General features: G+C 43.1%; 106 protein-coding genes, 3 tRNA genes and 1 riboswitch (2 of these 110 running past the window's edge). Of the genes, 45 read left to right on the top strand and 64 right to left on the bottom strand.

Going from position 1 to position 115,343, the window contains the following annotated elements; all coding sequences use genetic code 11:
* Both IDJ75_RS01555 and IDJ75_RS01550 read right to left on the bottom strand, forming a co-directional pair.
* On the bottom strand, nt 1–48 hold the start of the coding sequence (locus IDJ75_RS01555; protein ID WP_191173858.1) for a DUF4350 domain-containing protein. It extends 750 nt beyond the left edge of the window; the window shows 48 of its 798 coding nt (coding positions 1–48); its start codon is at nt 46–48; its stop codon lies beyond the left edge, outside the window.
* Nucleotides 49–85: 37 nt separating this feature from the next.
* On the bottom strand, nt 86–1,378 hold the full coding sequence (locus tag IDJ75_RS01550) for an MFS transporter (RefSeq protein ID WP_191173857.1): 1,293 nt from the start codon (nt 1,376–1,378) through the stop codon (nt 86–88).
* A gap of 216 nt (nt 1,379–1,594) precedes the next feature.
* On the opposite strand from IDJ75_RS01550, the gene IDJ75_RS01545 reads away from it, so the two are divergent.
* The 4 genes from IDJ75_RS01545 (at nt 1,595) to IDJ75_RS01530 (ending at nt 6,493) form a co-directional block, all read left to right on the top strand.
* Nucleotides 1,595–2,212, top strand: coding sequence for a YhcH/YjgK/YiaL family protein (locus tag IDJ75_RS01545; protein ID WP_191173856.1), 618 nt, complete (start codon nt 1,595–1,597; stop codon nt 2,210–2,212).
* Between the two features lie 23 nt (nt 2,213–2,235).
* The gene (locus IDJ75_RS01540; protein ID WP_191173855.1) at nt 2,236–3,462 is read left to right on the top strand and encodes a glycoside hydrolase family 88 protein; all 1,227 of its coding nucleotides are present in this window, start codon (nt 2,236–2,238) and stop codon (nt 3,460–3,462) included.
* An 80-nt stretch (nt 3,463–3,542) separates the two neighbouring features.
* Nucleotides 3,543–4,730 (top strand): mannonate dehydratase, encoded by a 1,188-nt coding sequence (uxuA, locus tag IDJ75_RS01535; RefSeq protein ID WP_191173854.1) that lies wholly within the window; start codon nt 3,543–3,545, stop codon nt 4,728–4,730.
* A gap of 140 nt (nt 4,731–4,870) precedes the next feature.
* Nucleotides 4,871–6,493 carry an NADP-dependent glyceraldehyde-3-phosphate dehydrogenase gene (locus IDJ75_RS01530; protein WP_191173853.1) on the top strand — a complete coding sequence of 541 codons (1,623 nt, stop codon included), beginning with the start codon at nt 4,871–4,873 and terminating at the stop codon, nt 6,491–6,493.
* 58 nt (nt 6,494–6,551) lie between these two features.
* On the opposite strand, the gene IDJ75_RS01525 is transcribed toward IDJ75_RS01530, so the two are convergent.
* Together IDJ75_RS01525 and IDJ75_RS01520 are read right to left on the bottom strand one after the other, a co-directional pair.
* Nucleotides 6,552–6,622, bottom strand: a tRNA-Gln gene (locus tag IDJ75_RS01525).
* 230 nt (nt 6,623–6,852) lie between these two features.
* Nucleotides 6,853–9,024, bottom strand: coding sequence for a carbohydrate binding family 9 domain-containing protein (locus tag IDJ75_RS01520; RefSeq protein WP_224746447.1), 2,172 nt, complete (start codon nt 9,022–9,024; stop codon nt 6,853–6,855).
* A 255-nt stretch (nt 9,025–9,279) separates the two neighbouring features.
* On the opposite strand from IDJ75_RS01520, the gene IDJ75_RS01515 reads away from it, so the two are divergent.
* A complete protein-coding gene (locus IDJ75_RS01515) occupies nt 9,280–9,933 on the top strand; it encodes a class I SAM-dependent methyltransferase (protein WP_191173852.1) in 654 nt (217 codons plus the stop codon).
* Nucleotides 9,934–9,950: 17 nt separating this feature from the next.
* On the opposite strand, the gene IDJ75_RS01510 is transcribed toward IDJ75_RS01515, so the two are convergent.
* From IDJ75_RS01510 to IDJ75_RS01490, 5 genes are all read right to left on the bottom strand, one after another.
* Entirely contained in the window at nt 9,951–10,883 is a 933-nt protein-coding gene (locus IDJ75_RS01510) for a DUF5996 family protein (RefSeq protein ID WP_224746446.1), read from the bottom strand.
* Nucleotides 10,884–11,088: 205 nt separating this feature from the next.
* Nucleotides 11,089–11,159, bottom strand: a tRNA-Cys gene (locus IDJ75_RS01505).
* A gap of 20 nt (nt 11,160–11,179) precedes the next feature.
* On the bottom strand, nt 11,180–11,815 hold the full coding sequence (locus IDJ75_RS01500) for a peroxiredoxin (RefSeq protein WP_191173851.1): 636 nt from the start codon (nt 11,813–11,815) through the stop codon (nt 11,180–11,182).
* Between the two features lie 159 nt (nt 11,816–11,974).
* A riboswitch (SAM riboswitch) is annotated at nt 11,975–12,091 on the bottom strand.
* 180 nt (nt 12,092–12,271) lie between these two features.
* Nucleotides 12,272–13,819 (bottom strand): SulP family inorganic anion transporter, encoded by a 1,548-nt coding sequence (locus tag IDJ75_RS01495; protein WP_191173850.1) that lies wholly within the window; start codon nt 13,817–13,819, stop codon nt 12,272–12,274.
* A gap of 48 nt (nt 13,820–13,867) precedes the next feature.
* On the bottom strand, nt 13,868–14,935 hold the full coding sequence (locus IDJ75_RS01490) for a cellulase family glycosylhydrolase (RefSeq protein WP_191173849.1): 1,068 nt from the start codon (nt 14,933–14,935) through the stop codon (nt 13,868–13,870).
* A gap of 496 nt (nt 14,936–15,431) precedes the next feature.
* Between IDJ75_RS01490 and IDJ75_RS01485 the strand changes: the two genes are divergently transcribed.
* Together IDJ75_RS01485 and IDJ75_RS01480 are read left to right on the top strand one after the other, a co-directional pair.
* Nucleotides 15,432–16,913, top strand: a complete 1,482-nt coding sequence (locus IDJ75_RS01485; protein WP_191173848.1) for a PAS domain-containing sensor histidine kinase — start codon at nt 15,432–15,434, stop codon at nt 16,911–16,913.
* 13 nt (nt 16,914–16,926) lie between these two features.
* Nucleotides 16,927–17,361, top strand: coding sequence for a response regulator (locus tag IDJ75_RS01480; RefSeq protein ID WP_191173847.1), 435 nt, complete (start codon nt 16,927–16,929; stop codon nt 17,359–17,361).
* A 93-nt stretch (nt 17,362–17,454) separates the two neighbouring features.
* Here IDJ75_RS01480 and IDJ75_RS01475 read toward each other — a convergent pair whose 3' ends face one another.
* Entirely contained in the window at nt 17,455–18,435 is a 981-nt protein-coding gene (locus tag IDJ75_RS01475; protein ID WP_191173846.1) for a type I phosphomannose isomerase catalytic subunit, read from the bottom strand.
* A gap of 153 nt (nt 18,436–18,588) precedes the next feature.
* Here IDJ75_RS01475 and IDJ75_RS01470 point away from each other — a divergent pair, with 153 nt between their 5' ends.
* Both IDJ75_RS01470 and IDJ75_RS01465 read left to right on the top strand, forming a co-directional pair.
* Entirely contained in the window at nt 18,589–18,855 is a 267-nt protein-coding gene (locus IDJ75_RS01470) for a hypothetical protein (RefSeq protein WP_191173845.1), read from the top strand.
* A 39-nt stretch (nt 18,856–18,894) separates the two neighbouring features.
* Nucleotides 18,895–19,641: a hypothetical protein gene (locus IDJ75_RS01465; protein ID WP_191173844.1), complete on the top strand. Its 747-nt coding sequence runs from the start codon at nt 18,895–18,897 to the stop codon at nt 19,639–19,641.
* Nucleotides 19,642–19,717: 76 nt separating this feature from the next.
* On the opposite strand, the gene IDJ75_RS01460 is transcribed toward IDJ75_RS01465, so the two are convergent.
* A complete protein-coding gene (locus IDJ75_RS01460) occupies nt 19,718–20,947 on the bottom strand; it encodes an NADP-dependent isocitrate dehydrogenase (RefSeq protein ID WP_191173843.1) in 1,230 nt (409 codons plus the stop codon).
* A gap of 272 nt (nt 20,948–21,219) precedes the next feature.
* Here IDJ75_RS01460 and IDJ75_RS01455 point away from each other — a divergent pair, with 272 nt between their 5' ends.
* Together IDJ75_RS01455 and IDJ75_RS01450 are read left to right on the top strand one after the other, a co-directional pair.
* Nucleotides 21,220–21,939 (top strand): hypothetical protein, encoded by a 720-nt coding sequence (locus tag IDJ75_RS01455; protein WP_191173842.1) that lies wholly within the window; start codon nt 21,220–21,222, stop codon nt 21,937–21,939.
* Nucleotides 21,940–22,007: 68 nt separating this feature from the next.
* Complete coding sequence (locus tag IDJ75_RS01450; RefSeq protein WP_191173841.1) at nt 22,008–22,436, top strand: hypothetical protein; 429 nt, start codon at nt 22,008–22,010, stop codon at nt 22,434–22,436.
* A 134-nt stretch (nt 22,437–22,570) separates the two neighbouring features.
* On the opposite strand, the gene IDJ75_RS01445 is transcribed toward IDJ75_RS01450, so the two are convergent.
* The 3 genes from IDJ75_RS01445 to IDJ75_RS01435 form a co-directional block, all read right to left on the bottom strand.
* Nucleotides 22,571–24,406, bottom strand: coding sequence for a DNA polymerase III subunit gamma/tau (locus IDJ75_RS01445; protein WP_191173840.1), 1,836 nt, complete (start codon nt 24,404–24,406; stop codon nt 22,571–22,573).
* Between the two features lie 75 nt (nt 24,407–24,481).
* A complete protein-coding gene (locus tag IDJ75_RS01440; RefSeq protein WP_191173839.1) occupies nt 24,482–24,721 on the bottom strand; it encodes a hypothetical protein in 240 nt (79 codons plus the stop codon).
* A 46-nt stretch (nt 24,722–24,767) separates the two neighbouring features.
* Nucleotides 24,768–25,394, bottom strand: a complete 627-nt coding sequence (locus tag IDJ75_RS01435; protein WP_191173838.1) for a hypothetical protein — start codon at nt 25,392–25,394, stop codon at nt 24,768–24,770.
* Nucleotides 25,395–25,515: 121 nt separating this feature from the next.
* On the opposite strand from IDJ75_RS01435, the gene rpsF reads away from it, so the two are divergent.
* The 5 genes from rpsF to IDJ75_RS01410 all read left to right on the top strand — a co-directional run bounded on the left by rpsF (nt 25,516) and on the right by IDJ75_RS01410 (nt 27,924).
* Nucleotides 25,516–25,881 carry a 30S ribosomal protein S6 gene (gene rpsF / locus IDJ75_RS01430; RefSeq protein WP_191173837.1) on the top strand — a complete coding sequence of 122 codons (366 nt, stop codon included), beginning with the start codon at nt 25,516–25,518 and terminating at the stop codon, nt 25,879–25,881.
* On the top strand, nt 25,881–26,144 hold the full coding sequence (gene rpsR, locus IDJ75_RS01425) for a 30S ribosomal protein S18 (protein ID WP_067054791.1): 264 nt from the start codon (nt 25,881–25,883) through the stop codon (nt 26,142–26,144). The genes rpsF and rpsR overlap by 1 nt, the downstream gene beginning before the upstream one ends.
* Nucleotides 26,145–26,160: 16 nt before the next feature.
* Nucleotides 26,161–26,604 (top strand): 50S ribosomal protein L9, encoded by a 444-nt coding sequence (gene rplI, locus IDJ75_RS01420; protein WP_191173836.1) that lies wholly within the window; start codon nt 26,161–26,163, stop codon nt 26,602–26,604.
* Nucleotides 26,605–26,703: 99 nt separating this feature from the next.
* On the top strand, nt 26,704–27,447 hold the full coding sequence (gene mtgA, locus IDJ75_RS01415; RefSeq protein WP_191173835.1) for a monofunctional biosynthetic peptidoglycan transglycosylase: 744 nt from the start codon (nt 26,704–26,706) through the stop codon (nt 27,445–27,447).
* A 66-nt stretch (nt 27,448–27,513) separates the two neighbouring features.
* Complete coding sequence (locus IDJ75_RS01410) at nt 27,514–27,924, top strand: DUF1801 domain-containing protein (protein WP_191173834.1); 411 nt, start codon at nt 27,514–27,516, stop codon at nt 27,922–27,924.
* 188 nt (nt 27,925–28,112) lie between these two features.
* Here the strand turns inward: IDJ75_RS01410 and IDJ75_RS01405 are convergent, their stop codons facing one another.
* Both IDJ75_RS01405 and IDJ75_RS01400 read right to left on the bottom strand, forming a co-directional pair.
* A complete protein-coding gene (locus tag IDJ75_RS01405; protein WP_191173833.1) occupies nt 28,113–28,724 on the bottom strand; it encodes a DUF1801 domain-containing protein in 612 nt (203 codons plus the stop codon).
* A 20-nt stretch (nt 28,725–28,744) separates the two neighbouring features.
* Complete coding sequence (locus IDJ75_RS01400; RefSeq protein ID WP_191173832.1) at nt 28,745–29,032, bottom strand: YciI family protein; 288 nt, start codon at nt 29,030–29,032, stop codon at nt 28,745–28,747.
* 72 nt (nt 29,033–29,104) lie between these two features.
* Between IDJ75_RS01400 and IDJ75_RS01395 the strand changes: the two genes are divergently transcribed.
* Entirely contained in the window at nt 29,105–30,568 is a 1,464-nt protein-coding gene (locus tag IDJ75_RS01395; protein ID WP_191173831.1) for an NHL domain-containing protein, read from the top strand.
* On the opposite strand, the gene IDJ75_RS01390 is transcribed toward IDJ75_RS01395, so the two are convergent.
* Nucleotides 30,561–31,043, bottom strand: coding sequence for an ABC transporter ATPase (locus IDJ75_RS01390; RefSeq protein ID WP_191173830.1), 483 nt, complete (start codon nt 31,041–31,043; stop codon nt 30,561–30,563). The genes IDJ75_RS01395 and IDJ75_RS01390 overlap by 8 nt on opposite strands.
* Nucleotides 31,044–31,089: 46 nt before the next feature.
* Between IDJ75_RS01390 and IDJ75_RS01385 the strand changes: the two genes are divergently transcribed.
* Nucleotides 31,090–31,575 carry a type 1 periplasmic-binding domain-containing protein gene (locus IDJ75_RS01385; RefSeq protein ID WP_191173829.1) on the top strand — a complete coding sequence of 162 codons (486 nt, stop codon included), beginning with the start codon at nt 31,090–31,092 and terminating at the stop codon, nt 31,573–31,575.
* On the opposite strand, the gene IDJ75_RS01380 is transcribed toward IDJ75_RS01385, so the two are convergent.
* The 3 genes from IDJ75_RS01380 to IDJ75_RS01370 are packed head-to-tail and all read right to left on the bottom strand — an operon-like array spanning nt 31,570 to nt 34,109.
* Nucleotides 31,570–32,358 (bottom strand): (Fe-S)-binding protein, encoded by a 789-nt coding sequence (locus IDJ75_RS01380; RefSeq protein WP_191173828.1) that lies wholly within the window; start codon nt 32,356–32,358, stop codon nt 31,570–31,572. The genes IDJ75_RS01385 and IDJ75_RS01380 overlap by 6 nt on opposite strands.
* Entirely contained in the window at nt 32,358–32,786 is a 429-nt protein-coding gene (locus tag IDJ75_RS01375; protein ID WP_191173827.1) for a DUF2750 domain-containing protein, read from the bottom strand. The genes IDJ75_RS01380 and IDJ75_RS01375 overlap by 1 nt, the downstream gene beginning before the upstream one ends.
* 15 nt (nt 32,787–32,801) lie before the next feature.
* Nucleotides 32,802–34,109: a (Fe-S)-binding protein gene (locus IDJ75_RS01370; RefSeq protein ID WP_191173826.1), complete on the bottom strand. Its 1,308-nt coding sequence runs from the start codon at nt 34,107–34,109 to the stop codon at nt 32,802–32,804.
* A gap of 265 nt (nt 34,110–34,374) precedes the next feature.
* Here IDJ75_RS01370 and IDJ75_RS01365 point away from each other — a divergent pair.
* A tRNA-Phe gene (locus IDJ75_RS01365) sits at nt 34,375–34,447 on the top strand.
* 108 nt (nt 34,448–34,555) lie between these two features.
* Here the strand turns inward: IDJ75_RS01365 and IDJ75_RS01360 are convergent.
* The 7 genes from IDJ75_RS01360 to IDJ75_RS01330 all read right to left on the bottom strand — a co-directional run bounded on the left by IDJ75_RS01360 (nt 34,556) and on the right by IDJ75_RS01330 (nt 45,398).
* A complete protein-coding gene (locus IDJ75_RS01360; RefSeq protein WP_191173825.1) occupies nt 34,556–35,812 on the bottom strand; it encodes a DUF3179 domain-containing (seleno)protein in 1,257 nt (418 codons plus the stop codon).
* Between the two features lie 126 nt (nt 35,813–35,938).
* On the bottom strand, nt 35,939–36,307 hold the full coding sequence (locus IDJ75_RS01355; protein WP_191173824.1) for a hypothetical protein: 369 nt from the start codon (nt 36,305–36,307) through the stop codon (nt 35,939–35,941).
* A 41-nt stretch (nt 36,308–36,348) separates the two neighbouring features.
* Complete coding sequence (locus IDJ75_RS01350; RefSeq protein WP_191173823.1) at nt 36,349–38,586, bottom strand: FG-GAP-like repeat-containing protein; 2,238 nt, start codon at nt 38,584–38,586, stop codon at nt 36,349–36,351.
* A 377-nt stretch (nt 38,587–38,963) separates the two neighbouring features.
* Nucleotides 38,964–39,515 (bottom strand): hypothetical protein, encoded by a 552-nt coding sequence (locus IDJ75_RS01345; RefSeq protein WP_191173822.1) that lies wholly within the window; start codon nt 39,513–39,515, stop codon nt 38,964–38,966.
* Between the two features lie 238 nt (nt 39,516–39,753).
* Nucleotides 39,754–40,662 carry a metallophosphoesterase family protein gene (locus IDJ75_RS01340; protein WP_191173821.1) on the bottom strand — a complete coding sequence of 303 codons (909 nt, stop codon included), beginning with the start codon at nt 40,660–40,662 and terminating at the stop codon, nt 39,754–39,756.
* Between the two features lie 70 nt (nt 40,663–40,732).
* Nucleotides 40,733–42,196, bottom strand: coding sequence for a SusD/RagB family nutrient-binding outer membrane lipoprotein (locus tag IDJ75_RS01335; RefSeq protein ID WP_191173820.1), 1,464 nt, complete (start codon nt 42,194–42,196; stop codon nt 40,733–40,735).
* Nucleotides 42,197–42,212: 16 nt separating this feature from the next.
* Entirely contained in the window at nt 42,213–45,398 is a 3,186-nt protein-coding gene (locus IDJ75_RS01330; RefSeq protein ID WP_191173819.1) for a SusC/RagA family TonB-linked outer membrane protein, read from the bottom strand.
* A 453-nt stretch (nt 45,399–45,851) separates the two neighbouring features.
* On the opposite strand from IDJ75_RS01330, the gene IDJ75_RS01325 reads away from it, so the two are divergent.
* Nucleotides 45,852–46,475 carry a TetR family transcriptional regulator gene (locus IDJ75_RS01325; RefSeq protein WP_191173818.1) on the top strand — a complete coding sequence of 208 codons (624 nt, stop codon included), beginning with the start codon at nt 45,852–45,854 and terminating at the stop codon, nt 46,473–46,475.
* Here the strand turns inward: IDJ75_RS01325 and IDJ75_RS01320 are convergent.
* Nucleotides 46,446–46,709 (bottom strand): CBU_0592 family membrane protein, encoded by a 264-nt coding sequence (locus tag IDJ75_RS01320; RefSeq protein WP_191173817.1) that lies wholly within the window; start codon nt 46,707–46,709, stop codon nt 46,446–46,448. The genes IDJ75_RS01325 and IDJ75_RS01320 overlap by 30 nt on opposite strands.
* 125 nt (nt 46,710–46,834) lie before the next feature.
* Here IDJ75_RS01320 and IDJ75_RS01315 point away from each other — a divergent pair, with 125 nt between their 5' ends.
* Nucleotides 46,835–48,127, top strand: a complete 1,293-nt coding sequence (locus tag IDJ75_RS01315) for an alkaline phosphatase family protein (protein WP_224746445.1) — start codon at nt 46,835–46,837, stop codon at nt 48,125–48,127.
* Nucleotides 48,128–48,237: 110 nt separating this feature from the next.
* Here the strand turns inward: IDJ75_RS01315 and IDJ75_RS01310 are convergent, their stop codons facing one another.
* The 3 genes from IDJ75_RS01310 to IDJ75_RS01300 are packed head-to-tail and all read right to left on the bottom strand — an operon-like array spanning nt 48,238 to nt 51,540.
* Nucleotides 48,238–48,714 carry an ankyrin repeat domain-containing protein gene (locus tag IDJ75_RS01310; protein WP_191173816.1) on the bottom strand — a complete coding sequence of 159 codons (477 nt, stop codon included), beginning with the start codon at nt 48,712–48,714 and terminating at the stop codon, nt 48,238–48,240.
* Between the two features lie 48 nt (nt 48,715–48,762).
* Nucleotides 48,763–50,982, bottom strand: a complete 2,220-nt coding sequence (locus IDJ75_RS01305) for a catalase (RefSeq protein WP_191173815.1) — start codon at nt 50,980–50,982, stop codon at nt 48,763–48,765.
* A gap of 9 nt (nt 50,983–50,991) precedes the next feature.
* Entirely contained in the window at nt 50,992–51,540 is a 549-nt protein-coding gene (locus IDJ75_RS01300) for a YciE/YciF ferroxidase family protein (protein ID WP_191173814.1), read from the bottom strand.
* Between the two features lie 724 nt (nt 51,541–52,264).
* Between IDJ75_RS01300 and IDJ75_RS01295 the strand changes: the two genes are divergently transcribed.
* The 11 genes from IDJ75_RS01295 to IDJ75_RS01245 all read left to right on the top strand — a co-directional run bounded on the left by IDJ75_RS01295 (nt 52,265) and on the right by IDJ75_RS01245 (nt 63,211).
* Nucleotides 52,265–54,406 (top strand): hybrid sensor histidine kinase/response regulator, encoded by a 2,142-nt coding sequence (locus IDJ75_RS01295; protein WP_191173813.1) that lies wholly within the window; start codon nt 52,265–52,267, stop codon nt 54,404–54,406.
* Nucleotides 54,407–54,628: 222 nt separating this feature from the next.
* Nucleotides 54,629–55,363 (top strand): LytR/AlgR family response regulator transcription factor, encoded by a 735-nt coding sequence (locus IDJ75_RS01290; RefSeq protein WP_191173812.1) that lies wholly within the window; start codon nt 54,629–54,631, stop codon nt 55,361–55,363.
* Nucleotides 55,364–55,727: 364 nt separating this feature from the next.
* The gene (locus IDJ75_RS01285; protein ID WP_191173811.1) at nt 55,728–56,450 is read left to right on the top strand and encodes a sensor histidine kinase; all 723 of its coding nucleotides are present in this window, start codon (nt 55,728–55,730) and stop codon (nt 56,448–56,450) included.
* A gap of 99 nt (nt 56,451–56,549) precedes the next feature.
* Entirely contained in the window at nt 56,550–58,259 is a 1,710-nt protein-coding gene (locus IDJ75_RS01280; protein WP_191173810.1) for an FAD/NAD(P)-binding protein, read from the top strand.
* A 9-nt stretch (nt 58,260–58,268) separates the two neighbouring features.
* Nucleotides 58,269–58,856, top strand: a complete 588-nt coding sequence (locus IDJ75_RS01275) for a DUF1543 domain-containing protein (RefSeq protein ID WP_191173809.1) — start codon at nt 58,269–58,271, stop codon at nt 58,854–58,856.
* Nucleotides 58,857–58,930: 74 nt separating this feature from the next.
* Nucleotides 58,931–59,305 carry a cupin domain-containing protein gene (locus IDJ75_RS01270; protein WP_191173808.1) on the top strand — a complete coding sequence of 125 codons (375 nt, stop codon included), beginning with the start codon at nt 58,931–58,933 and terminating at the stop codon, nt 59,303–59,305.
* Nucleotides 59,306–59,309: 4 nt separating this feature from the next.
* The gene (locus IDJ75_RS01265; RefSeq protein ID WP_191173807.1) at nt 59,310–59,867 is read left to right on the top strand and encodes a GNAT family N-acetyltransferase; all 558 of its coding nucleotides are present in this window, start codon (nt 59,310–59,312) and stop codon (nt 59,865–59,867) included.
* A 222-nt stretch (nt 59,868–60,089) separates the two neighbouring features.
* The gene (locus IDJ75_RS01260; RefSeq protein WP_191173806.1) at nt 60,090–60,329 is read left to right on the top strand and encodes a hypothetical protein; all 240 of its coding nucleotides are present in this window, start codon (nt 60,090–60,092) and stop codon (nt 60,327–60,329) included.
* A gap of 500 nt (nt 60,330–60,829) precedes the next feature.
* A complete protein-coding gene (locus IDJ75_RS01255) occupies nt 60,830–61,378 on the top strand; it encodes a hypothetical protein (RefSeq protein ID WP_191173805.1) in 549 nt (182 codons plus the stop codon).
* 197 nt (nt 61,379–61,575) lie between these two features.
* Complete coding sequence (locus IDJ75_RS01250; RefSeq protein WP_191173804.1) at nt 61,576–62,706, top strand: YXWGXW repeat-containing protein; 1,131 nt, start codon at nt 61,576–61,578, stop codon at nt 62,704–62,706.
* Between the two features lie 214 nt (nt 62,707–62,920).
* Complete coding sequence (locus tag IDJ75_RS01245; RefSeq protein ID WP_191173803.1) at nt 62,921–63,211, top strand: hypothetical protein; 291 nt, start codon at nt 62,921–62,923, stop codon at nt 63,209–63,211.
* Between the two features lie 779 nt (nt 63,212–63,990).
* Here the strand turns inward: IDJ75_RS01245 and IDJ75_RS01240 are convergent.
* Nucleotides 63,991–65,517 carry a PAS domain-containing sensor histidine kinase gene (locus tag IDJ75_RS01240; protein WP_191173802.1) on the bottom strand — a complete coding sequence of 509 codons (1,527 nt, stop codon included), beginning with the start codon at nt 65,515–65,517 and terminating at the stop codon, nt 63,991–63,993.
* 471 nt (nt 65,518–65,988) lie between these two features.
* Between IDJ75_RS01240 and IDJ75_RS01235 the strand changes: the two genes are divergently transcribed.
* The 3 genes from IDJ75_RS01235 to IDJ75_RS01225 all read left to right on the top strand — a co-directional run bounded on the left by IDJ75_RS01235 (nt 65,989) and on the right by IDJ75_RS01225 (nt 70,691).
* On the top strand, nt 65,989–67,389 hold the full coding sequence (locus IDJ75_RS01235; RefSeq protein ID WP_191173801.1) for an ATP-binding protein: 1,401 nt from the start codon (nt 65,989–65,991) through the stop codon (nt 67,387–67,389).
* A 9-nt stretch (nt 67,390–67,398) separates the two neighbouring features.
* Nucleotides 67,399–69,057: an FAD-dependent oxidoreductase gene (locus IDJ75_RS01230; RefSeq protein ID WP_191173800.1), complete on the top strand. Its 1,659-nt coding sequence runs from the start codon at nt 67,399–67,401 to the stop codon at nt 69,055–69,057.
* Between the two features lie 77 nt (nt 69,058–69,134).
* A complete protein-coding gene (locus IDJ75_RS01225; protein WP_191173799.1) occupies nt 69,135–70,691 on the top strand; it encodes a CotH kinase family protein in 1,557 nt (518 codons plus the stop codon).
* An 88-nt stretch (nt 70,692–70,779) separates the two neighbouring features.
* On the opposite strand, the gene IDJ75_RS01220 is transcribed toward IDJ75_RS01225, so the two are convergent.
* The 10 genes from IDJ75_RS01220 to IDJ75_RS01175 all read right to left on the bottom strand — a co-directional run bounded on the left by IDJ75_RS01220 (nt 70,780) and on the right by IDJ75_RS01175 (nt 83,197).
* Nucleotides 70,780–71,709 (bottom strand): bestrophin family protein, encoded by a 930-nt coding sequence (locus tag IDJ75_RS01220; RefSeq protein WP_191173798.1) that lies wholly within the window; start codon nt 71,707–71,709, stop codon nt 70,780–70,782.
* Nucleotides 71,710–71,731: 22 nt separating this feature from the next.
* Nucleotides 71,732–72,223 carry a hypothetical protein gene (locus tag IDJ75_RS01215; RefSeq protein WP_191173797.1) on the bottom strand — a complete coding sequence of 164 codons (492 nt, stop codon included), beginning with the start codon at nt 72,221–72,223 and terminating at the stop codon, nt 71,732–71,734.
* 288 nt (nt 72,224–72,511) lie between these two features.
* Complete coding sequence (locus IDJ75_RS01210) at nt 72,512–73,870, bottom strand: sensor histidine kinase (protein ID WP_191173796.1); 1,359 nt, start codon at nt 73,868–73,870, stop codon at nt 72,512–72,514.
* A complete protein-coding gene (locus IDJ75_RS01205; protein ID WP_191173795.1) occupies nt 73,854–74,552 on the bottom strand; it encodes a response regulator transcription factor in 699 nt (232 codons plus the stop codon). The genes IDJ75_RS01210 and IDJ75_RS01205 overlap by 17 nt, the downstream gene beginning before the upstream one ends.
* A gap of 80 nt (nt 74,553–74,632) precedes the next feature.
* Nucleotides 74,633–77,434 (bottom strand): type 2 lanthipeptide synthetase LanM, encoded by a 2,802-nt coding sequence (gene lanM, locus IDJ75_RS01200; RefSeq protein WP_191173794.1) that lies wholly within the window; start codon nt 77,432–77,434, stop codon nt 74,633–74,635.
* Nucleotides 77,435–77,516: 82 nt separating this feature from the next.
* Nucleotides 77,517–77,723, bottom strand: a complete 207-nt coding sequence (locus tag IDJ75_RS01195; protein ID WP_191173793.1) for a Nif11-like leader peptide family natural product precursor — start codon at nt 77,721–77,723, stop codon at nt 77,517–77,519.
* 214 nt (nt 77,724–77,937) lie between these two features.
* Nucleotides 77,938–78,609 carry an NAD-dependent epimerase/dehydratase family protein gene (locus IDJ75_RS01190; RefSeq protein WP_224746444.1) on the bottom strand — a complete coding sequence of 224 codons (672 nt, stop codon included), beginning with the start codon at nt 78,607–78,609 and terminating at the stop codon, nt 77,938–77,940.
* A 41-nt stretch (nt 78,610–78,650) separates the two neighbouring features.
* Nucleotides 78,651–80,588 carry a tetratricopeptide repeat-containing sensor histidine kinase gene (locus tag IDJ75_RS01185; RefSeq protein WP_191173792.1) on the bottom strand — a complete coding sequence of 646 codons (1,938 nt, stop codon included), beginning with the start codon at nt 80,586–80,588 and terminating at the stop codon, nt 78,651–78,653.
* Between the two features lie 88 nt (nt 80,589–80,676).
* The gene (locus IDJ75_RS01180) at nt 80,677–81,756 is read right to left on the bottom strand and encodes a lysylphosphatidylglycerol synthase transmembrane domain-containing protein (protein ID WP_191173791.1); all 1,080 of its coding nucleotides are present in this window, start codon (nt 81,754–81,756) and stop codon (nt 80,677–80,679) included.
* A gap of 22 nt (nt 81,757–81,778) precedes the next feature.
* Complete coding sequence (locus tag IDJ75_RS01175; RefSeq protein WP_191173790.1) at nt 81,779–83,197, bottom strand: alkaline phosphatase family protein; 1,419 nt, start codon at nt 83,195–83,197, stop codon at nt 81,779–81,781.
* A 206-nt stretch (nt 83,198–83,403) separates the two neighbouring features.
* On the opposite strand from IDJ75_RS01175, the gene IDJ75_RS01170 reads away from it, so the two are divergent.
* Both IDJ75_RS01170 and IDJ75_RS01165 read left to right on the top strand, forming a co-directional pair.
* Nucleotides 83,404–83,949: a hypothetical protein gene (locus IDJ75_RS01170; protein WP_191173789.1), complete on the top strand. Its 546-nt coding sequence runs from the start codon at nt 83,404–83,406 to the stop codon at nt 83,947–83,949.
* Between the two features lie 100 nt (nt 83,950–84,049).
* Nucleotides 84,050–86,230, top strand: coding sequence for a TonB-dependent receptor family protein (locus IDJ75_RS01165; RefSeq protein ID WP_191173788.1), 2,181 nt, complete (start codon nt 84,050–84,052; stop codon nt 86,228–86,230).
* Between the two features lie 114 nt (nt 86,231–86,344).
* On the opposite strand, the gene IDJ75_RS01160 is transcribed toward IDJ75_RS01165, so the two are convergent.
* The 3 genes from IDJ75_RS01160 to IDJ75_RS01150 form a co-directional block, all read right to left on the bottom strand.
* Complete coding sequence (locus tag IDJ75_RS01160) at nt 86,345–86,710, bottom strand: response regulator (protein WP_191173787.1); 366 nt, start codon at nt 86,708–86,710, stop codon at nt 86,345–86,347.
* Nucleotides 86,711–86,829: 119 nt separating this feature from the next.
* Entirely contained in the window at nt 86,830–87,120 is a 291-nt protein-coding gene (locus tag IDJ75_RS01155; protein ID WP_191173786.1) for a putative quinol monooxygenase, read from the bottom strand.
* Nucleotides 87,121–87,393: 273 nt separating this feature from the next.
* Complete coding sequence (locus IDJ75_RS01150) at nt 87,394–87,975, bottom strand: thymidine kinase (protein ID WP_191173785.1); 582 nt, start codon at nt 87,973–87,975, stop codon at nt 87,394–87,396.
* 77 nt (nt 87,976–88,052) lie between these two features.
* Between IDJ75_RS01150 and IDJ75_RS01145 the strand changes: the two genes are divergently transcribed.
* Nucleotides 88,053–89,147 (top strand): hypothetical protein, encoded by a 1,095-nt coding sequence (locus IDJ75_RS01145; protein ID WP_191173784.1) that lies wholly within the window; start codon nt 88,053–88,055, stop codon nt 89,145–89,147.
* Here IDJ75_RS01145 and rodA read toward each other — a convergent pair.
* The 8 genes from rodA to IDJ75_RS01105 form a co-directional block, all read right to left on the bottom strand.
* A complete protein-coding gene (rodA, locus tag IDJ75_RS01140; RefSeq protein ID WP_191173783.1) occupies nt 89,138–90,406 on the bottom strand; it encodes a rod shape-determining protein RodA in 1,269 nt (422 codons plus the stop codon). The genes IDJ75_RS01145 and rodA overlap by 10 nt on opposite strands.
* Nucleotides 90,399–92,417, bottom strand: a complete 2,019-nt coding sequence (mrdA, locus tag IDJ75_RS01135) for a penicillin-binding protein 2 (protein ID WP_191173782.1) — start codon at nt 92,415–92,417, stop codon at nt 90,399–90,401. Before mrdA ends, rodA begins: the two co-directional genes overlap by 8 nt.
* Nucleotides 92,418–92,936 (bottom strand): rod shape-determining protein MreD, encoded by a 519-nt coding sequence (gene mreD / locus IDJ75_RS01130; protein ID WP_191173781.1) that lies wholly within the window; start codon nt 92,934–92,936, stop codon nt 92,418–92,420.
* The gene (gene mreC / locus IDJ75_RS01125) at nt 92,929–93,765 is read right to left on the bottom strand and encodes a rod shape-determining protein MreC (RefSeq protein WP_191173780.1); all 837 of its coding nucleotides are present in this window, start codon (nt 93,763–93,765) and stop codon (nt 92,929–92,931) included. Before mreC ends, mreD begins: the two co-directional genes overlap by 8 nt.
* A gap of 91 nt (nt 93,766–93,856) precedes the next feature.
* Complete coding sequence (locus IDJ75_RS01120) at nt 93,857–94,879, bottom strand: rod shape-determining protein (RefSeq protein ID WP_067054626.1); 1,023 nt, start codon at nt 94,877–94,879, stop codon at nt 93,857–93,859.
* A gap of 204 nt (nt 94,880–95,083) precedes the next feature.
* Entirely contained in the window at nt 95,084–96,610 is a 1,527-nt protein-coding gene (gene purH, locus IDJ75_RS01115) for a bifunctional phosphoribosylaminoimidazolecarboxamide formyltransferase/IMP cyclohydrolase (protein ID WP_191173779.1), read from the bottom strand.
* A gap of 425 nt (nt 96,611–97,035) precedes the next feature.
* Nucleotides 97,036–97,614: a phosphoribosylglycinamide formyltransferase gene (gene purN, locus IDJ75_RS01110; RefSeq protein WP_191173778.1), complete on the bottom strand. Its 579-nt coding sequence runs from the start codon at nt 97,612–97,614 to the stop codon at nt 97,036–97,038.
* A 51-nt stretch (nt 97,615–97,665) separates the two neighbouring features.
* Nucleotides 97,666–98,166 carry a hypothetical protein gene (locus tag IDJ75_RS01105; RefSeq protein ID WP_191173777.1) on the bottom strand — a complete coding sequence of 167 codons (501 nt, stop codon included), beginning with the start codon at nt 98,164–98,166 and terminating at the stop codon, nt 97,666–97,668.
* Nucleotides 98,167–98,299: 133 nt separating this feature from the next.
* Between IDJ75_RS01105 and yiaK the strand changes: the two genes are divergently transcribed.
* The gene (gene yiaK / locus IDJ75_RS01100; protein ID WP_191173776.1) at nt 98,300–99,280 is read left to right on the top strand and encodes a 3-dehydro-L-gulonate 2-dehydrogenase; all 981 of its coding nucleotides are present in this window, start codon (nt 98,300–98,302) and stop codon (nt 99,278–99,280) included.
* A gap of 2 nt (nt 99,281–99,282) precedes the next feature.
* Here the strand turns inward: yiaK and IDJ75_RS01095 are convergent, their stop codons facing one another.
* The 4 genes from IDJ75_RS01095 to panB all read right to left on the bottom strand — a co-directional run bounded on the left by IDJ75_RS01095 (nt 99,283) and on the right by panB (nt 101,533).
* Nucleotides 99,283–99,597 carry a type II toxin-antitoxin system RelE/ParE family toxin gene (locus IDJ75_RS01095; protein ID WP_191173775.1) on the bottom strand — a complete coding sequence of 105 codons (315 nt, stop codon included), beginning with the start codon at nt 99,595–99,597 and terminating at the stop codon, nt 99,283–99,285.
* A complete protein-coding gene (locus tag IDJ75_RS01090) occupies nt 99,597–99,827 on the bottom strand; it encodes an addiction module protein (protein WP_191173774.1) in 231 nt (76 codons plus the stop codon). Before IDJ75_RS01090 ends, IDJ75_RS01095 begins: the two co-directional genes overlap by 1 nt.
* Before the next feature lie 83 nt (nt 99,828–99,910).
* Nucleotides 99,911–100,633: an RluA family pseudouridine synthase gene (locus IDJ75_RS01085; protein ID WP_191173773.1), complete on the bottom strand. Its 723-nt coding sequence runs from the start codon at nt 100,631–100,633 to the stop codon at nt 99,911–99,913.
* A gap of 84 nt (nt 100,634–100,717) precedes the next feature.
* Nucleotides 100,718–101,533 (bottom strand): 3-methyl-2-oxobutanoate hydroxymethyltransferase, encoded by an 816-nt coding sequence (gene panB / locus IDJ75_RS01080; RefSeq protein ID WP_191173772.1) that lies wholly within the window; start codon nt 101,531–101,533, stop codon nt 100,718–100,720.
* 292 nt (nt 101,534–101,825) lie between these two features.
* On the opposite strand from panB, the gene carA reads away from it, so the two are divergent.
* The gene (gene carA, locus IDJ75_RS01075) at nt 101,826–102,929 is read left to right on the top strand and encodes a glutamine-hydrolyzing carbamoyl-phosphate synthase small subunit (RefSeq protein ID WP_191173771.1); all 1,104 of its coding nucleotides are present in this window, start codon (nt 101,826–101,828) and stop codon (nt 102,927–102,929) included.
* A gap of 216 nt (nt 102,930–103,145) precedes the next feature.
* A complete protein-coding gene (gene lspA, locus IDJ75_RS01070) occupies nt 103,146–103,670 on the top strand; it encodes a signal peptidase II (RefSeq protein WP_191173770.1) in 525 nt (174 codons plus the stop codon).
* Between the two features lie 89 nt (nt 103,671–103,759).
* Here the strand turns inward: lspA and IDJ75_RS01065 are convergent, their stop codons facing one another.
* The 5 genes from IDJ75_RS01065 to IDJ75_RS01045 are packed head-to-tail and all read right to left on the bottom strand — an operon-like array spanning nt 103,760 to nt 107,648.
* The gene (locus tag IDJ75_RS01065; protein WP_191173769.1) at nt 103,760–104,968 is read right to left on the bottom strand and encodes a sensor histidine kinase; all 1,209 of its coding nucleotides are present in this window, start codon (nt 104,966–104,968) and stop codon (nt 103,760–103,762) included.
* A 1-nt stretch (nt 104,969) separates the two neighbouring features.
* Complete coding sequence (locus tag IDJ75_RS01060; protein WP_191173768.1) at nt 104,970–105,980, bottom strand: ATP-binding protein; 1,011 nt, start codon at nt 105,978–105,980, stop codon at nt 104,970–104,972.
* Nucleotides 105,973–106,386 carry an anti-sigma regulatory factor gene (locus IDJ75_RS01055; protein ID WP_191173767.1) on the bottom strand — a complete coding sequence of 138 codons (414 nt, stop codon included), beginning with the start codon at nt 106,384–106,386 and terminating at the stop codon, nt 105,973–105,975. Before IDJ75_RS01055 ends, IDJ75_RS01060 begins: the two co-directional genes overlap by 8 nt.
* Nucleotides 106,367–106,777 carry an STAS domain-containing protein gene (locus IDJ75_RS01050; protein WP_191173766.1) on the bottom strand — a complete coding sequence of 137 codons (411 nt, stop codon included), beginning with the start codon at nt 106,775–106,777 and terminating at the stop codon, nt 106,367–106,369. The genes IDJ75_RS01055 and IDJ75_RS01050 overlap by 20 nt, the downstream gene beginning before the upstream one ends.
* Before the next feature lie 13 nt (nt 106,778–106,790).
* Nucleotides 106,791–107,648: an STAS domain-containing protein gene (locus IDJ75_RS01045; RefSeq protein ID WP_191173765.1), complete on the bottom strand. Its 858-nt coding sequence runs from the start codon at nt 107,646–107,648 to the stop codon at nt 106,791–106,793.
* A 359-nt stretch (nt 107,649–108,007) separates the two neighbouring features.
* Here IDJ75_RS01045 and IDJ75_RS01040 point away from each other — a divergent pair, with 359 nt between their 5' ends.
* Complete coding sequence (locus IDJ75_RS01040; protein ID WP_191173764.1) at nt 108,008–109,366, top strand: DEAD/DEAH box helicase; 1,359 nt, start codon at nt 108,008–108,010, stop codon at nt 109,364–109,366.
* Between the two features lie 239 nt (nt 109,367–109,605).
* Nucleotides 109,606–109,902: an FtsB family cell division protein gene (locus IDJ75_RS01035; protein ID WP_191173763.1), complete on the top strand. Its 297-nt coding sequence runs from the start codon at nt 109,606–109,608 to the stop codon at nt 109,900–109,902.
* A 72-nt stretch (nt 109,903–109,974) separates the two neighbouring features.
* On the opposite strand, the gene IDJ75_RS01030 is transcribed toward IDJ75_RS01035, so the two are convergent.
* A complete protein-coding gene (locus tag IDJ75_RS01030) occupies nt 109,975–111,750 on the bottom strand; it encodes a DUF885 domain-containing protein (RefSeq protein WP_317173724.1) in 1,776 nt (591 codons plus the stop codon).
* Between the two features lie 94 nt (nt 111,751–111,844).
* On the opposite strand from IDJ75_RS01030, the gene IDJ75_RS01025 reads away from it, so the two are divergent.
* Nucleotides 111,845–112,318, top strand: coding sequence for a DinB family protein (locus IDJ75_RS01025; RefSeq protein ID WP_191173762.1), 474 nt, complete (start codon nt 111,845–111,847; stop codon nt 112,316–112,318).
* A gap of 64 nt (nt 112,319–112,382) precedes the next feature.
* Here IDJ75_RS01025 and IDJ75_RS01020 read toward each other — a convergent pair whose 3' ends face one another.
* Complete coding sequence (locus tag IDJ75_RS01020) at nt 112,383–113,666, bottom strand: serine aminopeptidase domain-containing protein (protein WP_191173761.1); 1,284 nt, start codon at nt 113,664–113,666, stop codon at nt 112,383–112,385.
* Nucleotides 113,667–113,861: 195 nt separating this feature from the next.
* Here IDJ75_RS01020 and IDJ75_RS01015 point away from each other — a divergent pair, with 195 nt between their 5' ends.
* On the top strand, nt 113,862–115,343 hold the 5' portion of the coding sequence (locus IDJ75_RS01015) for an outer membrane beta-barrel protein (RefSeq protein ID WP_191173760.1). The gene runs 951 nt beyond the window's last position; 1,482 of the gene's 2,433 nt are visible here — the first part of the coding sequence; its start codon is at nt 113,862–113,864; its stop codon lies off the right edge, out of view.

Genomic DNA, 115,343 nt, shown 5'->3' with positions numbered 1-115,343 from the left:
AATAACCGGGTGAACAAAGAGTATAACGATGAATAATTTCCGTTTCATTTCATTAAAAAATCAGCAACCACATATTGCTACTTCTTTATAACTTAACAACTTTCATGCGTGGGGTTAACAAGTGCATTATTAGCCATGCAAGCAGGTAGGCACAGGCGCAAATAATAAACAAGATATTGTACCCGCCGGTGACATTACCCGCTGCTTTGGCCGAATCCAAGATCCAGCCGATAAAAAACGGGAATGCAATGCCACCAACAGAGCCCGCCATTCCCCCAATACCTACTACAGAGCTTACCGCACGTTTGGGGAAAATATCCGACGCGGTGGTAAAGATGTTTGCGCTCCAGGCCTGGTGGGCGGCCGCTGCCAAACTTATTAAACCTACTGCCTGCCATATATTGGTAGCATACCTTGCCGCAAATATGGGCACCACGCAAAGTGCGAAAATCAACATGGCAGTTTTACGTGCTTTAAATATAGGCATCCCTCTTTTTATAAACCACGATGATAAATACCCGCCACCTATGCTGCCAATAGTGGTAGCCGTGTATATTAAAATTAAGGGCAGGGTTGGTTTTTTTAGATCGAGGTTGAAGGTGCTTGAGAAATAAGACGGCAGCCAGAAAAGAAAGAAATACCACATAGGGTCGGTAAGGAATTTACCCACTACAAATACCCAGGTTTGCCTGATGCCGAACAGCTGCCCCCACTTTACTTTCTCTTCGGGCGCGTTCGCTGTTATCGGTGCTTCAATATCACTGTGGATATGGTCAAACTCCGCCACATTTATTTTTTTATGCTTTGCAGGGATCTCATAAAATATCCACCAAAATATTAACCATATAAAACCTATTGCACCGGTTATAATAAAAGCCATTTGCCAACCGTAAATACCCAATATCCACGGAACCATAGCAGGTGCCAATACCGCACCTATGTTGGCGCCCGAATTAAATATACCCGTAGCCAGGGCACGTTCCTTTTTGGGGAACCACTCGGCCACCACTTTAATAGCCGCCGGGAAATTCCCCGCTTCGCCAAGCCCCAGCGCCGCCCTTACCGCAACAAAACCAAAAGTAGATTTCACAATAGCGTGCAGCATAGCCGCTATGCTCCAAACAATGAGCGATATGGTATAGCCTAATTTAGTCCCTATTTTATCAATAATGCCGCCAAAAGCAAGTAAACCAAGCGCATAAGCAGCCGAAAACCCCATAACAATATGGCTGTAATCGGTTTCTGTCCAGCTAAATTGCTTTTCAAGTTCGGGTTTTAAAAAGCCTATTACCTGCCTGTCCAGGTAATTAATAGTGGTTGCAAAAAACAGCAGTACCACTACCACCCAGCGGTAGTTTGTTTTTTTAGTATCGGTCATAATTGGTTGTATGCTTTATTCGCTGTACATCTTTCCATGATCAGCTTATTTGGCGCATTTCATTGCCTTTATTCAAATATGCTTCTTTTGTAGCTATATTTTGCATGTATTTATTAACCGGCATTTTTGGCAGTGTAATTAATATGTTATTACCCAGTATTGGCAACGTATCGCCCATTTATGTATCTTACATTTTATAAACCATGTATTTAAATTATGAGCATTAAACCCGTGTACCGGCTTCTTATAGCTATTATTAGTTTTGCCTCCATAACAAATAGCGCACTTGCACAACAAAATAGCGGCATAAACAAGGCTAATACACAAAAATGGCTTAAAAGCGGCAAGTGGAAAAATGGTTTAAAACTGGAAGTATCCCCATCAGTAAACGCGGCCGAATTTTACAAACAATATAATGCTAACAAGTTGGTTTGGGATAAAGTATTCCTGTTTTTAAAACAATCCAATTTGGATACCCTGAGCCCCGGCAAACACCCTATAGATGGCGACAACGCCTATGCCAGTGTAACCGAAGCGCCATCAAAAGAGCCGGATAAAGCCGGCTGGGAATCGCACCGCAAATACATCGACCTGCAATATGTAATAAAAGGCAGGGAACGCATTGATGTGGTTAATGTAGATAAGGCAGCTGTTACCAAGCCTTATGACGAAGCTAAAGACGGTGCAGGTTATACTGCCGAAGGCACCTCGTACATTGCCGGGCCGGGCACTTTCTTTTTATTTTTTCCGCAGGATGTGCATCGCCCAAATATTAAGGTGGCCGGTTATGATGTGGTAAAAAAACTGGTGGTGAAAATTAAAGTAGTTTATTAAACAGCATTTTTTAAAACCAAACTATGAGAATTAAAAGCATACTCCCCGTTTTGTTATTAAACGCATTTACGCTGGGCGCGTACGCGCAAAACATCGCGCCAAAAGCCTTCAAATTTGCGGAGCGCCAAACCAGGCTGCTGCTTACCGAAACAGAGAAAACCAAAAAGGAACTAAACAAACCCGAACTACTCTCGCCGCGCACATTGGATGCGAAAGGCAATCTGTTAATTGTATCACCAAATGATTGGTGCAGCGGATTCTTTGCAGGCAACCTGTGGTTTTTGTATGAGTACACCGGCGATAATTTCTGGCAGGAACAATCTGAGCCCTACACCGCTATAATGGAACTTGAAAAAACAAACGGCGGTACACACGATTTAGGTTTTATGGTTTATAACAGCGTGGGCAACGCTTACCGCCTAACACACAAGCAAAAATACAAGGAGAGTATCATACAGGCAGCCAGATCTTTGATCACCCGCTTTAACCCTACCATTGGCTGTATAAAATCATGGGACCATGTAAAGCAATGGCAGTTCCCGGTTATTATTGATAACATGATGAACCTGGAGCTGTTGTTTGAAGCAACCCGGCTAAGCGGCGATTCCAGCTTTTACAAAGTGGCGGTAACGCACGCCAATACCACGCTTAAAAACCATTTCAGGGCCGATAACAGCTCGTACCATGTGCTAAACTACGACCAGCAAACCGGGCGCGTTTTAGATAAAAAAACAGCTCAGGGTTTTGCGGATAGCTCGGCATGGGCACGCGGGCAGGCATGGGGCCTGTATGGGTACACCATGTGCTACCGCGAAACACATAACAAAGCGTACCTGGACCAGGCCGAAAAAATTGCAAGATACATTTTCGGCAACCCGCAAATGCCTGCCGACCTGGTGCCATACTGGGATTACGACGCTGCCAAACTGGGTAACCAGCCCCGCGATGCATCGGCCGCGGCAATTGCAGCATCGGCTTTGTATGAATTGAGCACCTACAGTAAAAACGGCAAAACCTATAAAACCACTGCCGATAAAATCCTGAATAGCCTGGCCAATCATTACCAACCACAGCCAGATAGCGCACGCGGCTTTTTACTGCTGCACAGCACCGGCCACAAACCGGCCAACAGCGAAATTGATGTGCCGATCATCTATGCCGATTATTATTATCTGGAAGCCCTGTTGCGCCAAAAACGCCTGGCCGATAAAAAGCCGGTTATCAACGTGGCGGGCACTTTAAAAAATTAGTGCTATGATACCTTACTGCGGGTTTAGCTATCGATAGCAAAGAATAAACTTTATAACTTAGGCGATAAAATCACCCTTACATGAGCTTAGAACAAACATGGCGCTGGTACGGCCCTAATGATCCGGTTACTTTGGCAGATGCCCGGCAGGCAGGTGCAACCGGTATTGTTACCGCCCTGCACCATATCCCCAACGGCGAAGTTTGGCCGGTTGACGAGATCCTGAAAAGAAAAAAACTTATTGAAGATGCCGGCCTGAAATGGTCAGTGATTGAAAGCGTACCCGTACACGAGGATATTAAAAAACGCAGCGGTAATTATGAGCAATATATTGCCAACTATCGCCGGAGTTTACTCAATATAGGTCAATGCGGTATTGATATAGTTTGTTACAATTTCATGCCCATTCTCGACTGGACACGCACCGACCTGGATTTCCATATGCCGGATGGCTCTACCGCTTTAAGGTTTGATACCGCCGCTTTCGCCGCCTTCGACCTTTATATCCTGAACAGGCCCGGTGCAGAGAATGACTATACCGAGAAGATTAAAACCAAAGCAAAAGCTTATTACAATACCTTAACTGAGGCTGAACAACAGCGTCTTGTAAAAAATATCATAGCCGGCTTGCCAGGCTCGGAAGAAGGTTACACCACAGCGCAGTTTTTGCAGATGCTGACCTCTTATGGTGATGTTAATGCACAAAAGCTTAAAGCAAACCTTGCCCATTTCCTGCAACAGGTGATCCCCGCGGCAGAACAAGCCGGTGTATTGATGTGCATCCACCCAGACGACCCGCCCTACCCTATACTTGGCCTGCCACGCATAGTAAGTAACGAGCAGGATATTAATGACATTTATAACGCTATAGATAGCCCGAATAACGGCCTTACCTTTTGCACAGGCTCTTTCGGGGTAATTGCAAGTAATGACCTGCCCGGCATGGTGCAGCGCCTTGGCCATCGCATTCATTTCATCCACCTGCGCAGCACCAAACGAGACGGGGATGGTAACTTTTACGAAGCCGACCACCTTACCGGCGATGTGGATATGTATGCAGTAATGAAGGCATTATTGGAAGAACAGCAAAGAAGAACAGGCGCAGGCCGTAAAGATACCAGCATGCCCTTCCGGCCGGATCATGGGCACAAAATGCTTGACGATCTGCATAAAAAGACAAACCCGGGCTATTCAGCCATTGGCCGCCTGCGGGGCCTTGCCGAATTGCGCGGGCTTGAACTGGGTATAAAAAGAGCATTAGAAAAATAATAAACCCGCTGAAAATCCATCACCGGCAAAAACACAATATTTTACCCCCACCAATGGCAGTTAATTATTTTACTGCTAAATTGTAGCATAATTGCTGCCGGGGAACACTTGGCCTATGTTTAACATTTACACTATATCGCATGAACTTTGAAGAACAACTAAAGGCCTTGTTTGTGGCCGAAAGCGAGATTCCTGAACCTTTCCGGATAACCGAACTGCACCAGCGCGAATACCTGAGCAATGGCGAAATGGTAAAATGGGATGGCGAAGTGAGCGAGGTTTACTCGCCCGTTTGCCTGCCCGGCGCCAAAGGCCTGCAGCGCAAGCTAATGGGCAGTTACCCGCTGGCTACCGAAAAAGAAGCCATGGAAGCGCTTACAGCCGCAGAAAAAGCCTATGATAACGGTCGCGGCGAATGGCCAACCATGAGCATTGAGGGGCGCATAAAATGTATGCAGAACTTTGTGTACAAAATGATTGAGCAACGCGAGCTCGTAATTAACCTGATTATGTGGGAGATCGGTAAATCGCACGCCGACTCTACCAAGGAGTTTGACCGTACGGTTGAGTATATTAACCTCACCATTGATGCCCTCAAAGAGCTCGACAGGCGTTCATCGCGCTTTGAAATTGCCGAGGGTGTAATTGCCCAAACCCGCAGGGCGCCGCTTGGCGTTGTACTTTGCATGGGGCCTTTCAACTACCCGCTTAACGAAACCTACACTACGCTTATCCCTGCTATTATTATGGGGAATACTATTTTATTTAAACCGCCTAAGCATGGCACGCTTGTTCATTATCCGTTGCTAAAGGCGTTTAAAGAATCGTTCCCGGCGGGGGTGGTTAACACAGTTTATGGCCGTGGTGCTACTGTTACCCCGGGATTGATGGCTACCGGCCGCATCAATGTACTGGCCTTTATCGGATCGAGCAAGGTGGCTAACGATCTGAAAAAACGCCATCCTAAAATAAACCGCCTGCGCGCTGTTTTAAGTTTGGATGCCAAGAATGCGGCCATCGTTACCAAAAACGCCGATCTTAAACTGGCCGTATCCGAGATCATGCTGGGCGCCCTATCCTATAATGGGCAACGTTGCACAGCACTAAAAATAGTTCATGTACATAAAGACGTAGCTGAACCGTTTTTACAACTGCTGAGCGAAGCCGTTGGCAAACTAAAACTGGGTATGCCATGGGTAAGCGGTGTTAACATTACCCCGGTTGCCGAACCCGGCAAGCCTGCTTACCTTAAAGAATGCCTTGATGATGCTATTGCGCATGGCGCACAGGTAATCAATGAAAATGGTGGCACCTCGGCCGAATCATTTGTGTTCCCGGCTATTGTTTACCCGATTACCAGGGATATGAAACTTTATCTCGAAGAGCAATTTGGCCCGGTAATACCGGTTATCCCGTTCGAATCGATAGAAGAGCCGATCCAATACCAGATAGATTCGCCGCATGGGATGCAGCTGAGTATATTCAGTAATGATGGTAAAGAGATAGCAGCGCTGATTGACCCGTTTGTGAACCTGGTTAGCCGTGTAAACATTAACAGCCAGTCGCAGCGCGGGCCTGATGTGTTCCCGTTCACCGGCCGTAAGGACAGCGCAGAAGGAACGCTTTCGGTATCAGATGCGTTACGTTCATTCTCGCTCCGCTCGCTTGTAGCTGCTAAGATGAACGACACCAATAAGCAGCTGTTCAATGATATTGTAAGAGGGCACGAATCAAACTTCCTGAGTACGGATTATATTTTTTAAACCCTATTATATTGAATGCAAAAGGGCAAATGATGTTGTGATCATTTGCCCTTTTTAGTTTTCCCGAATGGATTCGAACCACTACTAACAGAGTCAGAGTCTGGTGTGCTACCGTTACACTACGAGAAAATAGCGGTATTACTTATGCTGCAAAAGTAAAAAATTGATGGGTTTTTACAACATAATGCTGTAAAAATTGACAATAGGCGAGGTAAAAGATTTGAGGACAGTAATGAACGAGCGGTTGCCTGACAGAAAAGCGGGAAGCTACTTACTGCTTGTAGAAGATTTCTCCTCGTACCTCGTTCGAAATTACAGGATGGTCAAACTGTTTTATGATCAGCACACCTGTACATCATCTATATATTCCACCAATATGTCCATTTAATAGTTAGCTGCCTGTTCTTAACCGTAAACGGTGAAGGAATGGAATTGTCGCCGTAAACAATAAAAAGGTCGGAGGCGGGCTTATAGCGCCATTGCAGGCGGCTGTTAATATTCATATTCCGGGCCTGTTCGTTGTATTGCACATACGTGGTAAAATACAGGGTATTGGTAAAGGTTACATCAGCCCGCGGGCCAATCAGCCAAAACTTATTGCGGCCATAAGGCGCGGGCAGGTGCAAGTCATTAAAGGAAGCGTTCAGTATCAAATTCACATACGGCTGAAAACGATAGCCAACCTGCCCTATCAGCGTATTTTTGTTTCCCCCGTCATAATATCCCCCGTGCGCGCCTTCAACCAGGTAAGTGAAAACGCTTTGTGGTTTAGAGGCAAACTGCACGTCAATTGTGTTCCAATGGTTAGCAAAACCGGTTGGCAGCATAGGCTTACCTGTGTTGGTAGGATCGAAGGGGCGCAGCAGCTTTACGTAATCGTCCAACCCGGATACGGTTAGCGTGGCACGGCTGCGGAAGGTAATCAGGTAGCTTAGGATAGTTTCATTATCAGTAGAACGGAAGCGTTCATCAAAAAAGTAGATTCCCGATGCCTGGATCCCATGCGATAATATGGAACCGCTTTTGGGGAAAAAGTTATGCTGTATCAACGGGTTTAGCTTGTTATAACCCGTACGGGGCACATAACCAGCCTCGGCCTTGTAGTTTTCGCCCACGTACTGCTGCTGCATGCTGAATGTCCAGTATTTGCTTAGGTATTGCAGATTGGCGGCCCCCACAAAATCGTGCCCCTGCACACCCGGGCTAAATGATTTCAGCGCCAGAAATTTCCCCGTTAACAGGTTATTGGATGATGCCAGGTTAAATTCGGCACCAACGTTGCGGTTATAAGCCGCGGCAGTGCTGCCGGGTGCAGGCGCGCTACCGGTACCATCACGGTTAACAAACATAAACCCGATATTGGAACGCGAGAATACCCGCCTTTGCAGGGTTACAATACCAAAATTTTGCCCCGGTAAATTATCTGAGGATGACTGCCCTGTTTGGATATCCATCACCCCGATGCGCCAGTTCTTATCAATTTTGCCTGTTAACCTCGCCCCTGCGCGGATAGGTGCATTAAGCCCTACCCTGCGCGAAAAGAATGGCCTGATATCGGCGTAGCCAAAATTAGCGAACAGGTCGCCGTTCTCTAAAAAAAACTGCCGTTTTTCGGGGAAGAAAAGCTCGTACCGGTTCAGGTTTATCACCTGTTGATCTACATCCACCTGCGAAAAATCCGGGTTAACGGTCATGTCAAGGTTTAGGGATGAGGTAAGCCCTACCTTTACGTCGCCCCCAATTTCTTTGCGGTAAACGGCGTCTTTATGGTTCTCAAAATCTTTGGTAATGCCCCCCAGCGCGTATGGAATTACAGAAATATTATGCGTGGCTACAGGTGGCGCTTCGTCCCATATAATTGTACCCGTATACGCCAGCGATGCAGTTGGAAACTGCCTTGGCACAGGCGCCCAGCTCGATTTTTCGGTAGTTACCAGGTCGTTACGGCTAAAGTTGATGCCCCACTCTTTTATACCCTTTTTATACCGGATACTTTTAAAAGGGATAGCCGCCTCAAAAACCCATTTATCCGGGTAGTTCTTTACGGATGAGAACCATTTATTGTCCCAGCTCAGGTCAACCTTGCCTCCCTCATACATAGTGCCGTCCCATTGCGCCCCGGCCGCATTGGCGCCAAAGCTAAAGCCATCAGTACGGGCATCAAAGGGGTCCATAAAAAAGATGAAGTTATCGTTCTTCAGAAAGCTAAAATCACGCTTAAGTGATTCTACCATATAACCCGAAGTTGGTGTATAACAAACGGCAGAGATGTAAAAGTTATCATTATCATAAGCCATACGTACCACCGTGCGCAGTTTGGCAAAGCTGGTATCCATGGGTAAAACCATAAAAAAATGGGCAGCCGTATCGGCGCTGAGCCAGTCGGCCTCGTCCAATAATCCGTCAATTTTTATGTGCGATGCCGCACGGCGGATATGATACTTATAATTGGCATTCTTTTTTTGCGCGAACACAGCACCGCCAAGCATGCAGCAGCATAACAGCAGTAAGGTAAACTTTGGTTTTAGCAATTGGTATGGTACTTAGATTGTGAGATAATACCACCGTTTATGTGTTAACGGTACACAATAATATAAATATTAAATTAAAAAAAATAACCGGCAGTATGCTTACCAACTGTTTTTTAAAAGAGTATGTAATATTGTTACCTTGCATACAAGCTGACTTACCCGCTGCTCACCTGTACTGCGTAAATAGGGGTGGAAAGATTTAATCTTAAAGCGATGTTGGGTGGCTAAATACGGCGATTAATAATTACAAACACTATGGCAAATAACCTGCAACAACTATACGGCAATATCGATATCTACCTGTTTGACCAATTACTGAAAGGCCGGTTTGATACTTGCGCAAAAGTGCTTGATGCCGGTTGTGGCGGCGGGCGCAACCTGGTTTACTTTATGCAGAACGGGCACGAGGTGTACGGCGTAGATCCAAATCCCGAGGCTGTTGCCCAGGTACAAATGCTGGCTAAAGAGTTGGCACCAAATATCTCAGCGAAGAACTTCATGGTTGCTAAAGCCGAGTCAATGCCATTTAAAGTTGAAACATTTGACCTGGTGATATGTAGCGCCGTGCTGCATTTTGCTAACGACAGCAACCATTTCGATGCCATGCTGCGCTCGATGTGGAATACGCTAAAACCGGGCGGCTACTTTTTTGCGCGCCTGGCCTCAGATATAGGTATAGAAAAATTGGTTTTACCTTTAGGAAACAGTCGGTACGCCCTGCCTGATGGATCGGAACGTTTTTTGGTAAATGAGCAGATATTGATAGAATACACAACCGACCTGGGCGGCCAACTGGTTGAGCCTATCAAAACCACCAACGTACAAAATTTAAGGTGTATGACAACGTGGTGTGTGCAAAAAACCGGCTCGCCTAAAGCAGCTTCGCAAGAGCGGACTTTTTCTTTGTAACCCCCTGGGTGAGGCCATTACTCCTTCAACCCTTGCAGGTCACATTCAAGCGCCTTATCCCAATTGCCGGTAATGGCTGCTGCATTGTAGGTAGTCTGCAGAAATTGCCGTAAGGTTTCTTCAGGATTAGCCGATTGCTGCACTACTTCATAGGTTAATAAAAATTCGCCCATTTCGCCGCTGTAAAAAGCTTCGGGCGGGCTAACCTGTTGCTGGCTAAATTCGGCAGGTGTTGGGTAACAATAACTATAAAATGCCGGGTGCGGGAACTGCTCGCCGCCCAGCCAAAAACCACATGAGCTAACTTCGTGCGAGTAGGCTTCCTGCATGACGTCATCGGGCATATTTGGCGCCCCACCGGGATGCTTTGGCGCCGGGCGGCCACTGAAACGGGTAACTGCCAGATCGAACGCCCCCCAAAAGAAATGTACCGGGCTGCATTTACCTAAAAAGCCCGCCCTAAAATCGGTAAACACATTATGGATGCGTATAAGCGCCTGCCAAATGGTTTGCATAGCATCAGCATTATATGTACAAGGGGTAGTATTTTCGGCAAACGGCACAGCCGGGTCAACCTCATTGGGTACGGCATAAATTTCAACATCAACACCGGCGGCTTTTAGGTTACCTATTAGTTCATTATAAAAATCGGCTATGGTTTCTGCACCTAAAGCCGATGAGTGTTTTACACCCGTACTGGTAGTTATTTGTAATTGATGATCTATAAAATCAAGATCTATTTGAAAAACGCCACTCTCATAAGGGATACTGCCTGTACTTAATCCTGTAGCACTTACATACAAGGTAACCTGCCAGGAATGATTTATCCATGGCATTTTTTTGAGGCGCACCTTCCCTATCATCTGTGTCCACATGTGTACAGTAGCGATGGTATCTTTCAGGTAATGGTATTCCAATTTGGGCCAGGTGTGGGTAGTGTTGCTCATCATGTAAATATACAAGCAAATGAGCAATTTGTTATTAAGCTTGATAGTTTACTCATACGGTCATTCGCTCGGCTAGCCTATCTTCGCTTTGCGGAAAGAGGCTCGCGCATAAAGTGCCATTGGCTGTGAGTTATTTTTAGCAATAACAAAAAAAGCGATGGGCTCCTCAGCCCACCGCCATCAGTTATTAGTCAGTCAGTATAGTTAGACGTCGCGGGTAGATTCGAACTACCGTTAAAGGTTTTGCAGACCCACACCTATCCTCTCGGCCACGCGACTTTATGCCTCTTCGGCCTTAGTTATTTATTGGGCTGCGGTGTTGTACGCAAGTATGGTTTCACTTCTTTAAATCCTTTAGGGAATTTAGCCGGAATATCTTCTGTTTTAATTGATGGCAACACTACCACATCCTCTCCATCTTTCCAATCGGCAGGGGTTGCTACGCTGTGGTAAGCAGTTAACTGCAGGCTGTCAATTACCCTCAATATCTCCTGGAAATTGCGGCCGGTTGATGCAGGGTAACTGATGATCAGTTTTATCTTTTTGTCGGGCCCAATAATAAACAACGAGCGTACGGTTGCTGTTAGCGATGCATTGGGGTGGATCATATCATAAGCCTGCGAGATCTCGCGGCTCTCGTCGCCGATGATCGGGAAGGTTACCTCAACACCCTGTGTTTCGTTAATATCTTTTATCCACCCTTTGTGCGATTCTACATTATCAGTACTCAATGCTATCACTTTTACATTGCGTTTTTCAAACTCATCTTTTAATGATGCAGTTTTGCCCAGTTCAGTAGTACAAACCGGTGTATAATCGGCCGGGTGGGAGAATAAAACGCCCCAGCTATCGCCCAGGTAATCGTAAAAATCAATTTCTCCGTTTGATGTTTGTGCTTTAAAATTGGGGGCGTCATCGCCGATGCGTAAGCTCATGTTTTCCTGGTTTAAAATGTTTTTAAAATATCTTTTATAGCGTAAAGCTATATATTGTAAAAATAGTTTTCAATAAAATTATTCGCAGAAAGCTTTTAGAGAGAGGCCATAAACAGCGCAAGAGGAATGCTTAAACATGCATTCAATTTCTTTTAACTCCGCTTATCTGTCTCCGTATTGGTTACGAAGCAGGAATTAGCACCTTACACAAGCTAAAATGCTGTACAGGTTGCTAAGACATCATAGGGCCTTTCCCTCTGTCTTTCTGGATAAGTATATTTAAAGAACAATTAATAATACAAATGTAGTTTATTAATTCTATAATTCCTATAGACTTAATAAACTATTTGAGTTTAAAAATACAAACAATTGATTTTCAGTGATAAAATTTATCCGAACGCTTGTGCATAATTCCCGCAAACATATTTTGTGTGTAAAATAAAGTCGGCATTAATCTTAAATACTATAATTTTTTTCAGTTGCCACCCGGTAATTGGGGTCTTCCATAATGTTTACATCAATAACATCGGCAGCGTTTTGTAATAAAGCCACGCAATCGGTACTCAAATGTTTGAGGTGTAGCTTTTTACCGGCTTTATGGTAGCGCCCTGTAAGTTTATTAAGCGCCTCAATGCCAGACATATCCGCCACGCGGCTATCTTTAAAATCTATTATCACTTCTTCAGGATCATTTATCACATCAAATTTTTCGGTGAAGGTTGTTACCGAGCCAAAAAACAGCGGGCCGTAAATTTCGTAATGTTTCACCCCGTGTTCATCAATATATTTACGTGCACGGATGCGTTTAGCGCTCTCCCAGGCAAACACCAGGGCCGATATAATAACGCCTATGAGTACTGCTAATGCAAGGTTATGCAGCAGTATAGTTATCACTGCAACAAGTATGCCTACAAACACATCCTGCTTTGGCATTTTATTAAATATCCTGAAACTTATCCACTCAAAAGTGCCAAACGCCACCATGACCATTACACCGGTAAGCGCCGCCACAGGCAACCTGCCAATAACAGGCGCACCAAACAGGATGATGACCAGGATGGTGAGCGATGCTATGATCCCTGACAACCTTGCCCTTGCACCCGCCGAAAGATTTACCAGCGTTTGCGCTATCATGGGGCAGCCCCCCATCCCAAAAAAGAAACCGTTTAAAATATTTGCACTCCCCTGCGCAATGCATTCGCGGTTGCCGTTGCCTTTGGTGGCGGTTATTTCATCAACCAGGTTTAGGGTTAGTAAGCCTTCGGTTAAACCCACGGCAGCCATAATTAAGGCATATGGGAATACAATGTTCAGCGTATGTAAGTTTAACGGAACAGCCGGGATATGAAATGGCGGGAAGCCGCCACTAACAGATGCTATATCGCTAACGGTTTTGGTGTGGATGCCAAACCCAAATACCAGGGCAAATACAATAATTATGGCCACCAGCGAAGACGGTATAGCCTTGGTAATTTTAGGGAATATAACCACAATAGCAATGGTTAGTGCCACCAGGCCGGCCATAATTAACAGCGGTGTGCCGCTAAGCCAGGCTTCGTGCCCGTTAACTACAGTTTTAAACTGCTGTAACTGTGCCATAAAAATAATTACAGCTAACCCGTTCACAAAGCCGTACATTACGGGTTGAGGTACCAGCCTGATCAGCTTTGCCAGCTTAAACAGGCCAATTGCAATTTGAATAACGCCTGCCATGGCTACAGCCACAAAAACATATTCGATGCCGTTGGTTTTCATCAGGGCGATGAGTACCACAACAGTAGCCCCTGCCCCGCCTGATATAAGCCCCGGCCTGCCGCCAAACACGGCTGTAACCAACCCCATAATAAAAGCGGCATACAAACCCACCAGCGGAGGAAAGCCGGCCAATATGGCGAACGACAATGACTCGGGCATCATTGTCATAGCCACGGTAAGGCCCGCCAATATCTCGGTTTTATAGTTAATCTGTTGCGTAAAGTCAAATAATTTAAGGCTGGCCTTCATGGCAGCAAAGCTATAAAAATGCCTGCAACCTCAGTGTACAAGTTATTCTTACTTCCCGTTCAGCTTTTTAATCAGTTCCACTTCTTCTGGCCTATAAGGCGTACCATCTTTGCGGAAGATATCATGAAACCATTCTTTGGGTTCACTGCCATCAGGTATAGGGTTATCCCAGGCGTAAATAGTATTGGTTTTACCCATTACAAAGCCCCAGTTTAACGCGCCTACATTCTCCTTTTTTAGCATAGGCATAATGTTGGCAAATTTGCTGCCGCGTGTACGGGCCATGTACTCGGTACATATCATGGGCCTGCCGTGACTTTTTAACAGCTGGATGGTTTTAAGGTGCGATGCCTCGTCAGTATAATCGTGATAGGTTATTACATCCGAATTTAACGCCTGGTAGGTGTTCAGTTTCTCAAAATTCCAGTCCCACAGGCCGGCAGATATGGGCTGCTCAGGGTTAACAGCACGGGCCCAGGCAAATACCTTTTTAAGTAAAGTAAGTGACGCTTCTTTTTTGTTAGAGTTACCCGGCTCGTTATACAAGTCCCAAAGCAGTACACGCTTATCGTGCTTAAAAGTTGTTAATACATCAGTTACATAAGCTTGCAGCATGGCGGTTTCGCCAGTGTTGTTAAGCCGGTTTCCAGGGTCCTGCAACCAGCCCGAGTTATGGACGCCAATTTTAGGGGCCGGTTGTTTACCGGTTTTAGCATCAGCATTCCAGCAATCGTCAAAAAATACAAACATGGTTTTAATACCATGCTTGTTGGCAATGGCGAGGTACTGGTCAACACGTTTTTTAAAACCTGTTTTATCCTGTTTCCAGGCAAGGCTGTATAAAAACACACGCATGGTGTTAAATCCTATTCCCTGTGCATAGCCCAGTTCACGGTCAATGGTGGCGGGGTCAAAGGTATCTGCCTGCCACATTTCCAATTGGTTTATTGCGCTGCTGGGTATAAAATCAGCTCCGCTCATCCATTTATGCTGTGCATACCACGCATTAGCTTTGGCTGTTGTCCAAACTTTACCCACAGGCGCTTTTTGGGCCGAAGCATTTATTGTTAATAGTATTAATAGCACTGTAAGCAGGTTAGCAAATAATTTTTTCATAGCAGGTATATATTGGTAAAGTAAATATATAAAAGTTTGGCAATTGGTTAATTACGCGCATTACAGTTTTGATTAATCTGGGGGCAATATATTTGATATATCAATAGTTATAATTAAAAATAGATATGCAATGGGGTGGTCCTGTACAGCAATTAGCCTACGTACTCCTTTAAGCAATAATATTTCTTTACACTTAACTATATTATTCCGACAAATATTATACTATTTTTACCCCGTCCAACTTTTCATAACCCTGTAGGAAAATTAACCGTATAAGAGCCTTACATTGTTATAAGGGTATAATTTTCAATGGAATATAAATTATATAGATTAATATTATGGAGGACATGGTTAAATATTCACACCCGTATAAAATATTTGTGATCTTATAATAATTTACAACAACGCTGGGTTGTATTATACAGATGCCTACATTTTTGGCATGTATTTTATTAAACTCAGTGTTAAATAAAAGTATTAGTGATTAAAGTGCGAAATGAGTTTTTCTGAGAGTCATAAGTTTTCTGGCGAAGGCATAGCTCATATTGCGCGTATAATTGATAAAATTAATCTAGGCATATGGGAATATAACACCGATACCAAAGAAGTTAAATGGTCGTCGGGGTTTTACACGGCCTTGGGGTATGCTCCCGGTGAAATTGAGTGCTCCTACAATTTCTTTTTTAACCAGCTTTTATACTATCACGATAAAGAGGTTTTCTTGAAAGCCACGCAACATCCAAGGCAAGGTGGTTCGCCGGTTGCACACGTCAGGCTGCTTACTAAACTAAACGGTTACCAATGGTTTGAGAACACTACCCAAAAGCACGATACGGCCGATGGCCCGGTAATTTACGGTGTGCTTAAAAATATCCACGCTTTAAAAATAAGCGAGATAAAAGTTACCGAAGCCGAGTTTAAGGTAAACGAAATTGGACGCATAGCCAAAATTGGCAGCTGGGAAATTGATACAGCTACCATGGGGCTTACTTTCTCGAAAGAGATGTACGATATTTTTGAGCTTGACGACCATGTAACAATGAGTGTTGAGGAAGCCATTGGCTTTTTTGAGCCGCATTACCGCAAAACATTAACTAATGTTGTTAATGAGGCTTTAAACTACTGCAAGCCTTATGATATTGAGCTTTTGTTTAAAACAGCAAAAAACAATGTGATATGGGTACGCTCAAAAGGGGTGCCTGTAATTAACGATCATGGCAAGTGCGTAACCGTAAGGGGGATTTTTCAGGATATTGATAGTATTAAAAGAAAAGGGATAACCCTGCAATCGTCAATAAACCTGCTGGATGATCAAAACAAGCGCCTGCAAAATTTTGCCTACATCGTATCGCATAACCTGCGGTCGCACTCGGGCAATTTAAAGTTTATGGTGAATTTGTTTGAAGAAGCAAAACTAAGCGAAGAACGTACGGAGATATTCTCGCATATTAAAACCATCAGCGAAAGCCTTAGCGCTACAATGGGCCACCTTGATGAGATAGTGAGAATACAATCTGAAATTACCCGCGAACGTAAGCTGCTTGATTTTGAAACCATATTTAATAACGTGGCATCGGCCCTGCATACCAATATAGACAGGACTAACGCCGTTATAAATACCAATTTTAGCGACTGCCCACAGGTTAACTACATCCCCGCCTACCTTGAAAGTATTTTGCAAAACCTGCTTACCAATGCCATTAAATATAAACACCCAGACCGTAACCCGGTAATAAATATAACCACACGTAAGGTGGGTAACGAAGTTTACCTCATATTTGAGGATAACGGTATTGGTATAGATATGCAGCGCTACGGCGACCAGCTTTTTGGCATGTATAAAACTTTCCATCAAAACTCCGACTCGAAAGGTATTGGCCTTTTCATTACCCGTAACCAGGTTGAAGCGCTGGGCGGAACTATACAAGTTGAAAGCGCTGTAAATATTGGCACAAAATTTACAGTGAAACTGGTATAATCAATGCCAAAAAATGAATACCGAAAACAAAAGTGTGACTGCAGGAATTGTTGATGATGATGAGATATTTACATACGGTTTCAAAAAAATAACAGCAATAAAGGGCCTATTCGACGAAATACTGAACTTTAGTAACGGGAAAGAAGCTATCGACTTTTTAAAAGATCCACAAAATAAACAACGTTTACCCGATGTTTTATTTGTAGATATTAATATGCCGGTGATGAATGGTTGGGAATTCAATAAAGCTTTTGAGGAAATAAAATCTCAGTTGGGTAAAAATATCACATTATACAATATCAGCTCGTCTATTGATCTCGAGGATATTAAACGCGCTAAAAGCAACCCTATCATTGCCGATTACCTTTTAAAACCTATTGATGAGCAGTATCTTGCAGAGATATTCCGCTCGTTACAAAACGCGGGTGACTTAAGACTTTACAATTAATTTTGATTTACGGTTGTTTAAAACAGATATTACCTAAAATAAAAAAGACCGGCCTGATAAACAAGCCGGTCTTTTTTATGCTATGCTCACAAATTACTCAATGTAGCTTTCCAATATTTTAAAGCCCGATGTGGTTTTCAACTCAACCATATCAACTGTTTTTGGCAACAGGATACATTCGCCCATTTTTACCGGGTAAGCCAAATCGTTATGTTTTATAGTGTATCCGCCTTCAATACAAACATGTATCACAAACGAATCGAGGTTGGAGTAATCTTTATCAACGCTGTGGGTAAAATCAAGCACGTTGGTAGTAAAGTACGGGCAGGTTACCAGGTGTACATCCTCATTCTTTTTAGGTGTGTACAGGGTTTTATATTCCGGGTAATGTTTGTAGTCGATAGCGGCAAGGGCTTCTTCTGTATGCAGTTCGCGTTTGTTGCCTTTATCATCAACACGGTCAAAATCGTAAATGCGGTAAGTTATATCGGATGTTTGCTGAATTTCGGCAATTAGCAGGCCTTTACCAATGGTGTGTACACGGCCGGCAGGTAAAAAGAAAACATCGCCCGCTTTTACATCTTCCCTGTTCAGGATATCCATAATACGCCCGCTGTTTAAAGCATCCACATATTCTTTCTCGGTCATTTCGCGGTTAAAGCCGGCTATCAGGCTACTGCCCGGATCAGCTTCTATCACATACCACATTTCGGTTTTACCGAAGGAGTTGTGGCGTTTTTTAGCCAACTCATCATTAGGGTGCACCTGTACGCTCAGGTCGTCATTGGCATCAATAAATTTAACCAGCAAAGGGAAGATGTTGCCAAAATGCTTGTATACCTTCTCACCTACCAGTTCGCCCTGAAATTTCTCCAGCAGCTCTGCCAACGATTGTCCTTTCAACTCGCCGCTTTCTACAACAGAAACATCGGACTTTACGCCCGAGATCTCCCAGGTTTCGCCACAGTTTGGCAAATTGCCAATATTTTTGTGCAGATAGGTTTCTATTTTATGGCCGCCCCATATTTTGTCTTTAAATATGGTTTTAAATTTTAATGGATATAATGATGACATGCTGGTATATGCTTGTTTGTCCGGCTAAGGTAGGGATTTTGCATAAGCCATAAACAAGCTTTTCTAAAAAACATACCCATAGCATAAATATTAGCTTTATAATACTCAGTTAAATAAAAAAATTAATTTTGTTGGATAAACTTTATCCACTACATGTCAGCCTTTGTATCATTCAAAAAAATTCTTTCAATTTCTGTTTTAGTGCTGCTTATGTATATCAACGCGCAGGCACAAAGCACCCAAAAATTCGCATTTGAACTACCCGAAAACAAAATAAGCTATAGCCTTTATAACAAAATAAGTGTGGCGGATATCCGCAAGGATACTACCAGCATGGGTGTTATACAAACGGGTGCTTTTAATAAAATGACAAAGGTTATAGCAAAAGAACCACTTAACGTTCAGTTTAATAAAATTTAAACTGCATTAACAGATAGTACAGCAAAACCACAGGAATTGTTGATCCAAATCAGGCAGTTAAGCTTTGCAGAAGTTACCGGCTCATTTAAAGAAAATGGATATTTTTATTTAAGGGCAGGTTTGTATGCAAAGCAGCCCAATGGTTACCAGGAAATTAAAACCATTGATACGATAAGTCAGATCTCGTCGGGAGTTGATGTCACTAAGGCCCTGCTGCAACGTGGCAGCGAAACTATTTCCGGCTTTATAGCATCCAACCTTAATAAAGCACCAGCCGCCGAAAAAACTTACAGTTATACCGACCTAATAAAAATAGACAGTGTAGAAAAGCGCAACCTAAAGGTATATAACACCAGCCGCTACACCGACGGATTGTATCTAACCTATAAATCATTTTGTGACCAGGTGCCCGATGCGCCAATCATCGTAACCAATAATTTTATTGATTATACCATGAAAACACCCGGCGAAAATGGGAAACTAAAGAAGGTAAAATCTGATAAAGTTTACGCGGTAGTTTATCAGGGGCAGGCATACATCGCTACCAAATACGACTATTACCTTTTGAAAAAGACAAACGATGATTTCTTTTTTACCGGTAAAGCATCAGCTACGCCAAGTGCTGTTGGTATGATAACCGCCAGGGCATTTTTTGGGATACTTGGTACATTGGCAGCATCAAATGCCGAAGCCACCTTTGAAATGAAGATAGACCACCTTAATGGCGATTTCATACGGATAAAAGAAATAGTAGACCCCAATGCCGGTAAATACGATTATAATTAAGTTGATAATACAAGTATTTTAAACGTAAAAAGCCCGCTCTTTTCAGAACGGGCTTTTTACATTATACCGGGATAAATTATTTACCCAATTTTGCTTTTAAGTTTTCGTTGATAGCCTCTAAAAACTCTTCGGTGTATAGGTAATCGGTACCGTGTTCAACTTTTGGTTTTATGGTGATGGCCAAATCTTTGGTCATTTTACCGCTTTCAACAGTTTCAATACAAACTTCTTCTAACGCTTTACAGAAGTTAACCAGTTCCTGGTTACCATCCAGTATCCCACGGAACTCTAAACCGCGTGTCCATGCAAATATAGACGCAATAGGGTTTGTAGATGTTGGGCGGCCTGCCTGGTGCTCGCGGTAGTGGCGGGTTACTGTACCGTGTGCTGCTTCAGCTTCCATAACAGTACCATCCGGTGTAACCAAAGTAGAGGTCATTAAACCTAATGAACCAAAGCCCTGCGCTACGGTGTCGCTCTGTACGTCGCCATCATAGTTTTTACAAGCCCAAACAAAGTTACCGTTCCATTTAAGGGCCGATGCAACCATGTCATCAATTAAGCGGTGCTCGTATGTAATGCCTGCTTCGGCAAACTTAGTTTTGTAATCTGCCTGGTAGATCTCTTCAAAAATATCTTTAAAACGGCCATCGTATTTTTTAAGGATGGTGTTTTTGGTTGACAGATATAAAGGCCAGCCTTTCATCAGCGCCTGGTTAAAACAAGCATGTGCAAAACCGCGGATAGACTCGTCGGTATTATACATAGCCAATGCAACGCCGTCGCCTTTAAAGTTATACACTTCAAATGATTGCTCTGCACCGCCATCTTCGGGCGTAAATTTTATAGTTAATTTACCTTTGCCTTTGGTTACAAAATCGGTAGCGCGGTACTGATCGCCAAAAGCGTGGCGGCCAATGCATATAGGGGCTGTCCAGTTTGGAACAAGGCGCGGCACGTTTGCCATAACAATGGGCTCGCGGAAAACCGTACCATCTAATATATTACGGATGGTACCATTTGGCGACCTCCACATTTGTTTTAAGCCAAATTCTTCAACACGCTGCTCATCAGGTGTAATGGTGGCACATTTAATACCTACACCATATTTTAAAATAGCGTTGGCAGCATCAATGGTAACCTGGTCGTCGGTCTCATCACGATACTCGATACCAAGGTCATAATATTTTATATCCAGGTCAAGATAAGGGGTGATCAGTTTATCTTTTATAAATTTCCAGATGATGCGGGTCATTTCATCACCATCCAGCTCAACTACCGGGTTTTCTACTTTAATTTTTGACATACCTGATTTATGGTTAATTTTATTTAAACGGCTTCAAACTTACATAAAATTTTATTTGTAAAAATTCATGTGCCCAACTAATTGACAAAAAATAAACCAAAAATTTATCCCTTACTTATTGATAGGTTTATAGCTGCTAAAATCAATCGCTAAATACCTCTTTTTAAGCATTATAAACAATTAATTAAAAGATATTATTGATTTTTAAAACTTTGATACTACTTTTATAAAAATTAAACACCTGCTAATCAGCACTACCACCGCTCTTATATATGACAAAGTTGCTTATTAAAACAACCGTATTCACCTTAGTATTATCAGCAATAACATTGGTATCAAAAGCACAGTTAGGCTATGATTATGCACAGTATGATATTGGCTTTGGCGGTAGCCTAAACCAGTTATATGGGGATGCCGAGATTGTAAAAACCAAACCCGCCGCGCATGTAAACTTCACTTACAACCAAACACCTTTTGTTAATTATGTGGTTGAGATACAAGCTGGCACGCTTGAAGGTGGTGATGCCTACAAAACACTATCGGGCAGGTTTTTTAAAAATAATTTTACGGCATTGGTTTTCAGGGGGCAGTTACAGGCCGGCGAGATCATCGACTACTCGCAAAGTGGCGTGATGAACGTACTTAAAAACTTTTACGTATCTACAGGGTTGGGGTATATTTTAAATGATATAAAAAACGACCCTCAGCATTACAACAACGTATCAAACACCGACCCGCAATTTACAACTCCCGGGCTTATTAAAAGCAACGAGCTTTATATTCCTGCACGCCTTGGATATGAGTTTAAGTTGTTTAACCAGTATGGCCAGCCATCATTTAAAGTTGACCTGGGTGCGCAATACAATATGGATTTTACTGATAATATGGATGGTTTTACTGCCGGCAAAAGCAAGGATAAAATGATCCAGTATTCTATTACTTTTAAGTTTGCCCTGGGCGATGTTACATCTTATCGCAAGCAAATAAATTAATACAGAGTATTGCCTCCGTACTAATTTTTTGGCAGGGTTTTTAGTGTATATAAAGCAAAACTATAACTATGATACCTGATAACCAAAACCCGGATTTTGTTACTGACCCAGAGGACAGAGACACCCCATTAAACGATAACAGTAACGAGGCTGCCGATAGCGAAAACCTGAACTACGACGAAACTACCAACAGTTACGAGTACGACGTAAAAGGCGATAATCCCGATTACGACCATCCCGACCCTTACGATACTTCTGCTAAAGATGGCGAAGATATGAACTCGACCTACGATGAGGCCAACCCCTATGATACCCAAGGCGAATACGACGAAAACCGGTCGTTAGAAACCGATGTCGAAAACTTAGGTATGCATATTGACAGCGGTAAAATTGTAGAAACAAACCCGCGCGATGCCGCTTTGGCACACACACCCGAGGATGACCGCGATGATCTTGATGAAGAAGGTTATCCTAAAAATGATACACCACGCGTATAAAGATCGGTGGTTGGTTTTAACCACAGGGTACACAAAGAATATATTTGTTCATTACACAGAGAGCACAGCGGTTTTAATATTCCTCTGTGCTCTCCGTGTATATCTTAATGCTCTCTGTGGTTAAATCTTAGATCCTAATCAAAGTCCAAATTAAACTTATTCTTAAGTTCAATAAGCTGTGGGTTTTTGGCCGCCAGGTACTGGAATTTTTCCATTGCGGTATAAGGCCTCCGGGCAACGGTTTGCTCATCAACACGGGCATTAACCTCAATACTAAAGTTCTTTAATGTGGTGCGCAAAAAGTTCAGCAGGTATGGGCGCTCGTCCCTGAATGCCATCTCCTGTACTTTGTTAGCTACCGGCACTTCAAAAGTTTCGGGGCCAAGTACTATTGGCGTAACCGAGGTAAATATAGTATATAATGTTGCCGGCTTACCATCAGCCTTTAGCTTTGCCCCATGGTTGGTCCACAGTTGTAAAAAACGGTCAATGGTAAAAGCTTCTTTATCGGTACCTTTTAAATAAGGGTCTTCTTCTTCAAGCGCGGCCTCTTCTACCTGCTTGCCCAAATCTTTTAATGATGGGATCTTAACAGAGGTAGCTGCCGAATGTACATTAGGGATAAACACCTTTGGTTTTTCGGCAGGCGGCTCGGGCTTGGTGCCGGCAACCGGTATTGCCATTGATGGCGTAGCCGGAGGGCTAACCGGCTGAGTGGCTTTGTTATAAGTAACCGGGTTATCCCTGGCTACGGTCATCTCGTCTGCAACAACTGGTGCTGGCGGGGTATTATTTACTGAGGTATCAGGTTTTTTTTTTACCTCCCCGTTTGGGGCAGCACCATTTTCGGTCAGCGGCATAGCCGCCAGATTAAACACCGAGAGCAGGTTGCTCATCTTCAGCAAAGCAAGCTCTACCTGTAAGCGTTGGTTTTTACTAAGCTTGTAGCTAATATCGCACTGGTTGGCAATATTCATTGCCGATAACAGGAACGATACGGATGCAGCCTGCGATTGCTGCAGGTAACGCGCCTTAATGGTTTCGCTAACTTCCAGCAATTTTATAGTTGATGCATCCTTACCCACCAGCAGGTTACGGAAATGCTCTGACAGGCCCGATATAAAATGAGCGCCGTCAAATCCCTTGCCCAATATCTCATCAAACAAAAGCAGCGATTGGGCGCTGTCTTCGCCTAAAAGCTTATCAGTTATATTAAAATAGTAATCGTAATCAAGTATGTTCAGGTTATCAATAACCGAGCGATAGGTAACATTGCCGCCGCTAAAGCTCACAATCTGGTCAAACATTGACAGGGCATCGCGCAGGCCGCCATCTGCTTTTTGGGCGATTATGTGCAGGCCGTCGTTCTCGTACGTAATGTTTTCTTTTTGGGCGATGTTTGCCAGGTGGCCGGCCATGTCATCCACCTTTATGCGGTTAAAATCAAAGATCTGGCAACGCGAAAGGATGGTGGGCAATATCTTATGCTTCTCGGTAGTGGCCAGTATAAATATGGCGTAGTTAGGTGGTTCCTCAAGTGTTTTCAGAAAGGCGTTAAACGCCGCCTGCGATAGCATGTGCACCTCATCAATAATATACACCTTGTAGCGTGCGGCTTGTGGCGGTATGCGTACCTGGTCTATCAGGCTACGGATATCATCAACCGAGTTGTTTGATGCTGCATCCAGCTCATGCACGTTAAACGAGTTACCATTCTGGAAAGCACGGCAGCTGTCGCACTCGCCGCAGGCCTCGCCATTGGGCTGTAAATTTGTACAGTTTATGGTTTTTGCAAGGATACGCGCGCAGGTAGTTTTACCTACTCCCCTTGGCCCGCAGAATAAAAATGCCTGCGCCAGCTGATTATTCTTAATAGCGTTTTTTAACGTATTAGTTATATGCTGCTGGCCTACAACGGTTTCGAATGTAGCCGGGCGGTATTTGCGTGCCGAAACAATGAAATTATCCACAGGCACTAAGTTAGCAAGAAAATGCTTTACCCCAAAACCTCAAAAATGGATTGTGAATAACTTGGATGTGCGCCTCTATTTCACATCGCCATTTGGCATATGATCGTCGTCCTCAGGGTCGGGTTCACCAACATCATCGCCGGTGCGGATCTCACGCATATCGTCCTCAAACTCCATCTGGTCATCAAAATCCTCGTCCTCTTCGTCGTTCCAGTCGCCCTCAACAAGGGGTTCTTCTGCAGGTGGCGTAAGGTTTAAATCATCCGCAAAATCTTCTGCATTATCAGGGTCGGGCTGTTGGCTGGCAAACTGCATAATAGTTGTTTTTTATGATAAAGACAATTTGGCAAGTAATTATGTTTTACAAAACATCAATCGCAGTAATTTCTTTCACCTTATAATACCCTTTGGCCGCAGGCAGGTAAACTTCTATTTCCTGCCAGGTAATTTTAAGTTTTTTTCCGGCAAGCCTTGTTGTTCCGTCCATAAAAGTTTCTGACCCTGCAAACTGTTTTAACCATAAATATGACTTTTCGCTCCCTTCGCTGCTAATAACCACGTAGTTAAACCCTTTATTATCAACACGTTTAAAAACACCTGTAGATGTTTTGGTTTCTGCCTCGTCGCTTTCATCGCCATTGGCACCACTTTTTTCGGCCATTTTAATGGCCAGTTGCATAAAGCCATCACACTTTTGTTTCATCAGGTTAATGCCAATATCGGTACCAATTTTATTCATGGCCTCATGATCAGTAAATTCCACATGCCTTTCGGCGGCAACATCCGGCAAAAGATCAACTTGATTAGTAAAGCAATCCATAAAGGCTTGTTTTGCCTCCTTAGCACTTTTTAATTTTGATTTATCAAGCTTAGTAATACAATCGCAAAGGGCGTTGGTAAGTTTGGTTTCGGCCGGGCCTGCGGTGGTTTGCGCCTTACCAAGTGTAACGGTAGCTGTAAGAGATAACAGAAGTAAAAATTTTTTCATTTGATTATGTGCGTATTTCAGGTTGTTAAAATACAACTATTCCCGCTTTGATTATAAAATAATTCTGCCTACATTTGCAGCCCCGATATACAGGGATAAATAATTAAAAATCAAAATAATAATGCAACAGTACGAAATCGTGATCGTTCTAACCCCGTTGTTATCAGATGAAACTGCTAAAGAGGCAATTGCCAAATTCAGCAAAACATTAACTGATAACGGAGCCGAAATTGTCCAGGAGGATAATTGGGGTTTGAGAAAATTAGCGTACCCTATCCAAAAGAAAACTACAGGGTACTATCACTTAACTGAATTCAAGGCTCCGGGTGAATTAATTAATAAACTGGAAGTTGAATTAAGGCGCGACGAGCGTGTGTTACGCTTCCTTACTATTGCTTTGGATAAACACGCCATTGCTTACAACGACAAAAAACGCAGCGGTGCTTTTAACAAAAAGCCTGCAGCTAAAGTGGAGGAAAACAACTAATGGCAAACGACCAAATTAAATACGTTACCGCTCCAAAAGTGGAGGATAACCGTAAAAAATACTGCCGTTTTAAAAAGAATGGTATTAAGTATATCGATTACAAAGACGCTAACTTTTTATTAAAGTTTATTAACGACCAGGGTAAAGTATTACCTCGCCGTTTAACAGGTACTTCATTGAAGTTTCAGCGTAAAGTGGCACAGGCTGTTAAGCGTGCGCGCCACATCGGTTTATTACCTTATGTTACAGACTCATTAAAATAATCGGAGGTAAAAAGCAATGGAAGTTATTTTAAAACAAGACGTAAAAAACCTCGGCGATAAAGACGATGTAGTGAATGTAAAGCCAGGTTATGGCCGCAATTTCCTTATCCCTAAAGGTTACGCAATATTAGCAACTGAAAGCGCGCGCAAAGTTTTAGCAGAAAACTTAAAGCAAGCTCAGTTTAAACAAGAAAAAATACGCAAAGATGCGGATGCTATCGCTGCTAAATTAGAAGGCGTTAAGCTTACTATTGGCGCTAAAGCAGGCGAAAGCGGCAAAATTTTCGGTGCTATCAATACCATCCAGGTAGCTGATGCATTAAAGAAAGAAGGTTTTGAAGTTGACCGTCGCCGCATTACTTTTGACCAGGAGCCAAAATTTGTTGGTGATTACACCGCAATTGTGAACCTGCATAAAGAAGTTAAAGTTCAGGTACCTTTCTCAGTTGTTGCTGAGTAATTAACCCGGAACTCATAAACGCAAAAGGTGTTTAGTTTAGGCTAAACACCTTTTTGCGTTTAATAAAGATTATACAGACATTAGGGCATCAAAAATTACATGGCAAAAAAAACACAAAGCCGCAAAAGCAGCAGCAAAACCAAAGGATTTTTTAATACCGGCATTGTAAGGCTTATTTTACGCGTGGTTAAGCTAATTGCCATTGTATTTGTTGCGGCAAGTTTATTTGGCGTTCTGTTATTCAAATTTGTAAACCCGCCCTTTACCTGGCTAATGATACAGCGCGGCTTTGAACGAAAGGCAGATGGTAAAGACTGGAAGATTGACAAAAAATGGGTTGACTTTGACCAGATTGCCGACCCTATGAAACGCGCCGCAGTAGCTGCCGAAGACCAAAGTTTTTTGGAGAACCACGGTTTTGATTTTAAAGCGATTGAACGCGCCATTCAAAAAAACGCTAAAAGCAAAAAATTGATAGGCGGAAGTACCATTACACAGCAAACAGCCAAAAACGTTTTCCTGTACCCGGGCCGCTCTATTGTACGCAAGGGTTTCGAGGCCTGGTTCACCATACTGATAGAAGCCTTTTGGGGGAAGAAACGCATAATGGAGGTTTACCTCAACGTAATTGAAATGGGCGATGGCATTTACGGCATAGAGGCCGCATCACAGGCATATTTTCACAAACCGGCATCGCAGCTTACCAAAAGGCAATCAGCAGCCATAGCGGTAATATTCCCGAGCCCCTTACGCTGGAGTGCTACCAACCCTACCCCCTATTTAAGGCACAGGCAATACCTCATCATGAAAAACATGCGCAGGCTTGGGCCGCTGGAGTTTTAAAGATTTGAGCGATATTTAAGCAACAAATTTCTGCTTATGCCAAAGATCTAAATTATAAATAATCTTATGCCTAAAGCCATGTTAACGCCTCAGCAACAAGTAACCGAACATATCCAAAACCTCGATCCTGCTATACGCGATGTGATAGAAATGCTCAGGCAGATTATTTTAGATACCCACAGCGAGATTGCCGAACAGATAAAATGGAACAACCCCAGTTTTTATTATACCGGTGAATTGGCCCCATTTGACCCAAAGGAATATAAGCGGGACATAATTGTAATGAACCTGCATAAAAAACGCATTATGTTGGTACTTCCCAGCGGTGCAAAGATAAACGACACCTCGGGGTTGTTAGAAGGCGATTACAAAGACGGCAGGCGCCTGGCCATTTTTAAAGACATGGCTGATGTAAAAGCAAAAGCTGATGCTTTACAAGGTATTATTAAGCAATGGATAAGCTTGATTGATAAATAGGTTAGAACTTATGATGGTAAACTTTATAAAGTATCTGTCAGCTAAACATCGTTACCATCTGTTTTTTAAATAATAGCGACAACGCTTTGTCAGACCCATAAATATTAAATTGCTGATAATTAAATACTTAAAAATATTCATGGTGTTCACATGTGTGAACATGAACAAAACCGTCAAAAACACAGTTCCTATTTATACTTCCAATGCCGTGTTTTACCTTCGCTCATCCAGGCCAACCCTTCAGCTAAACGCTTGTTACGGGTAGCTTCTGTTTTGGCATCTTCAAACCAGGTTATGTATTCCTTTTTTTGGGAGGGACTGAATTTTTCAAAATATTCTTTTGCCTCCCGGTTTTTATCAAGCAACTGGCTGAGGTACTCAGGAGTATCTGTTGATATAATTACCCGCGGGGGTACTGTCTTTTTCACAGTTTTTTTTACAGATGGCACACTCTTTAACTCCATAGCCTGCCTAATATACCAGATAAGTATATCGTCGCCTGGCAGATCTGCCAGGGTGGTTAATTTGCCAATACTACCTGCATTGCCTTCATCCTTTATCAGCCCGTGCGGATCGGGCAAAGAACCGGCCTTCCAGAAACCGAAACCGCAATGCTGCTTAAAAGCCATCATAAAGCACAATACACCATCATACTCAAAAAACGGAGCGCTCCATTTTATAGTTTCAGTTATCTCTGGCGATGCTTTATGTACCAGCTCGCGCAGGTGGTTTAAAATGGGCTTTGCAAAATCTGCCGATTTTTCGATATACGCGTCTACCTGTGCATCAAATTTTTCCATTATGCAATTTAATGAAAAATTTATTTCAATAAATCTTTTAAGTCAGGATGCGATTGCGAGGCCAGGAACTCCGTTATTTCAAATTCAGCCAGCCTGTGCTGATGAAAGGGATCCTCGGCAATGATCATCTCCAATATTTCTTTTGAATCGGCCTGGGCGACGATAATGCCCCCTGTACGCGGCACTTTACGGCCACTCATGATAAATACATCAGCTGTATAATACTTCTTCAGGTATTTCACATGAGCTTCCATGTGAAAATCAAGTTTTTCGAGCGGAACGGTATAATGCAGATTGATTATAAACATTTTGAAAAAAAATTAAGTAAATTAACTTAAACAATATTACATTTATGATTTAGATTGATACCTAAACCAAGTATGTCAAACAAATCTTTTACGCTTATTGCTTTAATACTCTTTTGCTTAATCTTCTCCTGCAAAAAGTCAACCACACCTGATCCTGTTAAGCCCGAAGAAACTAAAATTAATAAAACCTTACTCACCGGTTGGTGGGCCCCTGTTGAGAAAAACAATGCCAGAATATATTTTGGAGAGGACAATTTCTTTTACCAGGATACTATAACAAAAGCTGGTGAAAAAAATGTAAGCGCACCTATTGCCGGGTTTTGGAGTTTAAGTGGCAACGACATTAAATGTAAACAAACACCTACAGGTACCGATTTAAAAGCTTTTACGGTTGAAAGTTTAATTGCCGGCAAGCTTATCGTAAAAGGCGGAAATACGACCATTAGCTATTCCAAAGTTAACCTCCCCGCAATTACATCTCCTGCAATTACCACTATAGCCGGTAATGGAACTATAGGCTACAGCGGTGATGGTGGCCTGGCCGTAAATGCTTCTTTAAGCGGCGATATTAGAGGCATGGTTATAGATAAGGCAGGAAACTTATATTTTTGTGATTACACTAATAATGTTGTTAGAAAGATCACAACCGACGGGAAAATAAGTACAGTTATAGGATCGGGGAAAAAATATGAATACGGTATTGAACGTAAACCTTACATTGATGGCTCGAATGCCACATCAGCGGATATTTTATCGCCTTTAGACCTCGCATTGGACGCCGATGGTAATCTTTACGTTTCTGAAGATGTAAGCGACTATGGCCGGATAGACAAAATAACCCCCGACGGAAAAATTTATTTGGTAGCGGGCTCAAAGAATCCCCCTTCTAAAGATATCGGTGATGGCGGCTTAGCTACCAAAGCAACTTTAAGTGAACCGGCTGGTTTGGCATTTGATAAACAAGGTAATCTTTATGTTGCCGACATACGAAATTACCGGATACGAAAGATATCTTCAAAAACTAAAATCATCACTACCATTGCAGGCAACGGTAATGGAGAGGTGATTAGCCCCATTGAAAATGCACTTGCAACATCTACCGAAATACAACCTATTTTTTTGTCTATAGATGCTAACGATAACATTTACTATACTGATATTACCCGTATAGGAATTAGAAAAATAACGGCATCAACCGGCAAAATAACCACCATAACTAATAGCTCGATCAAAAACAGTGCTAATAGTGGCGACGGTGGGTTAATTTCTAATGCTTATGCAGGATGGCCTTGGGGACTTTGCCAGGCCAACAATGGCGATATTTATTTTATCACTGATTTTGCATCTTTAAGGAAAATCAGTAACGCAACCAACATTGTGACAAAGGTAGCCGGTAACGGTTACAGTGGTTATATTGGTGAAGGGCCGCATGCTACTGCCTATTCACTTCAGGAAGCCTACCAGGTGGCATTGGATAACAGTGGCAACGCTTATGTTAGCCAGCCTGGCAGAATAAGCAAAATATCAATTAACTAACCAAATCTCTAAACAACTGGATGTGCCAGCTATCTTTAAACGGCACTTCCCATTTGGTTTGCAGTTCGGTTATGTTTTGGGCAAGATTGTTAAACACAATCGTTTCGGTGTTTATTTTACCAGCTTTTAGCAATTCTTCAAACTGGTGGCGGGGTACGGATAGTATCTCTTCACCATCGCGGTAGGCCAGGTTAAACCTGTCAAACAGGTTTATGCCAAAGTGCTGCTCCAACTGCTTCATAAAGTTCACCGATTTATCTATAGAGCAGCCACTTGCGCCGGCCTGGCTTTCGTCTACAAACAAAATCAGGAACCGGTTGTACCTTATTTCGGCTTTGGCAAGCAACTGGTTGTTATGGGCTGTCCACCCGGTAGTAAATTTATCCAGCAAAACCTGCGCTTGCAGCGTTTCGGCATCGGTTAATTTACGATCTGACTGGTATACCCAAACCCTTGAATGTGAAGAAAATTCCATATCACAAATTTATCAAATTATTACCTTGTGTTTATTATAAGTTGTCATGCAAACATCACTTCTGCCTAAGAAGAAAAAAGCGTTTATTGTTGCCATAATATCCCTTTCAGGGCTGTTTTTTGGCGGTTTAAGGCCGTTTTCTACCGAACAGGAGTGGATAACATGGGGTAACCGCTTCCTGAATGAAAGTTACGACCCTACGGTTGAACCTAAACTAAAGAAGTATGAAATAACACTCACTCCCGACCATTTCATCCGTCTCCGTAAAACTTATCAACAGGGTAAACAGGAGTATTATTCGTTTAACGTAAAGCGTTTTACCAACCTGGATTATATCCCCGGCACGGCAGCTACAGACACCCTGGAGATAAAAACCCAAACCGACGATATCATTTACCAAACCTACGAAGACCCTAAAGGCGATATAGATTCGATGGCCACAAGCTGGGATATCCCGGTAAAGAAAATGACGCAGCCCCGGGTTGATAGCTTGCGGCGGGCATTAACCTTTTTAAAAGGTAAGGCTTTATAAACCGTTGGCCCTAACTGTAATTTCGGCAATATCCAACACTTTTATTTCCTGCTCTTTTTCCATATGCTTTACGCCATCGGTAAGCATGGTCATGCAAAAAGGGCAGCCCGATGCTATTACGCTGGCACCGGTTTCTATTACGTCAAGCATGCGCTCGTCGTTAATGTCTTTATTGCCTTTTTCGGGTTCTTTAAACATTTGGGCGCCACCTGCACCGCAGCAAAGGCCGTTGCTTTTGCAGCGTTTCATTTCTACCAGTTCGGTATCCAGTATCTCTAAAGCCGCACGCGGGGCTTCGTAAACATTATTGCCACGGCCCAGGTAACATGGGTCATGGAAGGTTATCTTTCGGCCTTTAAAGCTTTCGCCACCTTCTGCTTTTAGCTTACCTTCATCAATCAATCCCTGTATCAGCTGTGTATGATGGATCACTTCGTAGGTACCACCAAGGCCGGGGTACTCATTACGGATGGTGTTGAAACAATGCGGGCAGCCGGTTACTATTTTTTTGATGTTATATCCGTTAAGCACTTCAATATTCACCATGGCCTGCATCTGGAACAAAAACTCGTTACCCGCGCGCTTGGCCGGGTCGCCGGTACAGCTTTCTTCGGTACCTAAAACCGCGTAACTGATGCCTACATGGTGCAGGATCTTGCAAATATTACGGGTTATTTTTTGTGCGCGCTCGTCAAAACTACCGGCACAGCCCACCCAAAAAAGTATCTCGGGTTCATTGCCTTCGGCAGCCATTTCGGCCATTGTTGGTATCTTTTGCTCCATTATTCTTCTTCGCTTATCTCGGTTATAAACTCGTTTATGCTGGTGTAGTTGGTAAATGTAATGGCCGAATTAATCTCGTTAAGCCTGTTCAAAATATCAAGGGCAACACCCAGGGCATCGCTCTCTATCCCATGCATATTAGCATCCCAGTTAATACCGGCAAGGGTATCGTTCTCGTTCATGCCCATGCACCAATCCTCTAAAAAAACGGTCAGGGGAATCTCTGTCGGCACAAAGCTTTTCCAGTCGTCGCGGGCGCTGGTTTTTGCAAGCCCCCTTTCCGACCAAAACGGCACTACAGCAATCTCATCGTTTTGGGCCGACTCGGCATTCGCCCAGCCTGTTTTACTTTTTAAGCCCCACACCAGTTTTGCGGCGGCTACTTTTTCTATAAACTGCTTGTATTTAACTTCTATCTCTTCTGCCATTTTTGTGTTCTATTCTTAATCAACCTTATCGCTTGCCGCCCAGTTCAACCTGTCGGCCTGGCTGTATTTCCACGGAGCGCCGTTGTTTTCCATATTGCCAAACATATTGTTAAGGCTTGCCGGCGCCTGTGATTCTTCCATTACCACGTAGCGGCGCATCTCGGTAATAATCTCAAGCGGGTTAATATTCACCGGGCAGGCCTCTGTACAGGCATTACAAGTGGTACAGGCCCACAACTCCTCGCGGGTGATATAATTATCCAGTAAAGTCTTATCGTCGGTGTAATCCTTGCCGTGCTTATCTATATTGTTACCAACCTCAACCAGCCTGTCGCGGGTATCCATCATGATTTTGCGGGGCGATAACAATTTGCCTGTAATATTTGCCGGACAAACAGATGTACACCTGCCACATTCGGTGCAGGTATAAGCCTCCATCAGGTTCTTCCAGGTGAGGTCGGTTACGTCCTTTACTCCAAAACGGCTAACCTCGGCAGGTTCTGGAACGAAAGAAGGATCGAGCATAGCCTTTACCTCGTTGGTAACCGATGCCATATCGGTAAACTCTCCTTTTGGTTTTAGGTTGGAGTAATACACATTAGGGAACGCCAGCAGTATGTGGAAATGTTTGGAATACGGCAGGTAGTTTAAGAATGCCAATATGCCGATAATATGGAACCACCAGCAGCCACGTTCAATGCCAGCTAAAGCGCCCGGGCCGGATGGCAGCAGTGGTGCTATAAACCCACTGATAGGGAAACTACCCGCTGTAGCATAATGGCCAAAATGTAAAAGCTGTAATTTATAGTCGGCGGCGTTCATGGTTAGGAAAGCCGTCATCAGTAATATTTCTATGGTGAGGATGTAGTTCGCGTCGGATTTTGGCCAGGCGGTCATTTCTGTACCGCTGAAGCGTTTTAATTTAAGGATGTTACGCCTTGCCAAAAACACCACGCATGATACCAGCACCAGCAGCGCCAATACCTCAAATCCACCTATCAGCAAGCCATATAAGCTGCCCAGTGGTTTTGAAAAGATACGGTGCGACCCGAAGATGCCATCAATCATGATCTCCAGCACCTCCAGATTAATGATCACAAAACCTACGTAAATAAAAAAGTGCATTACCGCCGCAATTGGGCGTTTTACCATTTTGGTTTGGCCTAAGGCAACTTTGGTCATTATTGCCCAGCGCTCGGCGGGGCGGTCGCTCCGGTCGGTATCGCGGCCTAAAAGTATGTTGCGGCGTACTTTGGCAACGTTTTTACCAAAAAGGTAAACAGCGCCAAGTAAAATGATGATAAATACGATTTGTGCGACCATTATATTATGCGTGCATAGTAATTTAAAGCTAAAGTAGGAATTTGATTTAAAGTAAAGGTAGATATTACCGAAATGTTTTGAACTTAGAATTTGTTTAAATAACCGTTGTTAAAAGCCCTGCAGAAAAAAACTAAAAATAATTTAGCACTGTAATTCACTGAAATTCAACCAAACAACGTAGCAATATGCCCCCTGCTCAACTAAAGTTGAAAAAAATGTTTCCAGAAATAAAAAAAACGCTACATTTGCAGACCTTAAACGGAGCGGTATCATAGCTCAGTCGGTAGAGCAAAGGACTGAAAATCCTTGTGTCGCTGGTTCGATCCCAGCTGATACCACACTTAAGTTAGCCTCTTAGTAATCACTAAGGGGCTTTTTTGTTACAGTATGCAGATGACCAATACTGAAGATGTTGGACCAACCGGAAAAAAGATCCGGGTGTTTCCCTAAAGATCTTTCCAAAATAAGGTATTTGGATGGAAATATTTCCACGAATGCCAGTACTCCTGATACGACTGCACCTTGCTTAACCGGTTACCTTTGAGCGCCCCTGATGTTGAAAGGCCATCCCAATTCCATAATGAAGCGGTTTCCAGATCAGTTAACTGCCCGGATTTATCCAGATTAAAATGTAATACTTTTCCGTTTACTGATGTAGTAAAGCTATGATACGTAAGGCTATCTTTCTCTAAAGTAAGCAATAGGTTGGTTTGGTTAAAACTATCGTTTAAAAAACGTTTTTTTAATAATTTACGCCAATCGTAAGCTTTTGCCTGCCCATTTATAACCAAGCCTAAAACCCAGCTTTTACGCATAAGCGAGTCCTTATTTTTTAGCGTGCTATCTTTATCCACAGCTTGTACTCTGTCGTAGTTTTTAAGGTCATTATAATCACTTAAGTAATGATCATCGGGCTGTAATATAAGCGAGCCGGGGTGCTTATCTATCCATGCGGCCAGGGTTGATTGCTCATAAGGGATCTCTTGCAACTGGCTGCCTTTTAATTGCCCCACTGCCGCCTTACCGTTGGCCTGGTACCACCACGTTTTTGTTGCTTCATCTTCAATAATGGCATTATAATGCCTTGCGCCTACCAATCTGAAGTTTTGCCTAATGCCATTAATTATAGGGTTGTACGCCCTGCCGCTTCGGCACATGGTGCAATATGTAACCAATACAGCCTGGTTGCCTACATTATCCTGTATTTTATGATGATAACCCAAATAATTTAATGGGTAAGCTTTGGCCACCCCGTTGTTAACTATCCCGATGATAACCGTACTCTCAGGCACACTGTTATGAATAAAATTAGCGAATTTAATAGTTTGCGGTTCCTCAAACATCCGCTCTGCCTGAAATTTAAAATCGGTAAAATAAAAGCTACCCAAACCGAGCACCAAAATGGATGTTTTAATGATTTTACCACGGCGAGAATCATTAGTAAAACCGGCAATAACATACCATACAATTAAAAATCCACCAAAAACACGCAGGGGTGTTACTATCTTTTCAAGATAATAGGAAACGGTAATAGCATTTAAGTTTTGGCTTCCCGGGAAAGGCATGAGTAAATAAGCATGAACCAAACCGGGTAATAATAAGAATGCAAATCCCCACCAAAAAAGGTAAGGTTTAGCAAGGCTTTTACTCACGGTATTTTTCACATACATATTTTGCACCTCAGGCACAGATTCATTATGCATTGAGATCATAATAAAGGTTACAATAATTAAAACTTACAGCAAATTGGCACCACTGTAAATTAAATGGGAAATAATAAAGCAGTAATCTACACCTGTCACCGGCATATTTACTGCTTTAATTTTTACTTATTCTGATGCGGGCGAACTCCAGCCCTCGCCCCATGCAAGGCCACCCGGTTTAACTTTATTTGTTAAAAGCTTATCGTACTTAGCTTTTTGAACAGGGGTTAATTCTGCTTTAATTTTTTTTATGGTTTCGGCCCGTAAGGGTTTTATTGCGACCATCATTTTTGCGTTATCGCCATGCTCATCTTTCTTTATTTTTTCAAATTTTTGTGATGATTCATTGTAGATAGCCGATATTTTATCTGTTTGTTTATCGGTAAGCTTTAATTGCTTTTGCAGCTCTTTAGCTTTTTCTGAAGAAGCTGTCTGCGCGCTTACAGCTGTTGCAAAGCCTATGATAAGGCCACATAACATTATTAATTTTTTCATGCTTTAGTTATTTGGTTATTAGATATTTAAATATACTTATTTTATTTAAGTTTTGCAGCCATTGGCATACAAAGCGGGTCTTGCTTATCAATAAAAGTTAGCTTAGCCAGTTTGTTAATTTTATATTTGTTATCGCCCTCCGTTATTTGCAGAAACTGATTTGGCAATACATTTTTAAAACGCTGTATAACATTGCTTCCGGCCCATTTTATTTCAATTTCGTCAATAACGGTTGCTTTTCCGATACCTATTTCCTGCTTTAATGGCGATGCGCCAAAGCTCCCACCCGAATTTACATCTTTATAAACAGATCTTTGCACGCCGTTGTCAGTGAATGTTAGTTTTATATGGCTGCCAATTGCCGCTTTATTTGCCTTTACACCTTCAAGCTTAAGGCTTATCCAGTTGTTATTATTATTGTTGGGATTTAAATATAACGAACTGGTGTATGAGTCGCCGATGTAGGCACCGCCCATTTCAGCAAAAATATCCTGCTTGCCTACGTTCCTCAAGTCGGCAAAAGCAATACCATGCCCTTTTTGCAGGTTACCCATACGGGATGCTGTGGTAATATCTTCAAACTTCTTACCACCAATGTTTCTGAAAAACTTATTAGGCACTAATGATCTGAAATCGGGGTTGCCTGTTCCAAAATACATATCCAGGTAGCCATCGTTATCAATATCACCAAAGTTGGCACCCATACTGTACACCACTTTATCAAGCCCAGCCTCTTTGGTTACATTAGTAAACTTTCCGTTATGGTCATTTCTGTATAAAAATACATTGCCTGCATCAGGTATAGGTTTCCCTAAGGCTTCTGCTGCTGCATAGTATGACAGCGCATGCTCAAACTTATAATCGCATACAATGATATCCTGCCAGCCATCATTATTATAGTCGTAAAACCAGGTAGTAAAAGTACGCTCTGTATTTCCGGCTATACCGGCCCGTTCTGTTACATCTTCAAAATCAACACTACTGCCTTTTTTACCCTTATTTTTAAGCAGGTGCTTTTTTCCATCCATGGTTGAAATAAATACATCCATCCATCCGTCGTTATTATAATCGGCAGAGGTAACACCTTTTACAAATGCGCTTATATCAGCGTGTGCTGCCTTTGCAACATTGGTAAATGTACCATCGTGGTTATTGATATACAACATGCAATCAGACGGCCTGCTGTTAATATCATAGTTATGGCTTTCAGTACCTATAAAAACATCAAGCCATCCATCATTGTTAAAATCGGCCCATGTAGCTGCCTGTGTAGGGTGAAAAAACATCAGGCCGCTTTCGTTAGTAACATCTGTAAAGGTTCCGTCGCCATTGTTGCGCAGCAATGAGCTCGGCTGGTCACCAAAGCCTTTATCAAGCCATGCACCACGCAACACAAATATGTCTATATTCCCATCATTGTTGTAATCAGTTTGCTGAATGTTTAGCCCGCCTGTAATACCTGTTAAATTAGCCCGTTCGGTAACATCGCTAAATGTGCCGTTTCGGTTATTCTCAAAATAATGCATAGGGTCGCTCAGGTCCCATGCAGAAGTTACTATATCCAGGTACCCATCATTGTTAAAGTCATCAACAATTACACCACCGGCCCTGCCGTTGGTGTTAAGCCCCAAACTTTTGGCTATATCTTTAAATGGTTTTACATCAGTCACATTTGTTTCATTAAGCCCGGGAATCAGTAAATCTGCCGGTACATTTTGCGGGTATTGCCCTAATGTCATGTAAGCAATATTAATCAGCCACCGCGACTCCAGATCATTCGGATTTATTTTCAGTAAGGTTTTGTATGTTTCAATAGCCTTGGTTGAGCCGGTTTTGATAATATGCACTCCATCATCTTTAATAGGGAAAATACATGACGAACCAGTGTGGTTTAACATACAGTTGCTGCGTTCGCCTAAGCGCATGTAAGCTATACCGGCATTATCCAATACTTCGTCTGTGGTCATAAAATCCATTTGGTTCATGACCTTTTCGTATTGCTTTACGGCTTCCTGTTCTTTACCGGCCTCTAATAACAACGCACCTTTTGTTGAGAGCAGCTCCCTATCCTCTGCAGCGGGGGTTGCTTTAATAAACGAGTCCAGATATGCTATTTTAGGTTCCGCGTTAAACGGATTTTCGATATTGGTATTTTTCCGATTGATCCCCTGTAGTATAGCGATCATTTGGTTATGAGAATTTGATCGTTTTTTTACAATCAGCGTAAATCCCAGCGCCGCAAATACTGCAAGCGCAAGGATAATGATTTTTAGTTTCATGGTCATATTTTTTCAGGTAAGCAGATGATTTTTTATTTATATATACTTGATTGATACCATTCTGTACGATGCGGTGTAGATGCCTATCTATTTCGTGTTTTTTACTGGCGCGCTGTTATCGTATGCCGCTTGCAGAGCAGTTTTCCTGACGCATCGTAGTAATATTTGATATACCTGCTTGTAGGATATTCTAACAAACCGGCAATAAATGGCAAATGATCTTCAAGTGCTATAAAGTATAAACAATCAATAAAAAAATAATAAAATAGGGAGGCATACGGCGATTTGCTGCTTATAATAAGCAGTAAATGCATGTAGGTTAGGGCGGCGGCTTATAGCTGCACCCGTTATTCGTTCCCGTGAATTAAATGATTGGATTATGCCCGGGCGTCTGGTGGCTGTGCCGGTGCAGAAAAATAGGTATTGAATGCTTTTGGTGCTACATAAATAAGCTGCATGCGTATTGATATTGCAGGCACCGCAAGATCAAATAACACCATGGTGTAATTATAGTCATTATCCAACCCTGTTTTTTTAACAAGTGGCAGATGGTTTTTTTTGGCAAGCGGTGTATCGCTTATTTCTTTAGCAGTGATAACATTATTATTTACCAGTTTGGTTTTTGTGTAATTGGGTATACACTTCACATACATGGTATCTCTTGTCATTTTAAGGGCTACGTAGTTGTAGCAGCTGCCTTTTAGCTGGATCTGGCCTGAGATATTTTCGTATTGGCGTTGTTCCTGAACGTAAGGCATCCGCACCGGGATCTTTATTTCTACCAATTCATCGGGCCTGTAATAACCTTTGCTTATTTGCTCGTTGGCAAATCGGTCTGATGCTTTTATAAAATATTGAAACAATAACATATACCCGCCCATGTTAAACACAAGCATGGCAAGCATGAATATTGCAAAAATCTTTTTCAACTATTACGGTTGTATACTTTGGTTATATAAACCTAAGTAATAATAGTTTAACTTCCAAAATGAAACTGTTATTAAGGCCCTTTTATCATATAAGGATGTTAAACGGGCCATTTTCATAGCCTGGGTTGTAAAACAATAAAACAAAAAACTCAACTCTCGTTAATTTGGTTGCAGCTAATACCAAAAAGCCTCTTAGTATTTAACTTAAGAGGCTTTGTGTTTATTTAGATGGTTAAACTTAATAGGAGTGCGGAAAATATTCATTCTCAACGGTTCCATCTTCGTATAAGCGCAGCATGGCATAGCCCGGCGGTGTTTCAAAATAATAACCGGGGCCGGCCGATTCTTTATCGCCTTTACCCCACCAAAAACCGCTCATGGCACCGTTGCAGCAATATAAAACGCCATTGTATAGGGTATGGTCAGACAAGTGATTATGCCCGCTTAAGCATACCCTTACTTTATCACGGTTTTTGTAAAACAGGTCTTTTAGTTTTTTATGATCAGAATGGCCACCGCCTACCAACACCTGGGTGGTACCCAAAATAGGATAATGCGACATGAGCAGTACAAACTCATTTTGAGGGATTTTTTCCAGCTCGGCCTCCAACCAGTTAAACTGCTCCTCATCCAACGATATATTGCTGTTATTACCATCAAGTACAATAAAATGCCAATTCTTTTTAGCGAAGCTATAATACCTGTGAGGTATCTTTAACCGCTTAACTGCGTATTCCTTGCCGTACATGGCATCCTCTTTTGATGGTGCTTTCCACCACGAGTCATGGTTGCCAATGCAGCTATGCACTTCGTAATTATCAAGCAAGGCTATGCATTCATCCCAGATACCCCATTGCCGGATAACCTGGTCGTACGTTACATTATCATACGATGCGTCGTTGATAGAATCGCCCCCGTTTAAGAAAAAATCGGGCTTATGTTTGGCTATTATATGCTTCAAACAGTTTTTAAACCTCGCCGGTGCGTTGTCGCCCTCCCTGATGTGCACATCGGTAATATGGGCCACATTAAACGCCAACTTTTTATCTTTTTTATTTTCGGAAGCTAAGGCATGCAGCCCACCGGTGGCTATTATACCGGTTGCTACGCCTGCTGCTTTTAATAAAGATCGTCTGTTTAATTTCATCACGTTTTGTTCTGCATTATACAATATTTACCCGGCCGGTACTTTTACCTGCCGGGTAAATAAAGTTACATCAGGGTTTAAGTAACCACATTACACCATTAATGTTATCACCGCCGGGATATTGCCTGTTTATAGCATCTACAAGGTTTTTTTGGTTAAGCCTCGATTCGCTATCCGGGTACATCCAGCGTTTTGGGATCACGCCTCCATTTAAAATACCACCACCAGATACATCAAAAACAGGGTAGCCGGTACGGCGCTGTTCATAAAACGGTTGGTAACCACTGTTCATAAATGAAGCTATATACTTTTGAGTAATAATGTTTTTAATGGGATTTGCTGCACCCTGTAATTTTACACTGGTTTGTGCCTGATACGTATCAATAGTTGGCTGGTCAATACCATAAAACAGCATTGAAGCCTGTATCCCTTTATTATAATAATCACTGGCAGTACCAGATATCCACCCTCTAACTACACCTTCTGCCAAAATAAATTGCACCTCGGCATACCCTAGCGCGATGCTGGGTTCATTAATAGGCTCTTTATAAAAACGAGGGTTAATTCTCGAAACCGTGCCCGCAAGTGCCCGCCCCCTATTAGTTGCAATAGGAGCACTACCATTTGCGCCACCATAGGCATTAAAATCTGTAACCGGCAAGTCTGCAAATTTCGATGCTTTATCTGCAAAGCTAAACAAGCGGGTATCATTTAAAGATTTCAATAAATCAATAAAGGTTTCGTCCATATACTCAGCCGTTTGTATATCATTACTGTTAAAATATGGATACCGGTTAGCATCTAAATTATAAAAGGTTAGCTTAACATTATCAACATTGCCGGTTAAAATAGGATACTGGGTGGGGTTGCTCACAATATCGGCAAAGCGTTTTTTAATATCAAGGGCGGGGGTATTAGGCTCTTTTATAGACAGGCTCATTAAAACCCTTAATGATAATGAATTAATGGCCTTTTTCCATTGCTGCATATTACCGTTAAACACAATATCGCCTTGTATGGGTGTTGTACCCGCCGTTATCAGGTCGTTAGCCGCTTTCAGATCATTCAGTATATTTAAATAAATATCCTGCTGTTTATCATAAACCGGTGTATAATTCCCCTCGTCACCTTTTAAGGCCTCCGAATATGGGACGTCGCCAAATAACTGGGTCAGCCTTAAAAAATACCATGCCCTAAAAAATTTACCAATAGGCACGTATTCCGGTTTGTTTAATGCCGTGGCGGCTTGTTCCATTTTTAATACTTGCAGCAAATTGTCATAATCATTATAACTATTCCTTGACCAACCATAGTATTGAGATAGGGATACGCCATCGGTATTTATCATTTGGCGGCATATAAGCGCATTATTGATATCGGTAGACTGAAACGCGCTTTGCTCAATTGAATTCAAAAGCAAATCGGGCGTGGCCTTAGTGGCTTTATTAGGGTCTGTTTGAAATTCGCTAAATTTTTTACATCCTGCTTGCAGTAAAGCTATTCCTACAAGCAATATTAAGATTACTTTTTTCATATAAATATTTTACTGATTAGAATTTAAAGTTTGCGTTAAAACCAATAGTACGTGTTGATGGAGTTTGAAGGTTATCAACCCCAGGGTCTGGATCTATGTTAGGTATCTTTGAAAACAACAACAGGTTACGCCCAACTGCCGATAGCGTTATACCCTTTATAAATGTTTTATTAAACATTTTGGAAGGCATCTGCCACGTTAACGTTACCTCGCGGAGTTTTAAAAAGGTTTGCGAAAAATAATTGTAGTTATTATAAGCACCGTTACTTGTAGTGGTCATATAATCAATATAGTTTACCGCTTTGGTATTGGGCGCAAATACACGGGTATCTGATGTGATATTACCATTTACATCATAAGTAGCGCTACCAGAAACAACCACAACACCTTTACCTACAAATGTTTCCTGGCCGTTATTGGCATCTATACGGTATTGGTTTAACGTACCCGGATTGGTACCGCCCCACCACATTTTTTGGTTTGTGGTAGAGTATAACATACCACCAATACGGCCATCAACTAAAAACTTTAAAGAAAAGGCGTGATAGGTAAACGTGTTTTCTAAACCGTAGGTCCAGTTAGGGTCGCTGTTACCTATAGCTCTTGGGTAGGGATCATCAACCGGGAAACCATTGCTTCCGTAAATAACATTTCCCTGCGGATCTTTTTGATAAACACCTGTAAATAATTTATCAGCACGGTCGCCTACTTTTAGGTTACCAAAATATTCCTGACCATCATAAGTTTTGGTAAGTATCCTTTTATAGGTGCTAAAGTTAGCGGCAACATCCCATCTAAAGTCTTTATTTCGTACTGGCGAGGCTGATAATACAAATTCAAAACCTCTGCGGCTATATTCTATGGCGTTGAGCTGCTGACTGCTATATCCGCTTGCTATTGATCTTTCCAGGTCTAAAAGATTATTGTAGTCGCGGTTTTTATAATAAGTAGCCTCTAAACCAATACGATTATTAAAAAACTTGCTATCAATACCTATTTCCCAACTTGTTGTGGTTGCCGGAATTAAATTGGGGTTTTTCTGTGTGCTGCTATAGGTTAACGATGGCAAATTATTCCATGTGGTACCGGTATCATACGTTAACAGGTAACGATAAGTATAGGGGTCGTTTGGGTTTAAATTACCTGCCGAAACTTTTGAGAATCCACCACGTGCTTTTAAGTACGTAAACCAGGTTGGTAGTTGTGTTAATGATGATATTACCACCGATGTGTTTATTGAGGGGTAAAAGAAGCTGTTATTCTTTACGGGTAACCTTGATATAATATCATTTCTGCCTGTTGCAGATACATAAATAGCATTTAAAAATTCCAGATCTAATGATCCATATACACTGCTTGTTCTGCGTTGCTCTAAAAAGTAGTTACCTTTAATAGGGTTGGCTGAGTTACCAAGATTATAAAGCCCCGGTACGGTTAGGCCGTCTGTAGCAATTGAGCCATACCTTTGGTTACGATAATAATTTGCGCCCCCAACCAATGCGTGGATCTTAAACTTGTCAGAAAAAGTATGGTTATAATCGCCAATCAGATCTGTCGCTATGTCAAAATAATTATCGGTAGCAGCGGTGTACTGCCCGCGCGATTTATCTCCATAGCCAATGTAGCTTTTAGGCTCACTATAATCGCGAAACAGGCCGTACTGATTAATGCCATTTCTTAGTTTAACATTAAAATCTGAATTGATTTTATAATCAAGGTCAACTGACCCAAAAGTGCTGTTTTTATCATAACTCCGCAGGTATTCATAAGCTTGAAAATAAGGGTTGTTATAATACGATGTATTATAATTACGCTGTTGTACACCTTCTTGTCCGGGTACCCAGTAATTGCGCAAGTCTTTAACACTTACATCGGCCCCGGTCCATAAAACCAGGTTATATAAATAGTTAGTAGGGCCATAACCAGTTTCCGGGAAATTTTTGGTATACTGTTTATTATAACTTAACCGGCTATCAAGGGTAAGCTTGTCGGTTAATTTATAGTTTCCCGAGATGTTAAAAGAGGTATTTTTCAAATCGGTATTTGGTACAATGCCCTGCTGATAGATATGTGAGGCCGATGCCCTGAAACTACCTTTATCCGAGCTTTGCATAATCGTAATGTTATTACTGGAAATAAGCCCGGTTCTGAAAAAGTCTGTTACGTTGTTTTTACCTCTTGAAATAAAAGGCGTAGGTATCCGTTTTCCGGTTACCGGGTCAATCGGGCTATCGAACTGTGGGGTTTCAAAAAAACCACTTTTTGTGGAAGGATCTTTTTTATCCAGTTCCGGGCCCCATATCCAGCCTCCGCCCTCCGTTCCACCGCCAGAACCATCTACATAAGCATATTGACCGTAATTACCGTTGCCGTATTTGGTTTGTACCTTTGGGATACGTATAAAGCTTGGCTGAAACTCGGTTGAGGAATTTAACTCAATACTTAACTCTTTCCCTTTACCGCGTTTGGTAGTGATCATAATGGCGCCGTCTCTACCAATATTACCATATAAGGCAGCAGCGTTGCCGCCTTTCAGCACACTCATACTTTCAATATCATCTGCATTAATTTTCCACAAATCTGCTGTTTGGTCAGGTATACCATCAATTACAATAAGGGGTTTTTTACCACGCAAAGTAATACCCGGGTCCTGAAACAGGTCTGTCGAGTTGCTAATGTTAAGCCCTGCTACCCGGCCGGTTAATGAACTAACTACATTGGGTTCGCGCGCCTTAACCAGGGCCTCTCCTTTTACTTCCTGTACAGCATAACCCAGCTTGGCTTTTTCCTTTTTTACGCCCAATGCGGTTACTACAACCTCAGATAACCCTTTGGCATCTTCTTCCAGGGTTATATTGTATAAGTTGCTTTCAGTAACGGGCAGCTCTTTTGTCTTGAAACCCAAATAGGTTAAAACAAGTATATCTCCATTATCGGCTTTAATAGAGAACCCCCCATCCTGGCCGGTAACGGTACCTGTATTAGTGCCTTTTATTAATATAGAAACTCCTGGTAAGGTTACCTTTTTACTATCGGTAACATAACCTTTTATAATCCGTGGAACGCTTCCAAAAGTATTAGCAGAAACATTTGCTTTTTCACCAAAGGCAAACGTATTTAAAAGCACGGTAAAGCCCATAAGCAGGCCCAGGCACCGTAAAAATGAAGGAAGCAGAAAATGGGTAAAATTCTTTTTTTTCATAAACTAACTGATTTGTTATTTAATGTAAACTGTGTAGAGGGTAACATTCAACCAGCACCTCGTACATGCCGGTTTTTTTAAACACAAACCTGGCCCGTGTTTAAATCATTATGTTTTTTTCGCTATCGTTTTTTATAGTTTAAGGGTTATAATTATTGTCATCTGTTGATGGCCGCGCCTTCGGCGTTCAAAGTCACACAACTCATAATAATAGACCGGACATCCCCCTTTTTAAACTTATAAAGCATATCAAGCACATTTTTTCATAATTAATTAAGATTTAGCAAATCTGCTTTTCGTAATGTTGTGCTGTTTAAATCGAGGCCTAAGTTCCGCTTATCATGTTATGTGAAAGTTAGCATTAAATTAATAAATTAATTGAATGGTCAATCAATCTATTTTATTTTAGAATAACATTACTTTTGTTTAGTTTAACCGTTCACAATAATTAACATGGGTAGAAAAAGCCTTAAAGAGGAAAGACAATTAGAAATTATAAAGACCTTTTACAAGGTTGCTAAAAAGGAAGGGTACGAGAATACCTCTATTGCCAAAATAGCTAAGGTGATGGATATTAACCCAAGCCTGGTTAGCCATTACTTTGAAACCAAGGAGGACTTAACCTATGCATTGATAGATCATATACTGGAGAGGTATCTGCTTATCTATACTATCAAAAACAAGCAAGAGGTTACACTTACAGACCTGCAAAAAACAATTGAAATGCTTTTCTCAAAAAAATGGAACCTTTTATTTGATGACGGGCTGTTCTATACATTTTATGCACTTGCCTTTAGAGAGAAAAAAATTAAAATGAAATATAAAGCTATACTGGATTCCCTTCGCCTTGCCCTTTCATCAATGATAGAGCAATGCAATACAAAACAGTTAATACATGTTGCAGAACCTAAAACTGCTGCCGACCTGATATTTGTGCTGGTGGATGGCGCGTATTTTTACCTTTCGCTTGAAAATGATAAAAAAGCCTACGCGGCAAGGCTGGAGTATTATAAGAACAGGGCCTACCAAATTTTAGGGATGGAACATTCAATCCTTACGGACGAGGCTTTGAGTTAATAAGCGGCGGCCTAAAGCATAAACCCCTATAAACATCCATAACAAGTTGGCTACTGCATTTGGCATATCATCACTATCAACAGCTGTGGCTACCAAACATAGCCCGCCCAAAATATTTAATAACTGAAAAATGCGCGATTCGGCAGTAAGCACTTTCATACTTAGCAGCAGGTACCCTAATGTGCAAAGCGCAACACCCAGCCAGCCAATACCTGATAATATAATTTGCTTCATGCTATTGGATTAAGTTTCTTATCAACACAGCAAGATTAATTAAAAATGGAGATAACCAAAATATTAATGTTAACCTTAACAATTTGCTAATGTCAGGATTCTACTTTTGGCCCCTGATAAGGGTCATGGCAATACCCCGCACCCTGCTTACCACCTCCCTAAAACAAAAAATAATATATATGCGTATCATAAACACTTTAATTTTAGCAACGCTAAGCCTGGCTGCATGCGCGCAGACCAAACCCAAGGTTGTATTGGTTATTGCAGACGGTATACCGGCCGATGTAATAGAGCGCCTGCGCCCACCTGCCATGCAGCAAATTATTAACGAAGGGGCCTACACCCGTGCGCATGTTGGTGGCGCAAAAGGCACCTATACCGAAACACCTACCATATCGGCCCCCGGCTATAACGATATGCTAACCGGCACATGGGGCTATAAACATAATGTTTGGGATAATGATAACCAGCACCCTAACTATAATTACCCCACTATTTTCCGGCTGTTTAAAACAGCAAAGCCGGCCGGCACTACTGCTATATTCTCTACCTGGGTACAAAACCGGAAGATGTTGTTGGGAACGGGCCTGCCGCAAACACAAAACCTGTCTGTAGACTATGTGTATGATGGCTTTGAAAAAGACACCACCCACTTTCCGCATGATAAAGCCGGCCTTTACATGAATCAAATTGATGACCATGTTGTGAATTGTGCTGATTCGGTTATCAGGGAAAAAGCGCCAGACCTGTCATGGATATACCTGGAATACACCGATGATGTTGGCCATAGCAAGGGCACAGGGAAAGAGTTTGATAAAGCTATTGGTCTTTTAGATGAGCGGATGAAAAAAATTGCTGCCGCTATCCATTACAGGGAAGCGAAATTTAAAGAAAAGTGGTTGCTGGTGATCACTACCGACCATGGCCGCGACCCGGTAAGCGGGCACGGGCACGGTGGCCAAAGCGAACGCGAAAGAACCACCTGGATGATATTGAACAAGCCTGTTACCAATGCTTACATGAAGTATGCCCAACCCGGCATAGTAGATATCCTGCCATCAGTTGCCAATTATTTAAACATCAACCTGCCTGCTCCAATAAAAAGGGAACTTGACGGCGTACCTATCACCGGGCCGGTATCATTAAGCAACGCTACGCTGGATACAACCACACAGGGATTCACGGTAAAATGGAAAACATTTGCGCCTGCAGAAAAACTAAAAGTGTATATTACTTATACAAATAATGTAAAGGAGGGTAAACCCGATACCTACAAGCTGATAGGCACGCCAACCTCCGGCGCACAAAAATTTAGTTATACTGCTGCCGGTTTAGTTGGCCAGCCTTTTTATAAAGTTGTAATAGAAGGCAAGCACAATACTGTAAATGTTTGGCATGTTGTTAAACCTGTAAAATAAACAGCCACGGCAAATCGGGTATCTCCAATACCCCATACACAAAAAAGCAAGCCTCTTAGATTTCGCTAAGAGGCTTGCTTTTTACTATCATAAAAAATAGCTGTAGCAGCTCAATTCTGTTCCAGTATAGCTATCCCCTCTTCATTACCCTGTTGCGCGGCCAGGTCAAAAACCGACATCCCACGGTTGTCTACAATAGATTTATCGGCACCATGCGCCAAAAGGATCTTTATAATATCGTTACGGCCAAACATGGCAGCAAACATTAGCGCTGTGCCGCCATTGCCATGCTGCAAATTTGGGTTCGCACAATAGTCAAGCAATAGTTCCGCAATAGCGGGGTAACCTTTAAAACAAACACCCATAAGTGCGGTGTTGCCGCCAAAGTCTGAGGCGTCTACCTCGGCACCTGCCATAAGTAAAAGTTTTGCGGCTTCGGCTTTGTTATTATAGCATGCAATAATGAGCGGGGTAAACCCTTTCTCGTCCTTTGCATTAAGGTTTGCCCCCGAGGCTATCAGGTCTGTAAGCAATTCGATATTTCCTGAACGGGCTGCGTCGTTTAATTTTGTAATAATTGGGTCCATATATTTTGTAAAAATAGCCTGTGCGAACGCACAGGCTATAGAATTAATTTATGCAGGTATTAATCTTGGTTTCTCGCGTTCCCAAAAACGGTGCTGCGCAATCATCTTCACAAAAAGGTTTGCAAATTTATTACCGGCATCACCCAGCAGCACACCTTCATTCAGCACAGTGTCCTCGCTGTAATCGGGCGGAAGTTTCTTACTAAAATAGGTTGCATCTAAAACCTGCTTGGCATCATCATGCGCCGCAATAGCCTTGCAATGTTTAAACGCCTCGTTCAGGAAATGTACCGCATTGGCTTCTGCCTCAAGGGTTGCCACAGCGTTGGTACCGCCGGCAACATAAACAGCGTCAAATAATACTGATGCTGCAACCAAAAAGCTTTGGTCAACTTCTATCTGCGCATCATTTTCGGCTGTTATGTATCCTTGCCTTGGCGCAATTATTTCTACTACAGCCCCTTCTGCAGTCAGTTTATTTTTAATATTTATGATGGATTCTGCATTAGCGCCATCTGCAGTCAGTATAGCAATTTTGCGGCTTTTGATGGTATTTTTAATAGTATTGGCCATACTTAATGCTGCAGACCGGGCAATTGATCCATCAACCTGCATTGATTGGTATTCGGCAGGGTCGCCATCAGCAGGGATACTTTGGTTGGCAGGCAAATCGGCTTTTGCCGGCAGGTGCAGGCCTAAACCAAAAGCCACTTGTGTTGCCAGCCCTTTATCTATTTGCTCCAGTATGCCCAGCATGCGTTGCCTGATGGCAACCGTTTTTACTTTACCCAGCTCAAATGTAAGGGCATCAACAATGTGGTTCTTCTCCGGGTCAGACTGGCTGTTGAAGAAAAGGCGTGCCTGGCTAAAGTGGTCAAAGAAACTTTTATTCCTCCGGCGTAGTTTACGCGCCTCTATCCGTTCCTGATAGCTTACAAAACCGCCATCTGCTTCTTTTACCTGCTGCGGGTCATTATTCCCCAAAGAGTTTGGGCTATAGCTGGTTTTACCTTTATTAATGGTTTGGCGCATAAAACCATCGCGCTGGTTGTTGTGCACCGGTACAATAGGGCGGTTTATGGGAATCTCCTGGAAATTTGGCCCGCCTAAACGGGTTAACTGTGTATCCGTGTAAGAGAATAAACGCCCCTGTAAAAGCGGATCATTTGAAAAATCGATCCCCGGCACTATATGGCCAAGGTGAAAAGCGATCTGTTCTGTTTCTGCGAAAAAATTATCAGGATTACGGTTCAGCGTCATTTTACCAACGCGCTGCACCGGCACCAATTCTTCGGGCACCAGCTTTGTTGGGTCAAGCAGGTCAAAATCAAATTTAAACTCATCTTCCTCCGGAATGATCTGCAGGCCAAGTTCCCATTCGGGGAAAGCACCACTCTCAATAGCATCCCACAAGTCTCTTCTGTGAAAATCGGGGTCTTTCCCGGATATATTCTGCGCTTCGTCCCAGGCTACGGAGTGTACGCCCAGCAACGGTTTCCAGTGAAACTTAACAAAACTGGCTTTACCCGCCTCATCTATCAAACGGAAAGTATGCACACCAAAGCCTTCCATCATACGCAGGCTGCGTGGCAAAGCCCTGTCGCTCATGGCCCACATAACCATATGTGCCGATTCCGGCATAAGGGAAATAAAATCCCAAAAGGTATCATGTGCAGAAGCCGCCTGGGGAATCTCATTATCCGGCTCGGGTTTTACCGCATGTATCAGGTCTGGGAATTTAAGGGCGTCCTGTATAAAAAATACGGGCATATTATTGCCTACCAGGTCAAAATTACCCTCTTGCGTATAAAAACGTACGGCAAAACCGCGTACATCACGCGCCAGGTCGGTTGATCCGCGTGAGCCGGCTACTGTAGAGAAGCGTACAAATACCGGCGTTTCCCTTTCAATATCGTTTAAAAATTTCGCTTTTGTTACACTTGATAACGACTCATAAACTTTGAATACCCCATGCGCACCTGAACCCCTTGCATGCACCACACGTTCGGGGATACGTTCGTGATCAAAATGTGTGATCTTTTCCCTCAGGATAAAATCTTCCAGTAAGGTAGGGCCGCGGTCGCCTGCTTTAAGCGAGTTTTGGTCGTCATTTATATTTAAACCGGTATTGGTGTTCATCCGTTCGCCGGTTGCATCTGCCGTATGTTCGGCCAGTTGCGCTGTTTTACTATTTTCGGGCTGTGCGGCTAATTTTTTATCTATTGCCGTTTCTGTACCCAGCTTTGGTGGGGTGTTTTTCTTGCTCATGGTGTTGTGTTAAGCTTCGTTTGCAGCCTGGTAATTAATATCGTTCTCGGCCGCCGCGGTTAATTTCTCATCCGCAGCTTTTTCCTCTGTAAGGGTTTGATAAAGTAATTCGGCCACCTCGTTTAAGCCAAGCGTTTTAGCCAATTGGGTTAAACCGCCATACGTAGCTATTTCATAATGCTCAACCTTTTGTGAAGCAAGGATGATCCCTACATCGCGCGTTGCGGTACCGGGTTCGGTGCTTTCTATAATGCCTTCACCCTCTTTGGTAAGGCCTTCCATAGCATCACATTTTTGCGCCTGTACTTCCTCGCCCAGCAGTTTAAATACCTGTTCAAGGCGTGTTACATGTGTTTTGGTTTCTTCCAAATGGCCTTCAATTGCGCTCACCAGTGTTTTGGAAGTAGCTGCTTTTTGCATTTTAGGCAGCGTTTTTACCAGGTGGTTCTCTGCCCAGTAAATGTCTTTAATACCATCGGTAAACAATTCCATTAAGGCAGGCTCGGCCTTTGGTGATGTTTTGGTGCTGAATTTAGGTTCCCCTGTTTCTTTGCTCATGACAAATTTTTTTAATAAATTAATAGTTTGCCCGCCGGGAAAAAAGATTGGAAGCGGCTAAATAAATAGAGCAGACAGGCAAATTATAAACACAATAGTTGTATAATTGTTCGCTAAATTTATCGTTATAATTAATATTTTTATTGAGGGGTATATTACAATATAAATTACGCCGGGATATAGGCCGTGTATATCCATCTCCGTAAACAGCCGGTAGCTGGGAAGATATTCATCGGCAGAAACCGTCCTGTCTGTTATTTTCACGTATTCGGTCGATCGCTTCCCGCTGTATGTCGACTTTTTTTAAATATTGCGGAAGTATTTATTCCTTTGTTCAGTAAAACCTGTGGCTATACGCGCACGGGCATAAAGCTATTTAGCTTGTTGTTAGGAACGATGTGATGAACCACGATCAAAGAGAATTTTTAAGGTGCGGCAAGTGCTCGCAGCCTTTTCACTATAAATTGCCCAGGAACTGGTTTGGGCAAAACCTTTTATTTTTTATACCTATAAAACGATATTTTTGCGCTAAATGCCTTAAATCCAGGTACCGTATCATGTCGGCAAAAAAAGAAAGATCATATAAAATATAAGCCGGCACTACCCTGCAGCATCCTTATAGGCACAAAATTTTAAATTGGTATAAAATTTCATTTTTTTAACGATTTTTGAGAGGCCTGCCGCGCTATATTATCGCTGCCTGTAACTCACAATTACCAACCCTATGCCCAACCAAAATAACTTAGCCGCCACCAATATAAAAGGGTTATCAAGAAGGATACTTATTGCATTTATACTATTTGTAATTGCATTGGCAATTGCCGCATTGTTTGTACACAGCTCCATTTCTAACCAGCTGGCCAATCTTTCAAAACAAACATCGGGCATTGAGTATGATGAAGCAAAATCACAAAAAGCCTTATTACTGCTTCACGAAGCCGAGGATGATTTCCAGGAATCGCTTTTAACCGGCGACACTGCAAAAAGCAACTCATACCGAACAAAACTATCGTTATCGTTTAACCTGATAGACGGGCTGCTTAAAGATGATATAGATACAACAAAATTATCTGCCGAACAACGTATCAAGGTAAGGAGCTTGTTTTTAAAGAAACTCAAACTTTCTGATAACCTGTATATTTTAAAACATAGTTTCGATTCTCTCTTAAAAAAGCCCTCGGCTGCCGATACTGTAAACAATGGTTTAACTGCAGCCGCCCCATATATACGTACAGAGAAAATAACCAACAGTGTTGATACTGTAAAAAGCACCGCTAAGGTTACCAAAAAGGGTTTATTTGCGCGTATAAAAGATGCTATTATTAATAAAAACGGCAACACAGGAGCGCCAAATGTTACGGTTATTAACTACAACCGCAGCAAACGGTTAATTGACTCGGTAAACAAAATAAATGCTAAACGCAGCAAAAACTTTTACAACAAACAGCTAAAGCAACTGCAACAACATAATTTAAAGCTGTTTACCACCCAAAAGCAAATGATAATGCTCAACACGCGCATTAATAATGAGCTGGAAAGGATTGTAAGCGATGTAAATAATATCAACCTCAACATTATCAACGAGCTAAAGGAAAACGCGCTGAAAAGCTATCGCGACACCACCGCTTTATTAAATAAATTTTACCTGGCTTCGCTTTTAATGGTACTTATCTTTGCCACCCTGCTTATTATATTTATCATAAACCTTAACCGGGCCGAAGAATACTTACTGCGCGAGAACCAACGATCAGTAACCATTGCGCAGCAAAAAATGGACCTGCTGCTGCACATGAGCCACGAGGTACGCAACCCGCTTACCGCTATTAACGGCTTCCTGTACATTTTTAGCCGTTCAAACCTATCGGCCAGGCAAATAGATATGCTGGGCTCTATCAGGCTCTCGACAGACATGTTGCTGCATACTTTAAATGATACGCTTGATGCCGCCAAGATGGAAACCAACACCTTTAAAATAAACAGCGACCCCTTTAACCCAAATACTGTTTTAAAAGAAGTTGTAGAAAGCATGGAGTTTAGCGCCGCCAAAAAACAGCTAAGCCTTGCCTATAGTTTTGAGGGGGATAAGGAAACGGTAGTACTGGGCGATAGTTTCAGGCTTAAACAGGTAATGGTTAATTTATTAAGCAATGCAGTAAAATACACCAAACAAGGGGGCATTACCGTAAAAGCACAGCTTGTACCCGCCAACGGCGTAAACAAGCTGCAAATAAAAATTATTGATACAGGCGAGGGCATCAGTGTGGAGCAGCAAACTAAGCTTTTCTCTAAATATTACCAGTCAAACTCTGCTAAGGGGCAAATTGGCACCGGTTTGGGCTTATATATCTGCAAGCAGCTTATTCAGCTGCAAAAAGGCGAAATAAAAGTAGAGAGCGATGAGAAAACAGGGAGCACCTTTAGCTTTATCATCCCATACAAAACCCACCAGCCTGCCCATAATGAGCAGGCAACAAATAACCCGGTATGGAAACTAAACGGCATAAGCATTTTAGCGGTTGACAGCAATGAGCTTAGCTTAACATTCCTTAAAATGATGACTGATAAGTGGAACATCAAATTTCACCAGGCATCAAGCGGCGATGAAGCCCTGCAAATAATTGCTAAAGAAACCATACAAATTGTATTGACCGACTTAAACCTGCCCGGCATGAACGCGACAGAACTTGTTGCAAACATAAAAGGTTTAAAAGCGCCGCTTAACACATTGCCTGTTATTGTAATAAGTAACGATGGCTTACCTGCCGACAGGGAAAAATATACAGTGCAGGGCTTTGCGGGTGTTTTGGTTAAACCATTTATTGAGGCCGAATTAATAAAGCAAATTATACTGGCACTGGGTTTATAAATTGTGGAATGGCGTGCTACAATTGAGAAAATAAACACACATTTTAGATTTTACAGCACCAATAAAAAACTTTTATCACACCAATAATATATAAAAGCAATACCCTAATTTTAATGCACGGTATATACAGATACAGCCACTTGCCGCATACAGGCAGGTAAAAAAGCCAATTAAACATTGGCTTTAGTGTTTGTTGACCAATTATTGCTTACATCTTTGCCTATGTCAATCAATTGTATCATTGTGGATGATGACGAATTAGCCATATCTCATCTGCAGGTATTTATAAGTCAGGTACCGTTTTTAAACTTAATAACATGCTATCAGTCGCCCTCTGAGGCACTTGCCGCTATAGAAACACAGGATATCCAACTCATATTTATGGATATTAACATGCCCGGTATTACAGGTATGGAACTTGCTAAAATGCTGCAGGCTATGCATGGCGTTAATGCACCCCGTATTATTTTTATAAGCGGGCATGAAAAGTTTGCGCTGGAGGGTTACAAAGTAAACGCGCTCGATTACCTGCTGAAACCCGTGTTGTATGAAGATTTTTTAGCAGCTTGCTATAAAGCCAAAACCTATTTCGCCGAAAAAGATAAACCCGCCATACATAGCGATAGCTATGTGATAAACGATTTTATATTTTTAAAGGTAGAATATGAAATGGTACGCGTTTATTTAAAGGATATTTTATACCTGGAAGGATTTAAAGATTACGTTAAGGTTTATTTAACGGGCAATAACGGCTTTTTAAAAGCTTTAACCACCATGAAGGGGCTTGAAGAAAAGTTGCCTGTAAATGGCTTTATAAGGGTGCACCGGTCGTTCATAGTTTCTGTAGATAAGATAGACGCTATTACCAAAAGCACTATCAAAATTGGTAAAACCATCATACCTGTAACCGAACAGTTTAAAGACGATTTCAGGAAGTTTGCGCATCAGTGGTTCTAACAACACTTTTTCTATCCCTGTAAATAATGCTTTTTCAAAACTTTTAAGAGTAGCCGTGGTCTAACCTATCAACCTTTCTGTCTGTCATAACGGGGTATCTGTCGAACGTGGTCTTTAGCTTTGGCAACTCTTTTTTTCTTTGCAGGTGAAGCCTTGTTTATCGTTAATGATAGCATATTTTTCATAACAAAGGAGGGAAACGTAATGCATATTATTTACAACGCATGTTGCCAATGTTTGTAGTGCTGATGTGGAACGGCTGTATTATTTTTTTGTAATGCATAGCCGCCGATTATCATCGCAGGCACAAAAAGCACCATCAGTACCTGCGCCAACCCGTTAAACTCAGTTGCACGTCACGGCCATGAAATCAGACAACCTGGAAACACAAGATACTTTTTGCCAAACATTGATAGCTATAATGGCGCATGATCTGCGGCAGCCATTTGCGTCTATAGTGATGACTGCCGATGTAATTAAACACACCCAGCGCCCTTTGACTGTTGATGAAACGCATTTGCTTTTTGAAGAGCTGAGCAATACCGCCGCTAAAAGCATAAAACTATTAGATGGCTTGCTTTGCTGGGTAAAATCAAGAAAAGAAAACTCGGCCGGCAAAACACAACCATTGCTTTTATGCGACCTGATACACGAGGCTAACGGTTTATACCTTTACGACCAGATAAGCAAAAACATTACCTTATATAACGTTATACCCGAACGCCAGCTTATTTACGCGCACAAGGAAATGCTGCAATTTATTAACCGTAATATTTTAAGTAATGCTACCAAATATTCGCAGCATGGTGGTATTATAGGTATAACCTGCAGCGCAGACGAAGACTGGGTAACCGTTGCCTTTACCGACCGCGGCAACGGAATGACTGCCGATCAGCTTGAAAGCCTTTTTAATTTGCAGGAAAATGAGCCACAGGTACAAGGTTATTTGCAAAGCGCAGGAATGGCCATGAGCATTTGCAAGGATATGATAGCGCAGATGAACGGCCGCATTTGGGCTGAGTCATCCCCCGGCCAGGGCACCACATTTTATTACAGCCTTCCGCAAAAAAAGGAAACAACACTTTAATACACCTTTAATATATAAAATATCCTATAAAGCAATACTGGTAAAACAATTTGATGCTATTTCAATTTACATATATCACGCTAAACGTGATCCAATAAATTGAAAAATAAAAAACGTATTGCCATACTGGGCGGAGGCCCAAGCGGATTGTTCATGTTTAAACGCCTGGTTGATGCCGGCCGCACGGATATCGCCATAGCTGTTTTTGAAAAAAAACAGGAATTAGGCGCCGGCATGCCCTACAGCACCGAAGGTGCGGGTACTGAGCATATCACCAATGTATCCGGTAACGAGATCCCTGAGTTGGTTACCTCTATTGCCGAATGGATAAAAACAGCACCGAAAGCACTACTTGACAAGTTTAGTATCACCCCCGAACTATTTAACGATTATAAAGTACTGCCACGCCTGCTGTTTGGCCAATACCTTGCAGCCCAATTTGCCCTGTTACAACAAAAAGCAGATGAGGCAGGCATTGAATATACTATCCATTACAACAGCCCCGTAACCGACATTATAGACCTGCCCGAACAAAACCTGGTACGCGTTAAAATTGCGGGTGGCTCATCGTTCGAATTTGAGCAAGCCGTTATTTGCACCGGGCACAACTGGCCTGTAAAACACGAGGGCAAGGTACCCGGTTGGTTCGATTCGCCTTACCCACCAACAAAGCTGGGTTTACAGTTAAACCATGCAGTTGCCATAAAAGGAGCATCGCTTACAGCGGTTGATGCCGTACGCACCCTTGCCCGCCATAATGGGGTATATTTTAAAAATAAAGCCGGCAAACTTATTTATCAGCTATCGCCCAACAGCGAAGGGTTTAAAATAGTAATGCATTCGCGCCACGGTATGCTGCCCGCCGTTAGGTTTCACCTGGAGGATTCGCACCTGCAGAATGACTCGTTATTAACAGATGATGAAATAGAAGCACATATTAAAGGTAATAATGGCTTCCTTTCTCTCGATTTTATTTTTGAAAAGGATTTCAAAGACCCCATCCGCCAAAAACAACCCGTGTTTTACGATTATATAAAAAACATGGGTATGGAGGAGTTTGTGGGTGCCATGATGGCGCTGCGTGAACAAGCCGACCCGTTTGAGCTGATGAAGGTTGAATACGAAGAAGCTGCCCGTTCCATTAAAAAGCACGAATCTATTTATTGGAAGGAAATGCTGGGCGTTTTAAGTTTTGCCATGAACTACCCTGCCAAACACTTTTCGGCCGAGGATATGCAGCGGTTACAGAAAACGCTGCTACCGCTTATCTCTATTGTAATTGCCTACATCCCCCAAAGCTCGTGCGAAGAGTTTTTTGCACTGCATGATGCCGGCCTGCTTGAACTGGTTGACGTAGGTAACGATAGCGACGCAGAGCCCGACAGAAAAGGTGGAGCCAATTATTATTATATAGACGGAAACGGTAAAAAACAATCAACGCACTATAAAACCTATGTTGATTGTTCGGGCCAGCCGCACCTCTCTTATGATGATTTTCCGTATGAAAGCCTTAGGGTTGCGCATGTCATTTCTCCTGCTAAACTAAAATTCAGGGATGCCGCCAGTGGCAAAAAAGCCATGCAGCACAATAAACACACCGTGACAGAAGATGAAGGCAAATACTATTTAAAAGTGCCGGGTATTACCATCAATGATGATTTTCAACCTGTAGCCGGGCTTGGCGAGGTTACCAACCGCCTTTATGTAATGGCTGTGCCGTATATTGGCGGCTACAACCCCGATTACTCGGGGCTTGATTTTTGCGAGAGGGCTTCGGATACCATCGCGGAAAGCATTTTTAAAACTTGATAACATAGCATGAACCAGGATACACCGGCACAAAGCCTAAAGCTTTACATGTTACTTTTAGGCTCTAAAGCCCCCGGCAGGCATGTAGAGCAGCACGACTATTTCTTTGGGATAGCCGCCACTTTAAAAGACCTCATACCCGATATAAAAGCCTTTTGGCGCGGCACCAGTGCAAACCTGCATATTGATGGCTGGCGCGAGGTGAACGCCGTTGAAGGTTACAGCATAAAAGTGATACCTAAAGCAGAAGCTGACACTACTTCGCCAAACAAATTATTTTTCATTAACCTGGGTGGCTACCAAAGCGGCAAACTTGAAGAGCAGCATTACGTGGTGCTAACCGTAAAAAACGACCGCGCGCTGGCCATCCAGGCAGCCAAAAAAACGGTGTTTTTCCGCGAGAATACCATTGCAGGGGTAAAGGGTGCCAACTCGCATATTGATGATAAATACGGTATTGATGTGGATGATATTTATCGGATAGATGAGATGCTAAGCCCGGCGATGAAAGCTCAATACCACATAGCGATAACCCCCGCAGATGGACTGCCCGAAGACGAGGTCCATTTGGGGTACTTTAGGCTGGATAAGCTTTAATGGCGTAGATATTACACCGCCATAACAGTTATGTAAGCGGTATATATTAGTTTAGCGGCATTATAATATCCCTAATGATAAAAGCTTATAAACTATATACCGGCCATGATGGCCACTCGCACGTACAAACGGGAACAGTAAACGAAGGTGTTTTTAACCAGGCATCTTCCATCAGGTTTCAGGAATCGCCGCCGCACTCGTTTTATGATTGGCACAACGCCCCTGCCGAGCAATATGTGATCACCCTATCGGGCACGCTTGAATTTGAAACCCTACCCGGCGAAACTTTTATTGTAAAACCCGGCGAGATCCTGATAGCGTTAGATACAACCGGCACCGCCCACAAATGGAAACTGATTGACGACGAACCCTGGAAACGGGTGTACGTCCCGTTCGACCCATCGCACCAGATAAATTTCATCCCCGACGAGGGCCAAATAGAAAAATAAAACGATGATACGCCCCGCCCAACCCACCGACGCACCCGCTATAGCACGCCTTATTATACTGGCTATGGGCAAGCTGGCAGCCAAATTTGCCAATAACAGCAACGAGCAAATACAACTGGATCTGTTTGAGCGCTTTGTTGCCCTAACCGGCAATCAATACAGCTACACCAATATTTTGGTTTGTGATGAAGCAGATGAAGTTTGCGGAATGATCATGGCTTATGACGGCGCAAAGCTGGATGAGTTGCGCAGCCCGTTCCTTCAGTATACCACTACCCAACTTGGTTTTACCGGCCAGCCCGAAGACGAGACCCAACCCGGCGAATATTATATTGATTGCCTGGCGGTAAACCCGGGCCATCAGGGTAAAGGCATAGCTAAAAGACTTATCAACGCCTTGTTTAAACGTGCTGCCGAACTTAACCACCAAACAGTTGGCCTGCTGGTTAGCAAAGGTAACGACAAGGCCAAAAAGCTGTATACCGATCTGGGTTTCGAGGTTAAGGGCGATAAGGCTTTACTGGGTGGCGTTCATGAGCATTTGCAGTATCGGTTAAACTAAATAAGCCGCCCCGGCACCTATTATTGTAATTGCCTGTTGATAGCAACTTAAAGGCAACCTATCACAGGATAATCAGCATATAAATGTTACCAATTTTTTTATGGCTTGATAATTAATCCTTTAGCTTTAAAACGCATTTACAGACAATTTAACGACAAACTTTAAACAATAATAGCGTGTTTTCTAACGTCTCTATATGACATCGACTCACAACTACAAGCTATGAAACACAAAATTAAACTGCCCGATGGAACAGCACACCTTATTGAAATTACAAGTGCCTATTTTAAAACCTGGCATGTTTGGAACGTAAAATTCGCCGATGGCAAAGCCGCCATGCTTTTTAAAATGGGCAGCGAATGGATGCAGCGCAACGAAGACTTTTTAGACCAACATGTGCTCAACGCTATTGGCAAACGCATAGATGCCATCCTGCAGAGGCGTAACAGACTGTCGTTTTAATTTAGCGTGTACTATTTTCACACTTAGCAAAAATACCGTGTAACCCATTAAAAGCTTAATACAATATTAGGTAGTGCGGCTATTGCCAATAAAACCTGCCATGTTGGTTGTATCAATAAATACCGCGAAACACCAAACAGAACATTTTGAAAGGGACATCCCCTGCCTGCAGTAAACACATGGGCAGCGCATCCATCGTAACCCCATTCTTAAAACGTTGTTATTTTGGCTGCCGTTTAAAAGATATAAATGCTACCACTGCGACTATAAATTTTACAAACTGGTTTAGTGAGATGAAAAACAGGATGACGAGGAACCAAAGATAACCACTCTTTCCCAGGATATTATTAGAACGAACCCGCCCCATCCGCCCGCCCCGGAGATAACATTCCCTCTTTAAAACACGGCCTTCACTAATCTGCAAACCCTGCTCCGCTCATTTGCATAACCTCGTATTCATCAGGTTGTTAAACTTGTATCAAACAAAACAAACACCTGCCATGAAAACGTTAAAGTTATCCATCGCTGTGCTGCTTACCCTGGCTATATCGGCCTGTAGCCAAATGAAAACTATAGGCCAAAGCATGCAAATGCCCGCCGCTATTAATAATACCCTGCCCCTGCCCAGCGGAACCTACTTTATTGTAAATAACTCAAAAGCACTTACCCCATGGCAGCCCACCCTTGCCCAAAATGTATTTTTACAGCCCTACAGTGGCAGCGGCACCCAAAAATGGGAAGTAAAACAGTACAAAAGTAAAAAGGGGATCAGTTATACCATGCGCCTGGCCGGTACCGATAACATGTACTTTCAGCCACACGCAGTTAAAGACCATACACCAATGATAGGCCCTGCCGGCCCGGGTACAAGCTTCAGGATAGTTGCAGCGCCCGGTGCCAAACAATGGTATATTAAAAGCACTTTTTACAATGGCGACGCCCTGCGCAGCTTTGTGTTCAGCCCCAACCTGCCAACCGAGATCCGTTTTGAGGCACCCGAGCCTACCGATAAATTTATGTGGAAATTAATCCCTACAGGTAATGATTAATGAGTGGCGTTTAGTTATTTAAAATTAGCAGATCCATCATTGATCAGTTTTTAGTAATGCAAGCGGAAGGGGGGGCTCTTTCGCTTGCTTTTTTATCCAAACATCATCATAACCAGTTACAAAACTCTAATCTAATTCTAATGCCTTTGGCCTAACTTATCCGTGTTCACTTTGTCATACCTGTAAACAATCATATTATGAAAAAGGTAATCAAAGGTTTTTTTATGCTGGCATTAGTTTTAGTGTCATCATCAAAGTTATTTGCACAGGTTAACGTAAGCTTATCTATTAATATAGCCCCGCCCGCGCTACCGGTTTATACACAACCGGTTTGCCCCGTTGATGGCTATTTGTGGGTACCCGGCTATTGGGCGTATGATAATAATATGGGCGATTATTACTGGGTACCGGGCGTTTGGGTAAGCCCGCCGCGCCCTCATTATTTATGGACACCCGGTTACTGGGCGTACAATGGCAACATCTACAGCTTTCATCCCGGGTATTGGGGCACCCGTGTTGGTTTTTATGGTGGGGTTAATTATGGTTATGGTTACAGCGGCTCGGGCTACGGTGGTGGCCGCTGGGTAGGTAACTCATTTAACTACAACACCGCTGTGGTTAACGTTAATAAAACGATAGTTAAAAATACTTATATTGATAATACCGTTATTGTTAACAATAGCACTACAATTAATAACCGTTCAAGCTTTAATGGCAAAGGCGGCATTACCGCAAAACCACGGCCCGAAGAACTGGCCGCCATGAAAGAAAAACATGTGCAACCCACTCCCGACCAGCTTTCGCACCAGCAGGCAGCAATGGCCAACCGCAGTCAGCACGTTTCGGCAAACCAGGGCAAACCTGCTGTAACAGCCTATAATAAAGTTAATGGCGATGGCTTTGGCCAAAAAGGCAGGCCTGCAAAAATAGCCGCAGTTAAAAACGACGCTAACCAGCAAATTGATAATGCTGCTAAAAAAACTGATGCGGTAAACCCGGCTACAACAAGGCCTGCAAAAATAGCCGCGGATAAAAACGACGCTAACCAGCAAATTGATAATGCTGCTAAAAAAACCGATGCGGTAAACCCGGCTACAGCAAGGCCTGCAAAAATAGCCGCAGTTAAAAACCGCGCAAACCAGCCAGGCGACAATATGGCTAAAAGACCTGATGTAATGAGCCCTGTTGCGGCAAGGCCAAAACAACCAAAGTATGCCGTGAACAAGCCCCAACCCGTAAAAATGATTAAGGCCCAACCGGCAAGGCAGATAAGGCAGCCCGCGCAACACGCCGAAAGAGCCCGTGAAAAACAACCGCGAGAAAAATAACAGATGATAGCATTGCTGTGTCTCTTTAAAGAGGCCCTTACAATGCCACCATTGTTCAGTTTAATAATACAGGCAAGCGGAAGGGGAGATATCCTCTTTCGCTTGTTTTTTATGAATAGGCATTGAATATTTGGTATTCGATGTTACACGCTATCTTTAAAAATAATACCTTGCACCCAATAACGTTATATAGTTTTTTAATCCATACCCCATCATGAAATACACCGCATCACGCCTGTCAGAAGGTAATAAACTTTTTCCCACGCAGATCATTGTTGAACCTACCGGCATCACTATCAAAATTCCCGGCCTGTTCAGCGGCGACGAAACTTCTGTGGCTTACGATAGCATTTCGGCGGTTGAGATAGATACCCCGCTTATCGGTTACTCTACCATTCGCTTTTACCATAACGGTAACAAAGTTGAAGCCCACGGTTTCTCAAAAAGCGACGCCAAAGAAATTAAAGCAGCTATTGAGAACGGCAGAGGCAGGGCGAGAGGATAAGGTTCTGTCAGTCTGAACTTGTCGAAGACGCATGCGCTTCGTTAATGGTTCGACAGGCTCACCATGACAACATCAGCCTTGTAAGCGCACAGTTTACTCACCCCGACTACGCTACGCTGGTCGCCCTCTCTGCTCCGCAAAGAGGGTGAAGAGAAAAGCAATTTGCAAATCAAACCCCTCTTTCCGCGCAGCGAAGAGAGGGTGGTCGGGCGAAGCAATGACCGGGTGAGTTAATAGCCAAGCGACATTTTTTTGAAAAGCACTTGCAGTAGTACTTGTGTCAAGATAGCCCCGCTATCCGCTCATACTGCCCGGGCCTTATGCGCAAAGCCTGTATCCGCTGTTATCCGGTTTAGGTAACATAAATCCGCGCCCTGTTGCCCGCTGTCATGGTGAGCCTGTCGAACCATTTGCAAAACGTACAGGTCTTCGACAGGCTCAGACTGACACACTTCTTTTACCCTCTGTCATTCCGAACAAGCGTAGCGAGGAGGAATCTTGTTCGAGAGGTAAGTGGCGAACTTTGCATACCTGTCATGGTGAGCTTGTCGAACCATTTGCAAAGCGTACAGGTCTTCGACAGGCTCAGACTGACACAGCTAGGAGGAATCTTGTTCGAGAGGTAAGTGACGAACTTTGCATACTGAACAAGATTTCTCTTCACCCCACTCCGCAATTCCACGCACTGCTCATCGAAATGACAAGGTGGTTAAGCCCCCACTGGTCGAAGTTTTCAACTTCGTCCCAAAACATAGTAAGCTTTCAGCTTACATCACCTATTATTCCTCCACAGGTAACGTAATCACAAACGTTGTCCCTACGCCTACTTCACTTTCTATTTTGATAGTCCCACCCATGCGTTCGGTTTGGGTTTTTACCATAAACAGGCCGAGGCCTTTGCCGTCAACACTTTGGTCGAACCGTTTGTAGGGCCCAAAAACCTGGCTGCCGTATTTGTACAGGTCAATCCCCTTACCGTTGTCTTCAAAGCGCAGGGTAAGCTGTTTACCGGTCAGGTGACTGCTGATGTTAATTACAGGGTTGGTACCGGTGCGGCGGTATTTTATACTGTTAACAATAAGGTTTTGCAATATACTGTACAGGTAGCTTTTTATGGTACGCACCTCGCCGCCCGGGTGCAGATTTTGGTGGATGGTTAGGTTACTTTCGTTAGCCATGCAGCGGATGCCTTCCATGATGTCTTCAATCAGCACCGGGATAGATACCACCTCATACTGCTGGTTTGCAGCGCTGCCCACCTGCAGTATATTATTCATATCGATGATCACCTGGTCCAGGTGGTTTACCGACCGGGCAAGCGCCTGCAGGGTATGTTCGTGTTCGGCAGCATCGGGTTCGTTATCCTGCAATAGCGTATTTAAACCGGCAATATTAGCCACCGGCGCACGCAGGTTATGCGATACCATATAGGCAAATTGCTCCAGGTCCTGGTTACGGCGCAGCAGGTCGGCAGTCATTTTCTCGCGCTCCTCTTCCGCCTTCTTCTGTTCGGTAATATCGCGGAAATTGCAAATAATGGCGCCGATGTGCTTATCGGCAAGCATGTTGGTAAAAATGCCCTGCACCCATATATAATGCCCCAGTTTATGCCTGATACGAACGGTGAACAGGATAGTTTTTTCGGGGTGTTCCAGTAATTCGGGCAGGCCCTTTTGCATCAGGGGTACATCGTCGGGGTGTAATATAGCCATAATGTTCTCGGCCTCGCGGTCGGTATAGGTCCACCCGTTTATTCTTTCAGATGAACGGCTGCGGTATATGGTCTTCATATCACGGTTAAAAAGTGAGTAACCGTCATAGCTATGTTCAATCAGTTCACGGAAACGCACTTCATTGGCAATGATCTTGTCGGTATTTGCCTTTAGTTGCCGTTCCAGCCGGGCGTTTTCATCAGCCGCCTTTTGTTCGTTAAGTTTTTGCCCGGTTATATCGCGGGTAACCTTGGCAAAACCAATGAGGTGGCCGGCATCATTATACAACGTGGTAAAAACCACGTTAGCCCAAAAAACGCTGCCATCCTTACGTACCCGCCACCCTTCCGACTCGTACATACCGTTTTTTAATGCCTGGTTAAGGTTGTGGCGCAGTTGCAGGCGCTCGTTATCGTCCTGCTTATAAAATATAGAGATATGGCGGCCTATCACTTCATGGGCCTTATAACCCTTTATATGCTCGGCACCCTCGTTCCAGCTCAGCACATGGCCATTGGGGTCTATCAGTACAATCGAATAATCTTTCACGCTACTTACCAGCAGGTGAAATAGCTTCTCATCAACACTTTTCATTTGCGATTTTGATTTGCACGGCCTTTCAGTAAATTAAGGTTTAATTTGGTCTTATAATTCAGCACCCTATATTAAGCATTAGGTAATATTTTTCCTAATGCTTAAACCGGTTTACAGCTGTTCAGTTTATTCATTATTACTCATACAACGGGCGCTGATGCAGTAAACCGTTGTTTTTACAGGAAATAATTTATTTTTTTCATCCCCTTTGGGGCGAATGAAGGGCGAAAAAAGGCGATTGAAAAGCGTTTACTTAAGCTTCAAAAACCCTGCTGACATTAACCGGTCACCAAAAAATACAACCAGCTCACTATCAGCAATTAACGGGCGTTCACCTTGTTCATGTGGTGTGAACGTGAACAAAACCGTATCACTGACATTTATTAGGTTTTAACTTTAGGGTTCTCCCCTTTTCTTGTTTGCCGCAATCCGCAATAACCTTTATACTTGTATAACATTTCACCCTGCGCCATGAAGAACGTAACTTTAGACGAATTAAAGGCCATCCCCGCCCTGCAAACCGTACCCGATGAGCAGTTGGAATGGCTGCTGGCCAACGGCGAAACCATTGAGGTGGAGGAAGGTACCCGCGTTTTTGAAAAAGGCGAGCCTTTAGACAGGACCTTGTTTATGATAGAGGGCCGCATGCGCATCTGCGCCGAACAAAACGGCAAACTACGCGAAATTGTAGTAATAAAACCCGAAGCTATTACCGGCTACCTGCCTTTTAGCCGTGCCACAAACACCTTTGGCTACGGCGAAGCTATCGAGAAATGCCGCATGTTCAGGGTTGCTAAAGCCAAGATCCACGAGGCTATAAAACTACATTACGAACTTACTGCCGCCATGGTACACACCATGACCAGCCGTGTGCGCGATTTTACCTCGCAGCAGCAGCAAAACGAAAAAATGTTTGCCCTCGGTAAGTTGTCGGCAGGTTTGGCGCATGAGCTAAATAACCCGGCATCGGCTATCAGCAGGGGCGCTTCCCTTCTGCACGACCAGGTAAAGCGCCTTCCCGCTCTTTTTAAAGAGGTGGCTGCGCTAAACATCGCCCCCGAAAAACTGGATAAGATAAACCAGATACTGATCAGCAAAACACAGCAAACCGACCGCCCCATGCTCAACATGATGCAGCGTGCCGACGCGGAAGACGACCTTGCCGACTGGCTGACTGAGCACGGTATCAAGGATTATGATATTGCCGAAAACTTCGCCGAGTTCAGCTTCGGCCCTGCCGACCTGGAACACCTGCACAGCTGTACGCCATCGCCGCAATTGGATGTAGTGTTGGCCTGGATGAACAATTACCTACTGCAGGAAAAAATGGTGTCGGATATCCGCGAATCATCGACCCGTATCTCGGAACTGGTGAGCTCGGTAAAAACCTTCACCCATATGGACAGGGACACCGATAAGCAGCTGCTTGATATCCATGCAGGCCTTCGCAACACGCTTACCATGCTCAACTATAAGATGCGCAAAGGTAACATTCAGGTGGTCGAAGATTTCGACCTTAACCTGCCCCAGGTAAAAGCCCTTGCCGGCGAACTTAACCAGGTATGGACAAACATTATCGACAATGCCATTGATGCCATGGAGCCAAACGGTAGCGGTACGCTGGAGATCCGCACCCAGTTGGACAGGCATTTTGTATGCGTTTATATCAAAGATAACGGCACCGGCATCCCTGAGGAGATCCAGTCGCGGGTGTTTGATCCCTTTTTCACCACTAAGGATATGGGCAAAGGCACCGGCCTTGGTTTGGATGTGGTTACCCGCATCATCCGCCAGCATAATGGCACCGTAAAAGTAACATCGGTACCCGGCAATACCGAATTTACCGTTTGTTTCCCCCTAACAGATAATTAAGACAACAACATGGACCAACCTATCATATTTGTAATTGACGACGACCAGCAAGTACTGCGTGCCATTAGCCGCGACCTTAAAAACCATTACCGGCAGGATTACCGCATCCTGAGCACGGCGTCGGTAAAAGAGGCGTTGGATAGCCTGCTGGAGCTAAAAAATAAAGGCGAAGTGGTAGCGCTTTTCCTGAGCGACCAGCGCATGCCCGAAATGGAGGGTGTTGACTTTTTGTGCCGCACCACCGAATTTTTCCCTAATGCCAAGCGCGTTTTATTAACCGCTTATGCCGATACCGATGCTGCCATCAAAGCCATCAATGATGTAAAGCTTGATTACTATTTAACAAAGCCCTGGGACCCACCCGAGGAAAAACTATACCCTATACTTACCGACCTGCTGGAAGACTGGCAGGGCCATTACCGCCCCGATTTTAGGGGGATAAAAGTAATAGGTTACCAGTACTCGCCAAAATCGCACGATATTAAGGAGTTCCTGTCGGGATACCTTGTGCCCTACCTGTGGCTGGATGCCAATACCGAAGAAGCCAAAAAAGCTATCAAACTAAACAATTTGGATGCCAGGGACCTGCCCGCTATTATTTTTGCCGATGGCACCCTGCTAAAAACCCCTGCTGTAAAAGATATTGCCGCCAAAATTGGCCTTAACCAGGAAGCCAAGAACGAGCTTTATGATGTGGTGATTATTGGTGCCGGGCCTGCTGGTTTGGCAGCCTCTGTATATGGCTCATCAGAAGGGTTAAAAACTTTATTGATAGAAAAAAAGGCCCCCGGCGGGCAGGCAGGCACCAGTTCGCGCATAGAGAATTACCTGGGTTTCCCGGCGGGATTGAGCGGGGCCGATCTTACGCGCAGGGCTATCACCCAGTCGGCACGTTTTGGTACCGATTTTTTGTCGCCGCAGGCTGTAACAGAGATCAAACTAAAAGACAATTATAAAACACTACTATTGGATGATGGCAACGAGGTAATTACTAAAGCAGTTGTGATAACCACCGGGGTTGATTACCGGCAACTTAATACCACGGGGATTGATAAATTTACGGGCGCAGGCATTTACTACGGCGCCGCCATGACGGAGGCTGCATCATGCAAGGATAAGCACGTTTACGTGGTAGGTGGCGGTAACTCTGCCGGGCAGGCGGCTATGTACCTGTCTAAATTTGCCAAAGAGGTGTTTATTCTTATCCGGAAGGAAAGCCTGGCCGAAACCATGTCGTCATACCTTATCGATCAATTGGGAACGCAAAGCAACATTAAACTGATGCCCTGCAGCGAGATAACCGAAGCCATTGGCGATACTAACCTGCAGCAATTGGTGATACAAGATCTGAACACCAAAGAAAGCAAAACCGTTGAGGCCGACGCGCTGTACATTTTTATCGGTGCCAAACCTTATACCGACTGGCTTTGCAAGGATATCATCACCAACAACAAGGGGTTTATTGAAACCGGCCGCGACCTTAACCTTTGCAGCGATTTTGAAAAGGTGTGGAAAGCCAACCGCGACCCTTACCTGCTGGAAACCAGCTGCCCCGGTATTTTTGCCGCGGGCGATGTACGCGCCGGCGCCATGAACCGCGTTGCATCTGCCGTAGGCGAAGGCTCAATGGCTATTAGTTTTGTACATAAATATTTAAACGAGGTGTAAACACACCTCGTTTTTTTGAAATTTTATTAACTATAAGTAACTGCTAATTAGTATCTTCGCGTCCTTTTTAGTTTACTATGGTTAAAAAATATATACTATTCCTGTTCCTGATAATTGTTGTTGCGGCGTGCAAAAAAGAAATAACACTAAAACCGCAGCCCATACCGCCAGTTGTTGCACCTGATAGCGTATCGTTTGTTTCGGTAAAGCTTGAGGCTAAAAACAACCCGGGTGTTGTTACCACTGATATTATTTGTTCGATAAAAGACGACCAAATCTCTGCAACAATACCGCAATCTACGAAGCTTACCAAAAAGCTGATTGTAACCTTTACCACAATAAATTCAACTGTCACCAAAAACGATACCATACAGATTAGCGGCAAAACCGCTGTTGATCTGCGTAAGCCTATAACCTATACGCTTACATCGGCCAAAGGCACTAAGCGCGATTATAAGTTTTCGGTTAGTGTATTTACCGGCATCCCTATCTTGTACTTAACAACAAGCAGCCCGGTAGTATCTAAAGATAATTATGTAACCGGCTCTCTTGTGGTTGATGCCAATAACCGCTTTGAGCAGGAAAAAACAAACATCACGCTAAAAATTAAAGGCAGGGGTAATTCTACCTGGTCAAACTTCCCTAAAAAGCCCTACCGCTTAAAGTTTGATAATAAGGCCGCTATGCTGGGCATGCCTGCTGCCAAAAACTGGGTACTGCTTGCCAACTATGACGACAAAACTTTGTTGCGCAACCGCATAGCTTTAGAGTTTGCCCGCAGGATAGGTTCTGATTTTGCACCCGAGAGCCGCTTTGTAGAGGTAGTGATGAATGGCGTTATCCTGGGCAATTACTTACTTACCAGCCAGGTTGAGGTAAACGAGAACCGTGTAAACATTACCGAAATGACAGCCAGTGATAACGCTGGTGATGCCCTTACCGGCGGCTACCTGTTAGAGCTTGACCAGCGAAAGGATGAAAAGTATTGGTTCACTACCAAAAAGAACCTGCCTTTTACCATTAAATCTCCGGAAGACATTACACCGAAGCAGCTGGAATACATATCAAAATATATGCAGGATACCGAAGACGCCCTGTTTGCACCAAACGCTAACGACCCGGTAAACGGATACGCCAAGTACATTAACGTAGAATCGTTCATGAATTGGTTTTTCGCCGAAGAAGTGGTTAAGAACCAGGATGCCCGCGATTTTAGCAGCATATTTTATTATAAAGACCGCAATGGCAAACTGGGTATGGGCCCCGTTTGGGATTTTGACCTGAGCAGCGGTAACGTTGACTATTCGGTATCAAAAGATCCAAACAACTGGTATATACGCGATGCCACCTGGATGATAAACCTGTTTAAAGATGTTAAATTCAGGAGTAAGATAAAAGTGCGTTGGAACCAGATCCGCAATACCGCGGTAGAGGCTATCTTTAAAGATATTGACGAGAATGCCGAATATCTTAAGCTATCGCAAAAGCAAAACTTTACTACCTGGCCTATACTGGATAAGTACGTTTGGCCAAACGCGGTTGTATTAGGCAATTACGATATGGAAGTAGCGTATGCCAAAAGCTTCCTGAAAACTCGCATTGCATGGATAGATGCAGAGATAGCACAATATTAAACAACTATCCTACAGCGGAGCTTCTAAATAACAAAGGCCGGATAACAAATGTTACCGGCCTTTTCATTAAAACACTCAACGAAACTAATTAGAGGATATAGAACACTTTATTTTTATTGTATGATGCGCCAATAGCGGGCTCTTCCTGCTTGTAATTCTCTTTTAGCATCTGTTTAATATCGCGCTCAATATTGCGGGATATGGTGGTAGTTGGCGTATCGGTTGGTTTGTTCTCAAATGGGTCTTGCAGATGAATGGCCATATTCTCAATCAAAAAGAATGATGAGGCTATCGCGATAACAAGCGGCACTTCTACTACACCAAAAAACTCTATCAACCCAAAAGGCAACAGCAATACAAACAATAATACCGACAGGTGGATATAAACGCTGTAGGTAGCCGGGAACACCGTGTTCTTGATACGTTCGCAGCCGCCCATCTCGTTACTGAAACGGGTAAGGGTTTCGTCCATAGCAACCTGCTGGTATTCGGTAATCCAGCCCAGTTTAAAGGCAGCGCGCAGGTCGGCGCCCTGCAATTCCAACAATCCAAGCGGGATATTAGCATAACGTTTTACATGCTCAATATCTTCCGCAGAGATTAGGCGCTCCAGCCCTTGTAACGGGTCTTCTTTACGCAGATGGCGGCTCAGGCTATGGCACCAGGCTACCTGGCGTTTGGCTACACGCTCGCAAAAGGCTTTTTGTTCGTCCTCAGCATAAGGTGTATCAACAAAAGTTAACAGCTGGCGGGTAAGGCTGCGCGTATCATTCACTATGGCTCCCCAAAGCGTGCGGGCCTCCCACCACCTGTCGTACGCCTGGTTTGATTTAAACGCCAGCAACAGTGATATTACCGTACCCAAAATAGTTGGTACCGCAATAGGGATAGATATGCGCGTAAAATGAAAGCTGTTATACATAATGGCTATTAGTACGGCATAAATCGTAACCATAATAACCTCTTTTTTTATCTTCCCGAAGATGTATTTTACGGGTATGTTTTCTTTTAATAACATGGCAAATGTGTGTTTAATTTAATTATACTTCTAACAATTCTTCTTCGGTACCAGCAACCGCAACTTGCTGTTGCATCATGCGGGCATAATCACCTTTTGGCACATTAATAACCGGCAGGCCCGAGCGTTTGATGAGCAAGGCCGGGTCTACACTTGACTGGTGGATCTGCGTAAATTCACAGTCTTCGGTATTTAGTACCATATCTACCTCGTTGTGTTCAATAAACTGCTTAAACATGCTTAGCTTGCTGCCATATAAAAAGTCGATCTTAATATTCCGGATCTGCGGATACTGAGCGCGCAGTACATTGCAGTAACGGTAAAACTCGTCGCTTACCTTTTCATATTCGCGGCTGCGGCGGCTTAGCGTTATGATATCGCTGAATGAATCTGTTAATTTAAAAACGTGTACAAATACCAAGTTCAGGTCTTCTTCCCTGAATTGCCTGCAAACGGCGTGGATACAATCTAACGATGATGCCTGGTAGTCGGTTGGGATGAGTATGGTTTTCATAAGTATTTGTTAATGGTTAAACTTTAATTGTTTACTTATGCAATACTACCCCGCGCCCATTAAAAGGAATTAAGAGACTTATTAGAATTTAGTTAGAGTAAAAAATATTTTACGGTAATTAACCATCTGTATATCAATCAATAAAACTAAAAGGAATGGTGATTTTTAATAATTACAGTCAACTTATTAGAAAGTTATAAGAAAGCCTTTGATGAATTAATGGTAAAGTTGAATATTAAAGGTTCCAACACTCGCCGCAAGGCCTTTTCAGAAAGCCTGCAGCAGCAGTTACACCACGGGCAGGCTGATCTGGATCTCGGTACCTACCTGCTCTTCCGACCGGATACCGATAGTACCTTTGTGCAGCCGAATGATGTTAAGGGTAAGTGGTAAGCCGATGCCATGCCCCTGAAAATCGCTTGTATTTGATGCCCTGAAGAATGGCTCGAAAATATGTTGCTGTTCATGCTCGGGTATACCGATGCCTTTGTCAGTAACTTTGATAAGGATGCGCCCGTTGCTTGCCGTTACCTGCACATTTACCGGGCGGTTATTGGAATATTTGCAGGCATTTAACACAATGTTACTTATCGCCAACTGCAGCAGGTTAATATTGCCTTCGGTGTAAAGCAAGCGTTCATCATCGGGCAGGGCCGAGAAATCGATATCTATCACACTTTCCCGGTCTATCTTTTTCACCGAATCTGCAACGTCTATTACAAGTTCGTCTATCCTTATTCTTTGCCAGTTTTGTTTTTTTCCGTCGAAACCTGTTTGCGCCAGGCCAAGTAAGGCAGCCAGGATATGTCCCAGTTTTTCGGCTTCGGCCAAAATATTTTTAGCCGCTGCCCGGCCTTCGTCGGTAACCTTGTTACCTTTTAACAGCAACTGCGTTTCGCCGCTAATGATGGTAAGCGGTGTGCGCAGCTCGTGCGAGGCGTTACTTACAAAATTGTTCTGCGTTTCAAAAGCCGTCTCTAACCGGGTAAGCATGTTGTTAAAGGTAAGTACCAGTTCGGCAATCTCATCTTTGCCGGTAACATCATCCAGCCGCATATGCAGGTTATTGGCTGTTATGTTTTTTACGCTTTTGATGATACCCCGCACCGGTTGAATGGTGTAGTACGAGAATATTTTACCCGCTACATAAGTAAGGATTATAGATACTATAAAGATGATAAGCAGTACCCGCTTTAACAGTTCAAGCTCTTTAAAGCCATATGGGTCGGTAGCGGTAACTATTACAATATATTTTTCGTTGCGGCTGTTAAATAAGCTGCCGGCATAAAAGTGGTTGGCTTTGGTATAACGGGCTTTTTTATTAGCCATGATGCTGTTATAAAACTCATCAGGCAGGTTTACAACCTTTTTGTATGCGGGCAACTTTGCAGTATCCAGTTTAATGATGTATTCCTGCTCGTTTGCCAGTTTCTCCAGGTATCGGGTACGTACCTGGTTGTACGCAGCCGATTCTTTATCTGGATGAATATTTGTTTCGGCAGTAAGGTTAACCCGGGCTTCCAGGCGTTTAAAAAAATCCTCGAAGCTAAAATCAGATACAAAGTAAAATATGGAAGCATTGAGCAACACCAACCCTATTGTTGAGATAGCAACAAACAGTAATGTTATTTTAGTTTGAAGTTTCATCTAACGCTTCTTCCTTAAAAATATAGCCCATGCCAAAAACGGTATGTATCAATTTAACATCATAACCGCTATCAATTTTCTTGCGCAAATAGTTTACATAAACATCAACCACGTTGGTGCCCATGTTAAAATCAATGTCCCAAACATTCTCCAGTATCTGGATGCGGGAGAGCACCATATTTTGGTTTTTGGCAAAATATTCCAGCAGATGATATTCAGTTGCTGTAAGCGCTATGTTTTTGTTATTGCGTTTAGCAGTTTTTGATACAGTATCAATTTCCAGCCCCGCAATGCTGATCACATTTTTTGGCGCACTTCCCGCCTTACTACGGCGCACCAGCGTACGGATGCGTGCTTCAAGTTCGGGAAATTTAAAGGGTTTTGGCAGATAATCGTCGGCACCGCTGTTTAGGCCGGTAACAATATTTTCGGTACTACTTAACGCAGTAAGCATCAGTATGGCAACGCTATCGTCCTGTTTGCGAATCTCCTTACAAACCTGTATCCCGTTCATACCGGGCAGCATAATATCCAGTATAATAATATCAAAGCTGTGGGTTTGTGCCATCTCCAGCGCCATATTCCCATCGGCGGCAACACTTACTTCCATACCGGCTTCTGTTAAGCCGCGTACAACTATCGATACCAGGCCCGGTTCGTCTTCAACAAGCAGTACTTTCATTTAGCTGGATCTATGGGAACTATAACCATTTGCCCAAAATAAATGTTTTAAGCCTTAAAACTTTAATATTGCTTAAATTATTACGCTAATAAGCCAATACAAGGCACTTCATCCGGATTTATACTCCTAAGCAAAGTATATCCGATGCCTGCTGTGCCCCTAAACAATGATGGGTTTTCCATCCCAACGTTCTCCACATCATACGTTTGGTACCACCCGCGGTTATTCTTACGATTAAGCAGCGCCACCAGCGCTTTACGGGCATCCTGTAATAGGGCGGGCCTACCCAGTACCATCGCTGCTTCTATCAAAAAATCTATCCGGCCTGTGTTGCCACAGCAATAAAAATCGGTATCACTTAACAAGTGCTTTTTTGTGGCAATAAGGGCAGTCTCCACATCTTGCAATAGCGCTTCATCCTTTAAAATATGGTAGGCGTGCAGGCGTGCAAGGCCTATACCCGGCGCACCGTGGCACCAGGCAGTTTTACAATCGTAACCGGTTTTGCGCAGGTCGCACCAATTAGTACGTTCGGCATTGCGGTAATAATTTTCAAATTGCAGCGCTTGATAAAACGCCTGTTTATACTTTTCTATGCCGGTAATGTCAAATAAGGTAAGCAATGCACAGGCAATACCCGATGCGCCATGTGAGAACCCGGTGAGCGGCCTGTCGAACTGTTCGCTGCGCCAGGTTAACGACCGCGAGGCCGAGTCAATAACGCGGCCTTGCAATAAATGATGGGCTATAGTAACCATCAGTTCTAAAACATCTGCCGAGTGCGAAGCTTTATAAAGGGGGGCTAGACTTAACAGTAAGCCGGCCGAGCCCGCCATAATATCATATTTTGTATCCTTTTTAATATCAGCCGGCCCTACAAGCTGGGCCAGGTTAATAGCTGTTTGCAGGTTATCATTATCAGCACAATGGGTTTTAACCAACGTATACAGCAAACCTGCCACTCCTGAGGCGAAAGAGATACCCATATTAGTTTTACAGGCGCGTTTTACTTCGGCAGCTATAATAGTATCTATCAACTGCTTATTGGCACCGCTATCCACACTACTTAAAAAACAAGCTATCCCCAATGAGCCATCATACAGCATGGGGCTCAGTTGCCCCAACACCAGTTTATTGCCTGCATCGGCAGTATAGCCGTTCCAGCTAAAAGTATTATTATTTTTTATGGCTGATGCTGCAATGCCGGATGCTATGAGCCGGGTTTCGTTAAGTATTGACGCCTTGCCGTACTTTATTAAGTTTTTATCGGGTTGCATGGCTCTGTTGATCTGAACCTTACCATAGCGGGCTGCAAAAGCCGATGTAATAAGACTTACCTGCTGCTCCATTTTACCGGCATCGAAATTTTTAATGCGGTTAAGGGTGAACTGGTATGGTGTAATTTCAAAAAAAGCCCACTCCGGGCAATCCCCCGATTCCCGGATGTGGAGCTTTGATGTATTCCCGGTAAAAAGCGGCACATTCATGCGCTTTATAGCTTCAAACTCGGCATCAATAACTAATGCTTTTGTTTGAGGCAACAGCAGGGTTGCTGTAGGGAATTCGTTTAATGACCGGTATATTTCTTTTTTACGCGCATCTTCAGATAATAAAGCATCGGCGTTTAATGAGTTTTCTATAATAAAAAGGTAGTTCATGGTGTAGCGCATGATCACCCTTACAGGCTTGTTTTTAAAATTACCGAAGGCAAACCCCGGCTTATCTAACACATCTTTATTGGTAATGAACCAATTGCATGCCCGTTTAAAACCGCCTGTAATTTCGGCAAGGTAGTTTTGGGGCGATACCGCGTTACTATCATATACAGGCTGATTTTTATCTGCTGTAAATATCCCTTTTTGTTTTTCAAGCCGAAGCGCATCGGTACCTGCATTTGCCCATACCCAGCGGTTGATGCCTGATATTTGTTTACCCCAGGCACCAAACCCACTGTTATCAATGGGTGCATCCTGCCCGCCTAAATATATATTGGCGGGTACAAGGCCTGTATTATTTACGCTAAATATATCCTCCTGCATTTCGCCGGTTGCACCAAACAGGCATTCCAGATCAATCAGCACGGGGTGTTTACCATGAGCTATAATATTCTCAAAATGAAAATCGGTGCCGCCCAGCAAAAACACAATAGCCAGCAGCACGCCACATTCGGTATAGTATCCGGTTAGTTCATTAGTATTTGTTACCGGCAAATGCTCAATAAACTCCATCCAAAAATAATCGCCGCAATCAAGCACCCGTGGAGTTTTCAGGCCAATACCGGTTTCTGCGGCAACCTCACTAATAAATGTATTAAAGGCAACATCCATGCCCCCGCTACGCGGTTTATAAACTATTTTTAAACCACTTGTAAATGCTACAATAGCTGCGCTTTTGCCGCCATTGTGTACATCGCCCTGGTTTGTATCTATTTTAACCGGGATGCCGATTGGCCTACTATTATTGAATATTTTTGAAAGATTATCCATATCCGTTTGGATATGGTTATGTAATTCGGTTTTAAATGTGGTTAGCTGTTGCAGCATATCTTGTTGCAACGTGTTAACCAATGGATATTTTTTTAAAAATCCGGCCAACCCGCCATGATTAAAAAAATGATCATCATAATCATTCATTATATCATCGGTACTTTTAAAGGCCGGATCAACTAATTGCAGTATATTAAAGAAGGGGTGTGTTTTTGTTGCGAAGTCGCAAAAATGTTCGTCAAAGCAAAATTTGCTCACCGATGACAGGTTTTTTAAAAGCGCTTCGATCTCATCATCAGGCAGGTTTTGCAACCCGGCCTGCAGCATGGCTTTGATGTGTTGCCCAAAGGGCAATGTTTGCCGGGCAGATGCTTTGCTATTATTTATATCTGTCAATTTACCGGGGGTTAAATCTCATAGTATTTAAACAAATAACATGCAAAGCAGGCTCTGCTTTGCATGTTATTGCAACGGGCGATCAAACAGTACATACGGCTGTCCAGGCGGTTGATACGCAACCTACGTTACCTGTAACCGCTTTGTGGCCTTTACCAAGGTCTGCATCAGAAAAAGATACGCCATGTTTTTTAGCTACTTCTGCAATTGCTGCAGATACCGCTTTGTTAAGATCGCTTTGTAAAGCAGCATCGCTCTTTACAGCTTCAGAAAAACTTTTTTGTGACATTGTAATAAGGTTTAGGTTTGTATTTATTAACAATGCTAAGGTATGGGCACCTAAATAATTCTCATAGGTTGTAATAACCCTTTTTATGCAGGGAGATAAACCCTATTATATAAAGGTTAAAATATTGCGTAAAACAAGAGGTGCTTTAGCTCAAAAAGCAAAATACCCCCTGCAAATTTTCTTTGCAAAGGCTTTTAATTATTTACATGATTACTTAGGATTGTTTACCAAGGGTAATTATATCCTTACCCTCTATTACTTTGGTGTGATAGCCTTGTTCGGTAACGGTTATCATGGCCTGGGCCAGCTCTGGCAAAGTAACAAAGCCTTTGGGGTACAATGCACGCCCAACCGGGAACAGCCAATTAATATATTTGTAAAAGCCATGTGTTTTGGTGAGGCCTTTAATAGGTTTTATAAACCCCGGCCTAAAAGCATACACCTGTAAAAAGGGTAGCTTCATCAAATCGTTCTCGGTTTTGCCTTTTACTGCTGCCCAGCCGGTGCCTTTCTCTTTACTGTCTGTACCCGCGCCGGATACGTAACAAAACGTCATATCGGGGTTATACTGCACCAATGTTTGGGCAACATTTAGGGTAAGTATGTACGTGGTTTTGTAATAATCTAACTTACTTACCCCTATTGATGAGATACCAAGGCAAAAGTAGCAGGCGTTGTAACCTGCCAGCTGGTCTTCAATAGGCATCAGGTCGAAGAAGTCAGCGTGAACAATCTCCGTCAATTTCGGGTGCTTATAACCCGATGGCTTACGGTTGATGATCAGCACAGCTTCTACATCCGGGTGCTGCAGGCATTGATGCATTACGCCCTCGCCAACCATACCGGTAGTACCTGTTATTATAACCCTTATTGGTATATTCATCATGGTACTTTTAAAACAACCATTCAGAAGTAAAGTTTGTGTAATTATACAGGCACGTTCACGGTAACAGTTGTGCCTTTCCCCGGTGCAGAGTCGTATTCAATAGTCCCCCGCAAATATTCGATACGGGTAAGTATATTCTTTAGGCCGATGCCTTCAAATGTGCCTGCCCTTTCGGTATCAAAGCCAACCCCGTTATCTTTTATTACCGCTGTAATTTCCCGAGCATCACGTTTCAGGATGATATCCAGCTGCGTAGCTTGCGCGTGTTTAATAACGTTGTTAATGGTTTCCTGTATAATGCGGTAAAGCATGGTTTCTACATTGCTTTCCAGCCGGTCTTTAAACCCTGTTGTTTCCAGGCGGATCTTGAGGCTGTCGGCGTCTATCTTTTCTATAAAGCTTTTCAGATCAGACGCTATGCCCGACCGCAGCAACATATTAGGTATCATTTGGTGCGATATCACCCTAACCTCCTTGCAGCTTTCATCAACAAGGGCAAGGGTGTTCTCAGCTAAAAATTTATCTTCCTCACGCTCTAAACTAATCCGCTCAAATAAACCGTTCAGATTCATTTTTACAGCCGAGAACAGCTGGCCTACCCCATCGTGCAGGTCGGCACCTATGCGTTTGCGTTCATGCTCTTCTGCATCAATTACAGCTTTGGTCATCATATCCTGGTGCCGCAGCATCTCTGCCTGTAACAGCGCTTTTTGTTTCAGTTTATTACGGTTATAAACCAACCCGGCAACCAGTACAGAAACCAGCAACAGGCCTATTATAATAGCTATAGTAGTTTGCTGCTTGCTGATGGAAAGCCGCTGGATGGTATTCTCTTTATTTAACAAGTTAATTTTTTGTTCTTTTTTCTCGGTATCAAACCTGGTTTGCATAAGGGCGATCTGCTTGTTGCTGTTCTCGTTTATCATCTCCACACTTATGCTTTGAAACTTTTGGTGGGCCTGCAGTGCATTCTTATAGTCGCCAAGCTGCTCATAAATATTACTCAACGAGCCCCACCCCAGTTTTTCGCCTTGTTTATACTTGCTTTCCTGGCTTAAAACCAAACCTTTCTTCATCCAGTCGAGCGCGGTTTTATAGTCTTTTTTCTCGCTATAAATGCCACTAATGTTCATGTAAGTATCGCTTATCTGCTTTTTGTCGTTAAAAAACCGGTCTATTTTCAATACTTCCTGCTGGTATTGAAGCGCCTTATCATACTGTTTCATAGCGGTATAGCAGTTAGCCATGTTTGAATAAACCTGCGATAAGCCGCGCGTATCGTTATGCTCTTTACATATTGCCAAAGCTTCGGCATCCATTTTCAGGGCTTTATCAAACTGCCCACCCTGACCATAAACGTTGGCCAGCATTTGCAGGCAGCTTACTATCATGGTGGTTTTATTAACCTTACGGGCCAATGCCAGGCTTTGCAGCGCATATTGCTCAGACTTTTTGGGGTTTTGATTATCAAAGTAAACCAGCGACAGGTTACCTAACGATGCGCAGATGCCCAGCGTATCTTTCAGCTTTTCGCGGATAGCCAGGGCCGCCAGATGGTTTTTAACAGCTTCGCTATAATTGCCCGTTTGCCAGTAATAAATACCCAGCCCGTTGTGGCCTTTGGCTACAATTAGAGGTAAGTTATTCTTTTCGGCTATCCGTATGCTTTTTTCACTGGCTATGCGCATAGAGTCAAATTCCCCACGGTTAGAGTATTGTACTGACATAAACGCGTAAACATTAGCCAGGCCTTTTGCATACTTAAGTTTTTGGGCTATAACCATGGCCTGGTCTATCATTTCCTGGGATTGCACAGGATCCATTCGTTGCAGTTCCAACGCTATTTGATAATACAGGTCTGCTTTCAGGGTGTCGGCCTTAGTGGCCGTAAGGATGTTTTTTAAACTATCAACAGCTTTGTTCTGCGCAAGTGCAAATGCGGGGGTGCACAAAAGCATTATCATCAATAACTTTCTCATCAAGGGGAATAAGATTTAGTTATTAAAGATATATTAATTATTGAAGTATTAAAATACTTTACTTGTAGAATAATAAATTAATTGAGTATTAGCCCTGCTTTACGGTTTGTTTACGGAGTAAACTAATAACTACATAAGCACCTACCAATGCCGGGAAAAACAACAGGAACGAACGTTGCAGTAACGTAAAAATGGGAATCAACGCGGCGGGTACAATCTTGCCAAAAAGGGTTGCTATAAACCCTTCGGCAAAACCGCTGCCGCCGGGGGTTGGTGCAAAGTATATCATAAACTGTATCAGGATCTGGATAGAGATAACCTGCACTAAATTTGCACTAACCCCCAAGCCAAGCAATATAACCCATTGTAAACAATACTTATTTAAATACAATAAAGTAGTTATTAATAAGCTGAGCGGGAACAAAAACGGGTTCTTCCGGATAATAACGCTGCAGGTTTGCTGGTATTTGCTGATACTCTGGAATGAGTTATCGGCCCACTTAGCCAGTTTTTCCTTCTTTTTGGGGAAAATAGAAGATAAGCCGTTAGCTATTTTTTTGATGATAGAACCTATCCAAAGCGGTTTCCAGAAGGCCAGCAAAAAGGCCAGCAAAAACAGCAGGAAAAAGCTGAAACCATACCTAAGCATGGCCGGCACCATACTGCCAACCTCGGTAGTATCCATCAGCATAATGGCAACAAAACCTGCCAGCGGCATAAATATGAGTGTAGCTCCCATATTGATGAGGCTTATGGCGAAAGAATCAATAAACGTTACGCCGTTGCTGGTATAAACAAAAATTTGCGCCGGGCCCGCACCACCGTGTGCCGGGGTTACTGCCCCCATAAACATATTGGCCACATTTGCTCTGAAACTTACCCAATGTGATACGCCGGGCGACAGTTTACGGATGTAAATATGGTTACGCCAGCTGCCCAGCATCAGATCTACAAATAGCATTACAAAGCAAATAGCGATGTACTTGTATGAAATGTGCGACAGGGCTTTTACCGTATCGCCGGTGTTATTATAGAAGAAAACCGCCGCAATGGTAGCTACCGTTATCAGCGCGAACCAAAAGGCGCCCTTAATGATAACTTTTTTATTAAATACACTTTTCGCGTCCTGCTTTTCGGGTTCGGCGGTTGGCTTGCTGCTTGATGTCATTGTTTGCTTTAACGGTGTAAAGTTAAAATAATGGTTCGCCTTCCGAACTTTTTGGCGTGATGCCTTTCCATTTTAAAATACTATCGAACAAGTCGGCTGTGCGCATTGGTTTTTCGTCCCAGCCTTTTTGGTTGTATATCATAGGTACATGAATGTGGTACTTATGTAACGATCCGTGCGAGCCTTTGTGTTCAGGATATTCCCAAAAATCGCGCAGGTCATAACCCAATGCGGCGCTTATCACAATATCCCCTGCCCTGCGGCTCCTGAACAATTGATAGATCTGGAACACAGCATCCGGGTAATCAGTTTCAAAAGTGGCAGCAAGTATGGCACGGTGGCCGGTAGCTTCAATTTTACCGCCATATTTTAACACATCGGCAGTAACAGGTTCGTAGGTAAATACATCATCCTTAACGGATATTTTTGCCTTGCCTGCTTTATTGTGTACAATAAAGGTTTGGTCTTCATCGCCACGGTAAATAGCAAAATCAACCGCATCTTCGTTTAACAATAACTGTAAACGTTCGGCCCCCATTGCTTCAAGGATACCCTGCTCGCGCAATACGTGGTCGCCCTTGTGGTTAAGGAAATGGATGCTACCGAACGAGTTGCCCGATATCATCACCGCGCATTTCGGGTTGCTTTTCCAGATAACCGGGTAATATACAGATTTAAGTCCGTGGTCGGTCATCCAGTCGGCAAGGTCGAGGTGTTTGGTAGTTGGGGTAAGGCCGTGGTCAGATGTCATTACAAACAGGGTATCGTCCCATTTGCCCTGTTCCTCTAACTTGGCGCGAACCTCGCCCAGGCTGTTATCGGCAATTTTGTAGGCCTCAACCGTGCGCGCATCGCGGATGTGGTGATAATGCGAATCCCAGTCAACACTCGGGAACACAGCGAACAGGAAATCAAAATCCTTACCCGTGTTAAGCATATCCATAATACGCTGGTGGCCCTGTATATCTACCGGGTGATGGCGCAGTTTAAAGTGCGCACGCATGTATAGTAAGCCCTTACCTTTTTTACCCAGGTCATACTCATCGGGCACGTTGCGGGTTATCATGTTGTACAGGTTGTACGATTCGCCCATAAGTTCAAACAGCGTAGGCTTATCGGCCGGCATATCGGTATTGAACCAGGCAGCTTCGGGCCCGCAATAACTTCGCATGGCCAGTTTATTAAAACGTGTACGTTTAAATTCTTTTTTATCGAACCAGCGGATACCCGTAATATCCATAGTACCCGGGAAATGCCCCGTTAAAAATGGCAGGTAAGCGGGGCCGGTGGTTGATGGGAAACAAGTGGTAGCCTTGCGGTAAGTACCTTCGTCAATTATTCGTTTTATGTTCGGGAGTTCACCTTTTGCTATCAGTTCAGGTAAAACCTCACTGTGGGCGCCGTCAACTAAATAAAACAGCACTCGCTTATTACTTTGCATCAATAGTATTTAATATGATAAAAAAACAGCCTTTAAAGCATTAATAAGGGCGTTTTGAAAATTATACTCGTAACTGTAAAATAAATAAATAATTATGGTTTTTTGAGTTACAGTATGTAACTATTACATAACTATTAAAAAAGCGCACTTATTGCGGCTTTAAAAAAGTTTTAGTTAAAATTGCAATCATAATAACCCGCTGTTAATTGAAACGCACTTTCGCCATATTTTTTCTTGTTATTTACTTCTTTAACTGGGGAGGATACATGCTGTTGCAAAATTATATGGTGGCACAGACAGACAGGCGCATGAACGAACTCATCAGCCATGACCTGTATGACCCTAACAAACTGGTTGAGGTTAAGGTAAAGCAAAACCTGCCCGGTATAAACGAATGGGCCGATTATAAAAATGTAAGCGGCTCCATACAGCTAAAAAACGCATGCTATAACTACGTAAAGCTTAAATTCACCAAGGATACGCTTTATGTGATGTGCGTACCCAACTACGAAAAAACCAAGCTGATAGATAACAACGTTATTTACGCCAGGCAGGTGAACGATATCCCTACGGATAAAACTAAAGATGCCGCAAAAAAAGCCGGCGCCGATAAAACTTACGACCACCCGCAACTGGTGATGAATTTTATGCGCTTTAAAGATACCCCTCCTGCAGGTATTAACAGAGTATATCAGTTATCTGCCGATCCATTCATCGCAACGCCTGCACAGCCTCCCGAAGTATTAAGTTAATCCAACAATCTTAGTATCCTCATTTATTCCGCATGGTGTTTTATACCATGTGCGGGTGCTATTTTATTAAATTTTATTTTAATACTTCAACATTCATAAAATGAAACACTTATATAAAACCCTGCTTACAGCGGCTATAACGGCTTATGTATGCCAGGTACATGCACAAAAAATCACCAAAGACACCATCAGGCTGGATAGCGTATTGATCAAAGAATCGCGCAGCAAAAACCTGCCAGATGTATCCGGCAATTATATCTTCGCCGGTAAAAAAACCAATATTATTTATGCCGACCCGGGCAAGGCAAACTTAGCAGGCAACAACGCGCGTACTTTATTTGCGCAGGTACCGGGCGTTAATGTTTGGGAAATGGATGGCGCAGGCCTGCAGCTAAACATTGGTACACGTGGTACCGATATGCACCGTTCTATAGAAACCAATGTTAGGCAAAACGGCTACAACACCAACTCGGATGTGGTTGGGTACCCCGAAAATCACTACAACATGCCGTTCCAGGCCATTGGCGAGGTGCAGTATGTTCGTGGTGCGTCATCTCTGCAGTTTGGCAGCCAGTTTGGCGGTATGGTAAATTTTAAAATTAAACAGCCGGATACTACCAAAACGTTTGGTTTTGAGAGCGAGCAAACCGTTGGGAGCAACCGTTTCTTTAACTCATACAATGCCATTGGCGGTAAAGCAGGCAAGGTGAGCTACTATGCGTATTTTGATGCCCGCAGCGGTGATGGCTGGCGGCCCGATGCAGCATTTAACTACCGTGCCTATTATGCCAGCATCAAGTACCAGTTCAATACAAAAGGCAGCTTGTCGTTCCAGTTCTCCCGGTCTGATTATGTGCAGCAAATTGCGGGTGGTTTAACTGATGATATGTACAATGCCACAGCCAGGCAATCAAACCGTTTTCGTAATTTCTTTAAACCGGCTATTAATATCCCGGCATTAATTTTCAATTATAACTTTAGCAATAGTACTAAGTTAGAGGTTACATCGCATGTACTTTTTGGTGAGCGCAGCAGCGTGCAGTTTATAGCGCCATCAAACGTGGCCGATGTGGTTAACCCTGCCTTAGGCACTTACAACCCGCGCCAGGTAGACCGCGACCATTATAAAAGCTTTACAACCGAAGCTCGTTTATTACACAACTATACCTTTGGAAGTGTAAGCAGCACGCTTACTACCGGTTTAAGATATGCTAATGGCTCAACCCATCGCCAGCAAAAAGGCGTAGGTACAACCGCTACTGATTTTGATTTGAGCCTAATTAAAGATTACGGCATCAATCTTGACCTTAACGCCATTAACTACGCGGCATTTGTAGAGAACATTTTCCGCATAACCAACAAATTTTCGTTTACGCCGGGCGTGCGTTACGAGGGTATTAAAACAACTATTGATGGTGTGGTGAACAACCGCAGCACCAATGTAAATTATAAACGTGACCGCAGTTTCCCATTGTTTGGCGCCGGCCTGCAATACCAGGTGAGCAACACCACCCAGCTTTACGGAAACTTCTCGCAGGCTTACCGCCCGTACATTTATGCCGCTGTTACCCCGGCCGACCAGCTAACCCTTGTTGACCCTAACATGAAAGACAGCCGTGGTTATAATGCCGACCTGGGTTACCGTGGCAAATTGGGCCAGGCTTTTACCTTTGATGTGAACGGCTTTTTTGTACGCTACGGTAACCGCGCAGGTACTTTAACCGTGCAGGATGCAGGCGGTGCAAACCATTTGTACTTAACCACTATTGGCAATGCCCAGACAAAAGGTGTTGAAGCTTACACCGAGCTATCACTGATCCGCGGTTTCAACCCGCAATCGGGCAGCGACCTGCGTTTGTTTAACACCCTTGCCTATACCCGTGGCAGGTACACCAGTGGCAGCATAAACAATGCGGGTGTGAACATTAGCCTTAAAGGCAATAAAATTGAAGGCACACCAGATTGGACCAACCGTACCGGCCTTACTTATTTAACCGGCCATATTACTTCAACCGTATTGTTCAGCTATGTAAGCAAACAGTTTAGTGATGCTAATAACACCACGTTTAACCCAACCGGTGCTACAGGTATAGTACCCGCCTATAAACTTGTGGACCTGGCGTTTAACTATAGTTTCCTGAAAAACTACCACGTTAATTTTAACATCAACAACCTAACCGATCAGAAATATTTTACGCGCCGCATAAACATGTACCCCGGCCCCGGCATTTTGCCGGGCGATGGGATCTCGTTTAACGTTGGTTTAGGGGTGAAACTTTAGCCCCCAGCCCCCTAAAGGGGGAGTTTTTGAAATGCTTAAATATTAATAAAGCCCAACCGTTTCGGGGTTGGGCTTTATTAATATAATTTTGCTCCCCCTTCAGGGGCTGGGCGCTTATACATGTTTCTTCACTATCCCGAACAATGCTTCCAGGTCGAATGGTTTTTTGAGGTATCCGTCAGATAATCCTTCTTTAGCCAGTTCGGCTATATTGCTTACTGCCGATACGATTATAACCGGGATATGGCTTGTTTTAGGGTCTGATTTTAGTTCGCGGCTTAGCTGCTGCCCGTTGGCATCACTTTTCCAATCGGTAAGCCAGTTATCCAGCAGTATCAGGTCTGGCTGGTGCTTGTCTATAAACTTCAGGATCCTGGAATTATCGGACGATATAACTTCATACCCCTCGCTTTCGAGTGCGTAGGTTATGGTATCTCTTATATCCTTATCATCCTCAATAACCAAAATCTTCTTAGCCATAGTTATACAAAATTATATTTAATCAGTTTACCCCCAATAGTAATAAAGGGTAAATGTTTCTTTTTAATTATAACAATAAACTATAAATATTGTTTATCAACATAAAAGCAAACCTCGTTTTAAATTAGCCGTGTAAGTATTTTTACGTCGGCAGGGTTTACCAGCAAAGCCGGCGAAATATGGACAAAATATTTATAGTGCGCAGTTTCCATGTGGCGGCTTAGGGCTTCCTCATCTATCCACTCCTCTTCAATCACATATTTGGTGGGCTCGTCCTTATACTGATATAATTCGCAGGCTAAGCAGCCCGTTTCTTTCTTTGACGTTTCCACCAGTTTCTTCAGTTCTGTATCAAACGCTCCTTCTGCATCTTTTTTGCAATGCATAGAGGCAAGTAAGCCAATGCTCATGGTATCTGTATTTATGAAATATAACGGCAAAGCGTGGGCTATTGTTTATCTATCAATTGTAATTTTGTTTATACAAAAGGGCTTTTTGATACTAATGGGGCATTTGGGGGTGCTATCGGGTTTACTCAGCCCTACTGCGCTGCGCTGGTCGACCCTCTCTGCTACGCAAAGAGGGTGAGGATAAAAAATAATTAGCCCTCTTTCCGCGCAGCGAAGAGAGGGCGGTCGAGCGGTGCAATGACCGGTTAAGTTAATTAATAAAGCGTTGATCGCTTATATATCCCCGTCTAAATTAAAGCAGTTGCGGCAACGGGCTTCGTAGCTTTCTTTTTCGCCAAGCAATATCTGGCTTTCATTAGGTACCAAACGGTACGAATATATAGCCTGCTGGCCGCATTTTACGCATACGGCATGCAGCTTGGTAACCGAATCGGCCATGGCCATTAACTTTGGCATAGTGCCAAATGGGCGGCCTTTAAAATCCATATCCAAACCGGCTACAATAACACGCACACCGCTATTGGCCAGGGCCTGCACAACCTCTGGAAGTTCTTCATCAAAAAACTGGGCTTCGTCAATCCCAACCACCTGGATATGGGCGGCGAGCGGCAAAATTTCGGCTGCTTTACCAACGGCTTTTGAGGGGATAGAATTGAGATTATGCGATACCAGGGCGCTTTTATCGTAGCGTGTATCGGCTACCGGGCTAAAAATTTCAACATTCACTTTTGCGATACGCGCGCGGTTAACCCGCCTGATCAGCTCTTCGGTTTTACCCGAAAACATTGACCCACAGACCACTTCAATACTCCCGCCAATCTCATTTCTTCTTTTAAAAACTTCCTCGGTATACAATCTCTCTGAACTTTAGTGAGGGGCTAATATCAGAATTTTATGCTATTTTTGGGAAGCAATTTCCTAACATTAAAGCCATGAAGCAGCAGGAAGTATTTAGAAAGACCGGCGAAATATTAAAAGAACTTAGCGACCAGTACGAGGACCTGAAAAGCACTCCCGACAACCTCAACGACCTGGAACTTGAACTGTTTATTGCCAACGCCCACTTTTTAATAGACCATGCCGAAATATTAAGAAAGCTTAACCTTCAAAAGCTACAGGTGCAGCATACTTTGCCACCGCATATTGAAGAACCACAGGCAATACAACGGGTAATTGAAGAACCGAAGGCACCAGTTGCAGAGGAGCCAAAAGCACCCATTATTACGCCAGAAGCAAAAAAAACCGCCGCAGGTGAACCAAAATACTTTGAGCCACTTGTACAGCAGGTAAAACCCGTTATTGAACGCACACCGTTTAAGTTACCTGAAAAACCGGCACAGCCCGAGCCCATACAACTGGAAATAACCCCGACTGAAGAAGAACAACCTACGCCACAGATTGACCTGCATACCGGGAGTGATAAAGACAGCTACTCGTTTGAACGTGAAGAACCGGAAGTGATAAAACACGAACTGATAATTGACGAAGCCGACGATTGGGACGAGGAAGAACAAGTTATACCCCTTGTAACAGAAGACAAAACCAGGAAATTTCCGCAGGTTACTATGGAAAACATTTTAGACGATGAGCCTAAAATAACCGATGAGCCAAAAGCCGACGAAACCCAGGAACCTAATATTGTACCAACCAACCCCGAGCCGGTTATTGATAACACCCCAAAGGTTAAGGAAGAAGAGCCTGTTAAGGAAACCAAGCCGCTCTCATTTAACGAGCGGATGTCAGCACAATTAAAGGGGCAGCAAACCGCACAGGCAGAACCTGCACAGGCGCCTATACAGGATATTAAAGCGGCCATAAGCCTGAATGATAAACTACTTTTTGTAAAAGACCTGTTTAACGGTTACAGCCTTGCTTACAGCGAAGCTATTGAGATTGTGAACCGCTTTACCAGTTTTGAAGAAGCCGATCGTTTCCTGAAAACTAATTATGTTACCAAAAACAATTGGGAAGGTAAAAAAGCTACCGCCGATAAATTTTACGCGCTGCTGAAAAGGCGCTACGCGTGATTTATCCCCATCCGGTTCGAATCCAGTTTTAACAGGATAAACAGCAATACGGTAAAGCTCCATAAAGACGAACCGCCATAACTGATGAATGGCAGCGGGATACCTATTACCGGCATATAACCAATGGCCATAGCTATGTTAATAACAACGTGGCAAAAGATGATTGATGCCACGCCATACCCATATATCCGCGAGAATGGCGCGCGCTGCCGCTCGGCTATCAGTATAATCCGCAGCAGTAAAAACAGGTATAAACCCAGCACTGTTACCGATCCCGCAAAGCCCCACTCCTCGCCTATAGTGCAAAATATAAAGTCGGTGCTTTGCGCCGGTACAAATGAGTACTTGGTTTGTGTACCCTGTAAATAGCCTTTACCCCATACCCGGCCCGAGCCAATAGCAATTTTTGATTGATTTTGATTGTAGCCTACGCCACGCAGATCTTTAGTAAGCCCAAGCACCTCATCTATACGTACACGCTGGTGCGGTTTTAATACATGGTAATACAGCGGCTTTACGCAAAATATAAACCCTACAGATAATACCAGCGCAATAGTAAGCCCGGTAGCAAACTTACGGTTACGGCCAAACATAAACAGCAGCAGCCCAGCAACAGCAACCAGCGCAATAATGATAAACCATACATTCACCAGTAATGACGATATAAACAGCGTTGCCAGCAGCCCAATTACAATAAGGAAATAAGCCGATAAACCCTCGCGGTACAATACAAATATGAGTGAACAGAACACCAGTGTAGAGCCATCATCAGGTTGGAGTTTGATCAGCATCATGGGCAGCAATATGATACCGCCCGCTATCAGGAATGATTTTGGATCCGTAACCTTTACATTAGTAGCGCTAAGGTATCGCGCCAGCAAAAGGCAGGTAGCAAATTTGGCAAACTCCGATGGTTGGAGCCTAAAACCGCCCCCCATATCTATCCAGGCCTGGTTACCGCCCACATTGTGCCCGGCTACAAGCACCAGTATCAATAAAAGTACCGTAACAATATAAAATATAGGCGCCAGTGCCGAAAGGAACCGGCTCTCCAGTAAGAGAATAACGGTACCAATTACCAGCGCCGAAACAATGAAGATAAACTGTTTGCCGTATTCGGTGTCCATATCCAATATGCTGGGGTGGTTCTCATCAAATACCGCGGCGTGGATATTGAACCAGCCAATAACACATAACGACAGGTAGATAAGCACCGTTACCCAATCCACATTTAAAAAGAAACTACGCTGATTATTCATTTTCTTTTCGTTTCGGCAGCATGGCGGTTAATACATTACCCGCATTTTTAGCAGGTTTATTTTGCGCCGATTTAAGGCCAATTTGTTTTACAGAATCGGCTTTGCGTTTTCTAAGCGAATCGGCTGTTACCTTTTTAAGGCTGTCGGCTTTTATTTTTGCCTTATCGGCAGGTTTTACAACAATCTCGGGCAGCAGGTTTTTATTAATATAATATTCAGGGAAAATACCCGACGGTCGTTTAGATATGCTGCCCCGTAAATACTGCTCCACTATAAAGCTGGCAATTGGTGCCGCCCAGGTGGCCCCCTGGCCTGAGTTTTCAACCACAACCGCTATGGCTATCTTTGGGTTATCGCGCGGTGCAAAAGCAACAAAAACGGAGTTATCATTCTTGTTCTTCACCTCGGCAGTACCTGTTTTTCCGCACATGATGATGCCCGGTATTTTTGAGCTGCTGGCCGTGCCATATTCCACTACGTTTTGCATCCCGTTTATAACGGGTTCAAAATACTGCGAATCTACTCCTACATAATTGCGCAGGGTATATTCTTTACGTATTACCTGCTTATCGCCAATAGCCTTAATTAAATGCGGTTTATAGTAATAACCATGATTGGCAATGGTAGCTTCAATATTAGCCAGTTGCAACGGTGTGGCCAGTAACTCTCCCTGGCCAATACCTAACGATATTACCGTGCTTGAGCGCCATCCGCCTTTACCATAAACTTTATCGTAGTATGCAGCCTTGGGCAAGTTGCCCCTGTTTTCATTAGGCATATCAAGCCCTAACTTTGAGCCAAGGCCAAACTTAGCCACATTATTACGCCAGTAGTTAAATGCTGTATCGGTATTGCGGGCGCCCTGGCGGTTAATCAGTTTTTCAAAAACCATGTCGAAATACCCGTTGCATGAATGGGCTACGGCGCTGGCCAGGTTTACATCGCCATGCACCTCGCCATGAAAACATTTAATGCGGCGGTTACCAGACTGGTAGTACCCGGAGCAATGATATATAGTTTGCGGCGTTATCACACCCTCCTGCATTGCTATAAGCGCGCTTAGCGGTTTAAAAGACGAGCCCGGGGGGTAATAGGCTTGTACAGGGCGGGTAAAAAATGGCTTGTATGGATCTTTATACAATTTGGCAGCATTGTTACCACGCTCGCGGCCAACCAGCAAATTGGGGTTGTAAGTAGGGCTGCTTACATAACAAAGTATCTCGCCGGTTGATGGTTCAATTGCAACTATACCACCCACTTTATTCTGCATCAGTTTTTCGCCCAGTTTTTGGATCTTCATATCCAGTGACGATATCAGGCGTTCGCCGGCAACAGCAGCAGTATCATAAGCACCATTGGCATAACTACCTTTTGGTGTGTTATGCGAATCGTATATTAAGTTGCGCACCCCCCGCTGCCCGCGTAATATGCTTTCGTATGATTTTTCAACACCGCTTATGCCCACATAATCGCCCGGGCTGTAATAGCCACCCGAACGTTTGATGATAGCGTCTGTAACCTCACCTATATAACCCAAAAACTGAGATGCGGCGGAGTCCGGATATGATCGCAGTGACCTTTTCTGGGTATCAAACCCGGGAAACTCCGACAAACGTTCCTGGAATGATGCGTATTGTTGTGCCGATACTTGTTTTTCGAAAATTGATGTACGATAGGGCGAGTAAACCCTGGCCTTGGCCATACGCTTATCAAAACCTTCGCGATCAATACCCAACAGTTTGCAAAACTCAACCGTATCAAAAGCTTTTACCTGTTTTGGCACCACGGTAATATCATAAACGGGTTCGTTCTCTACCATTATTTTGCCATAACGGTCAAGTATAGGCCCGCGGGCAGGATACTGGATGTTTCGGCGCATTACGTTATTCTGCGCGTATAAAAAGTAGCGGTCATCAACCACCTGTATGTAAAACAGCCGGCCTAATAATACCAATATCAGGGCTATAAATATCCCCGCTATTACATATCTCCGCTCAAAAAAATTATTCATTTATTTACGCTCTTTTTTTCTGAAAAACAACAAGCCCGAAACCAGCATCAAAAATACAGTAAATACTGAACTCAATAAAAAGCGGCTTAGTGTGTACCCTATCTCGCTGAACCTAAAAACTTCCAGGTTAAACAAAAAGAAATGGTGAAAAAGCGTAAGTACAAGCGCGTAGGTAAAAAACCACCTGAAACCCATAATACTCAGGGTGGGCTCGGGTTCGTTATCAAAGCCATCCTTTTGTACGGTAATGCTGATGAACAGCACCCTTACAAGGGCCAGCAGCGTACAGGCCGCAGCATGCAGCCCCGGTGTATCATAAAAGGCATCAATGGTTAACCCTAATATAAACGCCAGTGCAAAAAGCAGCAGGTTTGGTGTTTCGAACGGCAACAGCACTATAAACAGGATATACAGGTACGGGGTTGACAGGTTGTAAAGCGTGATGTTCTTTAACAGAAAAACCTGCAGCAACACCAGCACTATAAAGCGAACCAGGTTTATTAAGATTATCCTACTCATCAGCTTTTTTCTCCTGTGCTTCTAAGGTAATTTGCTCAATAGCAAACTTGTTTATAACCACGTAAACATACTCCAGTTTACTAAAATCAACCGCCAGGGCAACTTCCATATTCAGGAAAAAGCCACCGCCCTTGGTTGTAAGTTTACTTACCTTACCCAAAGGGATGCCTGCCGGGAAAAGTGAAAGGTCTGATGTTACCACCATTTCGCCAATTTTTGGCTGGGCGTTGTTTGATACATCAACCAGTAAACCGCTGTGCGGGTTAAGGTCATCTCCCCATTGCAAATAGCCAATTTCTTTACTACCGGCCAGCATGGCGCTAAAGCGCGAATCTTTATGCAGCAGGGATTGTACTATTGATAAATGCTCACCCACAAAAACAACCTTACCTACAACACCCTGCCCATTTATTACCCCCATGCCTTTTACAATGCCATCATGGCTGCCCCGGCTTATGGTTAAATAATTGTTGCGTTTGTTGATAGAGTTGCTAATAACCTGCGCCTCAATGTAGCTGTACTGCTGCTTATAAATAGTATCGGTTACGCTATGTTTTGCAACCGTATCTACATATTTTGATGAACGCAACTGGTTACGCAGTTCGGCATTCTCTTTTGCCAATTTATCGTTAACCTCTTTTAAGCTCAAATAGCCCTTAAATTCATCTGCCTTAGCATATAAATTACCCGTAACCTTGTTAGTGCTGTTTATAAAAGACGCCTTTTGAAAAGAGTTGTATTTGATATAGATAAGCAACGAGCTTATCATAAAAATAAGGAACAGGAAGAATGCGTTGTACTTGGTGATAAATATCAGGAGGTTACGCATGTTTCAGAGAGTGGTTGATTGGGGGAATGGTGAATAGTTATTGAAGCGGCCATAACCACTCTCTAATAACCATTCACCACTCACTAATCATCTATTGCATTAAAAACTTAAAGTTACCTATATTTTTAAGAGCTGTGCCTGTACCGCGTACTACAGCGCGAAGCGGATCTTCGGCAACGTGTACCGGCAGTTTGGTTTTGGCAGCCACGCGTTTATCAAGCCCGCGCAGCAAAGCACCACCACCGGTTAAGTAAATACCTGTCTGGTAAATATCCGCAGAAAGCTCGGGCGGGGTTATCTCCAGCGCTTTCAAAATCGCTTCCTCAATTTTTGAGATCGATTTATCAAGGCAATGCGCAATCTCGGTGTACGATACGGTGATCTGTTTAGGAACACCTGTCATCAGGTCGCGGCCCTGTACCGCAAAATCTGCAGGTGGTTCAGAAAGCTCAGGCAATGCCGCGCCTACTTCAATCTTTATTTTCTCGGCAGTACGGTCACCAATCATGATGTTATGCTGGCGACGGATGTATTGAACGATATCAGAGTCGAAGTTATCGCCAGCAACACGGATAGACTGGTCGCAAACGATACCCGAAAGGGCAATAACCGCAATTTCGGTAGTACCACCACCAATATCAATGATCATGTTACCCATAGGCTCTTCTACATCAATACCTATACCTACGGCAGCAGCCATTGGTTCATATATCAGGTACACTTCTTTGGCACCTGCAATTTCGGCGCTATCGCGTACCGCACGTTTCTCAACCTCGGTAATACCCGATGGGATACAGATAACCATACGTAATGATGGGAAGAACCATCCTTTACCCTGGTTAATCATCTTGATCATGCCGCGTATCATTAACTCGGCAGCGTTAAAGTCGGCAATTACACCATCTTTTAGCGGGCGCACGGTGCGGATGTTATCGTGGGTTTTACCCTCCATCTGCATAGCCTGGCGGCCAATGGCAATTACTTTGTTTGTTGTACGGTCAAAGGCCACAATAGATGGCTCATCAACAACAACTTTATCATTATGTATGATGAGGGTATTTGCGGTACCCAAATCAATGGCTATCTCTTGAGTGAAAAAATTAAATAAACCCATGTGGCGTTATTTCAAATTAGCGGCAACGTTAATATTCTGGACAGTTTTGGCGCCAAATAACACGGGCGCCGTAATCGTGTAAATTAGTAATTAATAACTCTATTTTTTAATAATTCGTATTAAGGGTTAGTGATTTGTTATCAGTTACCTGTTATTAGTCTTTATTAACTAATCACTAATTAACTAACCTCTAATAACTAAAATTTAGTGTTTAAAATGCCTTACCCCTGTAGTAACCATGGCAATGCCTTTTTGGTTACACATGTTGATGGAGTCCTGGTCTTTTATAGAACCACCTGGCTGTAAAACCGCTGTGATGCCTGCATCGGCAGCTATCTCCACACAATCAGGGAAGGGGAAGAAAGCATCAGATGCCATCACGGCACCTTTCAGGTCAAACCCAAAACTTTCTGCCTTGATGATAGCCTGTTTCAAAGAATCAACCCTTGAGGTTTGGCCAACACCGCTTGCCATTAACTGGTTGTTTTTAACAAAAACAATGGTATTTGATTTGGTATGCTTAACCACTTTATTGGCAAAATACAGGTCGCGCAGTTCGTGCCCGGTCGCTTTTTTATCGGTAACCGAATTCATTTGTGCCGGGCCTTCAACAACAAGGTCTTTATCCTGCTCTATAACACCGTTCAGCAAAGTTTTAAATTGCTTAAGCGGCAGCTCAACCGGCTGGCGAACCAATACGATACGGTTCTTTTTAGCCGATAGGATTTGTACTGCTTCGTCAGTAAAGGCAGGAGCAATTAATACTTCGTAAAATATCTTGTCAATCTCAGTAGCGGTAGCAGCGTCAATCTCATCATTGGCGATGATAACACCACCAAATGCCGAAACCGGGTCGCAAGCCAAAGCATCGATCCAGGCTTCCTTTATAAACGAACGCGAAGCTATGCCGCAGGCGTTTGTATGTTTTAATATAGCAATAGTAGGCTCGGTAAACTCATCAATAAGGGCAACAGCTGCATCAACATCAACCAGGTTGTTGTATGATAGTTCCTTACCGTTAAGTTTGTTGAACATGGCATCAAGGTTCCCATAGAAGGTCCCTTTTTGATGCGGGTTTTCTCCGTAACGTAAAACCTGGCTGGTTTGGATGCTTTGTTTAAAAACAGGCATCGGCTCGGTTTGGTCAAAGTACTGGAAAATGTGCGTATCGTAGTTTGATGAGATATTAAATGCTTTTTGGGCAAAACGGCGGCGCTGATCAATTGTGGTTGCACCATTTTGTGTTTTCAGGATCTCTTCCAGTTCGCTGTAATCGTTCTTGGAAGCAAGGATAACCACATCCTTAAAGTTTTTGGCTGCCGCGCGGATAAGCGAGATGCCGCCAATATCAATTTTCTCGATAATATCCTCCTGGCCGGCACCCGAGTTTACCGTTTCTTCAAACGGATAAAGATCAACAATTACCAGGTCAATTTCCGGGATCTCGTACTGGGCCAGTTGCTGCTCATCGCTATCAAAACTTCTGCGGGCAAGGATACCGCCAAACACCTTTGGGTGCAGGGTTTTTACACGGCCGCCAAGGATTGACGGGTACGAGGTAAGGTCCTCAACAGCAATCACATCAACACCAAGGTCGCGTATAAATGTTTCAGTACCACCGGTAGAATATATCTTTACACCAAGGCGGTTCAACTCATGAATTATTGGCTCGAGGTTGTCTTTGTAATAAACAGAAATCAGCGCGTTTTTTATTTGAACAGAATGACTCATTACGACAGGGAATTTTTGAGCCGCAAAGGTACGTATTAGTGATTAGTTTTTTTCAGGTTAATTAATGTAATTTTTAATTAGTTATGATAAATATTACAAAATGCTCAATAGCTTTATGCAAGAGAATACATTTTGCTAATTAGAGCATGACAACGGTTATCATCAATCGGATTATGATAAAAGAACACTACTTATGCAATTAGCTGAGGAACTTAGAAAATGCTGAAGCACAAAACATCGAAGAATTAAATGTGATGACATCAGCAGAAAGCAACTGATGAGGAGTTAATTAATTATTTTGAAAATGGCGCTGATACCGAAGCTATTGATATCGATATTACTTTCGCGAAGTATTCTGATTAGAAGTAATGAATTAATTGTTTACGAGATAATTCATGGTTCGTTAATGCGTAATCTCCCCCTCACTAACTCCTCATCTTCTTCAATAATCCCTCGATCACTTTCGGGAAATGCTGGTGCTCTAACTGCTGGCCTTTAAATTTCACCATTTCCAGGTTGTCGCCGGGTTCTATCTTAAAACGCGACTGGTGGATGATCTCGCCCTCATCAAACTGGGTGTTTACAAAGTGGATGGTAATGCCCGATTCTTCTTCCCCGGCTTCCAGCACGGCTTTGTGCACATTATCGCCATACATACCTTTACCACCAAATTTTGGCAATAGCGCAGGGTGCAGGTTAATGATCTTATTAGGGAAAGCATTTAGCAAACTTGGCGGCACCAGCCATAAAAAACCGGCAAGCACTATAATATCTACCTGCAGGTTTTTTAACAGACTGATAACATCGTCGGTATCATAAAACTCGTGGCGGGTAAATATATGCGATGGGATCTCGAAGTTATCGGCACGCTGCAATACGTAGGCCTGCGGGTTGTTGGTGAGTATCAACACAACTTCGGCATCGGCATTACGCTTAAAATGCTCCATTATTTTTTGAGCATTTGACCCGGACCCTGAAGCAAAAATGGCAATTCTCTTTTTCAAAATAGCTTGGTAGATTTTTTGTTTTACCGCAAAGTATAAATTTTTATCAAATTATTGCGTACCCACTGGCTTAATCCTCACAAAACCGTAAGTTCTTATGGTTCTTTTGTCGGTTGGGTTATAATATGTTTGTATATCGCCTGTTTCCATCACTAATGAATATTCACCTATATTAACAATGCGGCAATTTATAAAAGGTTGTTTGGTACCTGCAGAGGTAACTTCCGGATAAGTAATATTAGCATACAAAAAAAGCTTTGTATCCGATAGCGACCACGTACCACTTACGGTGCCTGCTTTATCATCAAAATTGGTATAAGAGCAGGTCATGTCCTTATTAAAAGCAAATATCTGTGTAGAGTCGGAAGGGATGGTATCCAGTGTAAGCCTCGATCCGCCCAGATACTTGGCCTCTTGTATAGATCCTAATTGCCACACACCCGTTGCGAACAAGCTTGGGATACTGGTTTGCTTTTCCTTTTTACACGAATTAAAAAAGAAGATTGCTACAAGCAACCCGGCCAGTAAAAGGTATTTCTTATTGTTGTTCATTTAAGCTGCAAAGATAGTTTACTTACGCAATTTCAAAAACTGCTTTATAATAACTATTTATCCCGCTAAATATTACAAGCCAATATAACCATGTAACATTATGCTACAATACATAAGCTGTTATATTTGCGTTATGCGGATACCTTACCAACAATTAAAAGCCGAATTTAAACGGGTATTGATTAGCCTTAATGTTAAAGATACCATTGCCGAAGCCTGTGCCGCCATCTTTGCCGATAACAGCCGCGACGGCGTATACAGCCATGGCCTAAACCGTTTCCCGGTTTTTGTTGAGTACATAAAAGAGCGCCTCATAAATATGGACGCCGTACCCACCCCGGTAAGCGCTTTTGGCGCCATTGAGCAATGGGATGGCAATATTGGCCCGGGTATGCTAAACGCCCGGTTTTGTATGGGCAGAGCCATTACCCTTGCCAAAGATAATGGTATAGGCTGCGTGGCTATCAAAAATACCAACCATTGGATGCGCGGCGGCACTTACGGTCTGCAAGCTGCCGAGGCCGGTTATATAGGTTTATGTTTTACCAATACCATTGCCAACCTGCCGCCATGGGGCGGTACCGAGCCACGGCTGGGTAACAACCCGCTTATTATTGCAATACCCCAAAAACAGGGGCATATTGTACTGGATATGGCCATCAGCCAGTTTTCGTTCGGTAAGCTTTGGCAATACCAGGCGCAGGGCAAGCAGTTACCTGTACCGGGCGGCTATGATAGTGCGGGTAATTTAACAACTGATACTACCGCAATAATGGACAGCAAACGCGCCCTGCCTATCGGGTTTTGGAAAGGCTCGGGCCTGTCGCTGGTTTTAGATCTGCTGGCTACTGTTTTAAGCGGAGGCGATTCTACCGCTGTCATCACCCAATCGGGCCGTAAGGAAACCGGGGTATCGCAGGTGTTCATAGCTATTAAAACCGATAATGGTAAAAACGCTTCGCTCATAGAGGAGATCATCAGCTATACCAAAAGTAACGAAGATGGTAACGAGATCCTTTTCCCGGGCGAAAACATGTTGCGCACGCGCGAGCAAAGTTTAAAGGAAGGGATTTTGGTGGATGAGAAGGCTTGGGAGGTTTTGAAGGGTTTGTAAATTTACAATTCTCCACTATTTCGGTTTCCGGTCCATATATCCGGGGTTCTACTGGTATGTAAAACAGCTATGATTACTACCTTTTTGCCCGGCTCATCAATTATATAATGTATCATAAAGGGAAACATATCTAATACTGCTGTTCTTACTTCATTATATCTTATAGCATATAAATAAGGGTTTTCTTTTACTATAGCTGTTATTTGGCGCACATGTAGTGTAAATCTTTTTCCCAGTTTCTCTTTTTTAGATTCATACCAGGAGGCGGCGTCTTTAATATCCTCTTTAGCAACAGGCAATAAAACCAACCTGTACATTACAGCCCTTTTTCAATTTCATCCATAGCGGCATCAAAATCCATCACGTGTGTCGGGTCATTTTTATAATCAGCCAAGCGCTTGTTTAAAACATCAACATGCCAACCAGGCACAGCTATTTCGGCCTGTTCAATACCCTTAAATTTACCTTTCAGTTCATTCCATTCTTCAATCGGAATAAACACACCCGTTGTTTCTCCTGTACTGTCGGAAATAAATTGTAAACTCATACTGTTAAACTTAATTGTACATAGTTAAAAGTAACGAAAACTATTTAAATAATGTTGTTCAAGAAAAATAGCTTGCAGATAAATTACGCTATCAACCCTTCAAACTTTTCCCAAAAACCATCTTTAGGCAGTGGAGCCACAATCAGTATGGGTTCGTTTTTTACCGGGTGGATAAATTGCAGGCGGCGGGCATGCAGGCAAATACTTTTACGCAGGCTGCCGCGCGGGTAACCATATTTATTATCGCCAACAATGGGGCACCCTAACGTTGATAGCTGCACCCTTATCTGGTGCGGGCGGCCGGTTATCGGGTCTACTTCTATTACATAGTAGCCATCCCGCTCCCCTACCAGTTTGTAATTCAGTTCAGACCGCTGGCTGCCGGCCACTTCTTTATCATGGGCTTTGGTTACGTTTTTCTGCGGGTTTTTGACCAGGTAATGCACCAGGTTACCAGCCTCGGGGTATGGGCGTTTGCGTACAATGGCATAATAGGTTTTATGCATTTCGCGCCCTTTAAACATTTTGTTAATACGCTCTAAAGCCTTGCTGGTTTTAGCGAACAGGATAACCCCGCTCACGGGCCTGTCTAAACGGTGAACAACACCCAGGAATGCGCCATTTGGCTTGTTGTATTTTTGGGCTATATACCTTTTAACCTTCTCGTCCAACGATTCGTCACCCGTATCATCAACCTGCACAATATCGCCCGCGCGCTTGTTTACCGCTATCAGGTGGTTATCCTCATACAGTATATCAGCATCGGTAATATCCTTACTTATATAGTTAAATTCTGGTCGTGCCATATGTTAAGTCGGAAGTCCGCAGTCCGGAAGCCCGAAAGTGTTTTTTCATTTGCACATCTGCATATTCGCACATGTGCACATCTTCTAATATTCTTCCTTCTCGTTAGGGAAGCTTTTTGCTTTTACGTCGCCAACGTAGTTGCTGATGGCATCGTTCATCACATCAAACAAATTGGCGTACTGGCGTAAAAAGCGGGGTTTAAACCCTTTATTTATACCCAGCATATCATGTATCACCAACACCTGCCCGTCGCAATGCTGGCCTGCGCCAATACCAATGGTTGGTATGCTGATTGATCTACTTACTTCGGCAGCTAATTTGGCCGGGATCTTTTCAAGCACTATCCCAAAACAACCAAGTTCCTGTAACTTCAGGGCATCCTCTTTAAGTTTAGCAGCTTCGGCTTCTTCTTTGGCACGTACGGTATAGGTACCAAATTTATAGATGGATTGCGGGGTTAAACCCAGGTGGCCCATTACCGGGATGCCTGCGGTTAGTATCCTGCTCACAGATTCTGCAATTTCTACGCCGCCCTCCATTTTAACCCCATGCGCACCGGCCTCCTTCATAATACGGATGGCTGATGCCAGCGCTTCTTTAGAGTTACCCTGGTATGAGCCAAAGGGAAGATCTACAATTACCAGTGCCCGCTTTGCCGCGCGTACTACTGATGATGCGTGGTAGATCATCTGGTCTAAGGTGATAGGCAGCGTGGTTTCGTGCCCGGCCATAACATTACTGGCCGAATCGCCCACCAGAATGATATCCATACCTGCGTTATCTACAATGGCGGCCATCGAATAATCGTAAGCTGTAAGCATGGCTATCTTTTCGCCACGGTTCTTCATTTCCTGCAATATATGCGTGGTAATGCGTTTAACTTCCCTGTTTACCGACATGGTATCTATTTAGTTTTTGTAGTGCAAAGGTAGGTTTTGATTTTAGAATTACGATTTTAGAATTACGATTTGGGATTTGGCAGATAACCCGCCGCAAAGCAGCCTTGTTTCATAAAAAATCTCATACCGCCATATATTTCAATAAATCTGAAATCGTACATCTAAAATCGTAAATATTTTTCTATTTTTGCGGCGTGAATAAAGAGGTATCTTACTTCAGCCATACGCTTTCTTTTCACGGAGCTTCGAGCCAGAAAATCCGAATATTTAACCCTTTCAATTTTTTTGCTAAATGAATCATTTCACCAAATTACCTGCTGTTTTATTATTAGCCGACGGTACCGTTTTTTACGGTAAAGCTGCCGGTAAAATAGGTACTACCACAGGCGAAATTTGCTTTAATACCGGCATGACCGGCTACCAGGAAATTTTTACCGACCCATCTTACTTCGGGCAGATCATGGTAGCCACCAATGCGCACATTGGTAACTACGGCATCAATACTGATGAGGTTGAATCGGGTAATATCCAGATAGCCGGCCTGGTTTGCAAAAACTATAACATTGCCTACAGCCGCAAACAGGCAACCGAATCTATACAGGATTATTTCCAGGAGCAGAACATAGTTGGCATCTCTGATGTAGATACCCGCCAGATCGTTCGACACATCCGCGATAAAGGCGCCATGAACGCTATTATCTCTTCAGAGATTCTGGACCTTGACGAGCTGAAAGCCAAACTGGCCGAAGCGCCTGATATGGACGGGCTGGAGCTTTCATCACAGGTATCAACAAAAGAAAGCTACACTTTTGGCGACGAGAACGCTGCCTACCGTGTAGCCGTGCTTGACCTTGGCGTTAAAAAGAACATCCTGCGCAACTTTGACGACCGCGATGTGTACGCCAAAGTTTACCCCGCAAAAACCACTTTCGAAGAAATGGAGAAGGATTTTGCACCATCGGGTTACTTTATATCAAACGGCCCCGGCGATCCATCGGCTATGCCATACGCCATTGATACCGTTAAAAAGATTTTAGCTACCGATAAACCCATGTTTGGTATTTGCCTTGGCCACCAGTTATTGGCTTTAGCTAATGATATCCCAACCAAAAAAATGTTTAACGGCCACCGCGGTTTAAACCACCCGGTTAAAAACGTAATTATTAACCATTGCGAGGTTACTTCACAAAACCACGGTTTTGGTGTAGTACCCGAGGCTGTAAAGGCATCCGACAAAGTAGAAATTACCCACGTAAACCTGAACGACCAGTCGATAGAAGGTATCCGTGTAAAAAATAAAAACGCGTTTTCGGTACAGTACCACCCCGAATCGTCGCCAGGCCCGCATGACAGCCGCTACCTGTTTGATGATTTTATAAGTATGATGAAAAAATAATTTCGATGTGCAGATGCGTGAATATGCAGATGTGCAGATGATAAAAAGCCTTTCGAGTTTTACTTGAAAGGCTTTTTTTATACGCGGCAGTAAGGTTAGCATGGTGGTAGACGTGAAGTATTGCGCCTTTGAACCTTATGCCCGTATGCAACAAGCGATTAAAATGGTTTCGCGATTACATCGCTATTTTCAAAATCTCTTTATACTTTAGCCCTAATGAAATTAAAAGGCACAACCCGCATCATAGTCCTGGTACTTATACTTTGTTTAAACCTGGGGTGCGACCAGGTTACCAAATCAATGATGCGCGCACACATCAACTATTACGATCAGTATCGTTTTTTTAACGACCATGTTACCCTGCTACATGTAGAAAATACCGGTGCTTTTTTAAGCCTTGGCGCCGAATTGGTACAACCGTTCAGATTTATACTGCTTACATTGCTACCGGTACTGGCCCTGTTTGGCGGCCTGGTTTATGTGCTGATAAAAAAGAACCTGGGCAGCTTAATGTCAGTAGGTATTATTTTTTGTATTGGCGGAGGCCTGGGCAACCTGTACGACAGGATTGTACATGGCTCCGTTACCGATTTTTTGCACATCAAGTTCGGCAGTTTGCAAACGGGTATTTTTAACGCCGCCGATGTTTCTATTATGATAGGTTTTGGCCTTATCCTGCTGGATGCCTTTTTGAAGAAGGGTGATGAAAAGACAGCTGAAGCGGTGGTTACTGAGGAATAACTACTGTATTGTAAGTTACCCTCACTTTTATTCTATTTATATAGAAATCATCTCTGTTAATGATAAAATACAGGCTTGTTATGCTATGCTTAAATAAGTAATTCCGCGTTAAGTACCGGCAGGCTGAAATGGAACATTGTCCATTTGTTCTCCTCACTTTCGGCCCATATTTTACCTCCATGATCGTTAATTATTTTTGAGGTAACGTATAACCCCATGCCCAGCCCCGAATGTGTGGCTATCACATCCTTAGCACGGTAAAATTTTTCAAATATTAGCTGCATGGTTTGGGCCGACATGCCTTTTCCATAATCTTTTATAGAAATAGTAACACGGCCGTCTGTTTCAATGGTTGTATTAACTTCAATTTTAGTATTCGGCAGCGAGTACTTCGCAGCGTTTCCCAATAAGTTTGAAAACACTTGCTCCATTCTTAAAGCATCGGCTACTATCTGTACATCCCTGTCTAAAACACACTCCAAAATATGGTTAGGTAAAATTTGCTGCATTACAGCCAGTTGGTCTGCTATAAAGCCGTTCAGCTGTACGTTTTCCATATTATACTGCAAACTGCCATTTTCAATTTTAGATATATCTAAAAGTTGTTGCACAAGCGAATTTAGCTTTGATGCCTGCACATCTATTTTCCCCAAAACCTTTTTTAGTTGCTCAGATATCGGCTCTTTGGTAGCTTTAGCTATTTGTGTATAAGCCTTTAACACTGTCATTGGTGTTTTAAGTTCGTGGCTGGCTATTGATATAAATTCGGTTTTTTTCTCGTCAATTAGTTTCGATTGCCTTATTTCTTCATCCTTTTCCTCTGCTATTTTAGAGAGGCTTGTGTTGCGGCGTTTAATTTCTTCATAGGCGCTAACGGGCGGCTGGTGTATAAAAAAATCGCGCAGAAGTTTTATTTTTATAGGATCCAATTTTAGGGAGCGGGGTACCCCTATCTTCATTTCAATTGTATAGCGGCCCTGGTTAGCCGTTAGTTCAAACTCAGGAACCAGTTTTTGCGCATAAAAAAAACCCTCGTTGGCCTTAGTAAAAGCCACATCGCTTTCAAAAGCAACCAGCGCTACTAAAGTATAACGGGTTTTGTTCTGGTCGAGCCCGATAGTCAGGGTTCCATTATCGGTATATTCTATAACTGTTCTGGCTATTTCTGATACAGCAGTGGCAAAAGTAGTTTGTGTTGCTGTTGTTAAACCAAGTTTTTCAGCAACCTTCATTGATTTTTTGTGGGCCAGCACAAGATCCATATCGTTCTCTAACGACATATTAACTACTTCTTTCATCTCATTTTATTTTTGCGATAACCACAGACATATCATCAGTACGCCGGGCGTGGTCTTTATAAATAGCTGATGCCAGAATAGCGGGGTCGTACTTGGTTATCATAGGGTAACGGGCCGTATCTATACGTGTTTTAATCCCATCAGAGCAAAGCATCAAATAGTTATACTCATCCGCAAGGTATTGTTGGTCGTTCATGGTGTTAGGGATATTATGCCCTACAATACCATTATACGACATCTGATTTTTAAAGTTAGAATGGCCAAAAAAACGTGCTGCTATATTACCTACCCCCGCCGAGGTCCATACTTTTTGCTCATAATTATAACCTACTATATTTATTACGGCGCCCCGGGTTTTTTTAATATTGGCGTGTATAAAGCGGATAGTTTCGGTTGGGCTAAAATCAGGGAATACCTTAAAAGCATTTGCGGCTTCATTAACCGCTTTATTAGCTTCGGGCCCATGGCCAAGCCCGTCTGCCAGCATCAGCTTTAAATAAGTATCGTTTTTTTTAAAGGTAAAGCCATCGCCGCTGGTTTTTTCGCCGGGCTTATAAACTACTATAGGCCGCATTATTACATCCGGTTTAGTTATTACTTTTGGCGGTTCGCTGTAAACCCGGCTCAATACAATAGTGCCCCAGCCAATCTGTGAATATAATTCAAACGTATCCGAGAGCCTTTTCATACTACCTAAACCGTGCCCAAGGGTATTTGAAGTTGATATTCCGTCCTGCATCATCCTGGCAGGATTTACCATCCCCGGGCCGTTATCAATACTAATAAGTTCTACATAGGGCGAGCCCCCGTTAGCAAAAACCCCCATAAGCAGTTCGCCATCGTTACTATATTTAAATAAGTTAGAGGTCATTTCAGCCACTATCAGGTCAAGCTCGTTGATGCGGGCAGGGTTTATACCTCCTTCTGTTGCTATACGATGTATTTCTTTTTTTATCAGGGAGAAATAACTACGGTCGTCTGCCGTAAAACTGATATGCGTTGCATCAACCATTGGCCCATTTTAATATCGTTACCACTGTACCTTCGCCTACCTTACTCTTAATATCAAATTCGTTTACTAAACGTTTGGTGCCTGGTAAACCCAGGCCTAAACTTTTGCCGGTTGAAAAGCCATCGCGCATGGCCGCAACTATATCAGGTATACCGGGGCCTTTATCGGTAAAGGTTAAACGTACGCCGTTATTGCGCCCGCTTGATACTATCTCGATGAGGCACATGCCCCCATCAGCATAACGCATCATGTTCCTTACAAGTTCGCTGCAGGCTGTTAGTAAGCGGGTTTGGTTTACCAGGCCCATCTTAATTTTTACTGCAGTTTCCTTAACACGGTTTTTCAAAAAAACCACATCCTGCTCTTTTGATACCTTAATGGTATCCTTACTCAGTGATAGAGTCATCGATGGTCTGGTCTTCGTCCGCGTCCTCTTCAGGATCGTCAATCATGGATCTAAGCAACCTCATGCCTTTTTCCATATCCAAAGCGGTATGTACGCCTTTAAGCGGCAAGCCCAGTTCAATTAATGTAATGGCAACTGCTGGCTGCATGCCAACTACCACAGTTTGGGCATCCAATATTTTCGACATGCTGGCAATGTTGCCTATTATTCGCCCCATAAATGAATCTACTATAGAGACTGCGGAAATATCTATCAAAACCCCTTTTGCACTTGTTTTGTTAACCATTTGCACCAGGTCAGCCTCCAGGTTGAGGGCAAGTCTGTCATAAAGGTCAACCTGTATGCTTACCAGCAAAAAGGCTCCCATCCGGAGAATAGGGATCTTATCCATTACTTAAATATTATTATTTTGAAACTGTACCGATCTTTTTAACTTCTAAGCGCATTATTTTAAACGAGTAGGCCAATGCGCTGGCTAAAGTTGCTTTTGTAATAATATTAGAAAGATCAATACCTAAATGTACTACTGTTTGCGCAATCTCGGGCCGGATGCCACTAATGATACACTCGGCACCCATAAGGCGGGTAGCACTTACAGTTTTAATAAGGTGTTGTGCAACCAGCGAATCTACCGCAGGCACACCAGATATATCAAGTATAGCGATGCTGGAACCCGTTTCCACAATTTCCTGTAAAAGGTTTTCCATTACTACTTGCGTTCGGGCGCTATCAAGCGTACCGATGATAGGCAGGGCCAGGATGCCTTCCCACACCCGGATAACAGGTGTAGATATTTCTGTTATCTCGTCTGTTTGACGCAATATCACTTCCTCGCGGCCCTTAATAAAGGTTTCAAAGGTAACCACGCTCAGGTTGTCCATCAGGCGGTTTATCTTTTGGCTTTCTGCAAAAAGTGCTTTAGGGTCTTCTAATTCTTGCTGCAATACTTCCAATATGGCTTCCTTCAGCAAGAAAACAAAGTTACCCGTTTCGCGTGGGCTAAACCCCTGGCGCGCGCGTGTAATTGCAATACCGCCTAATATTTCAATAACAGGGCTCCACTCATCAGATTCGAGATTGGTGAAGTTATTGCCCGATAGGTTACCCACCAGCGCCTCAATTAATTCTTCTGATTGATTTCTAAGTTCATCGTTACTGATCAGATCTTCACGCAGTCCTTCGTCAGTCAGTTGGTTTTTCATCCAAAGCTCAAGGATGTTCTTTTTTTTATTTTGTAGCAATTGATAAGTTTTTTGTGACATGGTTGAAGTATACAGATTGATTAGTAAAATCCAAACTTGACAAGTTAAATTATGTGTGAAAGGTATATATTAGGTATTGCATTACAAAATATAATAATTTATTATTTAATAATTAAATTACTTGCTTTAAGATGGAAATGTCACTTAGCATTTGTCTCCTGTGCTATTAACCATAAGCCTTTATAATGAATTTTGTTCGCGCCTGTCACTAATTCATCACATTAATGCCTACAGCTATACTTCATTATAAAAAGCGTATATTTGCGATAATTACCCGTTGATTTACGGTTTTGATCATTATATACTCTTCAGGACCCGCTTAATGCTTCGCGTTAGCACACATACATTACAAACATTACATGTCATTTGAAAATTTAAATTTAATTGAGCCTATTTTAAGGGCTTTAAAGGCAGAAGGTTATACAACCCCTACCCCTATACAAGAACAAGCTATACCTTATATATTACAACACCGCGACCTGCTGGGCTGTGCGCAAACCGGTACCGGTAAAACTGCGGCCTTCGCTATACCTATCCTGCAGTTATTATTCCAGGATAAGCTGAAGCACAAGGAACAAAAATCTATAAAGGCCCTCATATTAACCCCAACCCGCGAACTGGCTATCCAGATAAGCGAGAGCTTTACCGCTTATGGTAAGCATACAGGCCTTAAAAACCTGGTTATTTTTGGTGGTGTATCGCAAGGCCCGCAGGTTGATGCCTTACGCCGTGGTGTTGATATACTGATAGCCACCCCCGGCCGCTTGTTAGACCTGATGAACCAGCGCTTTGTACACCTCGATCAGATAAAAATGCTGATACTGGATGAAGCCGACCGTATGCTTGATATGGGTTTTGTAAACGATGTTAAAAAGGTAATAGCAAAAGTACCTGCCAACAGGCAAACGCTTTTCTTTAGCGCTACCATGCCTAACGAGATCCAGAGCCTGGCCGATAGCATCCTGCAAAAACCTGCAAAGGTTGAGGTTGCCCCGGTATCATCAACTGCCGATACCATCCAGCAATCATTATACTACGTAAGCAAAGGCGATAAGCGTTTATTGCTTAACCATATTTTAAAAGATAAAGAGATTAAGACCGCGCTGGTATTTACCCGTACCAAGCATGGTGCTGATAAGGTGGTTAAAGATCTGACACGTGCGGGCATCACTGCGGAGGCTATCCACGGTAATAAATCGCAAAACGCTCGTCAGCGTGCGTTAACCAACTTTAAAAACCGTACTACACGCGTGCTTATAGCTACAGATATTGCTGCCCGCGGTATTGATATTGACGAGCTTACCCACGTAATTAATTACGAGATACCCAATATACCCGAAACCTACGTACACCGTATTGGCCGTACCGGCCGCGCGGGTGCAAGCGGTGTAGCCCTTACCTTTTGCGATGGCGAGGAAGAGATAGATTACCTGAAAGATATTCATAAACTGATAGCCAAAGAGATTCCTGTTGAGCAGGGCCATCCCTACCCGCTAAGCTATGAAGCCATGACGGAGAAGATGATGAGCAAAGCCAAAAACGCGCCTAAGAAAAGTGGCGGCAGTGCAGGCGGCAGGCATGGCGGCGGCACCAAAAGGCCGGGCGCAGGCGGCAGGCCGGCGGGTCATCGTGGTGGTGGCAGCGGCGGTAGCGGCAACAGCCGTGGCGGTGCCAGCGGCATGAGCGGCGCAAGCAGGTCGTCATCAGGCAGGAGATAATTTAAAAGATCACAAAAAGCCGGGAATTAGCGAACAGGTGCGAGCCATTGCCGTTCCCGGCCGTTTTTTGGCGTTTTTCGGCGTTTTAAGGTCGAAAAATGGCGCTATTTTCCGCTTTTTTCCTCCTTATGCTTTAACAGTTCTCCAATCATAAAATTTTTTATGTTAGGATGTTAATAACCATATTTGCAACCTCCAAAGAAATTAAATAGCTTTAAGTGAAAATTCAACCAGAACAAATGAAACGCCTTTTTGACCTTATAAAGAATAAATTCTTCCTGGTTACGGTGGCTTTTGTTGTCTGGATGATCTTCTTTGATAAGAACGACCTGTTCTCGCAATACGAATATCACCAACAGCTTGATAAATTAAAGCAGGAGCAAATTTTTTATAAAACTGAAACCGAAAAGGTTAACAAAGACCTTGGCGAACTTACCTCTGACAAAACCAAACTCGAGAAATTTGCCCGCGAAAAATACCTCATGAAAAAAGATAACGAAGATGTTTTTGTTATCGTTCACGAGAAGAAAAAATAATGATTGATATCAGGTATGTGGATGTCCAGATCTGCATTATATTATCTGCAGGTCTGCACATTTGCACATGCCCTAATTTGTCTTCGTATCTATTTTAGGTATAGCAAACATGGCTTCTTTAATAAACTTAACCGGGGCACTGCCGTAGCTTAAAAACTTCTCGTTAAACTGTTTAAGCTTATATTTGCTGGCTTGCCTTTTCTTCCATTCTTCGTGCAGCGCGTTTATTTCTTTGTAACCGGTGTAATAACTGGTTAACTGCACACTGCTTACACTTACGCGTTTCCATTTACCATCCGCCTCTGCTTGCTGCTGAAAAGCTTCCTTAGTCAGCATTTTTATGGCTTGCTCTTTAGTCATACTGCCGGCATGTACACTGTAATCAAGTATAGTGTTACAAACTGACCGCAAGTGCCATTTATACCACATCAGGCGCATTTCAGGCGCAGCATCACCAAAGCCGGCGTCTATCATCTCCTGTTCGCTAAATACTGCCCAGCCTTCAACCATAGCGCCATTACCCAATACCGATTTTATTATACTTGGCGCTTTGTTAGCATACACTAACTGCGTATAATGCCCCGGTATAGCCTCATGGATGCAAAGGATCTGCAGGGTATAGTTATTATATTCGCGCAGATAGCTTTCCGCTTTCTCTGCCGACCAGCCCGAAAGGCTGCCTACATTGTAATAGGTATTGCCATTTTTATCGTACGGCCCCGGCGAGCTGATAGAAGCACCTGCAACACCAGCCATGTAACCCGGTTCTTTGCGTACTACCAAGGGCTTTGATGGATCCATGGTCAACAGGTCTTTTGACCGTATAAAAGCCGTAAGCTTGGGTATCTCCTGTTCAATAGCCGATTGAAAATCGCCAGGTGCAACATGCTTAGATGACAGGGTATCTATCACTTTAGCAATATACTCAAGCGAATCTTTAGGCATAGCTTGCGTACCAAAATATTTTGGCCAAAGCTGCCTGCTTAGCTTAGCCATTTCGCGGTGCAGGTATTTTTTGCGTTCAACCGCCGAGTTATAGGTTTGCTGCGCTGTACCTTCGGCTTGTATATCGTACTTAAATTTAGCTTCGTAAAACTCCTTTCCTAACCTAAAGCTGCGTGGCTTATCATTTTTCATAGCCTTTAAAAACGCTGCATAACCTTTTATGGCATCGGCCGATAGCTTTGCCCTTTCGGTCATTAGCTTTTGCTCGGCAGCGGGGATATTTGTTTTCTTAAGCGAATCGGCAAAATCATTCTCAATAACACCCACACCACCCAGGTGTTGGTCAATAGCCAGCTGGGTAAGCTCGGCCACGGGGTTTTTCAATTGTTTTTCAGCTTCTTTATAATAAGCCGGTATGTTCTGCATTTTTTGATAAAAACTGCGCAAGCGCTGGGTAAGCGGCGCGTAATGTTCGTTAAGTATGGATGCAAACGTACCTATTACGTTGTATGATGAGGGGTCCCACTGATAGGCTTTTAGCTGCTCTAAATTCCACTGTATGCTCTCCATCTGGTTTTTTATCATGTGATGGTCTATCTTATTGGCATCGCTTAAGGTGCCCTCAGGATAGCGGCTCAATGAATCCAGCTGCACTTTAGCGAACTTTATCGACTGGTCCCGGGCTTTATCAGTAGGTACTACTAACAGGCTGTCGTATTTATGATAGCCTACGCTTGTTGCCCAGTCTGGATTGTTTTTCCATAATTCCTCCAAAAAATGGTCTTCGTACCTTAAAAAAGCAGCATCGTCTTTTAAAGATTCATCCTGCATTGATTGTCCATCCTTTTTACAGGCTGTAAAGGCAGCCACATAAAGGGCCATTAATAGTATTTTTTTGATCACTACGTTACAGTTTTGCTTTGGTGCATAAACTTAAAACTTTTGGTTCATATAAATCAAACCTGTATCTAATTTGTTAAACAACAAATGAAGTATTATGGATAACCGACACGAAATTTTAATAAATGAGCTCATAAAGCTGCTTGAAGGCGGCGGTGCGCACGCTACTTTAAAAGATGCATTGGATGATCTGCCGGCCGATTTGCGCGGTGTAAAACCGCATAATCTACCTTATAGTATCTGGCAACTGGCCGAACACATCCGCATTGCACAGTGGGATATGCTGGAATTCAGTAAAGACGGTAGTCACAAATCGCCAAAGTGGCCGGATGATTACTGGCCAAAAGAAAGCTCCCCGGCAGATGAGGCTGCATGGGATAATACTATAAAACAGATAAATGACGATAGGAATGAATTTATAGCTCTATTAAAAAGCAACGATATTTATGAGAAGATACCGCACGGTGATGGCCAAAGCATCCTGCGCGAGGCACTGCAAATGGCCGACCATACATCATACCATACCTCAGAAATTATATTATTGCGCCGATTGCTGGGTGCGTGGAAATAATGGCCCGAATGGGTAGATGTGCGAATATGCAGATGTGCAAATGTTTATCTGCATATCTGCACATTTACTTCAGTCCCTTTACAAAGTTCACTATTGCGGTTACAAGTTCGGGTTTAAGCGGCAGATCAGGCTTGTTGTAGGTGGCCAAATTTTGCTCTCTATCGGCAGGGGCCTCCTTTAATATATGGTTCATGCCGGGTATAATGGTTAAAACCGCATCCGATTTTGCTTTTTTAAGCAGGTCGGCATCTGTTACCGGAACCTGGATATCATTTGTACCCTGTATTATCAGTACCGGCACCTTTGCTTTCTTTAGTTCTTTTGCAGGCGAATATCTAAACCACGACATTAAGTACGGTTGAATATCCGGGCGTGCAATGGCGTATATTTTAGGATCTATATTTTCTGTAAACTTGCCCTTTTTCAGGCTATCCAGCATGGTTTTAAAGTTATCTGCAACATATTTTGGTTGCGATTTCATTTGCTCGGTAACAATAATATCTGCCGACCGGCCTGCTCCTGCCACAGAGATAAAGGCGTTAACCGGTTGATCTCGTATGGATAATATCCCCACAAGCGAACCCTCGCTATGGCCTAAAACAATAACTTTAGAGAAGCGTTTATCTTCGCTTAATTGGTTTATCAACCCAACGGCATCATCCACGTAATCTTCAAAACGCAGTTCTTTTTCCTTAGTAGTGCTAACGCTTTGGCCAACAAGGCGTTTATCATATCGTAATGTAGCAATGTTATTTTTACCCAACTCATTTGCCAGCATTTTGTAAGTATTGCCATTAAGCCCTAATTTAGCGCTGTTACCATCCCGGTCTGTTGGGCCAGACCCCGCTATAATAAGCACAACCGGTATTTTACCGCTCACATTAGTAGGCATAGTTAAGGTACCTGATATTGAACCCGACAATGTTTTAAGCAGTACCGCCGATTCTTTAAGAGAAGGATCAAGCGCTATGGTTTTTGCATCCTCTACAAACGGGCTTAGCAACAGGCCTGTTAATTTGCTTTGATTATTAAGGGTTATATTCAACAAAAAAACAGCATTATCAAACGTTGCCTTATACATTGCTAAAGGTTGGTTATATTTTAAAAACTCTGTTTTATTTAAAGCACCCAACTGCGATTTTAGCTGAATAGTAGTAGGTTTAAATTGAGCAAGCGGCAAGCTGGCTTTCATTTCTGCGCTAAACATGTTAAAAATACTATCGGGCTGGCCGGCATTATAAAACTGCTTAAACTTATTTGCAACAGCCGCATAGTTGGCAGGTTGGCTATCAGCATTAAATACTGTGGCGAATATTAAAACAAAAGCTATAAGGTAAATTCTTCTCATTATATTAAAGCAAATAATGTATTTGCGAAATTAATAAAATAGAGAGGACTTTACTTTTTTATAGTAATAACTTAAGAAACATTTACATATGCAAATACGTAAACAGCACTTATAACCTATCCCCTATTGCAATATTGTTATTATATTGAACTTTTAAAGGGATAACTATAAGGAAAAAATCTACGAGGTATATTAATGAAGGTTAAAATTGGATGCTTTTTTGCGGCTATCCTGGCAAGCTTATTTAGTTTTTGTTACGCCCAAACAGGCTCTTCTGTTATTCGCGGTAGTGTTTTTATACAAAATAATAAACCGGCCGAAGCTGCAACAGTTGTTTTATTAAACCTGCCCGATTCTACCATCGTTATGTCGGCCTTGGTTAACAACACAGGCGCCTACCAGTTTACACATATTAACCCGGGCAAATATGTGCTGTTTGCTACCATGCTGGGCAGTAATAAAACTTATTCGCAACCATATAATGTTGCAAGCGGCCAAACCATAAATATTACTGCAATAACCTTAGCGGCCCTAAATACCGAATTAAAAGAAGTTGCCATAATAGGCCGCAGGCCATATATAGAGGTGAGGCCCGATAAAACCATTATAAACCCCGCAGCCAGCATTATTGCCGACGGGCAATCGGTATTAGAGGTTTTAAGGCAATCGCCAGGTGTGCGTGTTGATAATAATGATAATGTAAGCATTAGTGGCAGGCAGGATGCCTTGGTTTTGATAGACGGCAAAGCCACAAACTTATCCGGCGCAGACCTTTCTACGCTTTTAAAAGGCACACAGGCTGGCAATATCGACCGCATAGAGATATTAAAAAATGGCTCGGCCAAATATGACGCAGCCGCGGGTGGCGTGGTTAATATTGTGTACAAAAAAGGCAAAAACCTGGGTACTAACGGTACCTATAATGCATCGGTGGGGTATGGGCGGTATTACAAAGCAAGTACCGGGGTTTCTTTTAATACGCGTACTAAAGTTTTTAACTTATTTGGTAGTTATAGTATAAACGGCACCAAAACATTTAGGGAAATTCATAATGACAGGGGCATTAGTTACGCAGGTGTACAAAGCAGTTACTCCAGTATCTATAAAAACATACAAGAATCACAAGTTCATAACTTTAGGCTGGGTACTGATTTCTTTTTATCCGCAAACCAGAGCATTGGCTTTTTAGTAAGCGGTATAGTTAATAATAACGATTTTGATAAGAATAACACGCTAAAAATAGCAAACCGGGGAGTACTCGATTCAATTATTGTGGCCAATTCAACTATTGACAGGAACATCTCTAATATAAATTACAATGTTAATTATACCGGTAAGCTTGATAAAACAGGCCGTACAATAACGGCTAATATTACACACACACGTGCTAAACGCCAATCGGCTGAATATATAACTAATGAGTTTTTTGATGATGCGGGTGCTGTTTACCGTGACCCGCTGCTGCTGCAAAATATATCGCCTACAAAAACTAACAATTGGACAGCTTTATTGGAATACAGCAACCCGCTGCCAAAAAGCTCGAAATTTGATGCCGGGTTAAAATTTAGCCGCACGCAAACAGATAATAACTTTGTTTTTGGCCCGCAGGTAAATGGCGTATACACTATTAACCCTGCTTTTAGCAATCGATTTTTGTTCATCGAAAGCATTGCAGCA

The sequence above is a fragment of the Mucilaginibacter rigui genome (genome assembly GCF_014773275.1).
Taxonomy (GTDB): Bacteria; Bacteroidota; Bacteroidia; order Sphingobacteriales; family Sphingobacteriaceae; genus Mucilaginibacter; species Mucilaginibacter rigui_A.
This window is presented reverse-complemented; position numbering and strand designations above follow the sequence as displayed.

Bases quoted from the DNA above. Each gene is read 5' to 3' on its own strand.
- IDJ75_RS01550 (WP_191173857.1), bottom strand. From the start codon at position 1,378: ATGACCGATACTAAAAAAACAAACTACCGCTGGGTGGTAGTGGTACTG.
- IDJ75_RS01545 (WP_191173856.1), top strand. From the start codon at position 1,595: ATGAGCATTAAACCCGTGTACCGGCTTCTTATAGCTATTATTAGTTTT.
- IDJ75_RS01540 (WP_191173855.1), top strand. From the start codon at position 2,236: ATGAGAATTAAAAGCATACTCCCCGTTTTGTTATTAAACGCATTTACG.
- uxuA (WP_191173854.1), top strand. From the start codon at position 3,543: ATGAGCTTAGAACAAACATGGCGCTGGTACGGCCCTAATGATCCGGTT.
- IDJ75_RS01530 (WP_191173853.1), top strand. From the start codon at position 4,871: ATGAACTTTGAAGAACAACTAAAGGCCTTGTTTGTGGCCGAAAGCGAG.
- IDJ75_RS01515 (WP_191173852.1), top strand. From the start codon at position 9,280: ATGGCAAATAACCTGCAACAACTATACGGCAATATCGATATCTACCTG.
- IDJ75_RS01510 (WP_224746446.1), bottom strand. From the start codon at position 10,883: ATGATGAGCAACACTACCCACACCTGGCCCAAATTGGAATACCATTAC.
- IDJ75_RS01500 (WP_191173851.1), bottom strand. From the start codon at position 11,815: ATGAGCTTACGCATCGGCGATGACGCCCCCAATTTTAAAGCACAAACA.
- IDJ75_RS01495 (WP_191173850.1), bottom strand. From the start codon at position 13,819: ATGAAGGCCAGCCTTAAATTATTTGACTTTACGCAACAGATTAACTAT.
- IDJ75_RS01490 (WP_191173849.1), bottom strand. From the start codon at position 14,935: ATGAAAAAATTATTTGCTAACCTGCTTACAGTGCTATTAATACTATTA.
- IDJ75_RS01485 (WP_191173848.1), top strand. From the start codon at position 15,432: ATGAGTTTTTCTGAGAGTCATAAGTTTTCTGGCGAAGGCATAGCTCAT.
- IDJ75_RS01480 (WP_191173847.1), top strand. From the start codon at position 16,927: ATGAATACCGAAAACAAAAGTGTGACTGCAGGAATTGTTGATGATGAT.
- IDJ75_RS01475 (WP_191173846.1), bottom strand. From the start codon at position 18,435: ATGTCATCATTATATCCATTAAAATTTAAAACCATATTTAAAGACAAA.
- IDJ75_RS01470 (WP_191173845.1), top strand. From the start codon at position 18,589: ATGTCAGCCTTTGTATCATTCAAAAAAATTCTTTCAATTTCTGTTTTA.
- IDJ75_RS01460 (WP_191173843.1), bottom strand. From the start codon at position 20,947: ATGTCAAAAATTAAAGTAGAAAACCCGGTAGTTGAGCTGGATGGTGAT.
- IDJ75_RS01455 (WP_191173842.1), top strand. From the start codon at position 21,220: ATGACAAAGTTGCTTATTAAAACAACCGTATTCACCTTAGTATTATCA.
- IDJ75_RS01450 (WP_191173841.1), top strand. From the start codon at position 22,008: ATGATACCTGATAACCAAAACCCGGATTTTGTTACTGACCCAGAGGAC.
- IDJ75_RS01440 (WP_191173839.1), bottom strand. From the start codon at position 24,721: ATGCAGTTTGCCAGCCAACAGCCCGACCCTGATAATGCAGAAGATTTT.
- IDJ75_RS01435 (WP_191173838.1), bottom strand. From the start codon at position 25,394: ATGAAAAAATTTTTACTTCTGTTATCTCTTACAGCTACCGTTACACTT.
- rpsF (WP_191173837.1), top strand. From the start codon at position 25,516: ATGCAACAGTACGAAATCGTGATCGTTCTAACCCCGTTGTTATCAGAT.
- rpsR (WP_067054791.1), top strand. From the start codon at position 25,881: ATGGCAAACGACCAAATTAAATACGTTACCGCTCCAAAAGTGGAGGAT.
- rplI (WP_191173836.1), top strand. From the start codon at position 26,161: ATGGAAGTTATTTTAAAACAAGACGTAAAAAACCTCGGCGATAAAGAC.
- mtgA (WP_191173835.1), top strand. From the start codon at position 26,704: ATGGCAAAAAAAACACAAAGCCGCAAAAGCAGCAGCAAAACCAAAGGA.
- IDJ75_RS01410 (WP_191173834.1), top strand. From the start codon at position 27,514: ATGCCTAAAGCCATGTTAACGCCTCAGCAACAAGTAACCGAACATATC.
- IDJ75_RS01405 (WP_191173833.1), bottom strand. From the start codon at position 28,724: ATGGAAAAATTTGATGCACAGGTAGACGCGTATATCGAAAAATCGGCA.
- IDJ75_RS01400 (WP_191173832.1), bottom strand. From the start codon at position 29,032: ATGTTTATAATCAATCTGCATTATACCGTTCCGCTCGAAAAACTTGAT.
- IDJ75_RS01395 (WP_191173831.1), top strand. From the start codon at position 29,105: ATGTCAAACAAATCTTTTACGCTTATTGCTTTAATACTCTTTTGCTTA.
- IDJ75_RS01390 (WP_191173830.1), bottom strand. From the start codon at position 31,043: ATGGAATTTTCTTCACATTCAAGGGTTTGGGTATACCAGTCAGATCGT.
- IDJ75_RS01385 (WP_191173829.1), top strand. From the start codon at position 31,090: ATGCAAACATCACTTCTGCCTAAGAAGAAAAAAGCGTTTATTGTTGCC.
- IDJ75_RS01380 (WP_191173828.1), bottom strand. From the start codon at position 32,358: ATGGAGCAAAAGATACCAACAATGGCCGAAATGGCTGCCGAAGGCAAT.
- IDJ75_RS01375 (WP_191173827.1), bottom strand. From the start codon at position 32,786: ATGGCAGAAGAGATAGAAGTTAAATACAAGCAGTTTATAGAAAAAGTA.
- IDJ75_RS01370 (WP_191173826.1), bottom strand. From the start codon at position 34,109: ATGGTCGCACAAATCGTATTTATCATCATTTTACTTGGCGCTGTTTAC.
- IDJ75_RS01360 (WP_191173825.1), bottom strand. From the start codon at position 35,812: ATGCATAATGAATCTGTGCCTGAGGTGCAAAATATGTATGTGAAAAAT.
- IDJ75_RS01355 (WP_191173824.1), bottom strand. From the start codon at position 36,307: ATGAAAAAATTAATAATGTTATGTGGCCTTATCATAGGCTTTGCAACA.
- IDJ75_RS01350 (WP_191173823.1), bottom strand. From the start codon at position 38,586: ATGAAACTAAAAATCATTATCCTTGCGCTTGCAGTATTTGCGGCGCTG.
- IDJ75_RS01340 (WP_191173821.1), bottom strand. From the start codon at position 40,662: ATGAAATTAAACAGACGATCTTTATTAAAAGCAGCAGGCGTAGCAACC.
- IDJ75_RS01335 (WP_191173820.1), bottom strand. From the start codon at position 42,196: ATGAAAAAAGTAATCTTAATATTGCTTGTAGGAATAGCTTTACTGCAA.
- IDJ75_RS01330 (WP_191173819.1), bottom strand. From the start codon at position 45,398: ATGAAAAAAAAGAATTTTACCCATTTTCTGCTTCCTTCATTTTTACGG.
- IDJ75_RS01325 (WP_191173818.1), top strand. From the start codon at position 45,852: ATGGGTAGAAAAAGCCTTAAAGAGGAAAGACAATTAGAAATTATAAAG.
- IDJ75_RS01320 (WP_191173817.1), bottom strand. From the start codon at position 46,709: ATGAAGCAAATTATATTATCAGGTATTGGCTGGCTGGGTGTTGCGCTT.
- IDJ75_RS01315 (WP_224746445.1), top strand. From the start codon at position 46,835: ATGGCAATACCCCGCACCCTGCTTACCACCTCCCTAAAACAAAAAATA.
- IDJ75_RS01310 (WP_191173816.1), bottom strand. From the start codon at position 48,714: ATGGACCCAATTATTACAAAATTAAACGACGCAGCCCGTTCAGGAAAT.
- IDJ75_RS01305 (WP_191173815.1), bottom strand. From the start codon at position 50,982: ATGAGCAAGAAAAACACCCCACCAAAGCTGGGTACAGAAACGGCAATA.
- IDJ75_RS01300 (WP_191173814.1), bottom strand. From the start codon at position 51,540: ATGAGCAAAGAAACAGGGGAACCTAAATTCAGCACCAAAACATCACCA.
- IDJ75_RS01295 (WP_191173813.1), top strand. From the start codon at position 52,265: ATGCCCAACCAAAATAACTTAGCCGCCACCAATATAAAAGGGTTATCA.
- IDJ75_RS01290 (WP_191173812.1), top strand. From the start codon at position 54,629: ATGTCAATCAATTGTATCATTGTGGATGATGACGAATTAGCCATATCT.
- IDJ75_RS01285 (WP_191173811.1), top strand. From the start codon at position 55,728: ATGAAATCAGACAACCTGGAAACACAAGATACTTTTTGCCAAACATTG.
- IDJ75_RS01275 (WP_191173809.1), top strand. From the start codon at position 58,269: ATGAACCAGGATACACCGGCACAAAGCCTAAAGCTTTACATGTTACTT.
- IDJ75_RS01270 (WP_191173808.1), top strand. From the start codon at position 58,931: ATGATAAAAGCTTATAAACTATATACCGGCCATGATGGCCACTCGCAC.
- IDJ75_RS01265 (WP_191173807.1), top strand. From the start codon at position 59,310: ATGATACGCCCCGCCCAACCCACCGACGCACCCGCTATAGCACGCCTT.
- IDJ75_RS01260 (WP_191173806.1), top strand. From the start codon at position 60,090: ATGAAACACAAAATTAAACTGCCCGATGGAACAGCACACCTTATTGAA.
- IDJ75_RS01255 (WP_191173805.1), top strand. From the start codon at position 60,830: ATGAAAACGTTAAAGTTATCCATCGCTGTGCTGCTTACCCTGGCTATA.
- IDJ75_RS01250 (WP_191173804.1), top strand. From the start codon at position 61,576: ATGAAAAAGGTAATCAAAGGTTTTTTTATGCTGGCATTAGTTTTAGTG.
- IDJ75_RS01245 (WP_191173803.1), top strand. From the start codon at position 62,921: ATGAAATACACCGCATCACGCCTGTCAGAAGGTAATAAACTTTTTCCC.
- IDJ75_RS01240 (WP_191173802.1), bottom strand. From the start codon at position 65,517: ATGAAAAGTGTTGATGAGAAGCTATTTCACCTGCTGGTAAGTAGCGTG.
- IDJ75_RS01235 (WP_191173801.1), top strand. From the start codon at position 65,989: ATGAAGAACGTAACTTTAGACGAATTAAAGGCCATCCCCGCCCTGCAA.
- IDJ75_RS01230 (WP_191173800.1), top strand. From the start codon at position 67,399: ATGGACCAACCTATCATATTTGTAATTGACGACGACCAGCAAGTACTG.
- IDJ75_RS01225 (WP_191173799.1), top strand. From the start codon at position 69,135: ATGGTTAAAAAATATATACTATTCCTGTTCCTGATAATTGTTGTTGCG.
- IDJ75_RS01220 (WP_191173798.1), bottom strand. From the start codon at position 71,709: ATGTTATTAAAAGAAAACATACCCGTAAAATACATCTTCGGGAAGATA.
- IDJ75_RS01215 (WP_191173797.1), bottom strand. From the start codon at position 72,223: ATGAAAACCATACTCATCCCAACCGACTACCAGGCATCATCGTTAGAT.
- IDJ75_RS01210 (WP_191173796.1), bottom strand. From the start codon at position 73,870: ATGAAACTTCAAACTAAAATAACATTACTGTTTGTTGCTATCTCAACA.
- IDJ75_RS01205 (WP_191173795.1), bottom strand. From the start codon at position 74,552: ATGAAAGTACTGCTTGTTGAAGACGAACCGGGCCTGGTATCGATAGTT.
- IDJ75_RS01195 (WP_191173793.1), bottom strand. From the start codon at position 77,723: ATGTCACAAAAAAGTTTTTCTGAAGCTGTAAAGAGCGATGCTGCTTTA.
- IDJ75_RS01190 (WP_224746444.1), bottom strand. From the start codon at position 78,609: ATGATGAATATACCAATAAGGGTTATAATAACAGGTACTACCGGTATG.
- IDJ75_RS01185 (WP_191173792.1), bottom strand. From the start codon at position 80,588: ATGAGAAAGTTATTGATGATAATGCTTTTGTGCACCCCCGCATTTGCA.
- IDJ75_RS01180 (WP_191173791.1), bottom strand. From the start codon at position 81,756: ATGACATCAAGCAGCAAGCCAACCGCCGAACCCGAAAAGCAGGACGCG.
- IDJ75_RS01175 (WP_191173790.1), bottom strand. From the start codon at position 83,197: ATGCAAAGTAATAAGCGAGTGCTGTTTTATTTAGTTGACGGCGCCCAC.
- IDJ75_RS01165 (WP_191173788.1), top strand. From the start codon at position 84,050: ATGAAACACTTATATAAAACCCTGCTTACAGCGGCTATAACGGCTTAT.
- IDJ75_RS01160 (WP_191173787.1), bottom strand. From the start codon at position 86,710: ATGGCTAAGAAGATTTTGGTTATTGAGGATGATAAGGATATAAGAGAT.
- IDJ75_RS01155 (WP_191173786.1), bottom strand. From the start codon at position 87,120: ATGAGCATTGGCTTACTTGCCTCTATGCATTGCAAAAAAGATGCAGAA.
- IDJ75_RS01145 (WP_191173784.1), top strand. From the start codon at position 88,053: ATGAAGCAGCAGGAAGTATTTAGAAAGACCGGCGAAATATTAAAAGAA.
- rodA (WP_191173783.1), bottom strand. From the start codon at position 90,406: ATGAATAATCAGCGTAGTTTCTTTTTAAATGTGGATTGGGTAACGGTG.
- mrdA (WP_191173782.1), bottom strand. From the start codon at position 92,417: ATGAATAATTTTTTTGAGCGGAGATATGTAATAGCGGGGATATTTATA.
- mreD (WP_191173781.1), bottom strand. From the start codon at position 92,936: ATGAGTAGGATAATCTTAATAAACCTGGTTCGCTTTATAGTGCTGGTG.
- mreC (WP_191173780.1), bottom strand. From the start codon at position 93,765: ATGCGTAACCTCCTGATATTTATCACCAAGTACAACGCATTCTTCCTG.
- IDJ75_RS01120 (WP_067054626.1), bottom strand. From the start codon at position 94,879: ATGGGTTTATTTAATTTTTTCACTCAAGAGATAGCCATTGATTTGGGT.
- purH (WP_191173779.1), bottom strand. From the start codon at position 96,610: ATGAGTCATTCTGTTCAAATAAAAAACGCGCTGATTTCTGTTTATTAC.
- IDJ75_RS01105 (WP_191173777.1), bottom strand. From the start codon at position 98,166: ATGAACAACAATAAGAAATACCTTTTACTGGCCGGGTTGCTTGTAGCA.
- yiaK (WP_191173776.1), top strand. From the start codon at position 98,300: ATGCGGATACCTTACCAACAATTAAAAGCCGAATTTAAACGGGTATTG.
- IDJ75_RS01095 (WP_191173775.1), bottom strand. From the start codon at position 99,597: ATGTACAGGTTGGTTTTATTGCCTGTTGCTAAAGAGGATATTAAAGAC.
- IDJ75_RS01090 (WP_191173774.1), bottom strand. From the start codon at position 99,827: ATGAGTTTACAATTTATTTCCGACAGTACAGGAGAAACAACGGGTGTG.
- IDJ75_RS01085 (WP_191173773.1), bottom strand. From the start codon at position 100,633: ATGGCACGACCAGAATTTAACTATATAAGTAAGGATATTACCGATGCT.
- panB (WP_191173772.1), bottom strand. From the start codon at position 101,533: ATGTCGGTAAACAGGGAAGTTAAACGCATTACCACGCATATATTGCAG.
- carA (WP_191173771.1), top strand. From the start codon at position 101,826: ATGAATCATTTCACCAAATTACCTGCTGTTTTATTATTAGCCGACGGT.
- lspA (WP_191173770.1), top strand. From the start codon at position 103,146: ATGAAATTAAAAGGCACAACCCGCATCATAGTCCTGGTACTTATACTT.
- IDJ75_RS01065 (WP_191173769.1), bottom strand. From the start codon at position 104,968: ATGAAAGAAGTAGTTAATATGTCGTTAGAGAACGATATGGATCTTGTG.
- IDJ75_RS01060 (WP_191173768.1), bottom strand. From the start codon at position 105,980: ATGGTTGATGCAACGCATATCAGTTTTACGGCAGACGACCGTAGTTAT.
- IDJ75_RS01055 (WP_191173767.1), bottom strand. From the start codon at position 106,386: ATGACTCTATCACTGAGTAAGGATACCATTAAGGTATCAAAAGAGCAG.
- IDJ75_RS01050 (WP_191173766.1), bottom strand. From the start codon at position 106,777: ATGGATAAGATCCCTATTCTCCGGATGGGAGCCTTTTTGCTGGTAAGC.
- IDJ75_RS01045 (WP_191173765.1), bottom strand. From the start codon at position 107,648: ATGTCACAAAAAACTTATCAATTGCTACAAAATAAAAAAAAGAACATC.
- IDJ75_RS01040 (WP_191173764.1), top strand. From the start codon at position 108,008: ATGTCATTTGAAAATTTAAATTTAATTGAGCCTATTTTAAGGGCTTTA.
- IDJ75_RS01035 (WP_191173763.1), top strand. From the start codon at position 109,606: ATGAAACGCCTTTTTGACCTTATAAAGAATAAATTCTTCCTGGTTACG.
- IDJ75_RS01025 (WP_191173762.1), top strand. From the start codon at position 111,845: ATGGATAACCGACACGAAATTTTAATAAATGAGCTCATAAAGCTGCTT.
- IDJ75_RS01020 (WP_191173761.1), bottom strand. From the start codon at position 113,666: ATGAGAAGAATTTACCTTATAGCTTTTGTTTTAATATTCGCCACAGTA.